Consider the following 114,323-nt stretch of genomic DNA (forward strand, 5'->3'; position numbering starts at 1 on the left):
CGCCCTACAAGGGCACGGCACCGGACCTCGGCGCCTTCGAATACGGCGTGGACATGACCAGCATCAGCAGCGCTGCAAACGCCGCGAACGCCGCAAGGGCCGGCACCAGCTATCGGTAAATGCCCTGCCCTGAGGCAGGGCGGCAAAGGGTCCGGGCGGGGGTGATACTGGGTGAGACCGGACACCTCCGACCAGGAGGTGTAACCCCCGCCTGGACACCACGACGCCGCATGCAAGACCGCCATCCCGAAGACCGTTTGGACGAACGCGTGGACGAACGCTTAGACGAACGCTTCCACGCCGACATTCTTCAAAACCGCCACAACCGGGCGATTCTGGATCGCTGGGAAGCGCTGGCCCTGCCGGATTGCTGGCTGGTGGCGGGGTGTCTGTTCCAGACGGTGTGGAACCTGCATTCAGGCCGCGAGCCGACGGCGGACATCAACGACTACGACCTGTTCTATTTCAATCCGTCCGATGTGACGGACGAAGGCGAGCGTCGCGTACAGGCGCATGTAGACGCGGTGTTGGGTGATCTGGGCGTGACGATTGAAGCGACCAACCAGGCGCGGGTGCACCTTTGGTACGAGGACTACTTCGGGCATCCGTATGCACCGCTTGCGAGTTCCAAGGCGGGCATCGAGCGGTTTCTGGTGCCGGCGACCTGTGTGGGGGTGAGGCCGGGCGGCGAGGTCTATGCACCGTATGGGCTGGCGCTGCTGTATGCGGGAGATCTGCGGATCAACCCGCTGACACCGCATCAGGATCTGTATGAGCGCAAGGCGGCGTCGTATCAACGACGGTGGCCGTGGTTGACGGTGCAGCCGGTCGAAGCAGCGCTGAAGGCCACGGGACCTGCGCGTTGACCCAGTGTGGCGCGCATTAGCGCGCATCGGCGCCCCTCAGCGCGCATCAGCGCCAGTCAGCGCCCTTCGCCGCGGTCGATGGCGTCTTGAAGCATCCCTGCTTCGAAGCCGTGCAAAACCTCGTCGCCTACGACGATCAGCGGGGTACCTTGGCCGCCGAGGCGGCGAAACTCCCGAAAACGGGCGGGATCGCGCTCGATGTTGTATTCGGTGTAGGCCACGTGGCGCTGATCCATGTAGGCCATCGCCTGATGGCAGTAGACGCAGGTGCTGGTGGTGTAGATGGCGATGTCAACAGGGGACGCGGGCCCGGCGGGCGCTCGGTGTGCGGGGCTGAACCATCGCTGGCTGGTCCCTACGGCCAACACCACCGCGATGGCGATAAGGGCCTTGAAGACCCAGGAGCCCAGCAGGCCCCCGCCATCCTGGCTCACGCGGCTTGGCCGCACGCGGGCCTGCGGCTGGCCCGCCACCGGGGCCTCTCCATAGGCTTTGGCATAAGCAATGCCGCAGGCGGGGCATTGCCAATCCGGCACGTTGGCATCGGGCTGACGTACATGCAGGCATCGTGGGCAGCGCTGCTTCATGGCGTGGTGGGTCTTTCCAACATCAATTGATCGGGGGGCCAGGGACGGGGCTCAATCGCGCATCCATATCCTGACGGTCACATACAGCGCATAGCCCAGGGCCAGAACCATCCAGGCGAGATAGAACAGGTTGGACCAGTAGGGGCCGGTGTGCTCCGCCATGGTGTAGACCTGGTTGCCGCAGCCTTTGCCAAGGCAGGATATCTCCCGCTGGACCAGCGCCCGCAGCAGGGAAAAGCCCAGGAAGCCCGTGATGACCGTGGCCACCAGGAATCCGATCGGCCCGAGCAAGCCCTTGTTGAGGTTGCCGTTCTCGTCACGAGGGCCCTTACGGAGGACCTTCTGGCCATGCCGATACCAGAACAGTCCGAGCAGCAGCATCAGGGCGTAGTAGAGGAAGTGGATCATGGCAGAGGATATTGGCAACCGCAGTGTGCCTCAGTTTTCCAGCCGTCACGCCACCAGGCATTGAACCTCTGCTTCAGCCAGGCACTTTTCCAAATGCGTTTCTAACATCGCCTTTAGCACCAGCCGCCTTCAACATCTCAATAAGTTGGGAATTTTTTATATCGTATGCGTAGTGCAATGGGGTGTTGTCCATATCACCCAACGAATTAACATCGAAGCCGGCACGAATCATAATTTCAACGGAATCCAGATCTCCTTCCTGGACTGCGATATGAAGCAATGAATCGCCATTCGAATCCACATAGGACGCTGGATCAATAGGAGAAAGCGGATCATCGCTTTGATAGTTAATCAGACTCGAATAACTACCTTGAAGCGCCTCAACATCTTCAACACTGAGCTTTATGGACATTTCTTTTCAGGAAGGCTGACCGTTTGACAGCTCACACCACCGCTGCCGGCCCACCGATCCGCGCATTGCGCATCATGCGCGCCGCAAACATCGTCATCGATCGCCCCCACGGCGTATAGCGGGGAAGCTGGAACACATCCGCCCCCGGCAGCGCCACACCCGCCGAGGTGGACACCGCCGCCTCGAAGCCCAGGTCGCGCAGCATGGCGGCATGGCCGGCGTCATAGTCCCTCACGGGACGTCCATTCGGATACGCAAAACTCCGTACCGGCCGCCCGATCAAACGCTCAATCCATTCCCGGCCTTGCTGCACCTGCGCCCGCGCGCCCTCGGGCGTCAAGGTGGTGAGCACCGTGTGGTCCACGGTGTGGCCGCCGATCTCATGGCCCGCATCCGCCAACTGGCGCAGTTGCGCGTCGTTCAGCATCAGGTCTTGCGGCAGGGCACCCACCGGGTGCGCCGCCGCCATGCGCTTCACCTGCTCATCCCGCTCTGCAGGCGCCAGGTACTTGAGCTGCACCTGCAGGGCCGTGATGGCCTTCAGCCGTTCCTCATCGGTCGCAATGGAATGAACCCCCATCCCAACAGACCCGAGATCCAGCTGGGGTCCCGCTGCCAGCCGCACGAACTCGATCACCGTGTCGCTGAACATGCGGCCGCCGTTGAGGTAGCCGGTCGCAATGAAGACCGTCGCCTTCGCACCGTGGCGCGCCAGGATGGGATGTGCCACCGTCAGGTTGTCCGCGTACCCATCGTCAAAGGTGATGCACGCAGCGCGCTGGGGCAGGCGCCTTTCACGCAAGGCCAACGCCGCCTCGGTCACCGTCATCAGCGTGAAGTGCTTCGCCAGGAAGGACACCTGCGCCTCGAACAGCGCCGCATCGATCTCGCCGGGCCGCAAGGGGTCTGGCACCGGCAGAACGCGGTGATAGATAAGGATGCTCAAGGCCGGCGCACCACGCGGCCAGCCCAGCAGGCTCAGTGCCGCCAGCATCACGACGCCCCTCCCCAATACGGCGAATGCACATCCGCTGGCCGTATGCCCGCTGCGATGGCGGCCCGGGTCCGGGTCTCCATCTCCCGGGCCACGAGGCGGTCCAGCGCCACCACGATCAGCACCAGGTAATAAGGCATGTCGAAATAGACCAGGCTCAGGAAGGCGCCACCGGTCGCATAACCGATCAGGCCCACCTGGCACATGGCCGCCAGGTCCCGTGCCCATTGCAGCTCGGGCAGGTTCTTGGTGGCCCGCATCAGCAGCGCCGCACGTCGCCAGGTCAGCCAGAAGATGCCCACGAACACGAACAGGCCCAGGAAACCATGCTCCCCCAAGGCCTGGAAGTAGATGCTGTGCGCGGTGAGCGGAATGGTCGGGTCCGGCGCGTATTTGGCAAACGCCGCCGGGCCCGCCACGGTGAAGCCCCCCCCCAGCGGGAACATGTCCAACGCCAGGCGCCATGCCGTATGCCAGGCGTTGATGCGGCCCATGGCCGAACCGTCCTGGTCATAGGTCTTGATGGTCTCCATGCGGTCCGTCCAGCTCTCCGGCATGAAGACGAACATCAGCGGCAAGGCCACCAGCACCACCAGCGCCAGCGGCAGCTTGTTGCGGCTCTTGAGCCACATGAAGAAGGACATGGCCACGATGGCCAGGAAGGCCCCGCGAGACTGCGAACCCACCGCCGAGGCCATGCACAACAACATGGCCCCAATGGCTGCATACCGTTGCCACTTCTTCGTTGCCTGCAATTGCAGATAGCGGATCAGCGGCACCGTCATGATGGTGGCCAGGGCCAGCGAGTTGTTGTCCTCGATGAACGAGCCTTCCGGCCCCCACACCCGCGCAGATCCGCCAGTCAGGATGGTGAACAGCCCGCCCTTGATCCCGTAATAACCAATGGAGACCACCAGCACCAGCGCCAGCCAGTCCAGGTCGCGCCGGCGCTGCACCACCAGCATGGACACCAGCACCATCAGCAGCACCTTGAATGCGCGGGACCAGGAGGCGAACTCCCGGTCCGGATAGAAGGAGTTCACCATGGGGGAGACGCCGATCCAGAGAATCCAGATCAACAGCAGCACGGTGACGCCATTCACCGGGAACTTCGTCAGCTTGTCCCGGTGGATGAAGATGCTGGCAAACAGCGCCACCGCAATCACCATGGACCAGGGCGCATCGTGCGCCCAACCGTAAGCCAGGCGGTGCGGGTTCATCACCCCCATCCACACCCAGCCCAGCACGCCCCAGATCGGCTCCTTCATCGTCTTCCAGATGAGCAGCGAAAACACGGCGAGCATGATCAGGTCACGCATGTCGGAACTCCGGCATCCCGCGGGCCGCCAACACCCGCTGGAACAAATCAAGCTGGCCCTGGGTGGTGGCATCCCAGGAGAACTGCTCGGCATAACGGCGCGTGGCCACCCGGTTGCGCGGCAAGTGCCGCAGCCGGCGCACAGCCTCCGCCACGCCCGCCGCTGTACGAGAAGGCATCAACTCACCGGCCTCCGCACTGGCCACCACCTCGGGCGTTCCCCACACGTTGGAAGCCGCCACCGGTGTGCCGCATGCCATGGCCTCCAGCAGCACATTGGCCCAGCCTTCGCGGCTGGAAGCCAGCACCAGGGCATCCACGCCCACATAGATCTCGCGCAGGCGTGCCTGCGGCAATGCACCCAGGAAGCGTACCCGCGCCGCCACGCCCAGGCTCTCGGCCAGACGACGCAAGGCGCCCTCCTCCGGGCCCGCACCAGCGATCAGCAGATCCACATCGGGCAATTCCGCCAGCGCGCCGATGACCAGTTCATGGCCCTTGCGCTCGATCAGGTGGCCCACCGAGGCCAGCGTGAAGCGCCCTTCCCGCAGCCCCAAGGCGCTACGAGCCTCTTCACGCCCGGCGGGATGGAACAGGTTCAGATCCACCCCGTTGCGCAAGGCGGTCACCTTGCCGGCGTCGGCACCGAGTTGAACCAGTTCGTCCTTCAACGCAGCACACACGGTGATCATCGCGTCGGCCTGGGCCGCTGCGCGCAGGATCAGCTTGCGCGGAAAACTGTAGGCGGGGATCAGGTTGATGTCGGTGCCACGCGCCGTGATCACCAGCGGCTTGTTGAGCGCCCGCGCCACCATCGCGGCGGCCACGCCATCCGGATAGAAGTAGTGCGCGTCGATCAGGTCGAAGTCATAACCCGAGCGCTGCAAGGCCCGCGCCCCACGCAACGCCGTCCACGCCAGCGTGTACGGCGCGCTGCTCATGCCGACCTTGGGCAGTCGGACAAATCGCGGGTGGCTCACCTGCAGGCCATGGCGCTCTTCGGTGGCCGGCGTCTCGGCAAACTTGCCGTATTCACCATAACGCTCGCCTTTGAGCGGGAACCAAGGCACCGGTGCAATGACGCGGGATTCCACCTGCCCGGAGGCCACCAGGTGGCGCAGCCGGGTCTCCACGAAGATGCCGTGGCTGGGCATCACCGCGCTGGGATAAAGGGTCGAGAAGGTCAGCAGCTTCAACATGGCATCCGGCCTGCGCCTCAGACCTTCACATCACCCAGCGTGGACGCCGGGGCATCGCGCAGCGACCGCGCCAGTGCCACCACCCGTTCGGCATTGCCCAGCCAGGTCAGGTTCAGCCGATGGATGGTGGCCAAGGCCCCTTCCCCCAGCCGCTGGCGCAAGGCCGCATCGTTGGCCAGGCGGGCCAGCAGGCCCTCCAGTGCCCCGGCTTCGGCAGGATCGAACAACAGCGCATTGCGGTTGTCCTCCAGCACTTCCTCGATATTGGGTTGGCGTGGCGCCACGATGGCCTTGCCCAGCGCCAGGTACTCAAAAAGCTTGAGCGGCGAGGCGTAGGCCACCACCGCCGGCTGCAGCGCGATGTCAAAGGCGGCCACGTGGCGCGGCACATCGTCGCGGGAGATGACGCCGGTGAAGCGCACCCGGTCGCCCAGCTTCAGTTCACTGGCCAGGGCCTCCAGGTCCGCACGCGCGGGCCCATCCCCCACCAGCAGCAGGCGTGCATTGATCGGTGCAGAGGCACTGGCCATCCAGCGGATCACGCGGTCCATGCCGTGCCAGTCCCGCACGAAGCCGGTGAAGCCCAGCACCAGCGCATCCGTCCAGCCCAGGGCCGCCTTGGCATCGGCGGGTGTGGGTGCCGCCGCAAAATGCTCTTCGTTGATGCCGTTGGGCACCACCACCAGGCGGTCATCCGGCACGCCTCGCGCAGCCACCATGTCGCCCAGCACGCGGGTGACCGGCAGCACGATGTCGGCACCGCGCCAGACCACGCCTTCCGCCCAGCGCGCCAGCCGGGGCAGCGCCAGGCCACCAAAGCGCTCACGCTCATCCGCCAGCGGCGCATTCACCTCCAGCAGGAACGGCAGCCCCGTGCGGCGTCTGAGCAGCAACCCGGCCAGCAGGTAGAGGTTGTAGCGCTCGTAGATCGCATCCGGTTCAAAGTCCCTGGCGGCCCGCGCCAGGCGGCGATAGGCCAGCAGCGAATACCCCAGCTCCAGCAGTTCATAGACCCACTTGGGCAGGCGTGCCCGCAGGCGCTGCACCCAGCCGACGTCGTCGCCCATGCGGGCCTTGTCCTCCGGAGCGGATTCGCCGCCCGGCGCCACGACCATCACCTCGTGCCCGAGCGAACGCAGCGAGCCGATCATCTCTTCGATATGCACCGCCTGCCCATCCTTGGACGCGGTGCGATGGTGGTAGAGGATCTTCATGCCGCTTGCCGCAGGGGTGCCACGCCCATCACGTTGCGCAGGAAGGCGTCATACATCAGCAGTGTCCACAGCGGCGTGCTGTGGTCGCGGCTGCCGTTCTCGTGCTGCTCGACCAGTTGGCCCACCGCCTTGAGGTCGAACCAACCCGAATCCGCCAGCGGCCCGCCCAGCAACGCGCCGCGCACACGCTGGCGCAGCGGACCACGGAACCAGCGCGACAGCGGCACGGCAAACCCCATCTTGGGCCGGTACAGCACATCACGCGGCAGGTGCGGCTCCAGCGATTTCTTGAACAGGTACTTGCCCTCGCCGCCGCGCAGCTTGAGGTGGGACGGCAGCGTGGCGAGCCACTCCACCAGCGGGTGGTCCATCAGCGGCTCTCGCACTTCCAGCGAATGGGCCATGGAAGCGCGGTCCACCTTGGTGTTGATGTCGCCCACCAGATAGGTCTGCAGATCGATGTACTGGATCATCGCCAGCGGGTCGTCGGTGTTGGCCTGCTCGGCATGGCGCAGGAACAGCTCGCGGGCGTTGTAGCCGCCCAGCTCGGACTTGAAGCGCGCGCTGTACAGCGGCAGGCGCTCGTTGTCCCGGATCACCGACATGGTGTGGAAATACGCTTCCACCGAGTTGCGGGCCAGCGCCTGGAAGGTGGTCTTGGCGCGGAACACCCGCGGCGCCCAGTCGGCCTTGGGATAAAGCCGGCCCAGCGTACCGAACAGCGGCCGGCGCAGGCCCAGCGGCAGGCTGGCGCGCATGCGCTCTTCCATCATGTGCAGCTTGTAGCGGCGGTAGCCGCCGAAGCTCTCGTCCCCGCCGTCGCCGGAGAGCGCCACCGTCACATGCTTGCGGGCCAGTTGGCAGACGCGGTAGGTGGGGATGGCGGAGCTGTCGGCATAGGGCTCGTCATAGAGCCGCGCCAATGTGTCGATCAGGTCGAAGTCGTCGCTCTGCACCGTCTCCACATGGTGGTCGGTGTGATAACGCTCGGCCACCTGGCGGGCGAATTCGGATTCGTTGTAGGCCGGGTCGTCGAAGGCCATGGAGCAGGTCTTCACCGGGTGGGTGCTCTCACCGGCCATCATGGCCACGACAGCACTGGAATCCACCCCACCGGACAGGAAAGCGCCCAGCGGCACTTCCGCGATCATGCGCAGGCGCACGGATTCGCGCAGGCGACGCAGCAGCTCCTCCTGGGCCTCGGTCTCGTCGATCCTGGCGTCCACCGTGAAGTTGACGTCCCAGTAGCGGCGCGGCTGGCCGACCGCCTCGCCGCGGCGGATCAGCAAGGTATGGCCCTGCGGCAGCTTGAGCGCCTGGCGGAAGACGGTGCGCGGCTCCGCCACGTAGCCCAGCGCAAAGTACTCTTCCACGGCTTGCGGATCAATGTCCCGGCGCAGTTGCGGATGGGCCATCAGGGCCTTCAGCTCGGAGCCGAAGACCAGCGCGCCGTCATCCAGCAGCGCATAGAACATCGGCTTCACGCCCAGGCGGTCCCGGGCCATGAAGATGGCGTCACGCGCCTGGTCCCACAGCACAAAGGCAAACATGCCGCGCAGCTTCTGCACGCAGTCCTCGCCCCAGGCGGACCAGGCATGAACAATGACCTCGGTGTCGCTCTTGGTGCGGAACACATAGCCCAGCGCCTGCAGCTCGGCCATCAGCGCCTGGTAGTTGTAGATCTCGCCATTGAAGACGATGCCCACCGAGCGCTGCGCATTGAACAGCGGCTGCTGGCCGGTGGCGATGTCGATGATGGACAGGCGCCGGTGGCCAAGACCCAGGCCGGGCTGGAGATGGATGGACCCTTCGTCCGGCCCGCGGTGGTGCAGGGTGTCGTTGATGCGATGCATCAAGGTGGCGTCGAAGTCTCGCCGCCCCCGGGTGTCAAAGATGCCGCTGATTCCGCACATGGTGGTGTTCCCGTCAATTCGCTGGTTCAGAAGGCTGGCCGCGCAGGCGGTCATACAGCCCCTGGTAGCGGGCAACCATGGCCCGCATGCTGAAGTCTCGTTCCACGCGCTGGCGGCCCGCCTCGCCCATAGCCAGGGCCTGGGCGGGGTTGCGCGCCAGGCGCAGCAGCGCCGTGGCCATCGGCTGCGGGTCTGCCGCAGCGACCAGCAGCCCGCTGATCTGTGGCGTCACCAGGTCGCCATTGCCGCCCACCTCCGTGGCCACCACGGGCAGGCCGCTGGCCATCGCCTCCAGGATGGTGTTGGAGATGCCTTCGGCCAATGAGGGCAGCGCAAACACGTGCAGGCCCCGCATCACGGCGGGCACATCGCTGCGCTCGCCCGGCAGCCAGGCCAGGTCACTCATGCCCGCCTCGTCCAGCAGGGCCTGGCAATGCGCACGCAAGGGGCCATCGCCCACCAGCACCAGCCGCACTCGCTCACGCAGGTCGGGGGCGGCATTGACCAACAGGATGAAGGCTTGCGTGAGCATGCCCTGGTCCTTCACCGCCTGCATGCGGCCGACCGTGCCGATGATCCAATGGCTGGCGGGATTGAACGGGCTGCCCGCAATGGGCGCCGGCACCCGCGCCGCTGGCACGGCATCAAGGGCGCGAGGCGCGCCGGCAGCATCGGCGCAAGCCTCCGTATCGACGGCGCGTGCCACCGAACCGGCACCGGCATCGGCACTGAAGCGCTCGGTGTCCACGCCGTTGACGAACTGGCTGACACGCGCGGGCGACACGCCCACCGGGCCGGTCAGGTAGTCGCCCAGGTCTCGCGAGAGCGCGATGTAGTGCGAGACAAAGGGCTTGTAGAACCGCCGCACACGTTGATAGGCGCGGTTGCGGCCATCCAGGTCACCCACGTCGCGGCCATGTTCGCCGTGGATGCGCACCGGCACGCGGGCCAGCCACGCCGGCAACTGCACCTCCAGCGCGGCCAGGTTGCGGCTATGCACCACGGCCGGTCGCAGCTCGCGGAACAGCCGGTACAGCTGCGGATAAAGCCAGAAGCCCTGCCCCGGCGGCTTGTTCAGCGCAAAGCAGTCCACGTCATCGCGTTGCAACCGGCGACGGAAATCCGTCACCTCGGTCAGCGCGAGAATGGCATGGCGGTAGCGGTCGGCCGGCATGTGGTTGATGAGGTTGACCACCCCATTCTCCAGCCCACCCGTGTCAAAGCGGTACATGACATGCAGCACCAGGGGTCGCGGATCTCCGCGACGGTCCGTGCCATGCACCAGTGGCAAGCTTGCGCTCATGGCCGCCCTCCCTGTGGATCCGGTGTGCGCCGGGCACGCACCTGCGTCAGCTCGGCGCTGATGGCGCCCCAGTACTGCTGGACGAACTGCTGCAGCCGCTGCGGCGCGCCCTCATCCAATTCGGTGTAGACCAGCACCAGGGCGGCATCGTCGCCCTGCCCGGTCATTCGTTGCCAGGCACCCAATAGGCGGGCGCGCCAGTCGCTCACCATCGGCTGGCCGTTGATCCAGTAGACATGCCAGGCCAGCAGGCGCGGCGCATTGCTGCCCTCCAGGCCGGCGCTGCGGATCTGTGTGGTCAGCACCTGCAGTGCGGCCGGACCGGCAGCGTCGGAAAGCGCCACCGTGGCCTCACCCCGCGCCACCGCCGCCCATTGCTTGTTCTCAGGGGCCACCACGGTGTTGCTGGAGCTGACCAGCTTGCGGTCGTAGCCCTGGTCGCGGAAGTACTGCAGGTGCAGCCCCACCTCGGGCGCTGCGCCCTGCGCAAAACGCTCATGGACGCTGGCGTTGGCGCCCTCAAATCCCGGCAACCACGGCGTGGCCGGCAGGGGCCGGACTTCCCACCCCGGCGCGGCCGCCACGGGTGTCAGGCCTGACACCACCGTGCCACTGCCCTGCCGCAGCCAGCCGCTGGCCGCTGCCGGCAGCACCAGCACCACGGCCAGCACCACCGCCGCAGGCCACAACGAAGCAGCGGCTATGGGCGCAGTCTGCACACGCGGCTCCAAGGGAAGTTCCGGCTGCGCCCAGCGCCCGCCCACCAGGAACATGGCCAGCATCACGATGCCGAAAAACACCCAGCCATAAATGAGGTGGTCCACCCCCACCGCCAGCGTGTTGCCGGAGAGGTGCCCCATCATCACGATGAGGTAGGCGCGGGCCCAGTTCGCCACCAACGGCAGCGCCAGGGCAAAGGCGATGAAGGCCATCCGGCGGCGCAGCGAGTGGTAGCTCAGGTAGGCGAACAGGGTGCCCACCATCAGCGATGCGATCAGGTAACGCACGCCCGAACAGGCTTCCACCACGGACCACTGGCCACTCGGGATGATGAACTGCAGGCCCTCCTGGTAGACCGGAATGCCGGACAGCCGCAAGGCAATGACGGTGAACTTCGCGGTCCAGTCCATCAGCTGTGGCAGCAGGAATTCCCCGATGGGCACGCAGAAGAGCAGGAAACCCAGCGGGAAGATGAGCTCACGCGCCACCGCCCGGCCCAGCACGGCGGGCACCAGCAGCACCAGCATGGCCACGAGTGCGAACTGGGTGGCCGCATTGACCGCTGCGAAATCCGCAAACAACCAGCCCGCGCCGAGCAGCGCGATGGGCAAGACCAGCCACGGCATCGGACGAGGCGTGAGCGGCGCCACCACGGCGCGCCGCCGCCACGCCAGCCAGAGGGCCAGTGGCGGCACCAGGAATGCATGGGTGAATGTGCCGGAGCGCCACCAGATGTTCACCATGCCCAGTGCCGTCTGGCGGTAAAGCAGCAGCGTCAGAACCGCCAGCACGGCCAGCACCAGCAAGGGCCGACGCCAGGCCACCGGCACGCGGTTCACACTCAGGGCGCGGGGCGTGGTCGCACTCATGCGGCGGCCTCCGCCGGGAGGTAGTGATCAAGCCGGGAGAGATGGGCATGCCAGCTGAACTGACGCAGCACCCGTTCACGCGCCTGCTGACCGATGGCCTGCGCCCGCTGCGGCGCAGACAGCAGGGCGTGGACCAGTTCCAGGTAGTCGCCAGCGGAATCGGCCGACAGCAGGTCCTGCCCGGCCAGCACGCCGTTGGCGCTGAGCGCTTCCACGCAGCTGCGTGCGGCCACCACGGGCCGCCCCACCGCCATCGCTTCCAGGATCTTGTTCTGCACACCGCGCGCCAGCCGCAGCGGCGCCACGACGGCTGCCGCATGCTGCAGGTAGGGGCGCACGTCCGGCACAGTGCCGGTCACTCGCACCGCGTCGCTGGCCAGCGCCTGCACGGCAGGCGCCGGGCTGCGGCCCACGATGGTGAAGCGCAGGCGCGGCCAGCGCTGGCGCAGCTCCGGCAGCACCTCGGTGGCGAACCACTGCACCGCGTCCACGTTCGGCCAGTAGTCCATGGCCCCGGTGAAGACCAGCGGCAGTTCATCCGCATCGAACGGACTGTCCTGCGCCGGCAGCGGTGAGAAATAGCCGCTGTCCACGCCATTGCACAGGGCCTCGATGGGCGCGGCGGTGGCGGAGAGGCGCTGGAACAGGGCCACCTCGCTTTCGGTGACGAAGAAGGAGCACCGCGCCTGCTCCGCCACCTGGCGTTCATAGGCCAGCAGCTCGCGCCCTTCACGGCGGTACAGCCAGGACATCGGCCAGCGATGGGCCTGCGCGTAGTCCGTCCACTTGGCGGAGTCCACATCCACGAAGTCCACCAGCATGGGCACGTCACCCACGGCCGCCTGCAGTTGCACCGCGTACTGCGCCATGGTGGAGGAGAACACCACGATGGCGTCGAAGTGCTGCTCCCGCGCCAGCTTGTTGATCCACGCCCGCATGGCCCGATGGCGGTAATACGGCAGGCTCAGGGCCTCGCCGCTCAGCAGCCCGCGCAGGCTGGTGATCCGGGAGACCAGGGGGTTCAGCCCCGCCACGAACACCTCCGCACAGAATTCGCGCAGGGCGGGCACATGGGCCCAGTCCTGTGCGTCATCAATGAAGCTGCCCAGCACCACCTCGTGCTGAGCACTCAGGTGCTTGAGCAGATGGTACGAACGCAGCTTGTCGCCCTTGTTGGGCGGGTATGGCAGGCGGTGGACGAGGTAAAGGATGCGGGCCATGGCTCAGCGCCCCCTCAACCCAGGCTGCGCACGATGTGCGGCCCCAGCCAGTTGGCCACGCCAATGGGCAGCCGGCGCCAGGCCTTGATCATGAGCTGGTACTTGGCGTTGCTCGGGTTGTTCTGCGGCACGGCCTCGCGGCGGTACAGGCAGTACTCGTAATGCAGCGGCGTGGGCTCGAAACCCCAGTTCTTCTTGAACGAGAACGAGCCGGTGTCCTGCTTGCTGCGGCCGTAGTCGAAGACCTTGAGCCCACGTGCGCAGGCACGGCGCATCAGCTCCCAATACTTGAAGTCGTTGGCAGCCAGGTCGCGCGCGGCCACCGCATCACCGGCGTAATACGGCAACACCTCGTCGCGGAAATAGAAGCTCAGCACGCCGGAGAGCGGTTCGCCCTGCTCGCTGCTGACGATCAGCACTTCGGCCGCATCACCGAACTCGTCCAGCAGCGCCTGGAAATAGCGCTTGGGCATGGCCGGTGTACCGTGGCGATGGACGTTGTCCGCGTAGAGCGCGAAGAAGCGGTCCACGGTGGCATCGACCTCGGCGCGCAGATTGTTCTTGATGCCCTTGCGCACCATCGCCCGCTGCTTGCGGGGGATGGCCAGCATGTTGGCCTCTTCATCCGGCAGGATCTCCTTGCGGAAGGTCACGTAGAGGTCCTGGTGCGGCCAGTCGTCGTGCTGGCGCACACGGTTGCGCAGCTCCAGGTGTTCCACCCGCAGTTGGCGGGCGGTCTCCTGCGCGGCTGTCTCCAGCGCCGTGGCCGCTTCCGGAGAAGTCGCGGCCACGCCGCCATACACCGCAAACGGCAGGCTCACCAGCGCATGGCCAAACAGACGGCTCTTGTTCTCCGCCAGCGGCAACACGCCTTCGATGCGGCCGTCGCGCTCGGCATAGAAGAAATAGCCTTCATGCCCGAACTGCTGGCGAAGAATGCGCTGCCAGGCGGAGAAGTGGAAGAAGGTGGCGGCCGGGCAGGTCTGCACAAAGGCATCCCAGCGGCGCGCGCCTTCAACGTCGCCCAGGGCCAGGCGCCGAACGATCATGCCGCCTCCAGCTGCTGCTCTGACGTGGGCAGGAAGAGCTCGTCCATGCGGGCCCATTCGAAGTCCGCCAGCAGCTGTTCGATGCGGCCTTCGGTACGCCCGATGTTCACGTAGTGGCGGAAGCGCGTCTTGGCATCAATGCCGGGAATGCGCGGCTGCTCCGGGTCGATTTCCCAGGGATGGAAATAGAACACTGCGCTGCGGCCTTCGATGCGGTTGAAGCGTTCAATCATCCAGCGCGTCACGCCATAGGGCAGCAGCCGGAACCAGCCGCCGCCGCTGCTGGGATAGTTGCGGCCCCGGAAGCGCAGGGTCGTTACCGGCACCTCGATCAGGCCCGGCCGGACCTCATAGGCAAAGCGTGGCGAATCCGGCATGCCGTAGTGGTCGTGCTCGATGGGGTAGACGCTGGAGCTGTAGCGGTAGCCGCACTCGGCCAGCACGTCGAAGGCCCAGAGGTTGGCCTCGCCGATGGAGAAGCTGGGCGCGCGGTAGCCCTTCACTTCCACGCCGCCAAGGTCCTCCAGCAGGCGTTTGGCGCTGAGAATGTCCTCGCGGAATGCCTCCGGGCTGAGGTCACTGGCGCGTTCGTGGCCAAAACCGTGGCTGGCCAGTTCGTGGCCCCGTGCAACGATGTCCCGCACCAGTTGCGGGTACCGCTGCGCGACCCAGCCGAGCGTGAAGAAGGTGGCCTTCACGCCGCGGGCATCCAGCAGATCCAGGATGCGGCCGATGTTGCGCTGGACACGGCATTCCCGCTGGTCCCATTCGGCGCGGTTGATGTAGGGGGCAAAGGCGCTGACCTGGAAGTAGTCCTCCACGTCGATGCTCATTGCATTGCGAATCCTGGGGCGCGTCTGCCCGGCCGCTGGCACTGGGGTGGTCATGGTTCTGGTCCTTCCCTGGTCGCTGGGCTGACTGCCGCTCGGGCCGCTCATGGCGACTTCACCGCGCCCACCAGCTTCTGCAGCAGCGCCAGCGTCTGCTGGTTGATGCGCTCCAGGCGCATCAGGCTGTCCTCGATACGCTGCAGGCGGGCGTCCTGACCTTCCTGACCCAGGCCTGCCAGCTCCTGCGCCAGCGCGCCAACATCGGCACCCGCTTCGCGCGCCTGGCGGCGCAGCCGGGTGAGATCCAGGTCCACACCTGCCGCATCGATCTCGGGCTCGCCGGATGCGCCGAGCGAAACCGTCACCATCGGCGGCGGCGCGTAGGCGGATTCACGCGACAGGTCCGCGACCACTTCTTCCACATCCGCCGCCGTCAGGTGGGCACGCTCGGACATGAAACCCAGCAGCAGGAGCCGGTCGCACAGGGTGTTGATGCGGCGCGGAATGCCCTGGCTGGCGCGATGCAGCGCGGCAAAGGCCTCCGGCTCGAAGGTGGGCTTGCCATCGGCACCGGCGCACTTGAGGCGGTGCTCGATGTAGCGCTGCGTGTCCTCTTCGTCCAGCGGGCCGATGTGGCAGCTGGCCGCGATGCGCTGGCGGAACTGCTCCATTTCCGGCCGCTGCAGGATGCCGCGAAACTCCGGCTGCCCCACCAGGAAGGTCTGCACCAGGGACTGGTTGCCGAACTGGAAGTTGGAGAGCATGCGCAGCTCCTCCACCGCGCGTGCGGTGAGGTTCTGCGCTTCGTCCACGATGAGCAGGCAGCGTTTGCCGCGGCTCGCTTCGCTGACAAAGAAGGCCTCCAGCGCCATCAGCAGCTCGCTCTTGGGCAGGTCCTTGACCCGCACGCCAAAGGCTGCCCCCACCAGACGCAGCGTGTCCTCCGCATCCAGCTGGGTGGTGACCACGTTGCCGATGACGACATTGCTGCGGTTCAGGCTGTCCAGCAGGCCGCGCACCAGCGTGGTCTTGCCCGCGCCGATCTCGCCGGTGATGACGATGAACCCGTCGCTGCGCAGCACGCCATAGTCCAGGTAGGCCTTGGCACGGCGGTGCTGCTTGCTGCCGAAATAGAAACTGGGGTCGGGGCTGAGCTGGAACGGCTTGCTGCTCAGCCCATAGAAGGCCTCGTACATGGCGGTGGTACTTTAGAAGCGCTGGGACACCTGGGCATACACCGCGTTTTCGCGGTAGCCCAGCGCCTGGCCGTCGGAACGGGTGTGCCGCAGGCCCAGGGTCGCATCGGTGCGGGGGCCCAGGCGCAGGGTGGAGGTGGCATAGAGCGAGGACATACCGGTCGAGAGATCAACCGTGGTGCTGTCCCCGCGGCTCTGCTGGCGGGTGTAGGTCAGGTTGCCGGTGCTCAGCGGCGTGAAGCGGTAGGCCACGCTGACGGTAACCCCACGCTGGCGGATGTTGTTGGTGAGTGCGAGGTCATCGCTGCTGGTGGCGCTGGTGCCCAGGCCACGGCTCTTGTTGTCGTTGGCGGCCAGGGTCACCGTCATGCGTTGGCCGGACCAGGCCACCGAGAGTTCATTGCGCTGCTGCATCGTCGCGCTGTTGGTCAGGAAGCCGCTGCTGCTGATGGCACTGGGGTTCAGCCCCATGGCGGCCAGCAGCGCCCGCACCAGTGCATCACGCTTGGCCGCGTCGGGCTCGATGCTGGTGTATTGCAGGTCCAGCAACTGGTAGTTGGTCATCTGGCCGCTGGGGTCGCTGCCGGTGCTCACCGATTGCGTGCTGTTGAAGCGCACCACCACCTGCGTCATGCGGTGCTCCAGCACGGCATTGTGGCTGTCGCCATAGCTGTGGTGCTGCCAGTCGCCGCTGAGGGTGGTGCGTGGGGTGGGCAGCCACTTGGCACTGAGGCCGTAGATGGTGCTGGTGTCCTTGCCCAGGTAGTCGCTCTTCTCGCGCCCGGCGGTCACGCCCAGCACCCAGTCCACATCGGGGATCCAGTTGAGCGAGGCCACGGCGCTGCTGCTGCGGTTGTCCTGGCCGGTCAACTCGTAATGCATGCGGCGGGTGTAGGCCTGCAGGCCCCAGTTCAACGCGCGCCCCTGCGGGCCGCTCAGACTGAAGCTGACCGTGCCTTCCTTCGTGTCGCCGCTGACCGAGCTGTTGCCCGAGCCCCCTTCACTGGAGTCGCGGATCTGGCCCATGGCCCGCAGTTCGAAGCTGGCAATGGTGCTGAGCATGCCGCGCCAGTAGGGCGAGACGCTCAAGGTGCGCACCTCCGTGCGGTTGGGGTTGGCCAGGTCGTTGCTGGGCGAGGTCTGGCCGAAGGCGGAGATCGACTGCTGGCTGATGTTGCCGTTCACGTCCACGAACAGCGTCGACGGGATGAGCTCGGCATTGCCGCGCGCCACCAGCTGGTTCTGCACGCGGCTGCTCTGATCGCTCTTGACGTAGATGAGGCCGTCCAGCGTGTAGTCGAGCACGCCGCGCATCCAGCCGGTCCGGTTGGTGATGGTGACCCCGGGGGAGATGCCGGTGATGAAGGCCTGGTCGCGGGAGCCCTTGGGCGCCAGCGTCAGGTTGTCGGTCCAGGTCTCGGAAAGGCCGACGCGGGGCACCACCGTCAGGCCCAGGCGCTTCGCACCTTCGCCGCTTTCGCCACTGCTGCCGTCGCTCTGCGCATACACGCCGGCGGCGCCGGTCGCGCCCAGGGCGCCCAACGCCCCCGCCACCAGCAGGCAGGCGGTACTGCGCCGAGGGGGACGGTGGTGGCCGGCACTGTGCATCGTGTCAGGCCTTGCCCGCGACGGCTTGCGCGCCGCCCTGCCCATCGTCGCGGTCGTAGCCATACCCATAGCCTTGTCCGTAACCGTAGCTGCCGTAGTGGTAGCCGTATCCAGCGTCCGCCTTGGCCGATGCCTGGTTGAGCAGCACCATCTTGAGCGGGCAGTTCTCGATGGTGGACACCGCCTGCAACACCGCGCTTTGCGGCGTGCGTTCGGCCTGCACCACGATGACGATCTGGCCCATGTGGCTGGCCAGCACGCGCGACTCGGTGGTGAGCAGCAGCGGCGGGGAGTCGAAGATGATGATGCGGTCGGCGTAACGCTTGGCCATGTGATCCAGCAGCCCGCTCATCGCGTCGCTGGCCAGCAGTTCGGTGGCTCGTGCGTGCGGGCGGCCGCTGGGCAGCAGCGTGAGCTTGTCGACGTTGGTCTTGATGAGCACGTCGGCCATGTCCACCGAGTTCTCCAGCACGTCCAGCAGGCCCGGGCCGGGCGGCAGGCCCAGCATGCGCAGCATGGAGGGGCGGGCCACGTCGGCATCCACCAGCATGACGGTGTTGTCGAATTCGGCCGCGATGCTCATGGCCAGGTTCAGCGAGGTGAAGCTCTTGCCCTCACCGGGCAGTGCGCTGGTCACCATGATGAGGTTGGCGTGGTTGAGCGTGGCAGCGCCCTTGCCCATCGCATTGCGGATCAGCGGCCGCTTGATGTTGCGGTACTGGTCGGCGAGGTAGCTGCGCGGCGCATGGGGCGTGAGGAAGCCCTGGGCCGTCAGGGCCTCCAGGTCCAGCTCCACGCGCTTGGTTTCGTGCGGGTGCAGGGTACGCGCCTGGGGTGCGGACTGGGGCGCAACAGGGGCGGACACCGGCGTGACCTGGGCCGCCACTTCGGGGGTGGCAGGCGTGGCAGGCGCGACAGGTGCCGTGGACACGGCAGGCGCCGAGGCATTGCCCAGGTCCACACCGGCCTGCTTGAGTTGTTCCAGCCGTGCAGCGGCTTGTTCGATCAGGCTTGTCATCGTGTCACCCCCCCTGCCGGCTCAGCCAGATGGCCATGCCGATCAATCCCAGCGCATACAGGCCTGCCAGGCTGCCCGAGGCCACACCGAAGCGCAGCAGATCCACCTTCGTACGGCGACGGTCCGCCACCGTTTCCTGCCGGGAGACCACACCGAGGATGGGCAGCTCCAGGCGTTGACGAAGCTCGTTCAGGTCATGGAAGACCGGGCGCACCTGGCTCGCGGCGAAGGCCGTCAGCAGCCCGGCGAACAGCGCCACCACCAGCCCTGCAGCCAGCAGCATCAGACGGTTGGGCGCCACCGGCTTCGAGGAGGCGCGCGGCGGATCAATGATGCGGAAATCGGCCACGCCAGAGGTGTTGTCCAGGTCGGTGGACAGCGCGGCGGACTCGCGGCGGGACACCATCTCCTCGTAGTTCTTCTTGATGACCTCGTAGTCGCGGTTGAGCTGGGCGAATTCGGCTTCCAGCTGTGGGGCCAGTTTGATCGCGCCCTGGGCCGCCGTGTAACGCCCCTGCAGCTCGTCCACACGCGCCCGCAGCGAGGCCACTTCCACTTCCTTGGTGGCCAGGACCCGGGCCAGTTCCTGGTTGGCCAGGCTGTCGCCACGGCCGCCGGCGGACACCGGGTTGGTCAGCGCGGCCTTCTGCAGCTCGGCGACCTCCTTCTTCTTCTGTTCTTCCAGGTCCTTGATCAGGCGCCGGGTGTTGACCACGTCCGGGTGCTGGTCGGTATAGCGTTGCTGCAGTGCATCCAGGTTGCGCTTCAGGCCTTCGATGCGGCTGTCGATTTCCGGCGTGGCCAGCTTCTGCGAGCTTTCCTGCATCAGGCTCTGCAGGCTGCCGCTGCCGGTGTTGCGCTTGTTGTCAATGTCCAGTTGCTGCTTGGCCATGTCGCGCCCGTTCACGGCTTCACGCAGCTGCAGGCGCGCGGCATCCAGCTGCGCACTGGCCTCAGCCAGGCGAGCGGCGGAATCCTTGCCGTCCTGCGCCGTCAGCTGCAGGTTGCGCAGGCGGAATTCCTTGCGGCGGGTCTCCGCCTCTTCCAGCTTGGTTTCGTAGTTCTTGATCTGCTCGTTCAGGAAGGTGGCGGCCGTGGTGCTGTCCTTGCGGCTGGCGCCCAGGCTGGACTCCATGAAGATGGAGAGCAGTGACGCCACCACCTTCTTGGACACCTCCGGCGAGGAATCCCGGTAGGAGAGGATGTAGAGATTGTTGGTGGCACCGCCGGCCGACTGGATGGACAGGTTGCGGGTCACCCGGTCGATCAGGGCTTCCTGATCGGACTTGGAGGTCGCGCGCAGGTCCAGGTCGGCCATGCGCACCAGTTTCTCGACATTGGGGCGGCTGATCAGGGTGCGGCTCAGCACGTTGACCTGCTGCTCGGTGTTGTTGAGCACCGCCACGCCAGACATCAGCGGCTTGAGGATGGACTGCGTATCCACATAGACACGGGCGCTGGCTTCAAAGCGGTCCGGCACCACGAACACCACCACCGCCGCGACGATGCCCACCAGCCAGGCGGCCATCAGCCCCGGCCAGCGGTAGCGCCACATGCGCTTGAACACGGCCATCAATTGCGCAATGAGGGAATCCATGCGGCGATCTCTCTATGGAGCGGTACTGCAGAAAAACGGGCCCGGCGCGGCGCCATCCAACGGCGCCTGCGGGCGGGTCAGCGCCTGGAATTCAGAGGAGGCTCTGCGGAATGATGAGGATGTCGCCGGGGCGCATTTCCACATTCGCAGACACATCGCCGCGACGGATCAGGTCCTTGAGCCGCACGGAATATTGCTTGTTGCCTTCGGCCGTGCGCAGGATGCTGGCGCCATTGCCGTCGGCGAAGTCGGTCAGGCCGCCCACGGCAATCATCACATCCAGCAATGTCATCTTCTGCTTGTAGGGCAGGAACATCGGCTTGGCGGCTTCACCGACGACACGGATCTGTTCGCTGTAAGGGCCCACGAAGCTGGTGACGATCACGGTGACGACCGGGTCGCGGACGTACTTGGAGAGCGTCTTCTCGATGTCCCGGGCGATTTCCACCGAGTTCTTGCCCTGCACGGGCAACTCGTCAATCAGCGGCGAGGCGATCTTGCCGTCCGGGCGCACCGGCACGGTGGTGGACAGTTCAGGGTTACGCCAGACAATGATGTTCAGATTGTCACCGGCACCCACCACATAGCTGTAATCGGCCTGGCTGGCGCTCACGGGCGCGGGCGGGTATTTGCCGGTGGAAGAGCAGCCGGTCAAGGCCAGGCTGGCCACCATCAGTCCCCCGACCCACCGCACGATGGTGCGGCTCCACCCGTTCTTTGACCCAGTCTTCTTGAACATGTCCACCCCTCTGGAAGCTAGCCGGATTGCACCTCAGCGCGGCCGGGTGGGGAACCCCCTGGACTGAGGGCGACTCCCAGGGGCCGTGATGAATTTCCGTGCTATCCGGATGGAAGCGCGGTAGTAGTTTCTCAATCGCCCCTGAGCAGGGGTTTGATCAAACTGACCAGCAGGCGCTGCAACGGATGGGCGTTGCCGCCCGGCCGCCAGGTTTGCTTGAGTATGCCGCGGTAGGCATCAAAATGAAGGCCCCAGGGGGCGGCACGCAAGGGGCCGCGTTTGAGCAACAGTTTGAGCACCTGGGTCGCCATCACCCCCGCGCAGAGTTCGCAGGCCATGCTTGTCGAGGGGCCGCGACGCTCCTTGAAGTTCACCGACTCCGGAACCACAAGGTATTTGCGGTTGAGCATGGAGGGGGACAGGCCCGCAATAAACCGGGCGTATTGGTCGGTGGAAGGCTGTCCCTCCAGCTTGAAATACTCCTCGAAACTCATGCCGGTGGGGCTGAAATACAGGAATGCCGAGCCCATGCCCAGCGGGGCGGCCGTCATGGCCGGGATACCCAGCTCACGGCAGCGCTTGAACACCTTGCGGCGGGTCGGCAACACAAAAAGATCGAGGCTGTCGACATAGACATCGACATCCTTCAGGAAATCATCCAGGTTGTGGTCCTGGACGCCTTCGGGAAACAGCCGGATATTGCTTTCCGGATTGATGTCCAGCGCCATGCGCTGCATCACCTGCAGCTTTTGCTGACCCATGGTGGACATGAAGGCGCCGGCCTGGCGATTCATGTTGTGGACATCGAACTCATCGAAGTCGGCAATGTTGAAGTTGGCGACGCCCAGGCGGGACAGCGTCACGATGTGGGCGCCGCCCACGCCACCCAGCCCGGCAATGGCCACCCGGGCGCGGCGCAGGCGTTGCTGCTCCTCGGGTGTCACCCAGCCGATGTTGCGGGAGAAAGCCCGCTCGTAATTGAAAGTGAAGGTCGGCGGGCGGGCCGATTCAGCGTCTGAGGGTGCGGCGCTGGTCATGGTGGTGGTCTCCCTGGCTGCATCTGGATGGCTGTTGAAGGGGTCTTGGGCTCGATCACCGACGGCGGCACGGTAAGCCAACGTGACAAAACCAGCTCAAACAGCTTGCGTTGTAACCAGAGTATGCCGTGGCGGCCTACCACAGCCGACAAGCTGTCCCGGCAACAGTGTCGACAAACTTGACACCCATCCCGAAGAATTCACGCAACCAAACGTTAAGTCATTGATTTACAAGACAGAAAATGTGTTGGCACGGTCCTCGCTCTTTTGACCCGCAAGAAGCCGGCATACACCGCTTCCCTGTGCATCTGGCAAAGACGTATCTCAAGGAGAGACACATGTTCAAGCAAGCGAAGCTCGCTTTAGCCGCCCTGGTGGTGATGGGCGCAGCCGCGGCGCCGGCCCTGGCATCGCCCCTGGTGATCAACACCGGTTCTGACTTCAACCTGGAGCCCAACGGCTCCACGACGACGGCCGTGTTCGACCAGCTGGGCTACACCGGCACGTTGGCCACCTCCATCTACCTGGGCGACCCGACACAGCCGGGCACCACCGTGGTGGACACCAACATCCCGTCGATCATGACCTTTTACGGTTTCAGCGCGGGTCCCAAGACCACGCTGAACGGTAATACGGTGAACGCTGCGTTCCCGAACGTGCCGTCGCAAAACAACATCGATGGTCTGAACAATCCCGCCACGCCGGACCTGAATGGATTCAGCAACGGTGTGAGCTTCCCCCAATACGGCACGGGCGCCAACGCCACGACCGGCCTGGGTGGCGCCTGGGGTCTGACCTATAGCTACCAGATCGTCGGCACGACGGTGGACAGCAATGGCGACGGCGTGTCGGACTATGTGTCCTACACCACCGGTGTGTTCAGCGTTTACTACCAAAGCGCGACGAACGATCCCAACAACGGCAAGGAAGTGCTGCGCCTGATCGTGACGGGTTCGGACATTGCACCGGGCAACGTCTACATCAAGGGCAACGTGGACTACAGCTACGCCGCTGGCGACAGCTTCGTTCAGAACTTCTTCAGCTCGGGTCTGGGTCTGGGCACGCTGTACAGCAACTGGCAGAACAACCCGATCTCGGTGAGCTGGATCCTGGACACCAATGTGGACTCGCCGCTGCCGTCGCAATCCGAGCTGTGGAATTCCGGTTCCTCGCTGATTCGTCAATCGACCCTGGACGGTTCGCTGACGATCAACGTGCCGGAACCTGGCAGCCTGGCCCTGGTGGGCCTGGCCCTGGCTGGCCTGGGCTTCGCTCAACGCCGCCGCAGCGCCAAGAAGTAAAAACAGAATGCGGGCCCAAAGGCCCGCTGACTGGATGCACAGAGCCGCCTTCGGGCGGCTTTTTCGTTGGCTAGCCGCCAGGCTTCTTGATGGCTTTATGGGGTCTCAGCAATCTCTGCATAACTCCTCGCGACAGAGGTGCCCCCGCTTCGGGTGCCCTGCAGCGTAGTAAATCATCGCCATAGCCCCGTTGTGGCTGTGGTTTGCGCCTTGCGGCCCCTCCCGAATCAGGGGCATCCTGGCTCGCGGGAGTTGCAACGGTTCCCGAAAACTCGGCAATGCCTACCTCGACAACCTTGCTCAGGTCGGCAAGTCGAGTGCGGGCCCTGCCGAAGAATTCTTTTTGAACTCGGACATGCTCACAACGATGTCGGCGATGTCGGCGATGTCGGCGCGGAGGGCTGGCGCGTGATCAACGCAGCGGCGTCACCACCCCGCGCCCTTGCGACCAGATGATGGCCACCACCTGTTGGGCGTCATACAGCGCATTCACATGCGCAATTCGCATCGAGTAGTAGTCGCCCTCGGCGGCCATCACATCGAACAGCGAGCGCTTGCCCAGCTGTTGCCACTGTTGCAGCGTGAAGCCGCGAACGCGGTCGCTGTTGCGCAGGATGTCGACGATGCGGCGGGAGCGGTCCAGCGAGGACTGCGCGGCTTCGAACATTTCCTGCACGCGATAACGCTTGGCCTCAATGGTGTCGTCCCGCTGCAGCGACGCGGCCTGCGCGCGGCGGCGGGCCGAGGTCAGCGCGGAGTCCGCGCCGGGTTGCACGATCGGAATATTCACCTGCACGCCACCGATCCAGTCATTCTGCTTGGCCTGGCCCACCGTGGCATTGCCCTGCACCAGCAGGCTCACGCTGGGCTGCTGCCCGGCGCGCACCGATTCGGCATAACTGCGCTGCGCCTGGGCGGTGGCCGAGGCTTGCGACACATCGGCCGACACCAGCACATCGGCCAGCGCTTCATTCAAGTCGGGCAGGCGGGACAGCACCGAGCTCATCGCCGCGGGGCGCGGCAAGTCGTCACCGACATAACGGCGCAGGCGCACTTCCGTCTGGCGCAGCGCGGAGACGGTCTGCTCATAGGACAGGTCCGCCTGCTGCAGGCTCTTCTGTGCCTGCACCAGTTCGCTGGCGCGGCCACGGTCGGCCCTGGTGATGATCTCCAGCGCCTCGACCAGACACGCCATCTTGCGGGTGTACTGGCTGTACACCTGCGCCTGCAGTTGATAGCGGCCCCGGTCCAGAGCCAGTGACACCGTCTGCAGCGCCACCTGTTCCTCGGCGCTGTTCTGGCTGAAACGCGCGGCTTCGGCCAGTTGCGAACGCCATTCCGTCAGCTTCGTGATGCGGCCGGAGTCATACAGGGGGGCGGTCACGCTCAGCGAGCCACGGCCTTGCAGGCCCGAGCTCCGTCCGGCCGGACCGTCACCCGGAATCTGGCTGCCCACATGGGCGCCGGTAATCCCCAGGTTCACCGTGGGCAGGCGTTGCGCCTTGGCTTCCGCCAGGTCGGCTTCGGCCGCCTGGGCCAGCAGCCGGCTGGCGCCGATGGACTTGCTGCGATCCAGCGAACGTTGGACCATCTCCTGCAACTGCGCACGCGGGTCGGCCGAACCGGTTTCCAGCAGCGCAGCGTCCCGGGCGGCGGCCGAGGATGCCGGCAGCGAGCCGTCGTCGCTGCAACGGCTTTGAGGCGGATCCTGCGCCCAGGCAGGCGTCATGACGGCGGCCAGCGCCACGGCCAGCGGGGCGCTCAAGGTGATGTGGCGAAGGCGGCGGCGAAAAGTCTTTGGAGTCATGGTCACGCGTACTGCAAGCAATTTCCCATGCCTCTACTGGACCAGTTCCGGCACTTCGCAAAGCCTCGATAAGCAGCCAAAGCCCCCCCCTCCTCTGCGCTCCCGCGCGATGTGAGGCGGACTGTCCTCGACGCCCTACCCTGGCCGTAACGGCCTCGGCCGTAAGACCTGCTTCCAAACGTGTACGACGCGATTCAGGGCCGCGTTCTCCATGAACGAAGTCACGGAGTGGTCACCGCTCCCGCAGGGCTTCCCTCGACTTGAGCATCGGCCGCAGCACGTAGCTCAGCACCGACCGCTCCCCGGTCCGGATCTCCACCGACGCGGTCATCCCCGGGATCACCGGCAACGGCTCCCCCTTCATCTTGATGTCGACCCGGTCCGCCCCCACGATGACGCGGTAGTACGTGCCTTCGCCGTTCTTCTCCGTCTCGCCCAGGGCGTCCGGACTGATGTACTGGATCTTCCCGTGCAGCCCGCCGTTGACGTTGAAGTCATACCCGGCCACCTTCACCACGGCCGACTGCCCCACCTGCAGGAACCCGATGTCCTTGGGCTTGATCCGGGCCTCCACCAGCACCCGCGATCCCAAGGGCACGATCTCCATGATGGCCGCGCCCGAGGACACGGCGCCGCCCACGGTATTCATCTTGATGTTCTTCACCAGCCCATACACCGGTGACTTCAGGATCGTGTGCTGCAACGCATCCTTGCGCACCACCATCTGTTCGTCGATCTGCGCCAGCTCCGTCTGGATGCGCGACAGATCGCTGCTCGCTTCCTGACGGAAGCGGCTGACCCGTTCATTGCGCTGCTGCTGAAGCTCGTTCACCTGACGCGTCAGGCGCATCACTTCCACGTTGGACATCAGCCCCTTGGAGGCCATGTCCTGCGCCATCTTCAATTCAGAGGCCAGCAGGCCGATGCTTCGGTTGAAGCTCGATACCGCTTCGTCCAGCACCCGACGGCGGGTGTCGAACACCTCGGATTCACTGTCCACCAGCCGCTGCACCTGCTGCACCTCGGCGGGGAATTTCAGCGGCTGCCCCAGGGCTTCCGCCCGCAGGCGCGTCACCTGCGCCATCAGGCCCAGCCGCTTCACCTGGCTCTCGTTTTGGGCCGCTTCCGCACGCGTCGGGTCCAGCTCCGCCAGGGGCTGACCGGCCTCGACCTCGTCGCCTTCGCGCACCAGCAGCTTGCTCAGCACACCGGACTCCAGGCTGGTGATCACCTGCTCCTTGCCGTCCGGCACGATGCGGCCATCGCTGCGCGTGACCTCGTCCACCGTGGCCAGCGACGACCAGCCAATGCCCACGATCAGCACCGCCGCCAGCAGGTACAGGATCCACACCGCCTTGGGCAAGGGTTCATCGATCAGCGCCGACTGCACGCTGCTGATGAACAGGCCTTCTTCCCGGCTCAGGGCACGTTGTGAGGCCATGGTCAGACCGCCGCGTTACGTTGCACCGGCTGCGCAGCCGGATGCATGTGGACCGTGCCATTGGCCGCCTGGGCGACCTGGGGCTGCGCACCCGGGGCCTGCCCCGGCTGTGGTTGTGCCTGGCCTGGCGCCGTCCCCGGCCGCACGCCGGACAAGGCCGCCAGCACCTGGTCGCGCGGGCCATCCATCACCAGCCGGCCGCTGTCCACCACCAGGATGCGCGACACCAGCTCCAGCACCGCCGGGCGGTGCGTGACCATCACCAGCGTGCAGTCACCGGACGCGTCCCGCAACTGGCGCAGGAAGGCGATCTCGGACTGGGCATCCATCGAGCTGGTCGGTTCATCCATCAGAAGAATCTGGGGCTTGGTCACCAGGCTGCGCGCCAGCGCCACCAGCTGCCGCTGGCCGCCCGAGAGCAAGGTGCCCATTTCACCGACAGGCAGGTCCCAACCCATCGGGTGCGTGGAGACCACCCGGTCCAGGCCCGTGAGCTTGGCCACTTCCACCAGACGCTGGGCGTCCACATGGCGGCCCATCAAGACGTTGTCACGCAGGGTGCCATGGAAGAGACGGGGCTCCTGCGACACAAAACCGACCTTGCTACGGAATTCCGCAGGGTCGATCTGGCGCAGGTCGATGCCGTCCACTTCCACCATGCCTTCGGTCGGCTGATACAGGCCTGCCAGCATGCGCAGCACCGTGGACTTGCCACTGCCGATGCGGCCCAGGATGGCGATACGCTCGCCCGGCTGAATGCGCAGCGTGACATTGCGCAGCACCTTGGGCGACTGCGCGTCACCTTGCGCGGGGTAGCTGAAGCCGACATCCGTCAGGCCCATGCGGCCGGTGACCTGGGTCAGCGGCACGTAGTTGCGCTGCGACTCGCGTTCGGTCGGGGCGCTCATCACCGAGTTCAGCGACATCATCGCGGCCCGGGCCCCCTGATAACGCGTGGCCAGGCTGACCACGCTGTTCAGCGGCATGGTGGCCCGGCCGGCAAACATCACCGCGCCAATCAGCGCGCCCGCCGTGATGGTGCCGTCGCCAATCAGGTAGACGCCCCACACCAGCATCACCAGGTTGATCAGCTGCTGCATGGACATCGAGATGTTCATGCTCCAGCTGGACATGGTGCGCGCCCTCAGCGCGGACTCCGCCACGATGGCAGTGCTTTGCTCATAACGACGCAGGAAGCGCCCTTCGGCGCCGGAGGTCTTCAGGTCCTCCAGCCCTTCCAGGGCTTCCACCAGCGTGCCGTGCAGGTCGGCCGCCTCGGTCATGTTGGTGCGCATGGCGCGGCGCAGGTAACCCTGGATGGCCAGGCTCATGCCCAGCATCAGCGGGATGGCCAGCATCAGCACCCAGCCCAGCGGGCCGCCCACGATGAAGGTCATCGCCACGAAGATGACAATGAACGGCAGGTCGGTCAGCGCCGACATGGTGGCCGACGTGAAGAAGTCGCGCACCACTTCCACCTGGGAGAGGTAGTGGGCATAGGAGCCCGCCGAGGCCGGCTTGTGTTCCATCCGCACACCCAGCGTCTGGCGGAACAGCTTGGCGCCAATGATCAGGTCGGTCTTGCGGCCCGCCAGGTCGATCAGGTGGCTGCGCAGCTGGCGCGAGAACATGTCGAACAGCAGCGCCAGGGCGGAACCGACCGCCAGCGTCCAGAGCGTGACGTAGGCCTGGTGGGGGATGACCTTGTCGTAGATCACCGAGGTGACCAGGCCCGACACCAGCATCAGCACATTGCTGAGCAGCGCCGCCAACATGGCGGAGCGGTAATACGGCACGAAACGGCGCAACGTGCCCCACAGCCAGTGCTTCTCGGGCTGCAGCAGCGGCGGCTCGCCCGCCAGGGGACGGGCCTGCGACTGCTCCTGCGGCGTCACCGCGAGGATGAAACCGCTGTATTCCTGGTCCAGCTCGGAGGCCGGCGCCACGCAGCTCGCCGCTTCCGGACCGGGGAAGACCACCTCGTAGCGGCCGCCCCCACCCTCGCCTTCGTCCAGGCGGCGCACCAGCACGCAGGCGTCGCCACCATTGAGCAGCAGCACCGCCGGCAGCAGCAGCGGGTTGATTTCGTCGATGCTCTTGCGCAGCAGGCCGGCGTTGTAGCCGGCTTCGCGCATCAGGCGAATGCCCTGGTCCGGGCTGAGCTGGCCCTCAATGGGAGCGCCCGCCCGCAAGGAATCGGGTGAGCGGGCACGGCCGTGGTGCTGGGTCAGCCAGGCCAGGCAGTGCAGCAGCGGGTCGATGGCCGGCTGGGCCGCCAGCCCGGCCAGCGGGTCCTGCGGGTCTTCGGGCATGCCGGGCGCACGATGGCCATCCTCGGCAGCCAGGCGCAAGCCGGGGCGGCGTGCGCGCTGGTCACCGTCGAAGAAGGGGTCGTGAGGCCGGCTCATGTCGGGATCGTGTATCAATCAGGCCCGGTGGGCCAGTGCCAATTGCTCGAATTCGCGCTCAATGTCACGAACGATCTGCGGCATGTTGAATAGTTCGCTCTGGCGGCCCTCGTCGCGCAGGTAACGCTTGTAGGAACGGGCCCGGCCGGGGTTCAGGCCGATCTGGATGGCACGCTCCACATACTCCTCCACAGAGAACGTGATCAGGTCCGGCAGACCCACGGCGGTCAGCAGGCTGCCGCACATGCGGGAGATGTAGCTGCGGCCGGAACGCGTCAGGATGGGGGTTCCCATCCACAGGCAGTCGCTGGCGGTGGTGCCGGCGTTGTAGGGGAAGGTGTCCAGCACCAGGTCCGGCAGGGTGAACCGGGCCAGATAGTCGGGCGGGGCCACGCGGGGCGCGAAGATCAGCCGTGCCGGATCCACACCAGCTGCCTGCGCCTCGCGCTGCAGGTTGCCCTTGGCCCATTCGTTGTCCGCCAGCAGCCACAGCACGCTGCCCGGCACACCGGCCAGGATGCGCATCCAGGCGCCGAACATCTCGCCGTTCATCTTGTGGTTGTTGTTGAACGAGCAGAAGACAAAGGCGTCGTCGGGGAGTTGGTACTGGGCCCGGGTGGGCGTGGCGCCGACCTCGCGCTGGCGGTCGCTGACCTGGTAGCAATGCGGCAGGAAGATCGGTTTCTCGCTGCAGTAGGCCAGGTACTCGGGGGGCATCACGAAACGGTCCGCGATGATCCAGTCCACCCCCGGCAACAGCGAGGTGGCCGGCAGGCCGAGGTAGCTCACCTGCACGGGCGCCGGCCGGTAGGCCAGGATGTTGGGGCGGGCGCCGCTGGTCAGGCCCTGCAGGTCCACCAGCACGTCGATACCGGCCTGGGCGATGACCTTGGCGGCCGTGGTGTCGTCCATCGCATTGATGCGCCAGACCTTGTCAAAGGATTGCAGCAGGCGGCGGCGCAGTGGCGTGCCGTCTTCACGGCTCCAGCAGAAGGCGTGGATCTCGAACTTCTCGCGGTCGTGCAGCGCGTAGAGCTCGGCGGTGAGCAGGCCCACGGCATGCATGCACAGGTCACCGGAGAGGTAGCCGATGCGGATCTTGCCCCCCTGCTGCCGCGCGGCCACCGAGGCCGGATGGCGCCACAGCGGCGCTTCCTTCGGCTTGGTGACCTTCTCGTACACAAAGCGCTGCGCGGCGCCCATTTGCAAGGCAGGGTCGTCCGTGGCGCTGAGGGTGGCCAGCAAGGAGGTGGCCAGCAGCAAGGCGTTGTGGGTGACCTCGCCGAAGGGCTGGTAGACCGGCCACTTGCACTGCTTCTGGCGGATGTGGACGTAATGCTGCATCACGTCCGTCTGGTCCGGCTTCAGGGTGAGGCTGCGGACCATGAGCGCCTCGGACTCTTCATACCGGCGCTGCAGCTCCAGCAGGCGGGCGGCATTGTTGAAGGCGTGGGTGCGCAGGCCCACCAGGTCGGCACCCAGGGCCTCCATCGGGCCTTCGTGGTCGTAGACACCCCGCCAGGCCGCCAGGGCCTCTTCAATACGTTGCTGGTGTTCCAGCTGGTGGCCCAGGTTCAGGCGCGCCTGGGCAAAGGTCGGGCTGATGGCCAGCGCCTGCAGGTAGATCTCTTCGGCACGCTGGTGCTGCTGGATATTGCCCAGCACCGTGCCCCAGTTGTAGAGCGCCACCAGGCGGTTGGCCGTCGGATGCCCCTCCACGCCCAGCCAGGTTTCGTACAGGGCGGCTGCAGCGTGGCCCAGTTGCTGGTTCTGCAGGAAGTTGCCCCGGTCCATCAGCTCAGGCAACGGCAGGCTGCCGTCACGGGCGCGTTGAAGCAGAAGCTCCCATTCCGGGGCCAGCGCGGCTGGAACGCTCAGGTGCTGCATGCTCGTGGAGGCAAGATCCATGGTGATGGGCTCGTTGGACGGTGGCGGTTCGGGCAACCCGGGTCAAGCGGACAAACACCGGCAAGACATGCCAGCCTCGCCCGTCGAGGCCGCCTGTCAGGATTGTGAACGGCTGTGACGAACTTGAAACGACCCAATTGGCCGGCAGCGACCGGTTAATTCCGTCCTTGCCCAGCGCCTTGCACCCGTGGCGCGCGCCAGCCGCCCACCGGTCTCGGCCCGCCCAAAAGCATCAAGACCCCTGTCACAAACCGCTGATTCAATCCTTTATCGGCTGCTGAAATGCCAACTTGAGCACGAATTGCGGGGCGGTCAGCGGCCTATTCGAAGATTTAACGGAACACCTCTGTAGACACAATTCACTCGCGTTCGAGGCCCATAGAGGCCAGCCCACACGGATCGAACGCCGCGCGAGCGGGCCCACAGGCAGGCCCGGGGACGTCGAGGGACGCGCCAAACACCACGCCGGCGATCAAGATCATGAAGGCGACCTTGTCTTGTAAGGATGATCAGGACACCCATGCCGCAGGTTCGGCATGGCTGCTGGAAGCGGCTGCCGCATCGGTCCAATCCAAAGCATCGCTATCGAGGCGACGCGGCAGCGACTCCATCTTTCAGAGCCTGATGCGCTTGTGGCCACGTGACGGCCGCCGGCCCGATACCAGCATCCGCACGATGGCGCGGCTGCGATCGGCCTTCCGGAGCTGCCTGTCCGACCTGATCAAGGAGGCCCAGACGCAAGACGACACCCAGCGTCAACTGCGGCTGGAGGCCGTGCTGAACCATATCGTGCACAGCCGGCATCCGCAGGATCTCTGGCACTTGCGGGCCCTGGTCTACACCGAGGTGGCCCGGGCTCGCAGCCAGGGCGAGGCGGAGCGGCGCATGCAGTTGCTCACTGCGCAGTTCGAGGAAAGCCGCGGCCAGCTGAAGAAGAAGCTCGGCCGCGGCTGAAACGCCTTCAAGATCAACGATCGCGGCGCTCTTGAGCGCGCTCAGCGATCTCAGCGATCTCAGCGCTTTAGGGGGTCCTCAGCGGCTCCCCAGGAAGTCCATCTTGCCCAGCGGCACACCCGCATGGCGCAGCAACGCATACAGCGTTGTGGCATGGAAATAGAGATTGGGCGTGGCGAAGAAGCGCAGGAAGTCCTGCCCCGTGAACTTCAGCGGCTCCCCCTGGCGGCGCGGCACCAGCACCTCGCGCTGCTCGGTGCCATTGAGCTGCTCCGGCTTGAAGCCGTTCAGGTAGTCACGCGTCTTCTGCAGGCGGGCGACCAGGTCGTCCAGCGTCACTTCCGTGTCGGCCCAGCTCGGCACGTCCTGGCCGGACAGGCGCGCAGCGGCGCCCTTGGCGCCGTCGCTGGCGATCTGGATCTGGCGCGGCAGCGGCAGCATGTCCGGCGCCAGGCGCAGGGTCAGGTAGACGGATTCATCAAAGCCCTTGGCCTTGGCGTGTTCGCGGGCGAGCCCGATCCAGGTCTGCATGCTGCCCAGCATGCGGTCGAACACCGGCACGGTGGCGGTGAACATGTCCATGAGGAGATCTCCTTGTCGATGCGAAAACCCGCCGGGATGCGTCCAGCGGATGGGCGCGGATGCTATCTGCTGTTCGCAACTGTTGCATCAGCCCACATCAACAGCCCTGGCTGACAAACGAAGAGGCGATCAACGCGGTTAGGATGGGGTCCGCACGCCTATGAACATCATCATCCTCGACGATTACCAGGACGCTGTGCGCAAGCTGCCTTGCGCCGCCAAACTGGACGCGCTGAATGCCAAGGTCTTCACCAATACGGTCAAGGGAATTGGTCAGCTATCGGTACGGTTGCGGGACGCCGAAGTACTGGTGACCATCCGCGAACGCACCCAATTCCCGCGGCAGTTGCTGGAAAAGCTGCCCAAGCTCAAGCTGATCTCCCAGACGGGCCGGGTGGGCAAACACATCGACCTGGAGGCCTGTACGCGTCTGGGCATTGCGGTGGCGGAAGGTGGGGGCTCCCCCATTGCTCCGGCAGAGATGACCTGGGCGCTGATCATGGCCGCCATGCGCCGCCTGCCCCAGTACATCTCTACGCTGAAACATGGGGTCTGGCAGCAATCCGGACTGAAGTCGGCTTCCATGCCGCCCAACTTCGGGCTGGGCATGGTGCTGAAGGGCAAGACGCTGGGGGTGTGGGGCTACGGCAAGATTGGCCAGATGGTGGCCGGTTATGGCAAGGCCTTCGGCATGCAGGTGCTGGTGTGGGGCAGTGAATCTTCCCGGCTGCGCGCGCAGGCGGACGGCCATCAGGCGGCGGAAAGCCGCGAAGCCTTCTTTGAGCAGGCGGACGTGCTGACGCTGCACCTGCGCCTGGCGGATGCCACCAACGGCATCGTCACGCCTGAAGACCTGGCGCGCATGAAGCCCACGTCGCTGTTCGTGAACACCTCGCGGGCGGAGCTGGTGGCGGACGGCGCCCTGGTGTCCGGGCTGAACCGAGGCCGACCCGGCATGGCGGCGGTGGACGTGTTCGAGAGCGAACCCATCCTGCAGGGGCATCCCCTGCTGCGGCTGGAAAACGCGGTCTGCACGCCCCACATCGGCTATGTGGAGCTGGACAGCTATCAGATGTATTTCGACGCGGCGTTTGACAACGTGCTGAATTACATCGCGGGCACGCCCAGCAACATCGTCAATCCGGATGCGCTGAAGGTGCTGCGGTAATTGGAGGCACCCCGCGCTGACCGCGTGGAATGCGAGTGGAACACCCCACGCTAACCGCGTGGAATGCTGGTGGAACACCCCACGCTAACCGCGTGGAATGCTGGTGGAACACCCCACGCTAACCGCGTGGGGTGGGTCCCAAGTCGCTGAGGTCAGCGCTTTTCCGGCAGTTCGATCTTCACTTCCAGGACTTCCAGGTCATCTTGGCGCTCCATGTGCACCTTGATGTCTTCCGGGTTGATGGAAACGTATTTGGAAATGACGGCGAGCAGTTCCCGCTGCAATTGCGGCAGGTAATCGGGACTGGCGCTGCGGCCATTGCGTTCGTGGGCGAGGATCAGTTGCAGCCGCTCTTTCGCGACGCTGGCAGTGCTTTTCTTCTCGCCCAGGAAGAAGGACATGAATCCCATGGTCTCTCCCGGTGGATGTCAGCGGCTGAACAAGCGCTTGAAGAAGCCGGGCTTGACCGCCTCCACAAAGCGCATGGGCTTGTCTTCACCCAGGAAGCGGGCAACGACGTCGGCATAGGCCTCGGCCACATCCGAACCCTTCATGTGGATGGCGGGCAGCCCCTGGTTGGAGGCTTGCAGCACGATCTCGCTTTCAGGGACCACACCGATCAGCGGCGTGCGCAGGATCTCGTGGATATCTTCCAGCGACAGCATCTGGCCGCCTTCGACCCGGTTGGGGTTGTAGCGGGTGATGAGCAGGTGTTCCTTCACCGGTTCCTTGCCCTCGATGGCGCGTTTGGTCTTGCTGTTGAGCATGCCCAGGATGCGGTCCGAGTCGCGGACGGAGGAGACCTCCGGGTTGGTGACCACCAGCGCCTCGTCAGCGTAGTGCATGGCCATCAGCGCGCCGGTCTCGATACCGGCGGGCGAGTCGCAGACGATGAAGTCGAACTCCATGGCCTTGAGCTCTTCGAGCACGCGTTCCACGCCCTCTTGCTTGAGGGCGTCCTTGTCGCGGGTCTGGCTGGCGGCGAGGATGAACAGCTTGTCCAGCTGCTTGTCCTTGATCAGTGCCTGGCTCAGCTTGATTTCATCATTGATGACGTTGATCAGGTCGTACACGACACGGCGTTCGCAGCCCATGATCAGGTCCAGATTGCGCAGGCCGACGTCGAAGTCGATCACGGCTGTCTTGTACCCGCGCATGGCCAGCCCGGTGGCAAAGCTGGCGCTGGTGGTGGTCTTGCCTACGCCACCTTTGCCGGAAGTCACCACAACGATTTTGGTCATGGGTCTTGGTCCTTTCAGTTGTTCGGTCGCTGTCTATGCAGCTTGATATTCATGCTGTGCGGGCTTCATTGGCCCAGGGGATCCATCAGCAGTTTTTCGCCATCCAGACGCACCATGGCGGGCTTGCCACGGACGTTGTCGGGAAGTGGGTTCTCGGTGGTGCGGTAGATGCCGGCGATGGCGATCAGTTCCGCCTCCAGGCTTTGGGCAAAGATGCGTGCGTCGGTATTGCCGCGGGCACCGGCGATGGCCTTTCCGCGCAGCGGTGCGTAGACGTGGATGTTGCCGTCGGCGATCACTTCGGCGCCGTGGTTCACCAGGGCCAGCACCACCAGGTCAGCGCCCTTGGCATAGACCTGTTGACCCGAGCGCAGCGGTCTGTCGACGATGACGGTGCGGGATTCCGCGGCCACGGCCACTTCCACCTGGCGCTCGATCACGACTTCCTTGATGACCTCTTGCACGACGGTCTCGACGCGCGGCTCGGCGCGTGCCATGGGTGCGGCGGCTTCCGGCGCCTCGGCCAGCCCCAGGGACGAGGCCTGTTCGAGTTCGGCGGCATTCGCGCCGACGACTCCGACGGGCTGCAGGCGAAAGCGCCGCAGCAGGGGCAGCAGCGCTTGCAAGTCCACGCGCGGCAGTGCTGAGGCGGGGGAGGCGGGCGCAGGTGCGGATGCGGGAGCGGGTTCTGATTCAGCCTGGAGGCTGAGTTGGCCGTTGGCATCGGCCTCAGGCAGGTGGGTAGCTGGCGCGTGGCTGGTGGAGGCGGTGGCGGTCTCGACCACGTCGGGCAACTGGGTCAGGTCCAGCAGCAGCGGGTCGTGATGGAAGGCGTCGGGGGTTTCGCCCAGGCGGGCGGTGAGCGACTGCTCCAGCGCCGCCGAGTCGGCCGTCTTCAGCACCAGCGAGAGCAGGCTCAGGGAGGCGCTCTTCAATTCAAAAAGGTCCGGCGATTTGCCGGCCGACGCGGAGCGTGCCGCCGTGGAATCTGTGGGTCCCGCCAAAGCCTGCGCCATGAAAGAGGTCGATGCGTAACAAAGTGGCGGATTTTAGCGGTCCGTCTCACGTCAACCTTGAGGGTCCTCACGGGGCCGGCTGCCCTTTTTGCTGGGCTGTGGTGCGAATGAGATGCCACATCTTGCAGCAAAGCAGTCAAAGCCAAGCGCTGACAAGGACTTGCGTTCCTCATCGGCAGCCAGCCCACATGGTTGTCCACAGCGAAGGTGGACAGTCTGCCCCTCGTCGGGTCGCCCGTTCGGGGGTCAAGCCGGGTCTGTCAAGCCAAAAATCAGCAGGTGGGGGGTTGACTTATCCCCACTTCCCAGCTCCTGACATTTTGATACCTGTGTCGGACTACCCTTCTTCCGGGATACCCCGAGGCAGCGCTAACTCGTTGATTTATATAGACGAAAGAAGACTGCTCGGAAAAGAGGCAACCAACCCTGAGGCACGATCAATCAAGGGTTTAGGGAGACCCTGGGGAGGTTTCCCACACATTTATCCACAGGCTCGGTGGATAGGTTCTCAGGCCCTTCAAAATCAACGCGTTACGGTCAGGCGTTGAACACAATTCGAAGTCGGCGCCTGCCTTTTAGCAGTCAGGCACGCCATCAAGATGGGCGCTCCGTACGCGATTCGGTCGTAAATCCTGCGCGCGATTAGCGCACCCTCGTGCGTCATGTTCGTGATCCGTTCAGTGGTTCTTTTGTCGTCCATCGAACCGCACACACGGAAGCGGCAGTTCGCGTACGTGGCGGTCCTCGGTTCGGAAAGCGCCGACTCGGGGCCCTTTTCCGTCAGTAAAAGGGGGAGCCCGCGGAGCGGGCGGTGGAGCGACCTGGGACATAAACAGTCCAGTGGACTGTTTATACCTAGGGAGCGCCAGGGCCACTGGCCCGGGCATGGAGGAAAAGGGCCCCGAGTCGGCGCTTTCTGGCGCGGACAAAGAAGCTAGAGTCCACCGATGACCAAGATGGCAAAGCTCTCTGCCCGTTTACGCAAGGAATGGTTCCTCCTCGCCCTGGTGGGCGCCGTACTGCTGGCCAGCATCCTCCCGGACCTCGGCCGCAGTGGCGGCTGGTTGCGCCTGGAGATCGTCAGCAACTGGGGCGTGGCGCTGGTCTTCTTCCTCACCGGCCTGGGCCTCTCCGCCGCCGCCCTGCGAGACGGTGCCCTCAAGTGGCGCGTCCACCTGCTGGTCCAGCTCAGCACCTACCTCCTGTTCCCGCTGCTCTGGTGGGGCTTCATGGCGCTGTTCAGCCGCTGGCTCCCGCATGATCTTGCCCTGGGCTTTGCCTACCTGTGTGCCCTGCCCTCCACCATCTCTTCTTCCGTCGCCATGACCGTGCTGGCCCGCGGCAACGTCCCGGCGGCGATTTTCAATGCCAGCGCCTCCAGCCTGCTAGGCATTGTGCTCACCCCTGCCCTCGTCACCCTGATGGCCGGCACCAGCGGCGCGGCCTTGCCTTTTGGCCAGGCGGTCTGGAAGCTCACCCAATTGCTGCTGCTGCCGCTCCTGGCCGGCCAGTTGCTGCGCCCGCTGCTGCTGGGCTTCTATCAGCGCCACAAATCATCCATCACCCTGGTGGACCGCTGGGTGATCATTCTGCTGGTGCTGTCCGCCTTCAGCGACTCGGTCGCCTCCGGCCTGTGGCGAGACCATGGCGCGGGGCTGCTGGTCAAGGCGGCGGCCGGAGCGGCCTTCTTCCTCGTGGTCGTGGTGGTGCTCAGCCGCACCGTCGCCAGGCTGATGGGCCTGTCGGTCGAGGACGAAATCGCCGCCGTGTTCTGCGGCTCCAAGAAAACGCTCGCGTCCGGCGTCCCGATGGCCAAGCTGCTGTTCGGTGCCAACCCGGCGTTGGGCGTCATTGTGCTGCCCATCATGTTCTATCACCAGTTGCAGCTGATCCTGTGCTCCTGGCTGGCCCAGCGGTATGCCGCCCGGGAGCGCCCGGCCACGCTCGGCGCTGACACTGGCGCAAATCAGGCAGCCCGCCAAGGAAGCTCTACCTAACGCCCTCAAGTCGAGGTGGCCCTGATTCGGGATGGGGCGCAAGGCGCCAACCACAGCCATAGCGGGGGCTATGGCGAGGATTTGCAACGACGCGGACCGCCCGAAGCGGCGGTCACCTCGGCCGCGAGGCGTTATGTAGAGGTTCCCTCACCTAGAATCCCCGGTTTCCCCGACGCAACCAGGCCCACCAGGCTTCTTGCCATGACCCGCAAGCTATTTGTCACCACCGCCCTGCCCTACGCCAATGCGAACTTTCACATTGGCCACATCATGGAGTACACCCAGGCCGACATCTGGGTGAGGTTCCAGCGCATGATGGGCAGCGAGGTGCACTTCGTCTGCGCGGATGATGCCCACGGCGCGCCGATCATGATCTCCGCCGAAAAGGCGGGCAAGACGCCCCAGGAATTCGTGGCCGGCATTGCTGCCGGCCGCAAGCAGTACCTGGACGGCTTCCACATCAGCTTCGACAACTGGAGCTCCACCGACAGCGCCGAGAATCACGCACTCTCCAAGGAGATCTACAAGTCGCTGCGGGCCAATGAACTGATCTCGGTCAAGACCATCGAGCAGTTCTTCGACCCCCAGAAGTCCATGTTCCTGCCGGACCGCTTCATCAAGGGCGAGTGCCCCAAGTGCGGCGCCAAGGACCAGTACGGCGATTCCTGCGAAGTCTGCGGTGCGGTGTACTCGCCCACCGAGCTGCACAACCCCTTCTCGGTGCTGACCGGCGCCACGCCCGTGCTCAAGAGCTCGGAGCACTACTTCTTCCGCCTCTCCGACCCGCGCTGCGTGGAATTCCTGGAGCAGTGGACCCAGACCCCGGGCCGGCTGCAGGGCGAGGTGCTCAACAAGATCAAGGAATGGTTCACCAAGGACGAGGACGGCAACGGCGGCCTGGGCGACTGGGACATCAGCCGCGACGCCCCCTACTTCGGCATCGAGATTCCGGATGCGCCGGGCAAATACTTCTACGTGTGGCTGGATGCGCCGATCGGCTACCTGGCCTCGCTGAAGAACTACTTCGAGAAGTCGGGCCGTGATTTCGACGCCTTCATGGCCGACGAGAACACGGAGCAGGTGCACTTCATCGGCAAGGACATCACCTACTTCCACACGCTGTTCTGGCCCGCCATGCTGCAGTTCAGCGGCCGCAAGACGCCCAACCACGTGTTCGTGCACGGCTTCCTCACCATCAACGGTGGCGAGAAGATGAGCAAGAGCCGCGGCACCGGCCTGGACCCGCTCAAGTACCTGAGCCTGGGCATGAATGCCGAGTGGCTGCGCTACTACCTGGCCGCCAAGCTCAACAGCAAGGTGGAAGACGTCGACTTCAACCCGGATGACTTCGTCGCCCGGGTGAACTCGGACCTGGTGGGCAAATACATCAACATCGCCAGCCGCGCGGCGGGGTTCCTGTCCAAGCGCTTCGGCGGCCAGTTGTCTGCCGATGTGGGCGTGGAAGGCAACACGCTGCTGGACGCGCTGCGCGCCCACAAGGGCCAGATCCTGGAGCTGTACGAGACCCGCGAGTTTGGGAAGGCCCTGCGCGAGATCATGCTGCTGGCGGACCGCGTGAATGAATACGTGGACCAGAACAAGCCCTGGGAACTGGCCAAGCTGGAAGGCAAGGGGCAAGTGCTGCAGGACGTCTGCACCGTCTGCATCGAGGCCTTCCGCCTGCTGAGCATCTATCTCAAGCCAGTGCTGCCGGCCCTGGTGGCGCAGGTGGAAAACTTCTTGCAGGTGGCACCGATGCGCTTTGACGACGCGGACCGCGTGCTGGGCGACCATCGCATCGGCGTGTATGAACACCTGATGCAGCGCGTGGACCCCAAGCTGCTGGAAGCCCTGTTCGAGCCGCCCGCCGCGCCCAAGGTGGTGCCGGGTGGGGAGGACATCGCCCCGGAAATCAAGATCGACGACTTCACCAAGGTCGATCTGCGCGTGGCCCGCATCGTGAAGGCCGAGCTGGTGGAAGGTTCGGACAAGCTGCTGCGTCTGACGCTGGACGCCGGTGAAGGCCGCCTGCGCAACGTGTTCAGCGGCATCCGCAGCGCCTACAAGCCCGAACAGCTGGAAGGCAAGCTGACGGTGATGGTGGCCAACCTGGCACCGCGCAAGATGAAGTTCGGCGTGTCCGAGGGCATGGTGCTGGCCGCGAGTGATGCGGACGAGAAGACCCACCCCGGCGTGTTTGTGCTGGAACCCTTCCCGGGCGCCGTGCCGGGCATGCGCATTCGCTGATAATCCCCCACAGTTCGATCCCTGCCTCATTCAAAAAGCCAAAACGCCATGCCGCTCTTCTGGAAGCCCTACAAGTCCGACGTCACGCAGTTCATCGAACAGCTGAAGACCCAGAAGCCGACGCTGGAAGCCGAGCAACGTGCCGGCCGTGGCCTGCTGTGGGACCGTGACATCGATCGCCAGGCACAGTCCGAATACCGCGATGCCCGCGTGGAGCAGCAGCCTTACGTCTACCAGACGAAGGCAGACTGACCCGCCACCGCGCACCACCACTCACGTCAGTCGCGGTGAGCGACAACACGGACCAGCCCCCCGCCCACGCCCTGCCGGATGCCCCGGCGGCGGCGGGCGGTGAATCCACCACGCCGGAGACTGTTGACGGCGTGGCGGTGGCGCGCCTGTACGGGGAACCGCTGTTTGCGATGCCCCAGGACCTCTACATCCCCCCGGATGCGCTGGAGGTGTTCCTGGAAGCCTTCCAGGGACCGTTGGATCTGCTGCTGTATCTGATCCGCAAGCAGAACTTCAACATTCTCGATATTCCGCTGGCCGAGGTGACGCGCCAGTACCTGAGCTACGTGGAACAGATCCGCCGGCACAACCTGGAGTTGGCGAGCGAGTATCTGCTGATGGCGGCGATGCTGATCGAGATCAAGTCGCGGATGCTGCTGCCGCCGAAGAAGTCCAACGACGGCGCGGAACCGGAAGACCCTCGGGCAGAGCTGGTGCGCCGGTTGCTGGAATACGAGCAGATGAAGCAGGCGGCGCTACGGCTGGATCAGCTGCCAGTGCTGGGCCGGGATTTCCTGCGGGCGCAGATCCACATCGAACAATCACTGGCGCCCAGGCTGCCGGATGTGAATGTGGAAGATCTACGGGCGGCCTGGGCCGACCTGATGCGGCGGGCCAAGCTGAACCAGCATCACAAGATCACCCGCGAGCAGCTGTCGGTACGCGAGTACATGAGCCATCTGCTGCGGCGGCTGCAGGGGCAGAAGTTCGTGGAGTTCGAAGATCTGTTCGACCTGGATCAAGGGTCGCAAGTGCTGGTGGTGAGCTTTATCGCGATGTTGGAGTTGTCGCGGGAGCGGCTGGTGGAGATCACCCAGGCGGAGGCGTTTGCGCCGATCTATGTACGGCTCACGTATGAGGTGGCGACGAGAGCCTGATCCTCTGCCCCCGCCGGAAAGCGCCAGCCCGGGGCCCCTTGGTTCCATGTCATTCCTGTCCGGCTCCGCCGGCCATTCCCTTCTTGACTTACGCCAAGGGGCTCGAAGGCTTGATGGCGCTTCAGCGGAAGGTCGTGAACGCCGCGTTGGGTTGACGCTGAACCATCTGGCCCACGGCCAGAACTGCCTGCGTGCGCGAGCTCACGCCAAGCGCCTTGAGCACCGCCGCCACATGGTCCTTGATGGTCTCCACGGAGACGCCCAGCTCGCGCGCAATGATCTTGTTGGGCTTGCCCTGCAGCAACAACGCCAACACATCAGTCTGGCGCGGCGTGAGCTGCAAGCCTTCCAGGCCCGTCGTGGTCTGGAAACCCGCCTGGCTGGCCAAGGCATGCACCTGCTGCAGCTTGTCCGCCATCGTGGCCGGACCAGCGTCATGCGCCACCAGCTCCACAGGCTCCGGCACTTCACTGCCCAACGACATCGGCGGGACATAAATGCCGCCCGACATCACCAGCTTGAGCGCCTGCGCCAGTACTTCGTTGGTGGTGCGCTTGGGAATAAAACCCATGGCGCCCTGGTCAATGGCGCGAATGACATCACTCGCACGATCAGAGGCCGAAATAACCACCACCGGCAAGGACGGGTATTGCGCCCGGAACTCCTCAAGAACGTCAAACCCGCTGGCATCACCCAGGTTCAGGTCCAACAGCACGAGATCGAAATCCTGACGAGCCTTGAGCGTGTCACGTGCCTGGGCGGCGCTGTCCGCCCCCAGCACCTGCACGTCATCACCCAGCCCCTGGATGACGGTCTGCAGCGCGGCCAGGATCAGGGGATGGTCGTCGATCAGCAGAACCCTCACGCGAAGCACTCCTTCGTTCCTGATACAGGAAAAAATAATGTCGGAAAAACTATTCAGGCAGGGCCCCGGACACCCGCTCCATGATGTCGTCTCGACAAGTCACGAAGAGCGTCCAGCCCCTTGGAAGGCGCGATCATAGGCGCCGCCCTCCCGCAAGACACTCCCCCTAACGGTGGCAGCGCGGGTGAAACTTTGTTCTTTAAAAGAACAAAGCGGCATTTTAGTTTCAGCTGGTTACTGGAAACACCGTGCCGTTGCCGCATTCATATTTGGAGAGCATTGGCAGGTGCGCCAGCCCGAGCGGACCCGAATTCCAGCGGCCCCGCTCATGCAGCGTGGTTGGGCTGCGGCGCAGCGGCGCCCTATCGATATTGGCGGGTGATGGATTCGGCGACGCACACCGGTTTGCCCCCGGCCTCGCTCTCCACCGTCACCTCCACCATCATCTGCAGGCCGCCTTCGATCGGTTCGACCCGCCGAAGGACAAAACGGCCCCGCAGACGGCTGGCCACCGGCACGGGCGCAGGAAAGCGCACCCGGTCCAGGCCGTAGTTGAGCCCCATGCGGGTCTCGCGGACACGGTAGGCGGTCTCGAAGAAGCGCGGCAGCAGGCTGAGGGTGAGAAAGCCGTGGGCGATGGTCCCGCCGAAGGGCCCTTGCGCGGCGCGCGCGGGGTCCAGGTGGATCCACTGCCGGTCCTCGGTGGCCTCGGCAAAGGCGTCGATGCGGGCCTGGTCCACGTCCACCCAGTCCGAGACGGCAATCTCCTGACCCACCAGGGCCTCCAGCTCGTCCAGACAGTCAAACATGCGCATGCGGGTCTCCTGATTGATGTTCAGGCGCCCGGCCACCACCGTCTATGTCGAGGCGGGTTGCTCCAACCAGGCGCACAGCTCTTGCCATTGCTCCAGATCGCGGTTTACCCGGCCCGGCGCGATATCCCACAAGGTGAGCCCGCGCGCAGCCAGCTGCACGTAGTTCTGGGTGTCACGCAGTTGGGCCAGCAACGGCAGGCCCAGTTGGCCGATGAACTGCTGAAGTTGTTGCTGGGAGAGGGTGCCGTCCCGCACCCGCATCGCCACCAGCCCGACCGCCTTGCCCGTCCCGCCGCCCGCGCCATTGCCATGACCGTTCCGGCCCGCATGACCACGATCCTGCTGGGCATCTTGCAGCTCGCGAACGAAGTCGTATGTCGCCTGGATGTCAAAGAGGCTGGGTTGCAACGGCACTACCACCCGGTCCGCCACCTTGAGCGCCTGCATCAGTTTCTTGCCGTGCAGGCCCGCCGGTGTGTCCAGCACCGCGTGGGTAACCCCCTTGGGTGTGCGCAAAGCGTCCGCCGATAACAGCTCCCAGCCACGGACCAGCGGCACGCTGGTGGGGCGCTGCGCGAGCCATTTGGCAGAAGACTGCTGGCGGTCGATATCGCCCAGCATCACGTCGTGTCCACGATGGGACAGGTAACCCGCGATGTTGCTCGCGAGCGTGCTCTTGCCAACGCCTCCCTTGGGGTTGGCAACCAGAATCACCGGCATGGCCACTCCTCTCCCGGATACTCTCCTTGATGGGTGCGTCGGGATCTTAGGCGATACCGCATACTCCGGGCCCATGTCTTCGAAGCATCCTCCCCCTGGTGGCAACCCTGAGAGCGCAACTGCCGTCTCTCCCGCCTCCGCCACTGCGGCGTCTGCCCTCCCCGCCACGCTGGCGGGCCGGCCCCTGCCCCCCGCCACCGACGCCTCCGCGCCCATCCTGATCCTGGCCGCGCACCCCGACCTGGCGCATTCCCGGGTCACTCGGGCGCTGCTCTCCGCCGTTCACGGCCTGCCCGGCGTGCGGGTGCGGGATCTGTATGCGCTGTATCCGGACTATTCGATCGACACCCACGCCGAACAGGAAGCGCTGCGCGACGCCAAGTTGCTGGTGTGGCTGCACCCGATGCACTGGTACGGCATGCCGGCGCTGATGAAGCTGTGGGTGGATGAGGTGCTGAGCGTGGGTTTTGCCTACGGCAGCAGCGGCCACGCCCTGCATGGCAAGGACCTGTGGCTGGTGACCTCCACCGGCGGCAGCGCCCACGCCTACAGTCCGCAGGGCTACAACCACCACCCCGTGGAGGACTTCCTGCTGCCTTATGCCCAGACCGCCGCGCTCTGCGGCATGCGCTTTGTGCCGCCCCTGCTGCTGCACAGCGCGCAAAAGGCCAGCGACGAAGAGATCCAGGCCCACGCGCAACGCTTCGTGGGCGGGCTCAAGGAACTGCCCGAATGGTGTGACCGCCAGCCCGAACCCGACCAGGAGGCCGTCCCCAATGAGGACCGCCCCGCCAGCCAGGAAGGAGTGCCGGTCTGATGGAAGCGCATGGCAATTGGTTGATGACGCCGCTGGTGCTGCTGGCCGCAGCGGTGCTGGCCGTGCCCCTGGCACGTGGCCTGAAGCTGGGCGCCATCCTGGGCTACCTGGTGGCCGGCGTGCTGCTGGGCCCGCAGGTGCTGGGGCTGATCAGCCATCCGGCCACCGTGCTGGAGATTGGCGAGTTCGGCGTGGTGCTGATGATGTTCCTGGTCGGCCTGGAGCTGGAGCCCAAGCGGCTGTGGGCCATGCGCCGGCCCATCTTCGGCTGGGGGTCGGCCCAGATGCTGGGCTGCGCCGCGCTGCTGCTGGTGCCGGCCTTCTGGCTGGATTCGGACTGGCACACCGCGGTGATTGCCGCCCTGGGCCTGGCGATGTCCTCCACCGCGGTGGCGCTGGCCATACTGGCCGAGCGCAACCTGGGCGGCACCCGCGCCGGCCAGAGCGTGATCAGTGTGGCGCTGTTGCAAGACATCGCCGCCATTCCGGTGCTGGCCCTGGTGCCGCTGCTGGCCAGCCAGGGCCGGCCCGCCGCCGGCCACGACAGCACCCGCCTGTGGCTGGCACTGGCCGCGCTGGTGGCCATCGTGCTGGGGGGCCGGCTGCTGCTGCGCCCGCTGTTGCGCTGGATCGCCCGCAGTGGCACGCCGGAGATCTTCACCGCTGCGTCGCTGCTGCTGGTGCTGGGCACGGCGGCGCTGATGCAGAAGGTGGGGCTGTCGATGGCACTGGGCGCCTTCGCCGCTGGTGTGCTGCTCGCAGAAAGCGAATACCGCCGCGCGCTGGAGGCCGACCTGGAGCCCTTCAAGGGCCTGCTGCTGGGCATGTTCTTCATCGCCGTGGGCATGGGCCTGGATCTGACCGTGCTGTGGCAACGCCCGTTGGCGGTGCTGGGCATGCTGGCCGCGTTGTGGATCTGCAAGGGCCTGGTACTGGCCGTGCTGTCGCGCCTGATGGACCTGCCCAAGCTGGAGCGCCCGGTGTTCGTGATCCTTCTGGCGCAAGGCGGGGAATTCGGCTTTGTGGTGTTCCAGCTCGCGGAACAGGCCACCTTGCTGGACGCCGCCCAGCGCTCGGTGCTGGTCGCCGCGGTGGCCTTGTCGCTGGCGCTGACGCCGGCCCTGCTGGCCTGGGTGCAGCGGCGCGCCCGCAAGCAAACCCGCAGTTCGCCGCATGAGCTCAAGGAGCAGCAGAACTCCCCGGTGATCATTGCCGGCTTCGGCCGCTACGGCCAGATCATCGGCCGGGTGCTCAATGCCAATGGCGTGAGCGCCACGGTGCTGGACCATGACGCCGACACGGTCGAATCCCTGCGGCGGTTTGGCTGGCGCGTGTTCTGGGGTGACGCCACGCGGCTGGAACTGCTGCGCATTGCCGGCGCTGATACCGCGCACGTGCTGGTGATTGCGGTGGATGACAGCAACCACAGCATCAAGATCGCGGAATTGGCCCGGGAGCAGTTCCCTCACCTGACGATCGTGGCCCGTGCCCGCAACGTGCAGCACTATTACGCGCTGCGGGACCTGGGGGTGGAGATGATCGAGCGGGAGACGCTGGACTCGGCACTCATGAGCGCTCGCAGCGTGATGGAGCAGATCGGCTGGACGCCTCACGCCGCCCGCCAGCTGGCCTGGCGTTTCCGGCGCCACAGCGTCGAGCAGATGGAAGCGATGCGGCCGCACCGGGGCGACCTGGACACCCTCATCGCGCTGTCCAAGCAGGGCCGCCAGCAGTTGGAAGAGCGCTTGGCCCAGGAGCGCCGCGCGATGGCCGATGGCCAGACCGCCCGGCCCTGGCAGGAGCCGGAGCACCCCAAGGGCACGTCTGCCTGACGCGCCAGGCCCAGAGGAAGCCCGGGAAGCCCTGCATGACGCCCACGCGCTGACCTGGCACAGCTTCCCTACGCCAGCAGACCTGGGTCAGCCCGGCGACAATCCAGCGCTTATGTTTGCTCCTTCCCAACTCGAGGTCCGCAAGTTCTTCTGCGAGACCTATCGCAAGCAGCGCGAAAGTCTGCCGCTGACCCCGATGGAGGTCATCGCGGCCGACTGGATCGTTGAACATCCGGAATATCACGGCGACCTGTCCGACCCGGTGGCCGCCCTGGCCGCCGTCTACACGGTGGAAGACGGGCGCACCAACCCGTTCCTCCACCTGTCCATGCACCTGACGCTGATCGAACAGCACAAGATCGACCAGCCCCGCGGTGTGCGCCAGGCCCTGGACCTGCTGGCCGCGCGCCGCCAGTCCCTGCACGAGGCCCATCACGAAGCGATGGAATGCCTGGGCGAAATGATCTGGACCTCCCAGCGCAGCGGCCTGCCCCCGGATGGGCATGCCTATCTGGACTGCCTGCGGCGCAAGGCGACCCGCTGAGGACAGTTAAGGCCAGCTGAGCACAGTTAAGGCCAGCTGAGGCCGCCAAGGCTTCTAAGGCCGCCAAGGCAGCGGATCAGAAACGACAAAGGCCACGCAGTGCGTGGCCTTTGATCTGGGGAACCGGTCTCGAAGCGCGCGGGCTCAGGCCTGGATGGACCCGCCCGTCAGGGCTGACTTGCGTTCGTTCTTGCCGGAGGCGCCATACAGGCCGGTGGGTTCACCGGGCATCAGCACATCAATGGCACGGTCCAGCGCTGCCGTGGCACGGGCCAGCGATTCACGCTGGGCCGCCACTCGGCCACCCGCCTGAACCAGCCGCGTGCGCAGCCCCGCCGGCACCACGCCACTGCGAGCCGCCATGGTGAATTGCTCGATGGCGCGCGCCAGGGCCAAATGCAGCGCCGCCGCATGCAGCTCGATGGCCTGCGTGTCTCGTCGATGCAGGGCGTCACCCAGCAGGTTCAGACAGCTTTCCACCTCTTGCAGGGGCTGCTCGAGGTCGATTTGGGGCTGGGCATTGGGCGTAGCGGACATGGCGACACCAGGCACGTTGATCTTCGGGGCGGACACGCTGAATGGCTTTCTGTTTGATCAGTGCGGGATCAGTGTGACTGTACCTTGCCGAGCAGTTCGGCGGTGTTGGCAATGAGCTTGTCGGCGATCACGCCGGCATTGATGCTGAACTCGCCGTTCCGGATCGCGTCAGCGATGCGGTTCACCTTGTCCATGTCAATGCTGTCGTCCGAGCCGGAGACCGACGAGGACATCAGGGTGCTGGCCGTGCTGGACAGCGCCACCTGGGAGCCGGCGTCTTCCGCCACCACCCCGGTTGCACGTGTGGCCACTGCGGCACCCGCTGTATCTGTTGCACCTGCCGCCGTGCCGGTGGTCCCGGTACGGCCGGTGTCGGCCCCACCCGTGCGAGTGTTGCTCAGCTTGGTGTAGGCGTTGAGTTCTGGGCTGTTACCGATCTTCATGGCGAATCTCCATGGCATTTTCTCCGCGGATCCAGGCGTGGGCCGGACCCCATTCGATATTCGGTATATCGGCCCGTGCAGACAGGACTTTAGGGCCAGTCTTCACGAAATGGATACCGAAGAACGGGACAAACCCCGCCCATTTCACGCAACTCGCCACGGTGGCAGGCGTTGGAGCAGTCTTGAGGACCAATTCTCCCGCCAGATTCACAGCAAAACCTCGACTTTACGTTCGCCAACAGTTCGGCCCGTGACCATCCGGCCGTTGTCGAAACGTATGCGCACGTCCTGGCCTTCCAGCCCGACCCCCATGGCCTGGCCTTCGCCCGAAACCGCGTAACCCTCGCCGGTGGCCTGCACCTGCACCCGTTCCCCGGGCTGCACCCATTGGCGCAGCTTCAAGTCGGTCGAGCGCAAGGCCTCACCGGCCATCAGGCCCTTCGCCAGGTGTCGTCCCACCCAGCCCTCAGGCTGGGTAAAGATGAAGCCGGCTTCGCCTGCAATATCTGTTTCGGCCAGACGCAGATGTTCTTGAGTCAATTGTGTGCCGGTCGGCAGGTCGGATGCCGCGATATAGGCCGGTGCAAACACCCGGATCGTCAGCGGCAGGCTCACATTCCACTTGGTGGGACCGGACAGGCAGCGGATGCCGATACGCGTACGGCCCCACATCCGTTGGTTGGGCGGCAGGTAGGGCTGAATTTGTTCGCAGGGCGCCAGTCGCAGTCGCGGGTCCAGACGGCCCAGCTCCACCACCACCCGGGCCTGCGTGGGCGCCACCATGCGGGCACCGGCCATGGCCAGCATCTGCAGGCTGTCCTGAAGGCTGCTTTCCAACGCACCGAGCGGCGGCGGTGGGGTAGCAGACGTCATCCGTGGGCTGGCGGCCACCACTGGCGAGATCACCGTTGCTTGCAGAGGCGGCTGAACCAGCGGCTGCGCTGCAGGCGTCTGCTGAATCACAGGGGCCGTCACCGACAGCTGACGCTGGGGCATTTGCCCTTGCCCCTGCCCTTGCATCTGTACGGGGGCCTGCACCGCCACCTGCCGCTGCGGCATCTGGCCCTGGGGTTGCGATTGCGATTGCGATTGCGATTGTGGTTGGGGCTGGGATTGCGCTTGCTGCTGCGCCTGGCTCGGCGACGCTCCCATATTGGGATCGATCACCGGTTCCGGTAGCGAACCTCGCTGGGCGTAGGCCGTTCCGGCACCGGCCAGTGCCAGCCCGCACGCCAGGAAGGCGGCGGCCAGCCGGGCGGGCAGCGCGTGCGCGTAGGGGGCAAGACGGGATGGCATGGGTTGGAACTTTATAGAGGGGGCCTGGCCGCATGGCTTTGAAATGCGCCGCAAACCCCCGTCTTATCCCGCTCATGTTTTCCGGCCGGCTGCCCACAATGGCCGGACGTGACAAGCCCACTGGCGTCCAGCCCCCCTCAGACAGGACCGGCGGACGACCCCAAGGAGCACCAGCATGATGAACCGACTGACCGACGCAATGAACTTCCAGGCCCAGGCGCTGACCCTGCGGGCGGAGCGTCAGCGCTTGCTGGCCAGCAACATCGCCAATGCCGACACCCCGGGCTACCAGTCACGGGACATGGATTTCGCCAAGGCGCTGCGCGACGCGACCTCCCCGGCCGCCGCCGATTCCAACCAGACCCTGACCCAACGGACCCAGGGCGCCCTGCAGAACTCGCTGACCGCGATGACCAGCATGGACAGCAACACGGTGGACATGGACCGGGAACGTGCCAGCTTCGCCGATAACACCGTCAAGTACGAGGCGTCGCTGCGTTTCATCAACGGCAACGTGCGCACCATCATGGATGCCATGAAGTCGCCTAACGCCGCCTGACGGCACGTCGCAAGGAGAACCCAGCGATGTCGATGTTCAGCATCTTCCATATCTCGGGCAGCGCCGTCAGCGCCCAGAGCCAGCGCCTGAACGCCGTGGCCAGCAACATGGCCAATGCGGACACCGTGGCCGGCCCGGATGGCCAGGCCTACAAGGCCCGCGAGGTGGTGTTCCAGAGCCTGATGAACCAGAACGGCATGACCGACGCCACCGACGTTGGTGTGCAGGTGGTCGCCGTGCAGGAAAACCAGGCCCCCGGCCGCCGGGTGCACGACCCCCAGCACCAACTGGCCGATGCCAATGGCTACGTCACCTACAGCAATGTGAACACGGTGGAGGAGATGGTCAACATGATCTCCGCCTCGCGCTCCTACCAGAACAACCTGGAAGTCATGGGCACGGCCAAGTCGCTGTTGCTCAAGACCCTCCAGATGGGCCAGGGTTGATCCGGCGTTGCCGGTTCAGACATTCAAGCCCGCCTAACGAACACCCGGACAAGGCCCGACCATGGACTACTCCACCCTGAACGTCACGAACAAGACCTCGACGACCACGACCGGTTCGTCCAGCGCCTCCGCGACGCCCAACGCTGCGGACACGCAGGACCGCTTCCTGAAGCTGCTGGTCGCCCAGATGCAGAACCAGGATCCGATGAACCCGATGGACAACGCCCAGGTGACCACCCAGCTGGCCCAGATCCAGACGGTGACGGGTGTGGGCAACGTCAACACCAGCATCCAGAGCCTGGCCACCCAGTTCAGCCAGATGCAAGCGCTGCAAAGCGTCAGCCTGGTGGGCCGCTCGGTCACCGTGCCGGGCAATGCCGTCACGGTGGAAAACGGCAAGGCCGAACTGAACTACGAACTGGCCAACCCCGCCGACTCGGTCAAGCTGGAAATCCTCAACGGCGGTGGCACGGTCATCTCCACGCAGGAGCTGGGCGCGCAGAAGGCCGGCTCTCGCAACTTCACCTGGGATGCGAGCAAGGCCGGCGAGACCACCGGCCTGACCTACCGCATCACGGCGACCAGCAATTCCAACCCGGTCACCGCCACCACCTACACGCGCGACGTGGTGAGCGCCGTCAACACCGGCGGCAGCACGCTGCAGCTGGAACTGAAGAACAACGGCCTGGTCGATTACGACAAGGTCCGCGCGATCGTCTGACCCCGCTCCCTCAGCCCGCCCTCCAAGCGTCCGCCCCCCGAACTGAACCGCCCAAGGACTTCTCATGAGCTTCCAACAAGGCCTCTCCGGACTGAACGCTTCCAGCAAGAACCTGGAAGTGATCGGCCACAACATCGCCAATGCCCAGACCTACGGTGCGAAGTCCTCTCGCGCCGAGTTCGCCGACATGTATGCCACCGCCCTGAACGGCGCCGGCACGAACGAGATCGGCATCGGTGTGCAACTGCAGGCCGTGGCGCAGCAGTTCACGCAGGGCAGCATCTCCGTGACGGAAAACCCGATGGACCTGGCCATCAACGGCAACGGGTTCTTCCAGGTCAGCGACGGCAAGAGCCCGACGATGTACACCCGCAACGGCCAGTTCAAGGTGGACAAGGACGGCTACATCGTCAACAACGACCAGCTCAAGCTGCAGGGCTACCCGGCCGACGGCAACGGCGTGATCCAGCCGGGCCTGGCGACCTCGCTGAAGCTGCCCACCGGCGGCATCGAACCCAAGGTCACCGACGACATCGCGATGGAATTCACGCTGGATTCCCGTGCTGCCGCCACCGCGCCTTACGAGCTGAGCGACCCGGCCGACCCGAATTCCGCCAAGATCGACCAGACCGGCCTGAAGCTGGACGACCCCAAGTCCTACAACAACGCCACCTCGATGACGGTGTACGACGCCAAGGGCCAGCCCATTGCCGTCACCATGTACTACCAGCGCGCCAACAATGACGACGCCAACGGCAACACCGTGTGGAACGTCTATGTGACGGCCAATGGCAGCGCCGTGCAGTACGACGCCCAGGGCAACCCCATCGAGACCGATGACGGCACCGCCACCGGCAACCCGCTGACGCCCTACACGACCATGACGTTCCTGCCCACCGGCGGCAACCCGGTCTCGCCCGGCCCCAACGAGCTGCTGAACCTGAAGATCCCCGCGGGCGTGAATTCGCAGGGCGCCCCGACCCTGTCCATCCCCGCTCCGCCGGCCGACCTGTCCGACCCGTCCGTGGCCGGCATCTCGCTGGACATGCGTTCGGCCGTGGAAAACGGCTCGAACTTTGCGGTGACCAGCCTGAGCCAGGACGGCTACGCCCCGGGCCAGCTGACCGGCATCAGCATCGAAGACAACGGCACGGTCACGGCGCGTTATTCCAACGGCCAGTCCAAGCCGGCCGGCCAGATCGAATTGGCCACCTTCCGCAATCCGCAAGGCCTGCAGCCCCTGGGCGGCAACCTGTGGCTGCAGACGAATGCGTCGGGCTCCGCCGTGGTCGGCGTGCCCGGTGACGGCAACCTGGGGTCGCTCAACGCCGGTGCGCTGGAAGAGTCCAACGTGGACCTGACCAACGAACTGGTGAACATGGTGACCGCCCAGCGGGTCTACCAGGCCAACGCCCAGACCATCAAGACGCAGGATCAGGTGCTGCAGACGCTGGTGAACCTGCGCTGACGCGCCGGCCGCCTCCGCTGCACTGAACCCCCTCCCCCCAGGACCCGCAAGTTAAGGACCCCGGACCATGGACCGCATGATCTATCTGTCGATGAGTGGCGCGCAGGCGGCACTCTCGCGCCAGGACGTGCTGGCCAACAACCTGGCCAACGCCAACAGCAACGGCTTTCGCGCCGAGCTGCAGGCGTTCCGGGCGGTGCCGGTGCGGGGCGACGGCTCCACCGTGCGGGCCTTCTCGCTGGAAACCACCACCGGCCACGACCTGTCGGCCGGCCCGGTGGAAACCACCGGCCGCAACCTGGACGTGGCCATGAAGGGCCGCTCCTGGATGGCGGTCCAGGCCCTGGACGGCACCGAGGCCTATACCCGTGCCGGCTCCATGGACGTGAACGCCGAAGGCGTGCTGGTCATGCGCAACGGCCTGCAGGTGCTGGGCGACGGCGGTCCGATCACCGTGCCGCCCAACTCCACCATCGACATCGGCGGCGACGGCACCATCACCGCCAAGACCGGCAACCAGCGGCCGGTGAACATCGGCAAGCTCAAGCTGGTGATCGAGGATGGCCGCTTCACCCGCCGCGATGACGGGCTGTTCACGCCTGCCGGCGGCGACCCGCTGCCGGCCGACCCGACCGCCCGTGTCCAGGCCGGTGCCCTGGAAGGCTCCAACGTGAGCCCGGTGGAAACGATGGTGGGCATGATCTCCGCCGCGCGCCAGTTCGAGCAGCAGATGAAACTGCTGCAGATTGCCCAGACCCACGGCCAGGCAGCTTCAAAGCTGCTTTCCGACAGTTGATCGACCGATCGTCGTCCGCTGATCGAGTGCACAGTCACGCTGCCTGAAGAATTAGGAGTTCAAGATGCTTCGTTCCCTCTGGATCGCCAAGACCGGCATGGAAGCCCAGCAAATGCAGCTGGACGTGGTCTCGCACAACCTGGCCAACGTATCGACCAACGGCTACAAGCGCGAACACGCCGTGTTCGAGGATCTGATGTATCAGAACCTGCGCCCGGCCGGCTCCGCCACGTCCGAGCAGACCAGCCTGCCCACCGGCCTGCAGGTGGGCCTGGGCGTGCGCGCCGTGGCCACCTCCCGCAACCACACCCAGGGCGCCCTGCAGCAGTCCGGCAGCTACCTGGATGTGGCGATCAAGGGCAACGGCTTCTTCCAGATCCAGATGCCCGACGGCACCACCGCCTACACCCGTGACGGCAGCTTCCAGCTGGACGCCAACGGCCAGGTGGTGACCAACAACGGCTACACCGTGCTGCCCGGCATCATCGTGCCGCAGGACGCCAAGACGCTCACCATCGGCCAGGACGGCACGGTGGCCGTCACCACGGCCGGCAGCACCACCCAGACGACGCTGGGCCAGCTCCAGCTCGCCAACTTCATCAACCCGCCCGGGCTTGAATCGCTGGGCGGCAACCTCTATGCGGAGACGGTCGCCTCCGGCACGCCCCAGACCGGTGCACCCTCGACCAACAGCCTCGGGGCCGTGCAGCAAGGCTTCACCGAGACCTCCAATGTGAATGTGGTGGAAGAACTGGTGTCCATGATCCAGACCCAGCGCGCCTACGAGCTCAACTCCAAGGCCATCCAGACGTCGGATCAGATGCTGCAAAAGCTCACGCAGATCTGACCCCCCGGGTCCAGGTTGCGCGTCTTCGTGATTCCGGCCGCGACACGCTTCGCGGCAGCACTATTCCAGGAGTTGTTCATGTCCCGGTATGCCTCACGGTCCGCCCGTTCTTCCGTTCGTGGTTCCACCCACGCTCCCGCCGGTCTGTCTTCGCTAGGCAGCGTCGTTCGCAGCGCGGTCATCGGCCTGTCGGTGCCCGCCATCACCCTGCTGAGTGCCTGCAGCACGCCTTACCCCCAGCCGCGTGTGGATATGCAGCCCGCCCCGGTGGTGAAGATGCCAGAGCCCATCCCGGCCTCCGCCAACAACGGCGCCATCTACCAGAACGCCAATTTCCGTCCGCTGTTCGAAGATCACCGCGCCCGCCTGGTGGGCGACATCGTGACGGTGACCATCACGGAAAAGGTCAGCGCCTCGCAGAAATCCAGCTCCGAGCTGGACAAGACCGGCTCGCTGGCGGCTGCCGTGACCGCCATTCCCGGCATTGCCGCGGGTTCCTTCGGGGCCGGCCGCGCCGAGGTGGGGGGCACCTCCACCAACAAGAACACCGGCAAGGGCACCAACGAAAACACCAACGACTTCTCCGGCACCATCACCGCCGTGGTCACGGGCGTGCTGCCCAACGGCCATCTGCTGATCTCCGGTGAAAAACAGGTCGGGGTCAACAACAACGTGGATGTGCTGCGCTTCTTCGGCCAGGTGGATCCGCAGTCGATTCGCCAGGGGAACCTGGTGCCATCCACCGCCATCGCCAACGTCCGGGTGGAGCAACGCGGCCGTGGCGCCGTGGCGGATGCCCATTCAATTGGCTGGCTATCCCGGTTCTTCTTGAACCTTTCACCGACTTAAGTTTGCCCACAATCGGTCACACGAGTCTGCCTCACGTGTGACCGAGATGTACCCCAACACCACCACCACCTTCCGCCGCGTTTTCAGTTCCTGCCCCCGCCTGCTGGCCAGTGGCCTGCTGAGCTTGATGGCGCTGTTCGCCCTGGCCACACCGGCCCAGGCGACCCGCATCAAGGAAGTCGCGGTGGTGCAGGGGGTGCGTTCCAACCCGTTGACCGGCTATGGCCTGGTCGTGGGCCTGGACGGCACCGGCGACCAGACCACCCAGGCGCCCTTCACCGGTCAGAGCATGACCGCGATGCTGCAGCAGTTCGGTGTGCTGCTGCCCCAGGGCGTGACCATGCAGCCGCGCAACGTCGCGGCGGTGATGATCACCACCCAGCTCCCCCCCTTCGCCCAACCCGGCCAGCCGCTGGACGTGGTGGTGTCCTCCATGGGCAACGCCAAGAGCCTGCGCGGCGGCACGCTGATCGCCACGCCCCTGCGCGGTGCGGACGGGCAGGTCTACGCCATCGCCCAGGGCAACCTGATCGTGGGCGGCGCCGGTGCCTCGGCAGGCGGCTCCAAGGTCCAGATCAACCATCTGAGCGCCGGCCGCATCCCCAACGGAGCCCTGGTCGAACGCAGCGTGCCCACGCCGCTGCAGCAGAACGAATTCCTGCAACTGGACCTGAACGCCTCGGACTTCGGCACCGCCCGTGCGGTGGCCAAGGCCATCAACAAGGCCAAGGGCGAAGGCACGGCCATGCCGCTGGACGGCCGTGTGGTGCGCGTGCGTGCGCCGCTGGCGCCGGACGCCCGCGTGGCCTTCCTGGCCGACATGGAGAACCTCGCCATCGAACTGGACACGCCTGCCGCGCGCATCGTGATCAATGCCCGCACAGGCTCGGTGGTGATGAATCAGGCCGTGACGCTCTCGCCCTGCGCCGTGGCACACGGCAACCTGGCGGTGACCATCTCCAGCACACCGCAGGTCAGCCAGCCCAATGCGCTGTCTGGCGGCCAGACCACCGTCACCGAGAAAACCGATATCTCCATCAAGCAGGACCCGGGCACGCTGATCCAGCTGCCCGCCGGCACCCGCCTGAACGATGTGGTCAAGGCGCTCAACACGCTGGGCGCCACCCCTCAGGATCTGCTGGCCATCCTGCAGGCCATGAAAAGCGCCGGCGCCCTGAACGCCGAGCTGGAGGTGATCTGACATGGCGCTCTCCACGCCCCTGAGCACCGCGCTGGGTTCCGGCGGACTGTCTTCGGACACCCGCTCGATCGACCAGCTCAAGTCGGTTGCCACCCGCGACCCCAAGGCCGCGATCAAGGAAACCGCCAAGCAGTTCGAGACCCTCTTCATGCAGGAGGTGATGAAGAGCATGCGCCAGGCCACGATGGCTTCCGGCATGCTGGACAACTCCGCCACCCAGATGGGCGGCGAGATGCTGGACCAGCAATACGCCGGCAAGATGTCGGGTCTGCCCGGTGGCCTGTCGCAGGCCATCGAGCGCCACCTGCAGCGCCAGCTCGGCGTGAAGGACGGCGAGCTGCCCAGCGCCAAGGCGGCCGCCGCCACCACCCAGTTGCCGCAACTGGCAACCAGGAACGTGCAGCCGCATGTGCAGGACTTCATCCAGAAGCACGACAGCGCCGCCAAGTCCGCCGAGGCGGCCACCGGCATCCCGGCCAGCTTCATGATCGCCCAGGCGGCACATGAATCCGGCTGGGGCAAGCGTGAGATCCTCAACAAGGACGGCACCAGCAGCAACAACATCTTCGGCATCAAGGCCGGCCCGGGCTGGACCGGCAAGGTCGCCGAGGTGCAGACCACCGAATACGTGGACGGCAAGGCGCAGAAGGTCACGGCCAAGTTCCGCGCCTATGGCAGCCATGAAGAGGCCTTCAAGGACTACGCCAAGCTGATCAGCGGCAACGACCGTTATCGCGACGTCGTGGCCAAGGCCAGCACCGGCAGCGCCGAAGGCTTTGCCAAGGGCCTGCAGAAGGCCGGTTATGCCACCGACCCCGAGTACGCGTCCAAGCTGGCGCGTGTCATCAACACCACCATGCGCGTCCAACGCGCCATGGCGTGACGGCCTAGGAGCAGACGATGTCAACCTCCGCCCTGCTCTCGCTTGGCGTGCGGGCCATGTTCGCCAACCAGGCGGCCCTGCAGACCATCGGCCAGAACATCGCCAATGCCAACGTGGCCGGCTACTCGCGCCAGGAAGTGGTGCTCACCACGCCGGAAGGGCAGTTCACCGGCGCGGGCTACTTCGGCAAGGGCGTGAACGTCCAGACGGTCACGCGCTCGCACAACGAGTTCCTGACGCGTGAAGCGGCCGCCGCGAAGTCGCAGTCCTTCATGGACAACACCATGCAGGCGCAACTGGCGCAGCTGGAGAACGTCTTCCCGACCGGCTCGGACGGCATCGGCCAGGCCAGCAACGACTTCCTGAACGCGCTGGTGGACGTGGCCAGCCGCCCCGCCGACCCCTCCGCCCGCCAGGTGGTGCTGGGCAAGGCCCAGGAGCTGGCCTCGCGCTTCCAGAACGCGGGCCAGCAATTGGCCGACCTGCAGTCCGGCGTGGTGAGCGACATGAAGGCGGACGTCAAGACCGTCAACGAGCTGGCCAAGCAGATTGCTGCGGCCAATGACCAGATCGCCCGTTCCGCCGGCACCAGCCACTCGCCCAACGACCTGCTGGACAAGCGCGACCAACTGATCTCGCAACTGAGCCAGTACGTGCAGGTCTCCACCGTCAGCAGCAGTGATGGCACGGTGGGCGTGTTCATCGGTGGCGGCCAGCGCCTGGTGCTGGGCAATGAAGCCCAGCAGCTGGAGGTCACGGCCGACCCCTACGACAATTCACGCGCACAGCTCTCCATCAGCGAAGCCAACGGCTCGCGTGTGCTGGACGACAGCACGCTCACCGGTGGCTCCATCACCGCGCTGCTGCGCTACCAGAACACCCACCTGCAGGATGCCCGCAACCTGCTGGGGCAGATGGCCACGGCCATCGCCACCCGCGTCAACGAGCAGCAGGCCCTGGGCGTGGACCTGACCGCCCAGGCCGGCGGCCCGCTCTTCAGCATCGCCGACCCGACCGTGCTGCCGGCCGTCACCAACAAGGGCGACGCCAAGCTGTCGGCCACGGTGACGGACGGCTCGCTGGTGCCCGCGCTCTCCTTCGTCATCACGCCGGACCCCACCGGCACGCCGGACAGCTACCAGGTCGCGGTGCGGCCGGACGGCACGGCCACCACGATGAACAAGGACCAGATCGAGGCCGCCTACGGCATCAGCCTGACCATGACCGGCACCATGCAGCAGGGCGACCGCTTCCTGCTGGAGCCGGTGGCGGGCGCCTCCACCAGCTTCAAGCGTGCCCTGGACAATCCCAGTGGCCTGGCCGCCGCATCGCCGGTCGTGGGCACCACGGACGTCAACAACAAGGGCACCGCCACGGTCGACACGCTCTACGCGGTCAACAGCAAGTTCGACAAGAGCCTGCAGCCCGCCACCGTCCAGTTCGGCACCGTTAACGCGGACCAGAGCATCAACTACACCATCACGCTGGCGGACAACACCAGCTACACCGGCACCTGGAAGGCCGGGCAGGCCATCGGCAACGACCCGGCCAATGGTGTGGATCTGGGCTTCGAGCTGCGCATGAACGGTGTGCCGCGCGAAGGCGACAAGATCAACATGCAGCCGTCCGACTCGGTGGTGTCCACCAACAACGGCAATGCCAAGGCCTTTCTGGCGCTGCAGAGCGACACCTTCGTGGGCAAGCAGCTGCAGGCCGACGGCACCGTCTCGCGTGGCCAGACCATGACCGAGGCCTATGCCGCCGCCATTGCCGATGTCGGCTCGCGGGTGCAGGGCGCGGAATACCTGGCCAGCGTCTCGACGACCGTGGCCAGCCAGGCCGAGGCCACCCGCTCCGGCCAGGCCGGCGTCAACCTCGACGAGGAAGCCGCCCGGCTGATGCAGTTCCAGCAAGGTTATCAAGCCGCTGCCAAGGTGCTGCAGACCGCCCAGACCATCTTTGACCAATTGTTGAGCATCGTGCAGCGCTGAGCTGCGTGATCCCCAGACACTGAATTGACGCCAGGAAGGAAGCCCCATGCGCCTCTCCACCGCCAACATGTTCGAGGCCAGCATCTCGACCCTGCAGAAACGCCAGCAGGAGATGCAGGACGCCCAGCAGCGCCTGACCTCCGGCAAACGGGTCGAAAAGGCCAGCGACGACCCCACCGCCGCAGCGCGGGCCGAGCGTGCCCGCACCGCCATCGGCCAGGTCGACGCCAGCCAGCGCGCCCTGGAGGCCAGCCGCAACAGCATGACCCTGGCGGAAAGCGCGCTGGGCGACGCCAACGAGTTGATGCAACAGATCCGCGAAACCCTGGTGTCCGCCGGCAATGCCAGCTACACCGACGCGGAACGCAAGGGCCTGGCCAACAAGGTCCAGGGCCTGCGTGACCAGTTGCTGGCCATTGCCAACCGCAGCGACGGCGCGGGCGGTTACCTCTTCTCGGGCCAGGGCACGACGGGAACGCCCTTCCTGGACAACCCGGTCGAGCGCGATGCAGCCGGCAACCGCACAGGCGGCGGCGTGGGCTTCGAGGGCATCGGCGGCAGCGTTACGACCGGTAACCTTGAGAACTATCCCCTCAGCGTGGACGGCATGGCGGCCTGGGAACAGGCGCGCAGCGGCAACGGCACCTTCGTGACGGGCGCGGGCACCAACACCGGCACGGGTGCGGCACCGGCGGGCTGGATCGATTCCGGCCGCGTGACGGACCCGACCGCCATCACCGGCGACAGCTACAGCATCGCCATCACCGGCACCGCGCCCTCGCAGACGTACACGGTCTACAACGAGTCGCAGGGCCACGTGCCCGTGGCCAGCGACAACTACACCGCCGGCAACACGGTGAAGTTCGAAGGCATGTCCATGACCATCGGCGGCAACCCGGTGGACGGCGACACCTTCACCGTCAAGCCCGCGACCAACGATCTGAAGGTCTTCGACGTGCTGGACCGCACCATCGAATCGCTCCGCCAGGAGGGGCGCACCGGGATGGAAGTCACCCAGGCCAACCTCACCAGCCTGCGCGATCTGGATGCCGTCATGGGCAACCTGACCAACGTGCGCAGCCAGGTCGGCGAGCAGATGAACAACCTCGACGGGTCGCAAACCCGGCTCGGAACCCTGAAGGTTTACAACCAGGCTGAGCAATCTGCCGCAGAGGACCTGGATATGACGCAGGGCATTTCCGATTTCCAGAACCAGCAGACGGGCTACGATGCGGCGTTGAAGACTTACGCGATGGTCCAGCGAATGTCGCTGTTCCAATACCTCAACTCCTGACGCCGCCACCTGCATGAACTCGACGCACGCCGTGCTGGGCCAATTGGCCCTGGGATACGCGCCCCTGGTTTCCAAACAACTCGACATCGAGGCCACCCGCGTCACCGTGTTCGCACTGCGCCCAGACGCAGCGCCTGCGGCGGCGGATGTGCTGGCGGCGCTGTCGGACGCCTTCCCCGCCAAGCCGGTGGTGCTGAATGTGGCGCACGAGGGCTTGCTCAAGGGGCTGCTCGCCGCGCCCCTGCCCCAGCATTTCCGGGTGGAAGTGCCGGCCTTCCTGGTGGGCGATGCCGATCTGGCCGCCCAGATCCAGGCCCGTGCGGCCGAAGGGGTCGTGACGCTGTTGAAGGGCCGTTCCGAGGCCGCCGGCTTCAAGCAGATCGTGCTGGACCTGCCCGAGCTGGCCAGCGGCCCGGCGCCGGCCGGCAAGACGGTGCTGATCTCCGGTGCCCGCAGTGCCGAGGACTTCAAGCAGGCCTGGGACAAGGGGGCTGCCGGCGTGCTGGGCTGGCCCTTCAGCGGTGAATTCGAAGCCCCTGCCAACGCGCCCACCACCAAGGACAGCCAGGCGGCCGACCTGCAGGTGATCGTGGAGCTGATGTCCCGCGTGGACCAGGGCGAGGACGTGGAGCGCCTGGAGCAGACGCTCAAGCGCGACCCGAGCCTGGCGTTCAAGCTGCTGCGCTACATGAATTCGGCGGCGTTTGGCCTGTCGGTGGAGGTGTCCTCCTTCCGCCACGCCATCATGCTGCTGGGCTACGCCCGCCTGCGCCGCTGGCTGGCGCTGCTGCTGGCCACGGCCAGCAAGGAACACGCGATGCGCCCGGTCATGTTCGCCGCGCTGCGCCGTGGCCTGCTGATGGAAGACCTGGCCAAGAGCATGGCCGAGGCCGAACTGCGCGACGAAATGTTCATCTGCGGCCTGTTCTCGCTGCTGGACCACATGCTGCGCCAGCCGTTCGAGAAGCTGCTGCAGTCCATCCCCGTGCCAGAGCGCGTACGCCAGGCGCTGGTGGACAAGAACGGCCCCTACAAGCCCTACCTGGATCTGGTGCAGGCGATCGAGAACGAATCCGTCTTCGACACCCGCACCGCCATCGACTCGCTGATGCTGGCCCCGGAAGAGGTCAACAACGCCGTGCTGCGTGCCCTGCACAAGGCCGGCCAGCTGGAGTAAACAGCTCCCCTCATGGACCAGTCGGCCCCCGACCCTCTGCGCTCGCTGCTGAGCAAGCGGTCGGTCGTCTGGTCTTCGCTGCTGGCCGGGCTCTGGGAAGGGCCCTGGCCGGCACTGATCTTCGACGCCCACGGCCAGGTGCTGCTGGCCAATGCACGGCTGGTGGAGTTGCTGGGCCCGGTCACCCTGAAGAGCCGCCGGCTGAGCGGCCACCAGACGGGCCACCACCGTGCGCAGGAACTGCGGCTGGTGGACGACCAGCAGCAGGAACATCTGCTGCAGGCCTCATTGCATCCGCTGGAAGACAGCGACCTGACACTGGCCCTGCTGCAGGACCACAGTACCGAACGAGCCGCCCGCGAACGGGCCGACCGCATGCAGGCGGAGATCGACCAATGGCTGGATCTGTGTCCCCTGCCCGCGCTGATGCACGACGACCAGGGGCTGCTGCTGCGATACAACGCGGCGTTCACCGGCCTGGTGCGCCGCCTGTGCCCCCAGCCGCCTGTCAGCCTGCACGAGCTTCCCCCGGATTGGCGCGCCTTGCTGACGGGGCCGATTCCTGAACCAGGCACCGAACTTCAGCGCCAGGCCCTGGTGGCCGAGCCGCAAGGGCGGCCGTGCTGGATGCGCGTGCGCATCCGGCGCCTGGCGGGTCCCTGGGGCCGGCCCCGCCTGGTGTTGATGCTGGAGGACCGCAGCCGTGACCAGGCGCTGGAGCTGGCCCATCAGCAGTTGCAAACGCTGATGGACACGGCCGGCGTGGGGCTGGCCACCTTCCAGCCGGACGCGGGCTGGTCACGGCCGGGTGAATCCTTGGACGAGGCCGCGCTGCTGGACGGCGGTGGCCACATGGGCACCAGCGGCACCAGTGGCAACAGCGGCAAGGGCAGCACGCGCAACGCCACGGGCAGCCCGGAGGCTGCGCAGCCAGGCGCTGCGGGGGCACTGGACGTTCGTGCCAGCAAGCCCAGCGCGCTGCAGGGCGTGAACCGGGACATGGTGGACCCGGCCTCGCGCGCCGAATACGAAAAACTGCAACAGGCGATCAAGCACAACCAACCGGTGGCCCTGCGTTATGCCGTCCGCCATCCGGAGATGGGCCTGCGCTGGCTGCTGACGCGGGTGGAGCCCGGGCAACTCTCTTCCGGCCAGCGCACCACCTCGGTCCTGACGCTGGACGTCACCGACAACCAGCAGGCCCAGGCCCGCTATGAGCTGCTGCTGCGGGAGCTGGGCGCGATGCTGGATGGTGCCGGCCTGGGCCTGGCCTACTTCCGCAAGCAGCGGCTGCTGCGCAGCAACGGGGCGCTGGGCCGGATGCTGGGCATGGCCGGCGAGCCGGAACCGGGTACACCGTTCGAGGCGCTGTTCCAGGCCTTGCCCTTGCTGCATGGCGAGGTCGTGGCGGCCCTGCCGGGTTTGGACGACCAAGGGCTGGAATTCGAGTTCGAGTGGCCGGGCACGGCGTCCGGCCAGGAACCCCGCTGGCATGCCTTGTCGCTGCGCCGCGTGGTGCCCCCGGAGGCGCCGGAGGAACAGGCGCTGGTGGTGGTGGTGAGCGACATTTCCCGGCTGAAGGCGCAGCAGGCCCAGTTGGAAGCCCTGGCCCAGGACCGGGAGCTGATGTTCGACCTGTCCGACGTCGGCATCGCCATCCTGCGCGATGACCGCCTGGTGCGGGCCAACGAGGCCCTGGGCCATCTGCTGGGTTACCGGCCCGACGACCTGGCCGCCCTGCCCCATGCGGAACTGTTCGACTCGCCCGCCGAATTCGAGCACGAGCGGCGCGTGGTGGCCAAGGTCTTGTCGGCCGACGGGTTGTGGCGCGGCGAGCGCCGGGTCCGGCGCCGGGATGGCTCGACGATCTGGATGCAGGTCAGCAAGCGCTATGTGCGGGCCGGCCAGCCGGACACCGGCATCATCGCCACCTACCTGAGCGTGGATGAACGCCACCGCGCGCAGCAGTCACTGCTGCTGCAGACCGAGCGAGAGCGTGCGGTGCTGGATTCGGTACTGGTGGGCATCGTGACCGTGGGACGGCATGGCATCGAATGGATGAACCGGTCGGCGCGGCGCATGTTTGGCGGGGATCTGGCGGCCTTTGCCGGCCAGCCCATCAGCATGGTGGCCACGGATGCGCCCGACCATCCCTTCCGGCAGACCCACTATCTGGACGAACTGACCGAGGGCCAGGCCGAGACTTTTGAATGCCGGCTGGTGGCTCGGGACGGCCGCGAGTTCTGGGTGGTGGGCAATGCGGTGGTGACCGGCAGCGGGGCAGACGGGGAGCGTCAGCTGACCTACGCGCTGCTGGACATCGAGCGCCGCCGTCAGGCGGAGGCCCAGAGCGAGCAGGCCCAGGCGTCGCTGCAGCGGATCATCGAAGCCGCACCCATCGCCATCAGCCTGCACGACGCACGGACGCTGCAGGTGCGGCAGATCAATCAGGCGGCTGCGGCATTGGCCGGCCGTGAGGAAGAAGAACTGATCGGGGCCAGCCTGGAAGCCTTGTTCGGCAGCGAGCAGGCGGCCGAGGTGCGCAACGACATGGAGTTCGCGCTCAACAGCAGCGAAGTGCTGCAGCGCGAGTATCGGCTGCAGGTGGGCGGCCGGGCCCGGGTCTGGGATACGCGGCTGCTGCATCTCTCCGGCGTGAACGATGCCAGCGGCGAGGTGGAACCGGAGCAGTTGCTGCTGGTGGCCAGCGATGTGACGCAGCAGCGGGCGCAGGAAGCCGCCCGCCTGGAGGCGGCGATCGCGCAGCGGGAACTGCTGGTACGGGAAGTGCACCACCGGATCAAGAACAACCTGCAAGGGGTGGCCGGGCTGCTGCAGCAGATCGCCGCCCGCCGCCCGGAAGTGGCCACGGTGATCAACGAGGCGGTTGGCCAGGTGCAGGCCATCGCGCAGGTGTACGGCCTGCAGGTGGGAGACTCCGGGCCGTTGCGACTGCGCAAGGTCATCGAGGCGGTGCTGGGGTCGGTCCAACGGATGTTCGGGCGGGAAATCCAGGTGGAAGTGGGTGGGCTGCTGGCCGAGGAATCCTATCGGTGGGGCTTGCCGGAGGTGGAGGCGATTCCGATCGCGCTGACCTTGAACGAGCTGTTCACCAATGCGCTGAAGCATGGGGGGCAGGCACCGGTGCGGTGCGAGTTGGTGTTCGATCCGGAGCAGGTGCTGCTGCGGGTGGTGAATGAAGGCACGCTGCCTGCCGGGTTTGATCTGACGCAGATCCGGGGAGGCGTGTCCGGGCTGGGGCTGGTGCGGGCGCTGTTGCCACGGCGCAGCGCCTTGCTGAGCCTGACGCAGGAAGGTCACCGGGTGGTGTGTGAGTTGAGCCTGTGGCCGCCAGGGGTCAGCTTGCTGGCGCCGGGGCGCGCGAGCTGAATCCAATCGTTGGGCGCCGCCGCTCCCGGCGACAGAGTGGCGCATGCACCCGGGTCAAACGTGGGGTCAGGACTTGAGGCTCGCTCTTTCCTGACAACTTCTTGTAGTCCTTGTGGCAGATTGTGACGACTCGCAAACGGCGAGAGGCAAGTTCGGCATTTAGGTCACAATGATCGGTCAACCAAAATTCGAGGTTTGAAAGCAGCGTGAACAGCGTGAGCATCAGCCCCATCGGGAATTTTCCGGGTCAGTCGGGCACGAATGTGGGCAATACCGGTGATGCCGGCAAGGGCCGCATCCTGGTCGTCGACGACGACCGCCTGGTGCTGGCCACGCTGACCCATGGCCTGGCACAGGCCGGCTATGACGTGCTGGATGCCGACAACGGGGACGACGCCATCCTGATCGCACGGCAGCAGCGGCCGGATCTGGCCTTGCTGGATATCCGCATGGAAGGCATGAGCGGCTTCGACGTGGCCGGCTACCTGCGGGACTACCTGCAGATGCCATTCATGTTCCTCTCGGCCTTCGCGGACGAAGCCACCGTGGCCAAGGTGAAGGAACTGGGTGCGCTGGCCTACCTGATCAAGCCGCTGGACATCCACCAGATCGTGCCCGCCGTGGAAGCCGCTTTTGCAAACCGCCCGGCCCGCGACACCACAGCGCCAACCACGCCGTTCACGCCGGTGGAAAGCCAGGCGTCGCTGCAGGTGGTCGAAGCCATGGCCCTGGGCATCTTGATGCACCGCTATTCCCTCACGCGTGCCCAGGCGCTCGCCCGTCTGGAGCGCATGGCCAACGAGCAGAAAATCGCCCCTGCGGACCAGGCGCAACGCCTCGTTGAAGCGGTCGAGCAACTGGCCCTCGGCGCTTGATGTTCGCCCCGCTGGTCGCTCATCAGAGCCCGGCGTTAATGCTGTTGACGCGGGTTCGAGCGGCCAGGTGCCCGGAAAAGCACCTCATGGTCGGGCTTGAGGGGCTCAGGCTTCGGGGAGGCTGAAGTAGAACCGGGCCCCCTTGCCCACTTCGGATTCGGCCCAGATGTCCCCGCCATGGCGGCGGACGATGCGGCGGGCCGAGGCCAGGCCCACCCCGGTGCCCTGGAACTCGCTGGCGCTGTGCAGGCGTTGGAAGACACCAAAGAGCCGGTCTGAAAACCGCATGTCGAATCCGGCGCCATTGTCGGAAACCACAAATACCCGCTCCCCGTCCCGCGTCATGGCCTCGAAGCGGATGACCGCCGACGCCTCCCGGCTGCTGTACTTCCAGGCATTGCCCAGCAGGTTTTCCAGCACCATGCGCAGCAAGGTCGGGTCGCCCTGCACCCGCAGGCCGGGCTGGACATGCGTCTGCACCTGCCGCTGAGGCACCGCCCGCCGCAATTCGTCCAGCACATGCGCGGCCAGCAGGGAGAAGTCCACCGTCTCCTGCCGCAAGGCCTGGGAGGACAGCTGAGAAAGCGCCAGCAAGGCATCGATCATGCTGTGCATGCGCCCGGCCGCACTGAGCACCCGGTCCAGGTGGTCATTGCCGGCCCGGTCCAGCAGGCGCCCGTAGTCCTCCTTGAGGATGCGGGTAAAGCCCTCCACCACCCGCAGCGGCGCCCGCAAGTCGTGCGAAACGGTATAGCTGAAGGAGGCCTGATCCGCCCGGGCCTGTTCCGCCGCACGCATGGCCAGCGCCGCCGGCACGGTGTCCACCGCCCCCTGCGGCCAGAGGCTGAGCAGGGATCCCTGAACACCGTCGTTGTGCGGCACAGGCGTGAGGCACAACCACCAGGACCCGCAGGCGCTGCCTGACTGCAGATCCGGCTCGGCCAGGGCCTGCCGCAATTCGTCGGGCAGGCGCTCTTCACAGGCGCGCCACAACTGCCCCTTCACTTCCACCGCGCCCCCCATCATCTGGGCCGCCGCATCGTTGAAGTCCACCAGCCGGGTCAAGGCACCCGGCTGCGCCTCGCTGATCAGCCAGGCGGGGCCGGGCAAGGCCCGCAACCATTCCGTGGAGACTGGGCCAGGCGCCGCCGCGCCAGCAGCGCCAGCAGCACCCGCTTGAGGGTCAGCGTCGGCATCGCGCAAACGGGCGGAGCCCAGGTAACCGGTGAAGCGGCCCGCAAGGTCCAGCACTGCCTGCCCGCGCAGTTCCCAGCAACGGTCCTGCGTGTCACGCACCAGCCAGCCCGAGAAGGATTGGCCGGTGGCCATGCCACGGGCCAGGTCCAGGGATTCATCCGCAGGTCGAAAACGCTCCCACAAGGTCTGGGTGACCGCGCCATTGAGCGGGGACCCCACCCAGTTCGAGGCCGGCGCCCCCTGTGGGGCCTGCCAGCGCACCAGGTGATGCAAGGCATCCGTTTGCCAATGCCAGTCGGGGATGAGTTGGGTCAAGACCTGGGCCTGCTGGCGTGACTCACGCAGCAATTCACCAAACTGCGCACGCGCCAGCCTCACCGCCATGTGCCAGGAGACGGCCGCGACAAACAGCATCAGTACCGCGCCAGCCACGAGCGCAGTCAGCACGAGCCCAGGCCCGCTCTGCTCCAGATTCAGCGCCACCAGCAGGACAAGGGCAAGAGCCGCCAGCCCGAGTGCCAGCGCTGCGCCCTTCCACGGCCGACGGCGAACGGCGGCTTCCCCCAACCTATTCATGCTGACCATTGTATGTAGGCATCCAGCCCCAAAAGCCAGCCTAGACGAGGGACGTCCGCAATGGATCCGGCGTGCGCCCCCGTAAAAACCAAGGGCTTACCCCGATCAGGGGTGTCAACAGCAGGAGATTTGCCGCTTTTTCGCACGCTTGAGGGCTTGCAGTGACAGACAATGCGCAGTGACCTTGCGTGAAATCATCACTGCAGATCCATCCAGAAAAGATGTCACCAGACCACATCCTGACGATGCCGCCCCGCCTGTCGCCTTCTCCCACCGTGCTGGACGAGCAGGCGCTCGCCCGTCTGCGCGAACTGGATCCGGGCGGCACCAACCATCTGCTGGAGCGGGTGATTGGTGCATTCCTGAAGGCACTGGAGCAACAGGAGGCGGTGCTGCGACAGGGGCTGGCCCCGGCGCCGGACCTGCCGGCCCTGCGCCATGTGGCCCACACCCTGAAATCGGCCGCAGCCAGCCTGGGGGCCTCGGCCCTGTCTGAGCGCTGTGCCCAGATCGAGGCGATGGCACGTGCGGGAGAGGTGCAGGGGCTGCCTGCGCTGACCACCACCGCCATGGCGGACATCGACGCTGCGCGCCTGGCGCTGCAGCAGTTGCTTCTCCCCCCCGGTCCGATGAAAGCGCCGACGTGAAGGAAGGCGTATTGAAAGAACGGCCCCGCGTCCTCCTCGTGGACGACGACCAGGTCAACCTGCTGTTGATCGAGGCGGCACTGCGCGAGCATGGCTTCGCCCCCACCTCGACCAACAGCGGCGAAGAAGCGCTGCAGATGGTGACGCAGTGGACCCCCGACATCATCGTGCTGGACGCCCTCATGCCTGGCCTGGACGGCTTCCAGACCTGCGAGCGGCTGCGCGCCATGCCGGGCTTCGAAAACGCGCCGATCCTGATGCTGACCGGCCTGGACGACGAAGCCTCCATCAACCGCGCCTACCAGGCCGGCGCCACCGACTTCTTCGTCAAGTCCACCCAGTGGCGGCTGCTGGCGGGCCGACTGCGTTATCTGCTGCGCAGCTCCCGCACCCGCATCGAGCTGGAGCGCAGCAAGGCCAAGCTGGCACGCGCCCAGGACCTGGCGCGCATGGGCAGCTTCGAGTGGCAGACCGGCGAAGGCTTCAAGCTGGCCAACGAGGCCTTGCGCGTCTTCGGCCGCAGCCCCAACGACCCGCTGGACTTCATCGGCGTCATGCGGATGGTGCCGCGCGAAGAGCGGATGCTCTTCATGCGCCTGCTGCGCGATGTGGTGGCCCACAACTCGGTGCTGGTGACCGACCTGCCCTTCACCTTGCTGGATGGCCGCCAACGCGTCATTCACATCGAAGCCGAGCCCGAGTTCAACGAACACGGCAATGCCTGCGGCTACACCGGCGTGATCCAGGACGTGACCGACCGCCGCATGGCGGAAGACCGCATCCGCCAACTGGCCAATTTCGACGCCCTCACCGGCCTGCCCAACCGCCGCCAACTGATCTGGCGCGCCGAGCGCGCCATCGAGGCCGGTCGGCGCATGGGCCATGACGTCGGCCTGCTGCTGATCGACCTGGACCGTTTCAAGGTCATCAACGACACCCTGGGCCATGCCGCGGGCGACGAACTGCTGATGGAAGTCGGCCGCCGTCTGCGCTCCTGTGTGCGCCATTCCGACCAGGTCATGGAAGGCATGCTGGAATCGGTGGGCACCCGGTCCCACCGGACGCTGGAGGCCGTGGGGCGGCTGGGCGGCGACGAATTCGTGGCGCTGCTGCCCGAGGTCAGCGACGAAGGCGATGCCGAGCGCGTCGCCGAGCGGGTGCTGGAAGCCCTGCGCGAACCCATCTTCATCGCCGGCCAGGAATGCTTTGTCACCGCCAGCGTGGGCATCGCGCTCTACCCTCGCGACGGCCTCACCATGGCCGACCTGCTGCGCAATGCCGACGTGGCCATGTACGCGGTCAAGAACCAGGGCCGCAACGCCTCGGCGCTCTACACGCCCATGCTGGCCGGCCGCGGCCGCGAGAAGCTGGAGCTGGAGTCGGCGCTGCACAAGGCCATCGAGCGCGATGAGCTGGTGCTGCACTACCAGCCCAAGATCGATGTCCGCACCGCCCGCATGGTGGGGGCGGAAGCGCTGATGCGCTGGCGGCGTGGCAACACCCTGGTGCCGCCGGGCGACTTCATCCCGCTGGCCGAGGAGACCGGCCTCATCGTGCCGCTGTCCGAATGGGCCCTGCGCGAAGCCGCGCGCCAGGCCAAGGTCTGGCAGCTCAATTTCGGGTTCTCGGAGTCCATTGCCGTCAACCTGCCCAACCGGTTGTTCGAACGCTCCGACCTGGTCGAGCATATCCACCAGTTCGTCAGTGCCTGGGGCGTGCCCCACCGGGCCATCCAGCTGGAAATCACCGAGACGGGCCTCATGAAGGACCTGCAGAGCGTGATCCCGTCCCTGCACCGCCTCAACGAGGTGGGTGTGGAAATTTCCATTGACGACTTCGGTACCGGCTACTCCTCGCTGGCCTACCTCACCACGCTGCCCATCTCCGAAGTGAAGATTGACCGCAGTTTTGTGCGGGATCTCGGTATTACGCCGCAGAGCTCCGCCGTGGTTACTGCCATCATTGCGTTGGCCCGTTCGCTGGGGTTGAAGGTGATTGCCGAAGGGGTGGAAACACTGCGTCAGATGGAAGTGCTGCGCCGACTGGATTGCAGCCTGATGCAGGGCTTCCTCTTCAGCAAGCCGCTGCCGCCGGATGATCTGGAGCGGTGGCTGGCCCAGACGGTGCTGCCCCGCAAGGCACCCTGGATCCTTCCCTCGGCCGACGCGGGCGAAGAACTGTCTCAACGCTGATTTCAAGTCTTACCAATGCCGCAGCAGCCCCCCGCTCTGATTGCCAAGGCGGCCCTGCGCCGCCTGGCGCTGGACAAGTTGGAACCCACGCCGGAGAACTACGCCCGGGCCTATGCACAGGAAGCCGGTGAACCGCAGCGGGAAGTTGCCGGACACCTGCCGGAGCGCGCCCAGGCGCCGCTGAACCGGCTGCTGAGCCTGGCCGTGCCCGATGCGCAGCAGCGCACCGGCCTGGCCACGCAACTGAGGGATGGCCGTTGGGACGAACTGCAACGCGCCCTCGAAGCGCTGCAGCAGACCCACGGCGCCAGCGCCCAGGCAGAACAGATGGCGCAACTCATCGAGCGCCTGATGAAAGGCCTGGAGCGTGGTGGCCGGCAGTGGACCCTGGCGCGCAAGAAAGACGGGGTACTGCGCGTGCTGGCCAGCAACCGGACCGACCCACAGCGGCTGATCCAGCGCATGCGCCAGCTCGTCACCAGTTGGGACGGCGATACCAGCGACGCCCGTGTGGAAACCCAGCATGCCCCGCTGGATGGCGAACAGGACGATGACGACCGCAACGGCGGTACGCCCAGCCAGTTCTTCACCGATGACGAGGTGGCCCAGCCGCCGGGCCAGGCCTCGGCACAGGCCGATGCCGCCCGATATGGCGAACTGGGTAGCCTGTTGGGCAATCAGGGCCCGGGCGAAGGGAACTGGCCTGACGTCGGAGGCAGCCTCAACACGACAGTCCAGCACGCCCTGAAGGGTGAAGACCCCCGCGCCATTGAACTGGTGGCTGAACTGGATGCTGCGCTGGCAGAGCTGCGCCGCGAAGGCGCCACGCCCGATCGTGCGCAGGCCATGGAGGCCTTGTGCCTGCGGGTACGCCGCTGGATGGACCATCGTGGCCATGCCTTCACCGAACTGGGCAAGCTCTGCGGTGCCCTGACCGAAAGTCTGGCCGATCTGGCCGAGGACGATTCCTGGGCCCGCGGCCAGTGCGAAGCCATGGGCCAGACCCTGGCGCAGGGCCTCACGGCGCGCAGCGTGCGCTCCGTCAACGAGCTGCTCACCAACACCCGCAGCCGCCAGGCCAGCCTGCGTGAAGAGCGCGGCCGCGCACGGGATGCTCTCAAGGGCCTCATCAACCGCATGCTGCAGGAGCTGGGTGAACTCGGCCAGCACACCGACCGATTCAGTGACAGCGTGGGCCGTTATGCCGAGGTCATCGAACAGGCCGACACGCTGGAGAGCCTGGCCGGGGTCGTCCGCGAGATGGTCGAGGAAAGCCGCAGCGTGCAATCCCTGGTGCAACAGACCCAGGGCCGGCTGCGCAATGAACACGACCGTGCCAGCCAGTTGGCGGAACGCGTCGAGGAACTCGAAGGGGAGCTGCGCAAGCTCTCCAATGAAGTCCAGACCGACCAACTCACCCAGGTGGCCAACCGCCGCGGCCTCATGGCCACCTTCGAGACCGAGCGGGCCAAGCTTGAACGCGAACCGCGCCCGCTGTCACTGGCCCTGCTGGACATCGACAACTTCAAGAAGCTCAACGACAGCCTGGGGCATGCCGCTGGCGACGAAGCGCTGAAGTCCCTGGCGGCCCGTGTTTCCAGCATGCTGCGGCCCGGGGACAAGGTGGGCCGCTGGGGCGGCGAGGAATTTGTCCTCATCCTCCCGGAGGCCCCGCTGGAAGAAGCGCAGGCGGTGCTGTTGCGGCTGCAGCGGTCCCTCTCTGCCAGCCTCTTCATGCATGAAGGGCGCGACGTCTTCGTCACGTTCTCCGCCGGTGTCACCTTGTACCGACAGGGGGAAACCATGGAGCACGCGCTGGACCGCGCCGACGAAGCGCTCTACGAAGCCAAGCGCACCGGGAAGAATCGCGCCTGTGTGGCGTAAGCCATGCCCAACCCGCATAGCAGCTAGCACACGACCGTCATTGGTGAGCTGAAGCAAGGCCTTCCAGAATCGCGCCGCACCCCGAGACAGGTGCATCGCGATTTCCTGAAGTACTTCACCAGAATGGTCCTCATGCATCGACACACCCTCGCCCTGGTCACGGCCACCCTGGCCCTGACGTCCTCCTTCGCCAGCGCGGATACCTTCCCCAGCGCCCCCGTCAAGATCTATGTCGGCTACTCCGCCGGCGGTGCGGTGGACGTGGTGGCACGCGCCATTGGCGTGCGCCTGCAGGCCGAGCTCAAGCAGCCCGTCATCGTCGAGAACAAGGCCGGCGGTGGCAGCAACATCGCTGCCAAGGCCGTGGTCACCGCGCCTGCGGATGGCTACACCCTGCTCATGGCGGCCAATGCCGTGGCGGCCAACATGGCGCTCTACCAACCCGCGCCTTACGACGTTGAAAAAGACCTCGCGCCCGTGGCGCTCATCGGCCGGGTGCCGGTGGTCATCGCGGTCAACCCCGAGTCCCCCTACAAGACGCTGGCCAAGCTGATCGAGGACGCCAAGGCCAAGCCGGAGTCCATCGGCTACGCCACGCCCGGCAACGGCTCCACCCCTCACCTCGCGGTAGAGCTCTTTGCCAGCGCCGCCAAGATCAACCTGATGCATGTGCCTTACAAGGGTGGTGCCCAGGCCCTCACCGATGTCATCGGTGGCCAGGTCCCGGTCGTGGCTCTCAACGCACTCGAGGTGTTGCCCCATATCCGCAGCGGCAAGCTCCGCCCGCTGGCCGTGCTCAGCGCCAAGCGCTCCAATCTGTTGCCCGACGTGCCGACCATCGCCGAATCCGGCTTCCCCGGCTTCGAGGCCTCGGTCTGGTATGGCCTGATGGCGCCGGCCAACACGCCCAAGCCTGTCCTGGCTGCCCTCACTGCCGCGGCACTCAAGGCGGCGGCCTCCCCGGAGGTCAAGGAACGCCTGGCCGCCGCCGGGGGAGACTCCACGCCTGGCGACGGCGCGGCCTTCGGTAAGCACCTGCATGCCGAGCGGGAGCGCTACACCAAGCTGATCAAGGCCAACAAGATCGTGGCGGACTGATACCTGCGCGAACACTCCGGCAGGCACAAGCCACTCACGGCTTTCCCGCCTGCCGGAGTCTCGCGACGTGATCCGATCCTTTTCCTCGCCTGAGGTCCATAGAGCGGCCGATTTGACGCCGCCGTCAACTGCCACACGCACCCCGTTGCCCGACCAGGTGTGGCCCCCATGCTTCAGTCAGCTGCGCCCCTACCAGCCGGTGAATGGCGCCACCATTGGCGAGTGCTTCCTGGCCTTGCGACAGATGGAAGCCGGGGGCCTTGAGCAGAAGGACCTGCGCGCCCACCTGTATCAGGGAATCGCCCTGGCGAGCCTGATTGAGGTGCCCAGGGACGAGCCACACCGCAGTGCCGTCAATGCGGCCGCTGAGGCCTTCGCTCGCGGTGAACTGCATCCCTCTTCCTGCGCCACCAAGTCTCGAATCGCCGGACTGGAACTGGCCTTCAACTGGGTCGTCACGCAGTGGCCTGGTCCGACGAAGTTGCGCGAGACCGACTCGGACACGCCGGTCCTCATCTCCAAGCCCATCCCGGTGAACAGCACGCTGACGGCGGGCACCATCGTCAGGCTCGACATGCAAATGGTCGCCGCCAAGGGGGCCGCAGGGAGCACGCTGGCGGCCACCCCGTTCCGGGAAGGACAAGACCGTCCCTGGCTGGTGCTGCGAGTCGAGGAGCATGGACAGCTCATCGTAGAAGCCGCCCCGGTGCGGACGACGGACGAAGAAGCAATAAAGCGTGCAGAAGACGTGCGGGACATCCTGTATGACTCCCTTGACAGGGCCCTTTCTCGTCACGAACCTCTCAGCAAAGCCATCGATCGCTACAACGAAAAGGTGAAGGAGGATGAGAAGCTGCGTCTTGTTGAAATGGGCAAGCTTTCAGCCCACCAGCGCCTGGAATTGCCCACTGAAGCGACCAGCAGCCTGTCGTCGTCGATAAGGCTGGACTATCGGGCTCTTGCAGGCGGAGCCATTCATAGCGAGTACCTTGAACGCTGGATGGCGGGGGATTCCCGCGCAGAGGAAATCCTGCAGAATGCACAGCAGGACTGGGCTCCTCGGATGGAGGCAGTCGCACTGGCGCGCGTGCTCAACGGTTCGCCACCAAAGCCTGGCGAATATCGCGCCGACCTGGTGAAAGGCTGCATCGTCCAGGTCGTGATGGAGTGGATGACCGCCATGGATGCAAGGCGCGTCGTACGAAAAGGGGGCGTGCCCGCCAAACCCTCCTGGACATTCCTCACGCCCATCAGCCTGACACGCCAGATGCTTCGCCCTCTTGAGCAGGTGGTGGTCCATGAAGTGATTGAGGAGGTGACGCACCAGGCTCCTCAGCTGCGCGAACGCCTCACCAAGGCGCCGACCCACAGTGAATGGCCTACCATCGCGATGGACACAGGCATTCCGCGCGCTTGCCTGTGTCGCACGTACGGGGCTGACGAAGACTCAGCCACCGATAGTGATGATGACTTCTATTTCGAGGAAGACGAGTCAGACGTCTTGCAGGGGCCGGACCTGTACACCGTCCCGGCGTACGGAAAAAACGAGGCCAGTCTGACCTCCTTCGACAGTCTGATCGCGCTGGCCCCTCAGCCCGGGTGGATACCAACGTGGAGTCCATTGCCGCACGACACCATCACCGATGCTGATGCCACCAACGGCGCCACGGTCGAGCCGCTATCGCCGTTCAATGCGTATTACGACCAGTTGATGGACCGGTCCATCGAGGAAATCCGCACGCCCGGCAACTGGCGCGGGTTCGGCGCGGAACTGGCACCGCGGTTCATCACGGATTGCCCCGGCTGGCCGACCGGCCAAGGGCTGGAGATCCTCAACAATCACAACGGGGATCTGATGTCACGCTGCGGCAGCACGGCCGATGGATCATCACCCATCAGGCTGGTGAGGGATTGTGTCCAGCAGCATTACATGCCGCTGGTCGGGCCTGCAGTGATGAGCGCCCCCGCCAACGGCGACTGCTTCTACTTCTCCGTGCTGGCCGCCATGAGCCCCGAGAACCGCAAGAACTTGTTGCAGTCGGCAATCCCGGACGTCGCGAGCGCTGCCCCTGCAGAGGCCGTTCGTGCGCTGAGGTCCATCTTCGCCACGTTTCTCGAACAGCGTCGTGAGGACTATCGCGAGCGCATCCTTGGCCTGCATGTGCAGGTGGAGGGCGGGACGGGCGCCGAGGGCGCTGGAGGCCCGCCCGCCATGGCCGACTGGAACTTCGAGGGGGAGGTCCCTGCCAAGCGCGCCAGGTACGACTCGCCGAGGCGCGACGGCCCAAGCATCGGCGAGCCCCGGCATGCCGAGCATGAGCATCAGACGGCGGGGTGATTCCCTCACCAGCGCTGCCCCCATACCGCGTTGCTCCGACCGCGCTGAAACGCGCGAACACCCTGGCAGGTCCAGGCCACTGACGGCTTTCTCGCCAGCCGGAGACTCGCCTCATGATCCGCTCCCCATCCGTCCGTGAGGCGCGCACAGCTTCCGACGCCACCCCGCCATCCTCCGAGCCACACGCTCCGCCGATCGATCATGCATGGCCCGATTGCTTCAAGCGGCTGCAACCCCACCAAGTGGTGGATGGCGCCACCATCGGCGAGTGTGTCCTGGCGCTGCAACAGTTGGAAGCCGGAAGTGAAGCGCATACCGCCATGCGCGAATCACTGGTCCAGGGCATCGCCATGGCGAGCGAAATTCGGATTCCCATACAAGCTCAGCATAGGTCTGCCGTCGAGGCGGCCCGTCAGGCCCTCGCCAACGGTGAGCTGCGTGACCCCCCAGCCGACCGATGTCGCTCTGCTGGCGTGCAATTGGCCTTGGACTGGGTCGCCGCGTGCTGGAAAGAACTGGGGACGCGCGATCTCGGCCACTCGCGCGCCGCGTACATCATCACCAAGCCGGTCCCCGTCCCAGAAAGGCTGACAGAGTCCGCCACCTTCACCGTCCCCATGGAACTGGTCGCCAACGACGTGGGGGCGGCGAATAGGGGCGTTAAGCTACCAGGAAGGTTGCTCGCGACCACCAAGGCGGCCGTGAACGAGCCGCATCGTCCGTGGCTGGCGCTTCGAACCAACGACTTCGGTCAGTTCACCTGCGAATTCGCCGCGGTTTCGCCCCGGGAAGTGCAAGCTCACAAACATGTCCAGGACGCCATGGATATGTTTCAGAGTGCCCTCTATGACGCCCATGAGGCTTCTGAATCCCTGGGCGAAGCCATCGCACGCTTCAACCGGAATATGCCTGCAGACGAGCAGCTGAATCTTGTTGAATCCGAGGGGCATTCAGGGAGCCACCGTTTGGCACGGCAGGCCGACCAACTGCGCAGCCTGGCGGGGGTGGTGAAATTTGACTATCAAATGCTCGCTGGGGACTCCGGGGATGGCGCCCTCCTTGACCAGAGATTGGGGATTGATCCCGACGCCCAGGCGTGCCTGAGTTTTGCACGACGCAAAGCCGCTGAGATGGAGCCATCGCTGCAAGGGCAACTCAGTGACGGAAAACTGCCCCCTGGCAACTATCGCCCCGCAGTGGTGAGAGGCTGCATTGTCCAGATGATCATGGAGGCGGCGGCCCGCGGGGAGGATGGGGTCGCCAAAGACAACGGAGCAAGAGGCGGCCGCTCCTGGCAGTTCCTCACCCCCATCGACACAGCACGCATGCTGCTGCATCCCATGGAACGGACGGCGGTCGATGCGTTTATGCAGCTCGCGTCCGAAGCGACGCGCGCCGAAAGTTCCAGCCCCGCCCGTAAGCCGTCCCGCGAGGAATGGCAGGTCTCAATGGAGACGGCGATTCCGCGTTTGAGCCTGTGTCTCACGCATCGGGCATCAGGCGATCCGAGCGCATCGCCTGGCGCGAGCGTGAGCGGCGGTCCGATATCCGCACCGGCGCAGCGCCCCCACCAAGCTGACCCGCACGCCCCCCACAGCAGGCACTTGCCACTCCCGCCTTTCGCACCTCTGCCGCGAAGTGGTGCCGTGATCCGCTCCCCGTCCGACGCCATCCCGGCATGGCCTGCTTGGGGCAGCCAGCCAGCCCGCCGGCAGGAGGCCCCCTGTCTCAATCAGCTGAATCCTCGCGTAAAGCTCGACGCCGGGGGGCCAAGCCTGGACACCTTCGCCAAGCCTGTCCCCGTCTCAGACATGCTGGTGGAGTGCAGTGCCGTCACGCTCCCCCTGTCCCTGGTCGGCAACGACGTGCAAGCGACGACGTCAGCAACCCTGCTCGCGACCACCGGAGACGGCCATGCACCCAATCGTCCGAGGCTGGAGTTGCGAACCAACGATCAAGGACAGCTCATGGTCGAAGCCGCCCCGGTTTTGCCTCAGGACACGAGCGCGCACCGACGTGTCCAGGAACTGCAGGGAATCCTTCAGGATGCTCTCCACGCTGCCCAGGCGGATGGAAAATCCCTGAGCCTTGCTGTCGATTGCTACAACGAGAAGGTGCAGCCGGAGGAGCGACTGCGGCTTGTGGCAAGCGGCACACTTTCAGCCCACCAAGGTCTGGCCGTCGAGCTCGAACAGCCTCGCCGCGAGACGACCTTGTTGAGGTTCAACTATGGTTGGCTCGCTGGGGACTCGCGCGAAAGCCGCGCCCTTGACCAGAGGGTGGAGAAAAATCCCGACACGTGGGGTCACCTGAAAGTTGCACGCAAGCAAGCCCGCGAGGCGGAGTTCGAGCTGAGAGCGCAAATGATCAAAAACCAAAAATTTTCCGGGAGCAGTTATCGCCCCGCCGTGGTGAGAGGCTGCATCGTCCAGATCGTGATGGAGTCGATAGCCGACCGGGAGGATGAGATCGCCAAGGAAGAGGAAGTACAAGTTACGCGCTCCTGGCAGTTCAATACCCCCATCGCGCGGCTTCGCGAGTTGCTTCACTCCGTTGAACAGGCCGTGGTAGATACGTTTATTGGCTCCATAAAGAGACCCGCGAGGAGTGCTGCCTCCGCCCCTGAGCCGCCCCCCAATGAATCGCCTGGCACCACGATCGGAACGGACATACCGCGAGCCTGCCTTCGTATCACCGACCTCAAGGTAGGCGATACGGGAGTCGGCCCACGCAGCCTTGCGATGCTCGAAGCGCTGGAGGGTAGCGCAGGCGCGCGTTCACCGACCGACGCCATCCTGCATGGACAGCCACCGGCCAAGCGCGCCAGGAACGAATCGCCGAGGCGCGACCACTGACGAGCACCACCTTGTCCGTTGGAGTAGGTCAAATGCACAGATTGCCAAGCCTGGGCGCGCGCGCACCGCAGGATCTTGCAGCGGCTTCGCCGCATTCCGGGGCGAACGCACCGGCCTTGCCGGCCTCGGCCATCCCCAGTTGCTTTGATTCCATGGAAGACAATCAGTGCTTGCAGGGTGTCGCGATCGGTGAGTGCCTCATGGCCCTGCGAGAGCGCCGCCACCAAGGGCGGGACGATCGCGCGCTGGCTGAGCGGCTCTACGGCAACATCGCCACCGCAGATTCCATCATCCTGCAGGTAAATGGTCGCAATTGGCAAACTCTGTTCGAGGCCGGGCGGGCACTGAAGGGCGGAGCGCTTCAGCCCGACAAGTGGCCGGCAGCACCGTCTTCGGGCCTGCGGCAGAGCTACGAATGGGTGGCACGGCAATGGGAATTGCTTCTGCCATCCCAACCGGTTCAGGGCAACGACACGTTGCGGGTCATCCTGACGAAACCACGCCCCGTGATTGACCTCCCCTCGGTGACCATCGACATTCCGCTGGGCCGGCAACTGGTGAACAAATCAGTGCCGCCCGGCGCCGTACTCGCGCAGACCACTGCGCTCAACATGGCCGGTCAGCCGCGCTGTCAACTGGTGCTGCGCAAGGACCGGATGCTGGCGCTGGTGTCCGGGCAGTCCCACAACAACTACCCCGACAGCCTGAGTGCTTGCCAGGCCGAGCAATTGGCAGCCATCACCGCGCTGGACGCGAGCCCCACCCTGCGAGCCTTCGTCGCGCGCTACAACGCCTCCAAACACGGTACGTCCAAGCTTCAATTCAGCGGGATTGGAACTCAGGACCTGGTCCAAAACGCCGCACTGAGCCCCCTCCCCCCCCTCAGCCACCTGGAACGACGGCTGCAATGCAGCTATAAGGCCCTCGGCGAGTACACCGATGCTGCCAAAAGTGATGCCCTCAAGTCCCTGATCCCGCAGTTTCCGGAGGTTCATGAGCGGTTGAAGGCGGCCTGCCTGACGGCGAAAGCCCTGGAACAGCGCCACTTGCACAAAGCTGCCAATACCTGGCCCTCGGGCAGATGCGGGACACGGCCAGGCTTGCTGCAGGGGTGCGCAGCGCAGTTGCTCATGGACACCGTCGCGGCGGTGGAACGTCGGGCGGGGGCCACCACCCAACGGGAGGGCTGCGCCAATTTATGCTTCAACACACCGCTGGCGCGGACGGCATCCCTGCTGCGTCCCTTCGAACAGGCTGTGCTGCAGAGCATGTGCACAGACATTTCCGCAGTCAGTGATTTCGTGAGAAAGCATTTGACGAGTACACAATGCGACGCCGTTCGCGAAGCCCATGGCACCATCACCAAACTGGTGAAAGAGTTGCTGGCGGCAACGCATGCGTCAGTAACAGCCGCCATCAGCAGCCGGTCTGGCAGGCCCGCTGAGACGAATGCGCCCCCCGGTGATATGGCATGGCCCAACATCGGCATGCACTCGGGCCTGCCGATGGCGATCCTGTCCCTGAGGAGTCCGGCCGCCCATGTGACGGCTGAAGCGGCGAGGCCCCGGCCCGCCAGTCCGACCGCCACCGCCGGGCAGGCCTATCTGGACGCGGCGCAGCTGCTCAAGTCCTTCGACGCAAGCCTGGACGCAGCCCTGGAGCAACCCGCCTGGCTGCAGCAATTCCTGAATGGCGAAGCGCCGTTCTCGCGGGACGACTCCGGCCCGCAAGCCCTGCCCTATACCCTGCCCAATACGCCATTGGGGAACCCGGTGCCTGCCGCCCATAAGACGCCCGGCGTGACGCGGGCCAACCTGGCGGACCGTACAGACCCGGGCGGCCGCTCAGGCCGTCAGGCAGCACCGCCACTCACCGCCGCCAACTTCCAGCTGCGCATGGACCAGTTTGTCAGCGAGATCAAGACCCCCGGCAACTGGGAAGGGTTCAGTGCGGAACTGGGGCCGCATTTTCTCGTCGATTGCCAGGCCTGGCCAGGGCATCGGTCGCTGGAGATCGTGGACCGCGAGACCGGGCAACTGAGGGCGAAATTCGGAAACACCTCGCCTGGCGTCACGCCTGCCATCGTCGCCCTGAAAAACAGCCACTACAGCCCCGTGCTGAACGGCAGGCTCCTCACGGCCCCCACCAATGGGGACTGTTTCTACTACTCAATACTGATGGCGCTCGGGAAAGCGGATGGCCCCGCCTTGCTGGACACCATCGGCGTCCCTCCGGACGGTTCGATGGCGCAGGCCACGAAAGCACTGAGAGAGCACTTCGGCGGACACCTGGACTGGAACCGCGACGATTACGAGCAAGCGATCATCAAACTGTACAGCGAGGTGGAAAGTTGAGCGCACACCGCGCCAGGCGTGAAAACCTGGACAAGCTCAGCGCAGAAGGTTGACACCGACCTGCGCAAATCTCCCCTGTGTCTGTTCAAAATCCCAACGCTCCACGCGCCACTCGGCCTCCAGCCGGATCAGGTTGACCGAGTTAGTCACGTCTGCACGCACGCGGGTGCTGAGCGCGGTGCCCGCCTGCACGGCCCACATCGGCCGGGCCAGGGAGGGCCATCGCTCGCGAAGCGCCACCACAAAAGGCAGGTGAATATGGCCACCGATGATCAGGTCCGCCCCTGCCTGCGCCCAGGCCGCCACCGCAGCCTCATGCCCGCGCAGGAGGTTGACCAGGTCGCTATCGCGCGTCACGGCGACCGGCTGGTGCACGGCAATGACCCGGCAACGCCGGTCGGCAGCGGCTCGCAGTCGTTCTGTCACACGGGCAATCTGCACCGTTGACACCTCACCATGCTTGTGCCTGTACCAGCGCGTGGTGTTGAGGGCCAGCACACAGACCTCGCCGTCGTCGAATTCGCCCTCCAGCGCAGGCTGGAAATGGCGCTGATAGCGCCGGTAGGGATGGAGGCAACGGCTCCAGAGATCGAAGAGCGGGATGTCATGGTTACCGGGAATTGCGAGCTGCGCCCGGGGCTTCAGGCGGTCCACGAAGGCCCTGGCAGCACGAAATTCCGGCACGCGGGCGCGCTGCGTGACGTCGCCCGTGATGAGCAGCAGATCCGGTGCCCGGTCCCGCCAGAGTTGCTCCAGCGCCGCCAGGACGGCCGGACGTTCGGTGCCGAAGTGCGGGTCAGAGACCTGCATCAGCAGGGTCATGATGCTTGCTCCGCCGCGCGCTCGGGCGCGAGGCCGGCCGGACGAATCAACATCAGCGGCTGCGGCGCCACTTCGAAGGTGAGCGGCAGATTCATCCAGACGATTTCCCCATCGGTGGCCACCTTCACCCGCCGGCCACCGAATCGGCGCGCCTGCACCGTCAGACGCTTGAACGAAAAATCGACCAATTCGTCCGCCGCGCCCAGGCGCCCCAGCAGCCCGCGAAACAGTAACGTCAGCAGCGCCATTCGACCGACCGGACGCACCGCCACGCCGGCCAGCCGCCCTTGGTCGATCGCATGGGACTCCGGCAGGCCGACCTGCTCCATCTGGAGGGCGTTGTTGCCCACAAAGAGCGTGGGCGTGCGCAAGTCACGCGGTGCGCCCGGCGCATCCGGCGCATCGAAAGCCAGCCGCAGTGACCGGTGGCCCTTGAGCAAGGTGACGATGCCCGCACCCAGCGCCACCAGGCGGCTGCGGCCGAATTGCTGCTTCCAGGTCTCACGGTCCTCCAGCAGCTGGGGATACAGGCCCAGGCTGGCATTCACGAGAAAGGCACGGCCGTTGACCAGGCCGACCTGCACCGGACGTGGGGACTCCTCCAGCAAGGTGCGCATGGCCTCGCCGATCTCCGCCGAGATGCCATGGGTGCGGCTGAAGTAGTTGAAAGTGCCGCGTGGCAGCACGCCATAGGCGCAGCCACTGCCCAGCGTGGCCTGCGCCACGGCACTGAGCGTGCCGTCGCCCCCCGCCGCCACGACCACGCCGCCTTCCGCCTGGGCGCGACGCACGGCTTCCTCGGCGATCTCCATGAGCCGATCGGGCGAATCAACGGTGAGCAATTCGGCACGGCGGCCATGGGCGGCACAGGCCGATTCGATCTCCCGGCGCACCTCGTCACGATCTCCTCGCCCGGATGCCAGGTTGAAGACGACAAACAGTGGCGGCGCCGTCATTGGCGAAGGGGGCGCGTTATCAGCCTGCATTCATGCGCACCTCAGCCGTCTCACCGAGTTTCTCCGGCGGCTCACCCGTCACCACGCTTTTGGCCATCTCGTAGAGCTGGGTGAGCTTGCTGGCCTTCACATCCCAGTAGCTCGCGTGGGTGATCTTGACTTGCACCAGGGCCAGATCGGGATCGTCCACGCCATTCGGAAACCACGCCTGCGCGGCCTTGCTCCACAGCGCCTCCCGCTTGGCGCGGTCTTCCACCACTGTGGCTCGACCGGAGACGGACACGTAGTGGTCGGCATCGGTATTAGCGTAACTCACGTTGACCACCGGATCCTGAGCCACGTCAGACAGCGGATCGCCGGAGCGGGACATGAAGAACCAGAGCGTATCGTCTTCATCGACCGACCGGTTCTGCGTGGTCATCGGGCGGGAATGCAGATGACCATTGGCGTGACGGGTGGTGAACATCGCAAACCGCGTGTCCTTGATGAGATTCCACAGCTTGTGGCGGCGATCGGCCTCGTCGGCCGGCGTGACGGTACGTGAGACAGACATGGCAGGGCTCCGTTGATGATGGCCCTCATGTGGCAAGGGGCGTGCCCTTGAAATCTCTCCTTCGCGCGAAACGCTGCACGGGCGGCCCGGTTGCGTGCCACCGCAGGCCCACACGGCTCACCCAGGGCTTTTTATGATGCCAACAGCCTGGCCGCCCGGCCTCGCCACGTCCGCCGCCGTTGTAGTAGTTGCATGAGCCATCGTCACGACCTTCACGTCCAGCCGGTTCGATCCGAACAAATCCTCCAGACTTCTCGCCAATGCCAACCGCTGCGCCTGCATTCGGTGGTGCGTTCGCTGCGCCTGCGTTCGGTGGACCCGCGTTCGGTGGGACTGCGTAATGCGGGCATGGGCGGCCTGATGTCGCTCCTGGCGACTGCCGGCTGGGCTGCGGGCGGCCATCATGCGGTGGACGACGCGGCCCTGCTGGATCCGGGGCAGTGCCAGGTGGAAGTGTGGCAGGAGCGCAGCGATGCCGGCACCTTCTGGCTCAACCATGTGGGGCCGGCCTGTCGTTGGGGCGGGCTGGAGTGGGGCGTCAACCTGGACACCCTGCACCAGGCCGATGAGAGCCCACAAACCTACTTCGGGCCGCAGCTCAAATGGGCCGTGCCGCTCAGCGAGCGCGTCAGCGTGGGCGTGGCGGCCGCCAGCAACTGGAATAGCCGAGACATCCGCTATGCCGGCAGCACGGTCGTGGTACCGGTGACGTGGCAGGCCGCCACCACAGTGGCCCTGCATCTCAACCTCGGGGTTGATCAACACCCCGGCGCCGGATCCCGGGCACGCCGGGGTCTGGCCGCGGAGTGGTCGCCATCGATGCGTTGGTCCCTCGTCGCCGAGCGCTTCGACGACCATGGTGAGCGGCGCTGGCGCGCCGGTGCGCGTTATCTGGTCAGCGACCAGGTGTCGCTCGACCTGAGCCGCGCCGCCCACCTCGGGCCCGACACACGACCGTGGTGGGCCCTCGGTATCAACTGGGCATTCAGTCCAGGCGCACGTTGAGACGCAGCCAGGTGACCGTGCCCTGGGGACGATTGCGCACCGCGAATTCCTGCATGGTCTTGAGGTCGATGCCCCAGTTGCCGCTCTCGGCGACATAGGCGATGACCGGGCCAGCGGACAGGGCCTGCACCTTGTTCTCGCCCGCCGTGCCGCCGGTGTCGGCAGTGAACTGCTTCAGCACATAACCCTGCAGGCCCAACTGCCATTGGTCGTTCAGGCGGTACATGCCCGTCCAGTCGGCGTGCAGGTATTGGCCGGACTTCACGCCGGTATCGTCGTTGCGCGTGTTGAACGAGTAGGTGGCGCGCATGCCGATGGAGAAACCGTTTTCCCAGGCGCGAGTGGCGACCAGCAGCGGCTTGAAGGTCCAGTATTTACCGGCACCGGTGTTGACCACGCGGTTCTTGTCGTAGTCCCCCAGCGGCGGGTTCATGGCCACACCGGCCACCACGCGGGATTCGTCCTGCTGCCAGTCGATATAGGCAGCGACTTCCGGATCGGCCAGGCCCGTGTGGCTGCCGGAGCGCAGGGCGCTGGCGGCGGCCAGGGTGCTCTTGACCGCAGCGGTCACCGCTTCGGAGGTGCCGGCCGGCAGCGCGGTGGCCAGCGAGACATGCGTGGTCTGATGGACCATCGGCAGCGCGGCGGAGAAACCCAGATGCCCGTCGAACAGGACCTGCTCGCTGACAAAGGTGACACGCGGCACCAGCACATCGGCACGCACGCTGCCGTTGACGGTGAGCGGCAGTGTGCCCAGGCCAGGCACGGTGGCCGAGCTGGTGGGCGTGTTGCCATTGGCATCACGCAGCTTGGTCGCTTCATAGTGCTGCGCCCAGATCTGGCCATACCAGCCCGGGAACTGCGGTGTGGCCAGCTCATACGACGGAGCGCCCAACAGGCCACGCACCTGGCTGTTCTCGGTGGCCCAGGTGGTGCCAGCGATCAGGCACAGCACGGCAGCCGCAGTTGCGCGGCGATGAAGCGAAATCATCCTGAAAATCCCTCGAAGGTTTGTTGTCTCGATCTATCTATGGTCCGCGAAAGTGCCGATTTCATCAGTGCTGATCGGCATTTCTCGACGTTGCGCATCATGCCGATGCGCTGCCGATGGCGGCGTGCCATACGTCACGAGGCGTATCAATTAGAGGCACACCCCCATAGCGCAGGGCTGTCGCGGCGCGTGCGCTTCCGCTGTAATTCACGGCCGGAATGCCGATTCCATCGAGCATCCCGGGGGGGCACCCACTTTTGTGAGGGGCCCCCAATAGAAAAGAACACGACATCACCCACCATTCGAGGAGCACTATGAACCGTCGTCATTTCCGTGCCATGGCCGTTGCCATCGGCCTCAGCGCCCTGACCACCCTGACATTCGCCGAAGTGGATGTGGAGGGCTACAAGTTCCAGGACACGGAGACAGTGCTCGGTCAGAACCTGCTGCTCAACGGTGCCGCCACGTCGAGCATCCTGTCCACGCGCTCGACCGCTGTGGGTTTTTACCTGCCGAAGAAGCAGACGACGATGGAAGGCGCTGTCGCTGAAAAGGGGGTCAAGCGCATTCAGTTCTACATGCTGCGCGATGTGTCGGCACGTGACCTCTCCAACGCGATGCTGGACCGGATTCGGCAGAACGCGCAGGAGGAGTTTGCGAAGAACATCATCCAGACCTCGCAACTGGGGATGGTGTTTGGCACACGCTCGAAACTGCTGAAAGGCGAGCTGGTGACCATCGACTACAACCCGGCCAAGCAGAGCACGGAGTTCGCGGTGAACGGGGCGAAGATGGGCGACACGATCGAAGGGGAGAGCTTCTTCCCGATGATGATGAAGGTGTGGATCGGGCCGAAGGTGCGGGGGAGCACGCGGGATGGGTTGCTGGGGGCGGTGGCGAAGTAATTGACTGCCAAGGTCGGCGTGCTGGACTGCCGTTTAGGGTCGGCGCGCTGGAGTGCAGTGGTCGACGCGCTGAACTTCTACGGTCGGCGCGCTGGATTGCGAGGGTCGGCGCGCTGGACTGCGAAGGTCGGCCCGCTGAACTGCGAGGATCGGGGCGCTGGACTGCGAAGGTCGGCGCGCTGGACGGCCAGGGTGGCGTGCTGGACTGCTACGGTCGGCGCGCTGGGCCGCCAGGGCGCGGGGCCTTTGCCTTCGCAAAAACCCCGCGCCCTGCCGTCCTCGACCCACTCGCTGTCGGCATCGAAAGGACGGCGCGTCTGCCTGGATGTCGTCCGTGCTTCCCGGGGAACCTCTGCACAGTCTGTGGATTGCGGGGCAGATTCCATTGCCTCAATGGGGTCTATGGCGGGATAGCGCTTTCTTTGTCCATTCATTGGCAGTGTTTCATTGCATATCGCTATGACACACATAAATGAAAGCGATGCGCTGTCTGCTTGATGGACGTTGTCCGCCAGGATACGAATCGATGAAACGCACTGACGTTCTCCTCTGAAAACGACGCCATCTGGCGCTCACGCGCTCGTGGGTCAACCGCGCCTGGCAGGTGCCAGCGTCCTCTGTTGCTGACACTGCATGGGTGGGCAACCCCACACAAGCAGTCATCACGGCAGGGCAAGGGGACTTGAACGCAAAAGTGCCAGCAGTAGCATTCGCAGCCCCAGCCAATGACAAGAACCGCGACAAAGCGGTTCATCGCCAGGGAGACTGCCATGTTTGCTTGCAAAGCCCCTCACCATCAGGGTCGTCGCGGTCGCAAAGGGTTCGCCCTGCTTGCCGCCCCCATGCTGCTGGCCACCATGCCGGCGGCCATGAGCGAGACACCCAGTCCCGCATCGAGCTACGCGCCGGTGGTCATCACCGAGCCGTTCGACAGCGTGGTCAAACGCATGAGCGCCGCCAAACCCGGCATCGCGAAACGGCAATCCGATCTGCTCTCGCAACGCTACGACCTGGCCAACCGGCCCGCCCAGGACGCCACCATGTCCAAAGGCAAAGCCGTGCAGGACGGTGTGCGCGTGCGCCTGCCCCGCGGCGTGACCTGGGAACAGCTCGCCGCCATGAGCCCCGAAGAGATTCGGAACAAGGACCTGTTCCCGCAAGGCTTCCTGCCCCTGCCCCACCCCAACCATCCCGAAGGGGGCATGCTGTTTCCAAAATTCGTCATCGACGAGATCAAGCGCCAGGAGATCGACCGGGACCTGACCCGCTTCGACCTGGATTACGACCTGCCCGACCACTTCATCCCGGAATTCCCCGCCCCCATCTTCCTGACCACACGGCCCGACCTGGGCGACGTGTCCAAGGGGGAACTGGTCACCATCAACAACTACTTCCGGTTGTTCAACGGGGTGCTCAATCCGAAGCAGCTCGAAGGGCTGCGCCTGCTGGTCACGCCCTTCCCCCAACAGCAGTTCAACCAGACGGAGGACCGCCGCAGCCTCAAGCCCAGCCGGGGCGTGGCCTGCCTGGACTGCCATGCCAATGGCCACTCGAATGCCGCCACCCATCTGGTGGGGGACATCCGGCCGCAGGAGTTCCGCCACCGCCTGGATACCCCCAGCCTGCGCGGCGTGAATATCCAACGGCTGTTTGGCTCACAGCGGGCCTTGAAGTCAGTCGAAGACTTCACCGAATTCGAGCAGCGCGCCGCCTACTTCGATGGCGACCCGGTGATCGCCACCAAGAAGGGTGTGAACGTCCTGGAACGCGGCAGCCAGGTGCACTTCATGGGCGAGTTCCAGGCCCTGTTGGACTTCCCGCCCGCCCCCAAGCTCGGCATCGACGGCAAACTGGACCCCAAGAAGGCCACACCCGCCGAAATGCGCGGCCAGCAACTGTTCTTCGGCAAGGCCAATTGCGCCAGCTGCCATGCGCCGCCCTATTACACCGACAACCTGATGCACAACCTGCGCACCGAACGCTTCTTCAAGCCGCAGATGATCAACGGGCGCATGGCCAACATGGATGGCCCCATCAAGACCTTCCCGCTGCGTGGCATCAAGGACTCCCCGCCCTATCTGCATGACGGCCGCCTGCTGACGCTGGACGACACGGTGGAATTCTTCAACGTGGTGCTGGAAACCAAGCTGACGGAGCAGGAGAAGAAGGACCTGGTGACCTTCCTCAAGCAGCTTTGACGCAGGAAAGCGCCCGCAGCAAACCTCAAGCCCTGGGCGCCTGAAAAACGCCCAGGTCAGCAAACGCCATGCAAAAGCCTAAGGCTTCAGCCAGACGGTCACCGCATGCAGCAGCAGGCCGATGGCGCCGCCCACCAAGGTGCCATTGAGCCGGATGAACTGCAGGTCTCGTCCCACGCTGAGCTCGATCTGGCGGACAAGACTGCGGTCGTCCCAGGACTTGACCGTGGAGGCAATGTGTTCGGTCACGCCATGGCGCATGCGCGAGACCAGCGAACCCGCCGCCGACAACAGGTGGTCGTTGATGGCCTGGGTGAGCGACTCGTCCTGCCCCAGGCGCCGGGCCAGGCCCGCCAGGGCCTGGGTGAGGTGGCGCATCAATGCGGAATCGTCGCGGCGGATGTCCATTTCGATGCTGGCTCGCACCTCCACCCACAGACCGTCCAGGTAGCTGCGGACGTCCTGGCTCTGCACCACACGGTCCTTGAGTGCGTTGATGTCGCCGGCAAAGACCTCATCTTCACGCAGGCGGCTGATGAAGCTGCGGATCCAGGCATCGAACTCCCGCCGCACGGTGTGCTCGGGGTGCGACAAGGCCTCCTGCACCTCCTCCACCAGTTGCAGGGCCAGCTTGTCGGACAGGCTGTCGGCCATCTTGTCCACGCTGCTCAGCGCATCCACCACCGAGGTGACCTTGGGCCACTGCGCCCGTGAGAACTTCACCAGCCGCGCCGCCACCAGCCCGCGCACCTCCGGCGTGGCCAGGTAGTCCCGCAGCTTCTCCAGTGCACCGTCCAGCACCTGCTGGTGGCGGCCTTCGTCGGTCAGCACGTCCAGCACGCTCGCGGCCGTGGCGGTGGCGTTCCAGGACAGCGCACGTTGCACCAGAAACTCGCCCATGGCCCGGCGGACCGACTCCTCGTTGAGCAGGGACAGGGCCTCCAGCGCAACAGTGCGAGCGGTTCCGGTGACCTGTGCCTGATGGGCCGGAGAGGCCAGCCATTCCCCCAGACGCTTCGCCGGGTTGAAGACCTGGAGCTTGGTGAGCAGCGCTTCCGGATGCAGAAAGTTGTCGCGCACAAATGCAGCCAGGCTGTCAGCAATGCGGTGCTTGCCTTGCGGGATCAGCGCGGTGTGCGGAATGGGCAGGCCCAGCGGATGCCGGAACAGCGCCGTCACCGCAAACCAGTCTGCCAACCCACCCACCGTCGCGGCCTCGCAGAAGGCCTTGAACCACGCCCAGGCGCCCTGCCCCCCCATGGCCACACTGAGCGCCAGCCCGGCCAAGGCCAACAGCAGCACCGCCAGGGCGGCCAGCTGCATGCGGCGGAGATCGGCCTGGCGGGTGTCCGCGTCGATCATGAACCGCAGAGGTCGCCTTGCAGGTCGGAGGCGCTCAAGGTCCGCGCATGAGGGGCGTCATGGGCTCGGGTGAACCAGGCCATCAGTCCCGTCTGGAAACCCAGCATGGCAATGAGGGTCGCCATGGCCCAGGTCTTGAGCGACGCCGCCGTCTTGTGGACATCCGCCCGCAGCTCGGCGATGTCAGCCTTGGTGGCCTGCCCCAGCACGGCCATCTCCGCCTTGGTGACGCACTCGAGCTTGTCGAGATCGGCCTTGGTGGCCAGGGTGGGGATGACGGCATCCCACTTGGTTTCAAGGGCGGTCAGTCGGTTGTCCATGCGCTACTCCTGCGTCGGGTCACGGCGCTGTGCATGAGGTGTTGAGGCGGGTGTCCGGTTCGGACGCCCGTGGGTAGCATTCAACATGGGCCCCTTGCGCTTGAAAAGTTGTCGGGCCGCTCTGCATCCCGGATCGGTCAAACCTCTGCGGCATTTTGACGCATCAGAATCCGAAGGCCAGTCGCAGCCCGCCCCAGTGTCGGCCAGCGACGGTGATGGGGGCGGACGCTTCCTTGAGCAACACGAACTGGCCGCCCCCCATGTCGCGCCGATAGGTCTGCAGCAGGAAGGGGCGCTGGTTGCGGGCCGAGGCCAGGCCGGTACGGTCGTTGAAGATGCGCCGGTATCGGCTGTTGGCGGTGTTCCAGGCCGTCTCGCCGGGCCGCTGCGGCTGGCAGTAGCGGCGGTTGTGGGTAGCGACGTAGCCATTGCGGTCCACGGCGATGCAGAACACCACTTTGTCGGAGAAGGTCAGCATCCGTTCCTGCACCTGCGGGAACAGCTTGTCGGCCAGCTCGGTGAAGCGGGTCAGGTATTGCTGCGGGTCGGTGCCCGCGATGGCTTGGTAGGCCTCGTCGAACAGCATGCTGCTGTCGATCCGACGCTCTCGCAGCGCCTGCTCCAGCAAGCCGGACACTTCGAGCGCGGCCTGCTGCACGGCTTCGATGTAGGGGGAGTCGTCCACCGCCACACCGCTGGAAGCGATCTGTTCGATCATCTGTTCGGACAGGCGCAGAAAGCGGTCACTGCAGGCAAAGGCGGATTCGAGCTTGCGCATGGCCTGCTGGATCTCGACGCCCAGTTCTCCTGAGCGGTCCGCCAGTTGCTGCGTGGTGGCCTGGCTTTGCTGGGCCGACCGGGAGATGAGGTCCACATCCGTCTCCACATCCGCGAAGGCGCGGTGGATGGTGCTCTGCCCCGCAGCGCCCTCATGGCCCACCGCGTCTGCCCGCAGCTCACGGCTGAAGGCCTCGATCCGGCTGTCCAGCGTGCCCACCGTACCCATGATGGCCTTGGACGAGGCTTCCACCTGCGCGGCAAGATCCTTGACGGCATCCGCGACCACCCCAAAGCCGCGGCCCGCTTCGCCCGCCCGCTTGGCTTCGACCGAGGCATTGAAGGCCACCAGCCGCGTCTGCAAGGCGATGCGGGTGATGTCGGAGGCGGCGTCGGAGACCTGGCGCAAGGTGGCCACGATGCCACCGACCTCGTCCCCCACCACGGCCAGCGCCGTGCGGGCACGGCCCACGGCGTCGCGTGTCTGCGAGGTGGATTGATTGATGGCGTCCTGCGCGTGCCGGACTTCGTCCAGTTCGCTGCCCAGCGCCTGCATGGCCTGGGCTTGCGAGAGCACCACCTTCTGCGTGTCCTCGAGCAGCCCCCGCACCTCGGCCGCATCACGGCCCAGGCGGGACACGCCGCCGGACAGTTCACGAACGACGCGAGTGGTCTGCTGATAAGGGTCCAAGCCTGCGCCTGCCGTACCCGGTACGGTCGATGCCGCGTCTGGCGTGCCGCCTTTGGTCGGGGCACGCCGGCGCCATGTCTCCCACATTGCTGCCGCTCCTTGAGGCTCCGGGCTGCCCGGGACGGGCGGCCAAGGACAGACCTGCCGGCCCTTTTACCAGTCGCGAAGCTTGACGCGCAAGCGGGCAATCGCCTGACTGTGGAGCTGACACACGCGGGATTCGGTGACCTTCAACACCGCAGCGATTTCCTTGAGGTTCATGTCGTGCTCGTAATACATCGACATGACGTAGCCCTCGCGCTCCGGGAGGTTCTTGATGGCCTCCACCAGCGCCTCGCGCATGCGGTGGTCCCGCAGCATGCTCATGGGGTCGGCGGTGTCGTCACCCACATGGCGGTCGAGGTAATCGTCGTCGCCGTCATCGCCGGAGATGTCTTCCAGGTAGACGAGCTGGGTGCCGCGCACCTTGGACAGCATCTCCTGGTAATCCGCCAGGCTGATGCCCATCTCGTCGGCAATCTCGGATTCCTGCGGCGCACGGCCGAGCTTTTGCTCCAGCTTGTGCACGGCGGATTCGATGGAGCGTTGCTGGCGGCGATTGCCGCGGCTCATCCAGTCCGAGCCGCGCAGCTCATCGAGCATGGCGCCACGGATGCGCTGGGTGGCGAAGGTCTCGAACTGCACGCCTTGCGCGGTGTCAAAACGCGACAAGGCGTCGGTCAGCCCGATCAGGCCGACCTGGATCAGGTCGTCCAGTTCCACGTTCGCCGGCAGCTTGGCAATCATCTGATGTGCCAGGCGTCGCACCAGCGGGCTGTACTGGCGGATCAGCGAGTTGTTGTCGAGTTGGCCCTTGGCGGTATACATGCTTGACTCCAAGACCAGGGACTCAATGAGGCGAGGCCTGCACGCGGCCCGGGTTGGGCTGCCACATGGGGCGCGGGCGCAGCGGCATGGCGTCGGCGGGGCTGTCCAGCGCGGCGCCAGGCACGGAGGCCAGCAGCAGTTCGCGCGCCATGTGGCGCAGCTCGGGTGTGAGCGGCGCCGTGGCTGGCTGCTTCGGGTCGAGGCAGCCCCACTCGCGCAGCACGGCGCCAAGGAAGCCATCGCCGCAACTGGAGAGTTGCTGCGCAATACGTTCGGCCAGGCGCAGTTGCGGCGAGCAGGCCAGCAACAGGCTGTAGACCATCAGGCCGGCGCGCTGGGTCAGCCACTTCATGCCGGCATAGGCGTGGGTGACGCTCTGCACGTCGGTGTCGGCCAGCAGCACCGGTCGCACTTCCCGCGAGACCAGCACGCGGGACAGTTCGGCCGCGCTCGCATGCAGCAGGACAACGTCGGCAAAGGGCGCGGCATCGGTCACGGCCTCCAGGAACTGGGCGGCGGAACCGTTGGCATTGATATAGCGCAGCGGCAGACCGCGCGCGGCCAGGAAGGACACCTTGGACGACAGCGGCTCGACACAGGCGGCCAGGTCCACTGCGGCCAGTTCGGAGGCGGCGACGGCCTGTTCGCCGGCGTCCACGACCAGGGTGTGCAGGCCGAGCTCGCCGAAGGCGGCGCACAGCCCCTCCAGCAAGGCCCCGCTGCCCACCACATGCGGGTTGCTCACCACCGGCACCACACGCACCCGGGCGGTGGCGAAGAGTCGGCGCAGGCCGTCGGCCTGGTCCTTGGGAGCATTGCTGTGGCTCATCGGGTCGCGCATGGGCTGCTCTGTCTTCTGCTTTCCGTTACCGGAAGTTTCGCTGTGAGTACCGGGTCGCCATACCGAATTGAACGGGCAAAACACCCTGCATTTCAAGTCGATCCGGTGACGGTCGGAGGGCATTCCTCTGCTGATGCGGGGGGTCGTGTCCCGCCAGTCAGCGACAAGGATCGCTGGCTGGTCAGTTCAGACCCATCGAGGAAGCCGTTTTCGCCGAGGCACCGAGACCGGTGCCGGCAGCAAAGATCAGGTTCACGTCCGAGGCATCCATGCGCCAGGCAGACTGGCCATGGCTGCGCAAGGCGCGTTGCACCAGGGCTTGCGACGACAGGCGATGCCAATCTTCCGGCACACGCTGGCCGTTGGCCACACCAATCACGCGCAGCTTGTGACGGATCACCGTATCCAGCGCCGGGGCCAGCTTCACGGCCTCGTCGATCTTGGACAGGATCACGCCCTGGGCTTCGCTGCCGCGCCAGGCCTGGACCACGTCTTCGATGGTTTCGCCCTGCTGGGCGGAATTCACCACCAGCAAGCGCTTGATGCTCTTGTGGGCCAGCATGTCCAGCAGTTCGGCGGTACGGCTGTCGCGCTGGGCGGTGCCGGCGGTGTCGATCAGGACCATCTTCTTGCCCGACAGCAGCTCCAGCAGGTCTTCCAGCGAGGCGCGGTCATGCGCGGTGTGCACCGGCACGCCCAGGATGCGGCCGTAGGCGCGCAGTTGCTCGTGGGCACCAATCCGGTAGGCGTCCAGGGTGATCAGGCCGAGCTGGCTGGCACCGTACTTGGTGGCAAAGGCCGCCGCAATCTTGGCCGTCGTGGTGGTCTTGCCCACGCCCGTGGAGCCGATCAGGGCAAACACACCGCCCTGGTCTTCCAGGGGAGGCATCTGCTCGGCGGTGGCGACATTGCGCGACAGCACGTTGGCGGCCCAGGCGGTGCCTTCGGCTTCCTCGGTGGCTTGCGCCGGCAGGCCGTCCACCAGCTTGCGCACCAGGCCCGGGGAGAAACCGGCATCCAGCAGCTTCTGGGTCAGGCGGGCCTGCGTCGGCTGGCGTTGCAGCTTTTCCATGAAGGCCAGGGCGCCGAAGCGCTCTTCGATCAGGCCCTTCATGGCGCGCAGTTCGGTCATCATTTCCTGCTCGCGGCGAGCCGGCATGCTGTCCATGCTGGGCACGCCGAAGCCACCCAGGTCGGGGGTGTGCTGCATCGCGGCCTGCTGGACACGGATCTCGTCGCGCAGCACCGGCGGCACGATACGCGGCGCAGGCTCAGGGTGATAGGCCGGCGCTTCATCGACACGGCGGGCACCCAGGGTCTGCATGGCGCTGCGGGCGCGCTGGTCGCGGGCCTGCACCATGGAGGCCACGGATTCCTGCATGGCGGCCGGGGCGGGCTCGTCCATCATCGGGTCGGGCTGGCCGTTCATTTCGGCGGCGCGGCGCTTGAGCATGCGTTCACGCACATAGTCCTGGAAGGACAGCGTGCTCATGGCCATGGCGTTGACGTCGTCACCGATCGAAGGCGGCTGGCCGTGCGAGAAGCCAGGCTCCTGGCGCGGCGCCGACAGACGCTGCTTGATGGCCTGGCGCGGCTGCGGCTCAGCATGCGCGGCGCGCGGGGCAGCCTGAGGCGCCGTCCGGGGGGCAGCGACGCGCGGGGCGGAAGCCGCCACTCGCTCGATCTGCGACATCCCCTCCGGCGCCATGGCCAGCACCTCCACCCCTTCGGGGCAGGGCTTGTTGGACAGCACCACGGCTTCGTCGCCAAAGGCCTGGCGGACCAGGCTCATGGCTTCGCGGGTGTTGCGGGCAGTAAATCGCTTGACGTTCATGCCGTGCCTCCGATGATGGAGCCGATGCGGATAGTGTGCGTTTCCGGGATCTCGCTATGGCCAAGCACCTTCAGACGCGGGGCAGCGCGCTTCAGGAGCCGGGCCAGGGGGGCGCGGATCAGGTCGGGTACCAGCAGACAGGCAGGCAGGCCACGGTCTTCCTGAGACTGGGCGGTCTGCGCGGCGCTGCGGGCCAGCGTGTCAGCCACGCCAGGATCCAGTGCAGCACCGTGCGGGGAATTCAGGGCCTGTGTCACCAGGCGCTCCAGTTCGGGTTCGAGGGCAATGACGTCCAGTTCTTTCGCCGGACCGTAGATCTGCTGCACGATCGCCGGAGCGATGTGAATGCGGATACGACGGGCCAGTTCGGCCGGATCCGAGGTCTGGCTGGCGTTTTCGGCCAGGCTTTCCACCACGGAACGCATATCGCGGATGTGCACGCCCTCTTCCAGCAGGAACTGGAGGACTCGTTGCAGGTTGGCGATATTGACCATTTTGGGAATCACGTCTTCAATCAACTGAGGCGCTTGCTTGGTGAGGTGTTCCACCAGCTGCTGGGTTTCCACTCGGCCCAACAATCGGGCCGCGTGAACTTGCATCAAGTGTGAGAGATGTGTGGCCACGACGGTCGCGCAATCAACGACCGTAAAGCCTGCCATTTGTGCCATTTCCCGTTGCCGGTCTTCGATCCAGACCGCCGGGAGGCCAAAGGCGGGGTCGGTGGTTTGCGTACCGATCAGTTTTTGGGTCGCGTGACCCGGGTTGATCGCCAGCCACATGCCCGGGTAGGCCTCGGCTTCGCCGATGACGGCACCGCGCAGGGTGACGCGGTACTGGCTGGGGCGCAGTTCGAGGTTGTCGCGGATGTGGACGGACGGGGGCAGGAAACCGACGTCTTGCGCAAACTTGCGGCGTACGCCCTTGATGCGGCTGAGCAGGTCGCCTTCGCGGCTCTTGTCGACCAGGGCGATCAGGCGGTAGCCGACTTCCAGGCCCAGGGTGTCCACCGGGGCGACGTCTTCCCAGCTGGCTTCGGCGTCCGGGTTGGGGGCACCCGCCGTGGGGGTGGCCGCCTTGGCCGCAGCAGCCGCCTGCGTCTCCTTGGTTTCCTTCTGCTTCATCCAGTAGGTCAGGTAGCCCAGGCCACCGGCGATCAGCAGGAAGACCAGGTGCGGCATGCCCGGGATCAGGCCCAGGACGGCCACCACGCCGGCGGTGATGCCCACGGCCTTGGTGGAGCCGAAGACCTGCTTGCCGATCATGGCGCCGACATCCTTGTCCTTGCCGACGCGGGAGACGACCAGGGCGGAGGCCACCGAGATCAGCAGCGCAGGCACCTGGGCGACCAGGGCGTCACCCACGGCCAGCAGGATGTAGCTGTCAGCGGCCTGGCCGGCGGACAGGCCGTGCTGGGCCACGCCGATGATGAAACCACCGACGATGTTGATGAACAGGATCAGGATGCCGGCCACGGCATCACCACGGACGAACTTGCTGGCACCGTCCATGGAGCCGAAGAAGTCGGCTTCGTCGCTGAGTTCGGCGCGGCGGCGCTTGGCTTCCTTTTCGTCGATCAGGCCAGCGGAGAGGTCCGCATCCACGGCCATCTGCTTGCCGGGCATGGCGTCCAGCGTGAAGCGGGCACCGACCTCGGCGATCCGCTCCGCACCCTTGGTGACGACGATGAAGTTGATGACCACCAGGATGGCGAAAACAATCAGGCCGACGGCGAAGTTGCCGCCGATCAGGAAGTGGCCAAAACTCTCGATCACCTGGCCGGCGGCGCCAGCCCCGGTATGGCCTTCCATGAGCACGACGCGGGTGGAGGCGACGTTCAGGGACAGCCGCATCAGGGTGGTGAGCAGCAGCACGGTCGGGAAGGCCGCGAAGTCCAGCGGCCGGACCATGTGCGAGGCCACCATCATGACCATGATGGCCATGGCGATGTTGAAGGTGAAGAACAGATCCAGGGCGAACGGCGGCAGGGGCAGCACCATCATCGCCAAAATCATCATGACGGCGATCGGCGCACCCAGCGCGCCAATAATCGCGGCGCGGGGTCCGAGGAGGTTCTGCAAACGGGCCAGGAGCTCGTTCATGGTTCAGCCTTCTTGAATCTGCGTCAACGTTGAGGGGCGGCTTCAGCGAACAGGTCGTCCTGTTCGTCTGCCGGAGGGGTCCAGCCCGGCTTCTTGTGCGGATCGAGGTCGTCCGGCACGCTCGGGTTGGGCGCTTCGTTCGGGGTGGCACCGCGGCCGGCCATGGCGGCCTTCAGCTGGTACACATAGGCCAGCACCTGGGCGACCGCGCCAAAGAGAGCGCCAGGGATTTCGCGGTCGATCTCGGCGTGGGCGTACAGGGCACGGGCCAGGGCGGGGGCACGCAGCACCGGGACCTTGCTGTCCTTGGCGATGTCGCGGATCTTGAAGGCCAGCAGGTCCAGGCCCTTGGCGACGACACGGGGCGCGCCCATCTTGGTCTCGTCATACTGGATGGCGACGGCATAGTGGGTCGGGTTCATGACGACCAGGTCGGCCTTGGGCACGGCGGCGAGCATCTGGCGCTTGATCAGCTCGCGGGCCTTGTGGCGCATCTTGTGCTTCATTTCAAGGTTGCCTTCGGCTTCCTTGAGTTCGTTCTTGGCTTCCTCGCGCGACATCTTCAGGCGCTTCATGTACATGAAACGCTGCAGGGGCAGGTCGATGGCCGCGAACATGAACAGCGCGATGCCCAGCAGCATCATGCCGCCCATGAGCTGCTGGCCGGCGAAAGCCAGGGCTGCAGGCAGGGGCACGGACATGATGCCGACGAAACCAGCCACCCGATCCTTCAGGGCCAGGGCGCCGATGACGCCAAGGACGAGGCTGAGCAGGCAGGCCTTGAGGGCCTGGGTGAGGTTCTGCCACTGGAAGAGGCGGCCAAATCCGTTGATGGGATTCAGGTGGGTGAACTTGGGGGCCAGCGGCTTCATGGTGAAGTTCCAGCCGCCGCCAGCCAGGTGGCCGGCGATGGCGGCTACCGCCAGGATCAGCAGGCCGGGCAGCACCAGGGCAAAGGCCTGCCAGGTCAAGCCGGACAGGCGCTCGGTCATCATGCCGGCGGTGCGCAGCTGTTCGGCATCGAAACGCAGGGAGCCTTCCAGCATGTGCTGAAGCGTCGCCACCGTCGAGGGCGCCGTGGACGCAATCAAGGCACCACCGGCCGCCATCACGGTGAAGTGAGGCAGGTCACGGGAGCGCGGCAGTTGCCCTTCCTTGCGAGACCTTTCGATCTTCTTCTGCGAGGCGGGTAAGTTGCGGTCTTGTGCGTCTTGGTCGGCCATGGGCGGGGTGGTCGTCCACAGCACCATGCCGTGGCCCCGCCATTGTTCGGCTTAACGGGGGCTGGCTTTAGGCAGATAAGGGGGAGAAAACCGGTGGTTCTTCTGGCTGAGAAGCTGCCGGATTCTCGCGTTCGAGGGCCGCGTTCGCGTTCGCGTTCGCGTTCGCGGATCGGACCGGACCGGACCGGACCCGGGCCATGTTCGGAGATCGGAGCGCGGGCGGCGTGCCCTGAAAATCGGGCGCGCGAGTCCGGAGGTCTTGAGGGCTTTGCCCTCAAGACTCCCCTCCGGTGCTCAAAATTCGGGGCGGGCCCAACTCGCTTCGCTCACCTTCGGCTCGCTCCGCTCAAACAGCCGGTCCCTCTAGTCAGTTAACGAAGCGCGCTCCGCGCGCCCCCCCCCGAATTTCTCCGCTCCTCAGCTCCTCCCACGCACGCCCGATTTCCAGGGCACACCACCCGTCCACCACCGAGATCCGCCGCCAATTTGCAACTCCAACTCCCGGCGTAAACCCGAAGTCGCGTTGGGAAATCTGGGCGTGACGGGGTGCCGTGTCGGCGCTTGCTACGCGGACCACGGCGCGAGGGCCTCAAAGCCCTCAGAACACCGAGGTTTTAGAAGCCTAGGGACGCCAGGAGGTCATCCACTTCGGACTGGTTCGATACCACGTCCGTACGGCCTTCAGGGTTCACCACCGGGCCTTGCAGGATGTTGTGGTCCACCTTCTCACGCTGCTCAGGCGGCACCACCTGCAGCAGCAGCTTGACCAGGCTGTCCTCCAGGTCATTGGCCAGCGTCACCACCTTGGCCACCACTTGGCCCGTCAGGTCATGAAAGTCCTGCGCCATCATGATGTCGGTCAGGTGGGTATCGATCTTGGAGGTCGAGCTCTCGACTTCCTTCACGAAGTTGAAGACCGCACCCGTCGCCACCGCCTTCACCGGATCCGCCGTGATGGCCTGGGCCATCGCGTTGGCCGCAGCAGAGATGCGTGCATGCTCCGCCTTGGCCTGATCCACCGAGTTCAGCACCTTGTTGGCGGCATCTGCCGTCTTCGTGGCGATATAGGTCAGACGGCTGCGTGCGTCCGGCAAGCCGTCCGTGGCCACCTGCAGCTTGGGCATCACGCCCAGTTGTTGCATCGTGTCGTGCAACACGCGGGTAATCGTGCCGATCTGCTGGAACACATCCGGCGATACGGCCAACGGCTCAGTCCCTTGACCCAGTTTGGCCAATTCTTCCATCTGCATGGTGGTACTCCCCAACGCGTCAGGCCGCAGCGGCCAGTTTCTGCATGATCTTCTGGACTTTTTCTTCCAGCGTGGCCTTTGTGAAGGGCTTGACGATGTAACCCGCCGCACCACTCTGCGCCGCCAGCACGATGTCTTCCTTGCGGGCCTCGGCCGTCACCATCAGCACCGGCAGATGCTTCAGCGTGGCGTCTTCCTTGATGGCCTTGAGCAGCTCAAAACCATTCATGTTGGGCATGTTGATGTCGCTGACGACGAAGTCGTATTTCGCCTGTTTCAGCATGCTCAGGGCCTCAACGCCATCTTCTGCCTCTTCGGCGTTGTTGTAGCCGATCTCCTTCAGCAGGCCACGCACAATACGGCGCATGGTCGAGAAGTCGTCGACGATCAAGAATTTCATGTCAGTGCTCATGGCGTTCCTCTGAGGGGACTGGAGGGCTTAAGGCGATTTCTTTGGAATCGGAAAGACATCTGCGAGCTTCATCGGCCCTCAGGTGCCGAACTCGAGGCCATCGGTGCGCTGGCCCCATCACTCGGTGCATCTTCCTCATCCGTGAGGTTTTTCAGGACCGCATCCTCAGCATCGCGATTCATCACAATGATGCTGATACGGCGATTGACCGGGCTTTTCGAGTCCTTGGTGTCGAGCAACTTGCTGGACGCCAGACCCTGCACTCGCAGGACCCGACTGTCCGGCAGCCCGCCAGCCAACAACTCGCGTCGCGAAGCATTGGCACGATCGGCGGACAACTCCCAGTTGCTGTATCCACGCTCACCACCAGAAAACGCCTGTGAGTCCGTGTGCCCCTCCAGCGTGAGCCGGTTGGGCACCTCGGACAGCACACCGCCGAGTTCCTGGAGCAGCTCGCGCATATACGGCTTCACCACGGCACTGCCACTGTCAAACATAGGACGATTATTCTCGTCCACGATTTGGATACGCAAGCCCTCGCGGGTCATGTCAAGACGGATTTGTCCACCTAATGCCGCAATTTTTGGGTTGTCGGCAATGATTTTCTCCACCTTGTCCTTGAGTTGTTGCAGCCGTACCCGCTCCGCACGACGTTGCTCCTCCTTCAAGGCCTTCAAATTGATGGTTTTTCTGGGGGATTCCACATCGCCGGCCTTGACCTGGCCCGTCTGGCGCGTCAGGTCCTGCCCCCCACCCTTGATGATGTGGGAAGCATCCCCGGAACCGGAGCCACCAAACATCGCCACCTTCAGCGGCGAGGCGAAATAGTCGGCAATACCCTTCTTGTCGCCTTCGGTCGTGGAACCGAGCAGCCACATCAGCAGGAAGAAAGCCATCATCGCGGTCACGAAGTCCGCATAGGCAATCTTCCACGCACCCCCGTGAGCAGCATGGCCGCCCTTCTTGATGCGCTTGATGATGATGGGCTGAAGTTTCTTGGCGTCTCCGGCCATGGAAATTCCTTCCGCCTTCCGATTACTTCTTGCCCTTCACGTGACCTTCAAGTTCCGAGAAGGTCGGACGCTCCGTCGAATACAGGACCTTGCGGCCAAACTCGATGGCGACTTGCGGTGCATACCCCTGCATCGACGCCAGCAACGTGGTCTTGATGCATTGCAGTTCCTTGCCGGCCTCATCCACCTTGGCCTCCAGCGCACCCGCCAGCGGCTCCGCAAAAGCATAGGCCAATAAAATGCCAAGGAAAGTGCCCACCAGCGCCGAGCCGATCATGCCGCCCAGCACGGCCGGGGGTTGCCCCACCGAGCCCATGGTGTTCACCACCCCCAGCACCGCCGCCACAATTCCGAAGGCGGGCAATCCGCCCGCCAGGCGCTGCAAGGCCTGCACCGCCAGGAAGGCTTCGTGGTGATGGGTGTCGATTTCGGCATCCATCAAGGATTCAATCTCGTGCGCGTTCAGGTTGCCCGAGACCATCATGCGCAGGTAATCCGTGATGAATTCCGCAACGTGGTGGTCGTTGCCGACCGTGGGGTACTTCTGGAACAGCGGTGAGCTGTGTGGGTCCTCGACATCCTTTTCGATGGACATCAGACCCTCCTTGCGGGCCTTCTGCAGGATGTCGTAGAGCAAGGCCAAAAGCTCCATGTAGCGGGCCTTGGTGTATTTGCTGCCCTTGAAGCACTCGCCCAGCCCCTTCATGGTGGCCTTCATCACCTTGGGAGGATTGGTGGCGAGCATGCCGCCGATGGCCGCGCCGAAGATGGTGGTCATCTCGAACGGCAGCGCATGCAGCACCACGCTGATATTGCCTCCGTGCGCGATGAACACGCCGAAGATGCAGGCCATAGCCAGCACCCAACCGATGATGACAAACATGGAATTCGTTCCGTCCTAAAAATCTGCCGTATCCCCTCTCGACACGGTCCGTCTCATCCCTTATCGACCGGCCCCCCAAAGGCTTGAGCATTCTTTCGCTCACGCCCTGCCCGTCGAAGATCCTGAATCCGATACACATGCAGCCGATGCCGGCTGCCGGTCTCCAGCTGCGCATGGACAGCTTGTCCAGGCAGCGGAAAGTCCAGGCTCACCAGCCAGCGGTCACCTGGCATTTCGGCCAGCGCCTTGTCGAGCGCCCGCAACATGGATTCTGGACGCTGGAACAGGTAGACCATGTCGAAATCCCGCCACGACTGGCTCCACAGATCGCCCCGGGTCACCTTCGCCCAGGCGCAACGCAGACGCGCCAGCAGCCACAGGATCGGACTGTATTCAATGCCATGCAGTTGAACGGCGGGATAAGCGCGGCGAAGCGCCATCAATCCGTCCCCTACCCCACAACCCGCATCCAGAACGTGCGCTTGTTCACGCAAGGGAACCACGGCCGGCAATGCGCGCAACGCGTCATGCGGCGTGGGAAACAAGGGCGCGTCCGACCAACCCCGGCGTGGATAGGCCACCACCAGAATGAGCAGCGGGATGAGCCAGGCCCAGGCGGGCAGCGCCACGCCCGTCACCACCAGGGCCAGCGGGAAGCCGGCAGCCACCATGGCGCGGCGCCAGGGCTGACGATGCAGGCCCGCCAGGATGAGCCCAAGCCCGGTCGCCACCAGCGCAGCCGGCCAGCCCGGCCCAAAGCCGCGCCAGACCGCCCAGCAGGCCGCCCAGCTCGCCAGGGCGAGCGCAGGCCAGCGCCACGGCGACGGCGCACTGGAAGGGGAAGAAGTGGAGGTGTCGTCCAAAACGACCAGGGGGAGTGTCGACCGCTGTGATTGTGCGGGACGTGGCGCCACAGCACCACTTCATCTCCACACCCTCACCACGTCAGAATGCTCAGTGCATCTGCAGGCCGCCTGCGGCCTTGCCCTTGCCCGCGCGGGCCGGCGGGTTGCACAGGCCGCACACATAGTGCTTGGCGACCTCATGGGGATGGGTCACGTAGTGGCCATTGCACTTGCTGCACTTGGTCAGCGTCAGCATGCCGTTGTCCACAAACTTCACCAGGCGCCAGGCGCGTGTCACCGACAACAGCGGCTCCAGGCTCTGTGCCTGAGTTTGCTCCTGATAAAGCTGGTAGGCCTTGATGACGGTGTCGATCTCGTCCATCTCGGCCACCTTGTTCAGGTATTCATGAATGTTCATGAACAGGCTGGCGTGAATATTGGGTTGCCAGCTCATGAACCAGTCGGTCGAGAACGGCAGTTGGCCCTTGCTCGGGCTCTTGCCCGAGACTTCCTTGTACAGGCGCAGCAGACGCTCATAGCTCAGATCGGTTTCCGACTCCAGCACCTGCAGACGAGCCCCGAGATTGATCAGCGTGACCGCACGCTCGATCTGCTTGGCTTCGGTCAGGATGGACTTGGTGCGCATGGAAAACCTCTTGTGCTGGATGCTGGGTATGGGTGTCAGGCAGGCGAAAAATTCAGGCTGCTTCGTGGTGGCGGCCAGCCATCAGGATGGAGGCATGCAGGCGGGAAACCGCGTCGTTGGCGGCCGGCTTGCCGTGGCTGGTCAGCAGGCCCCACACCAGGTCGTCGTCCATGCGGAAGCGGCACAGCAGGGTGTTGCCAGAAGCCATCTTCATCATCTGGGCCGGGCTCAGCGTGTTCAGCAGCGTGGCCGTCTCTTCGGAGATGCCAAGGCGGAACAGCGCTTGCTCGCGGTCGGTACGGATCAGGCTCTGAGCCAGCATCAGGTAGGACAGGTTGGCTTCGCGGATTTCAGCAAGGATCTGGTCAGCGTTCATGTCGGTACTCCTGGTCTGCGTGGGGCGGGGCCGGTGTTGTTTGCGTCGTCTGGGTGACGTCGCGGCATGGGTTGAACTGTAGAGAACCCGAAACAAAGCCGACATCAGGTCGCTTCTGTGCAGTGCTTAGGAGTCAGGACGACGCGGCTGTAAGGGAACTTCCTACAGGTTGCCGGATCAGCGCCATCCCGGCGCTGCTTTTCGTGGCTTTCAGAGGAGAGGTTTTCCTCTGGGGGCTGGGCTGAGCCCGTGTCAGCCGTGTCAGCCTTGGGGAAACTGCTGCCGCAGCGCCCGGGCTTCATCCGCCCTGCCCGTGCCGTCCAGAACCAAGGCCAGATTGAAGGCCGCCAGGTGGCTGCCGCGGCCCGCCACTGCCCCCGGCTGATCTGGACGCTCCCCCAGCTCCAGGCAACGGCGCCACGCTTGTTCAATCATGGGCAGCAGCACATCGGCCTGTGTCGGCTCCTCCGCCGCCCAATCCAGAAGCAGATCACCCAGGGCAAAGAAGACATCCGGCGATTCCTCGCAGATCGCCATCTGCGTGTCCGCCAACACCACACCGTCGGCATGGCGACCCAGCCGCTTCAACCCAAACAAGCGCCGTGCGACGAGGTCCGGCCACCATGCGGGCAGCGAGGTCAAGTGAGTCGCGCATGTCGCGAAGGCTTCTTCCGCCATCGCGAAGTCGTCATAGACAAAAGCGTCCTTCCCGAGCTGATACCAAAGATAGGCATCGTTCGGACGGTCCTGCAGTGCTGCTTGCAACAGGCGCTGGTTGCGCCCCTGCTTATCCGTCAGCCGTTCACTGCGGTAGCCGTCATGGCCAATACGAAGCGCCAGCGGCTTGACCGGCAAGGCGTGCATGGCTTGCTCATGAATACGTCCGGCGTATCGCACCGGGCCGGGAAGGATGCGGCTGAGCCGCGCGTGTGCAACCCCATCGTCAAACTGGTCTTCCAGCGCGATGGTGCCCACAAAGTCTGGAGGGGTTTGGCGCAAGGCCTGCAAGGCCTCGGCACCGGGGCCACTGGGGTCATCCCCGTCGATCAGCCACTCATCAGCATCCAGCACGATGTGCCAATCCGCTGCGGCCAGGTCGAGCGCAGCATTGCGCGCCACGGAAAAGTCATCAGGCCACGGCAGGTGGGCCACACGCGCGCCGGCTTGCGCCGCCAATACCGACGTGGCGTCGGTGGAGCCCGTGTCCAGCACCAGCATGTCATCCACAAAAGGGCGCACGCTGTTCAGCAGGCGCTGGATGTGGGCCGCCTCATTTTTGGCGATCACCACCACACAGGTGCGCCAAGGTGCGCGGGCAGGCGCGGGAGCGCTCACTGCATCTGCAGGCCACCGGCGGCCTTGCCCTTGCCAGCACGGGCCGGCGGGTTGCACAGGCCGCACACATAGTGCTTGGCCACCTCATGGGGGTGGGTCACAAACTGGCCACCGCACTTGCTGCATTTGGTCAGCGTCAGCATGCCGTTGTCCACGAACTTCACCAGGCGCCAGGCACGGGTCACCGACAGCATGGGCTCCAGGTTCTGGGCCTGGGTCTGCTCCTGATAGAGCTGGTAGGCCTTGATGACGGTGTCGATCTCGTCCATCTCGGCCACCTTGTTCAGGTATTCATGAATGTTCATGAACAGGCTGGCGTGAATGTTGGGTTGCCAGCTCATGAACCAGTCGGTCGAGAACGGCAGTTGACCCTTGCTGGGGCTCTTGCCCGAGACTTCCTTGTACAGGCGCAGCAAACGCTCGTAACTCAGGTCGGTTTCCGATTCCAGCACCTGCAGGCGAGCCCCCAGCTTGATCAACGTCACAGCGCGTTCGATCTGCTTGGCTTCGGTCAGGATGGACTTGGTTCGCATGGAAAACCTCTACAGCTAGGGACTGGTCTCAGACGGGCACATCACGTACCCCACACCGCTCATGGTCTCTCAACTGCCGTAGTCTGGCGACAGTCTTGTATTGACCGACTTGCGTTGCCGCCGGGCCGCCCCAAGGCAATCGCATCCACCTGAGGTTGGGGCCTTCGCCCCGACCGAGGGTGACCCCCTCGGGGGGTGGCTCCGCGTACCCGCGGAGCCGGGGGCTCCATTCATGCTTGCGTTGCCGCCGGGCCGCCCCAAGGCAATCGCATCCACCGGAGGTTGGGGCCTTCGCTCCGACCGAGGGTGACCCCCTCGGGGGGTGGCTCCGCGCACCCGCGGAGCCGGGGGCTCCATTCATGCAGCTTCGTGATGACGGCCGGCCATCAGGATGGAGGCGTGCAGGCGGGAGACGGCGTCGTTGGCGGCCGGCTTGCCGTGGCTGGTCAGCAGGCCCCACACCAGGTCGTCGTCCATGCGGAAGCGGCACAGCAGCGTGTTGCTGGCGGCCATCTTCATGATCTGGGCCGGGCTGAGGGTGTTCAGCAGGGCGGCGGTGTCTTCCGAGATGCCCAGACGATACAGCGCCTGCTCGCGGTCCGCACGGATCAGGCTTTGGGCCAGCATCAGGTAGGACAGGTTGGCTTCGCGAATCTCGGCGAGGATCTGGTCTGCATTCATCTCGGATCTCCTGGGGCGTTTGTTGCTGCGTTGGAATGAATTCTGCAGATTCACTCAGGCTGACAACATCAGGTCGACACCAGATCCAGGCTAGGGAACGCGCCGACCCCTTTGTCAGCCTGATTCCTACAAGCTGACAGGTCGCGCAGTTCGCCGAGGGAATGAAAACAGGCCGGAGGCCCGGCGCCACCAGGGGCGCGCCGTCAGGCGGGCGTGACGGCCCTGTCAGGCAAGGAACGCGGCCCGCATGGGCGGCGGCGCCTGACAGTGAAGAAAATATCCGACGGCCAACACCACCAGCACGGCGGCCGGGTCATCGGGAGCCACCGAAACAGCCACTCAGGGCCGTTTCAGCGGGGGTTGCGGGGCGACCCTGGGGCCAGCGCCGCGACCGATTCAGGGGCCAGAGGTCAGCCGGCCGATTGCAGGCGTTGCAGTTCAGCGGTGACCAGCGGCGCCAGTTCAGGCGTCTCGCGCTTCAGCATCTCGGCCGCTTCACCCTGGCACAGGGCGGTCAGCACTTCAATGGCCGCCTTGATCTCACCCAGGCCCGACAGGGCGAAGGCCAGCGTGTAGAGGCTGGGGGCGTGTTGGGGCTGCAGGCTGACGGCCTGGTGCGCATACAGCGCGGCATCCGAGAGTTGGCCGGCGGACAGCAACAAGGCGCCGACATCGGACAGCAGGTCCACGCTGGTCGGCTCGATCTCCAGCGCATTGCACAACAAATTCACGCCATCGCCGATGCGGCCCAGGGCGGCCTGCTCGAAGGCGATGTTGCGGGCATTGGCCAGCAGCAGTTGTGCCTCACGGGACCCCGGCTGGATGCGGCTGACGCCGTCCGTCGAGGGGGTGGACACGATGGACGCGGCGGACCGTGCCTGGGAATGCGCTTGAGTGGGCGTTTGCAGCGGCATAGACCTCTCCATGGTCGTTGGTGGCTGGGTGGGGGTGACTGGTGCGTCACCGGCCTGGCGGCTGCGGTAACGCTGGGAAGAACTGTAGGACGGCATTGACGTGACCAAGCGCACGAAAAGCACTGTCAACACCGCCCATTCCCCCTTTATCCCGGCGCGGAGCTGCCGTTAACCACTTGTGTCCGTCGCATTGACCGACTGGCAGGACCCAGGTCCCGCCGAAAGTCAAACGACAAACAGCCTGTTGTCAGACCCCTTTTTCAACGTTTCGAAAGTCTTGACAAACAGCCCTCAAGTTCTATGGCGAAGGTGCCGACAACCAAAACAACGGGTCTGCTGTCAGACACGTGGTCCGGTTAGAAGGCCTGGCGTTCATAGGCCTCCGCAAGGGGGTGGGGCGGCAACGGTTGACTAGCGTCGGACTGGGACCGGACCGGGGAAAGCCCGGGCGGTTCAGCAAGAGCAAGACCGCGTCCAGGCACGGTGGCGCTCATGTGTGGTTCGGCGCTTTTGCCGGTATTTATGTATAGCTGTTAGGAGCAATCATGGCCCAAATCATCAACACCAATCTGTTGTCGCTCAACGCCCAGCGCAACACTGCCACCAGCCAAAGCTCGCTGGCCGTCGCCATGCAGCGCCTGTCCTCCGGCCTGCGCGTCAACTCCGCCAAGGACGACGCCGCTGGTCTGGCCATCGCTGACCGCATGCAATCCCAAGTGCGCGGCATGAACGTCGCAGCACGTAATGCCAACGACGGTATTTCTCTGGCGCAGACGGCTGAAGGTGCTTTGTCCAAGGTGGGTGACTCGCTGCAACGTATGCGTGAACTGGCGGTTCAGGCGCGTAATGCCACGAACACCACGTCCGATCTGGACTCCATTGGCCAGGAATATTCGCAGCTGGGTTCTGAAATCACCCGGGTGCTGGGTGGCACGACCTTCAACGGCCGCAACATTCTGGCGACGGATGCTGGCACGCAGACCTTCCAGATTGGTGCCAACACCACGACCAACGACTCGGTGGACGTGATCACGACCGACATGACGGCGGACACGAGCATCACGGCCGTGACGGGTGGTGCCATCAGCAACACGTCCACGACGACGGATCTGGCTACCGTGATCGACAACATCGATGCGGCCATCAAGACTGTCTCTGGCGAGCGTTCCAAGCTGGGTGCTTCGCAGAACCGTTTCGACGCGATCATCTCCAACCTGCAGATCTCGGTGGAAAACCAGACGGCTGCTCGCAGCCGGATCATGGATGCGGACTTCGCTTCGGAAACGGCGAACCTGAGCCGTGCCCAGATCCTGCAACAGGCTGGCAACGCCATGATCGCCCAAGCGAACCAGGCTCCCCAGCAAGTGCTGGCCCTGCTGCGCTAAACCTCTTCCGGGTGATGACGCTGCCTCTGCCGAGGCGGCGTTGCCCACCCCAGAGGCTTGGCCATGATTTCTCCGCCGCGCCTTGCGAGGCCCGTCGCCCCCTCCGGCGATGGGGTAGTGCAAACCTCGCAAGGCTGCGGAGGAGTCTTCTGGCAGAGACCCCGGGCGGGCGCTTGAGATCTGATGTCTCTTGCATCCGAGCGTCCGCCCGGTGTTTGTGTCTTAAGAAATCTGCATAACTCCTTCCGTTGGATCCGGTGCGTCTTCCTCTATGCGCTGGCGTTGCACGGCTGTGCCTGGCCAGGCTGGGCGCTGGATGACACCCGAAAGGCCCTTGGTCTTGAAGGGTTCAGGTTCGTCTATCGGGATGGGCAGCAGTACTCGGTTCGGGAAAGTGACGGTCCGGGGCCTGTTTGCGTAAGTCAAGGAATGAATGACCGGGCGGAGCCCGGGCAGAAGGGACATGGAGCAAACAGGCCCCGGGCCGGCGCTTTCCAGCGCGGGGCGCTGTTTGCCGCAAACAAGGCCACAAAGGCCTCCAGGCCTCAAGCCCAAGGCAGCCCTATAAGCAGTACGGAGTATGAGGAATGGTGGCAGGACTCGGTTCGGGAAAGTGACGGCTCGGGGCTTGTTTGCGTAAGTCAAGGAATGAATGACCAGGCGGAGCCCGGGCAGAAGGGACATGGAGCAAACAGGCCCCGGGCCGGCGCTTTCCAGCGCAGCCCGTTGGTTGCAGCGAAGCGCTTTCCAGCGCAGGCCGCTGGTTGCACCAAAGCGCTTTCCTGCGCAGGAGTGGGATTACCAGAGGAAGAGGAAAAAGTCGGAACCGGTGGGAGCTCCAATGAGCCCAGCGCTGCTGCCCTAGACATCGGCGGCGCTGTTGGGGCTCCCACCGAGGCCGCATCCCCGCCTCGCAGCACCTCCCGCGCCACCCAAAAAGCGGTTGGAAACGAAGAACTGACCCCGAAACACCCGCCATTTCTCCCGCAAACCCCCACAGACGCCTACGACTTCACGTTCGCAGGGCCCTGTTACAGCCACGCGCCTACAAACCGCTCAAGTCTCTTTCGAGCCGACCCGATAACGTATCAACGGGTCCGCAATGTCTAGCAAGGACCTCGTGGTCCGGCCCCGTCGGACGAAGTTTTACCGACACCCGGACCGACAAGGTCTTCGACACTCGAAAGGATTTTGATCATGGCTCAGATCATCAACACCAACCTGGCTTCCCTGAACGCCCAGCGTAACCTCACCGGTTCCCAATCGTCCCTCTCCACCTCCATGCAGCGCCTCTCCTCCGGCCTGCGTGTGAACTCGGCCAAGGACGACGCTGCCGGCCTCGCCATCGCAGAACGCATGAATGCCCAGGTCCGCGGTATGAACGTCGCGGTTCGCAATGCCAACGACGGCATCTCCCTGGCGCAAACCGCTGAAGGCGCGCTCTCCAAGGTCGGTGATTCCCTGCAACGCATGCGTGAACTGGCCGTCCAGGCCCGCAACGCCACCAACACCACCTCCGACCTGGACTCCCTGGGCCGCGAATACGCCCAGCTCGGCGAAGAAATCGGCCGTGTCCTCGGTGGCACCACCTTCAACGGCAAGGCCATCCTGGCCGCCGATGCCGGCACCCAGACCTTCCAGATCGGTGCCAACACCTCTGCCAACGACTCGGTGGACGTGATCACCAACGACCTGACGCAGGATGCCACCATCACCTCGGTGACCAGCGGCGCCATCGACAACGCTTCCACCCCGGCCACCCTGGCCACGGTGATCGACAACATCGATGCCGCCATCAACACGGTCAGCGGCCAACGCGCCATCCTGGGTGCCTCGCAAAACCGTTTTGACGCGATCATCTCCAACCTGCAGATCTCGGTCGAAAACCAGACGGCTGCCCGCAGCCGGATCATGGATGCCGACTTTGCGGCGGAAACCGCCAACCTCAGCCGCGCCCAGATCCTGCAGCAGGCCGGCAACACCATGGTGGCCCAGGCCAACCAGCTGCCGCAGCAAGTCCTGTCGCTGCTGCGCAGCTAAGCCGCCAAGCACAGCCCGGGCATCACGCGCATGACGCTGGTGCTGCGGGCACCGCGGTCGCCACACAGGCGCCCGCGCTCCTCTGAGAACACCGTCCGGATCTCGCCCCTCGCAAGCCCGAAAGGGCCCCTCCATCAGCCCCGAGGCTGACCGGCGCACGCTCATCAAGAAGGCCCCGCCGCCCTCCCCCACACCGGGAGGGCGGCGGGGCCTTCTTTTCTTTTGGCCGGTCTTTGGGGCCCTTATCGGCGCTTTAACCCGCCGACACATTCCGCACAATGGATTCCATCGAGCGAATGACTTGATTGGCTCGACCACCGGTCCAACCGGCAGATCTCATCCAGAGCGCTTCGGGCGCGGCGGAGATCGGCAGGCGAGGTCGGGAACGACACCGCCAACCACGATCACCATCAGGATCGAGCCCAGGACAAGGATCTCCGCAGGAGTGCATCAATGCCACAGACCATCAACACCAACATTGCATCGCTGAACGCGCAACGCAATCTGAACAGCTCGCAGTCGTCACTGGCGACTTCGATGCAACGGCTGTCGTCGGGCCTGCGGGTGAACTCCGCCAAGGACGACGCCGCCGGCCTCGCCATCGCCGAACGCATGAATGCGCAAGCCCGCGGCATGAGCGTCGCGATGCGTAATGCGAACGACGGCATCTCGCTGGCGCAGACCGCTGAAGGCGCGCTCGGCAAGGTGGCCGACTCGCTGCAACGTATGCGTGAGCTGGCCATCCAGGCCCGTAACGCCACCAACGCAGACAGCGACAAGAATTCTCTGGACAAGGAATTCGGCGAACTGGCCAAGGAAATGCAGCGTGTGCTGGGCGGTACGACCTTCAACGGGAAGTACATCCTCGGCGCCGATGCGGCCACGCCGCAGACCTTCCAGGTCGGCCCCAACACCACGGCCAATGACGAAATCACCGTCACCACGCCGGACATGACCCAGGATGGGGCCATTACCAACGTGGCGGGCACGGACATCAACGGCGCAGGCCGTTCGGTGATCGACGCGACGGCGGACTCTGCGGCCATCGCCACCGTGGTGGCGAACATCGACACCGCGCTGGACGCCGTCAACTCCCAGCGCGCCGTGCTGGGTGCGACGCAGAACCGCTTTGACGCCGTGATTTCCAACCTGCAGGTGGCGTACGAAAACCAGACCGCTGCCCGCAGCCGGATCATGGACGCCGACTTTGCGTCGGAAACCTCCAATCTCAGCCGGGCACAGATCCTGCAGCAGGCCGGCAATGCGATGGTGGCCCAGGCCAACCAGCTGCCGCAACAGGTTCTGTCCCTGCTGAAGGGTTGATTCGCGGTCTTCCGCGAAATTTCCCTCAAGTCGGACGGTTCACGTGCCGACATAGTGGACAGGGCCTCCCATGGGGGCCCTGTCGTCCATTGCGCTTGCCTGTTCAGCGGATGTACGCTCAGCTGTCAGCAGGCATGACCCGGGAGTCGAACCATGGCCAGCATTACCTCCACCGGCACCATCACCTCCACAGGGGTGGGCAGCGGTCTGGATGTCGACAGCATCGTGTCCAAATTGGTGGCGCTGGAAAAACAGCCTGCGGTGGACCTGCAGGACCGCACCAGCACCATCAAGACGCAGATCTCGGCCTACGGCAAGATTCAAAGCGCCATGAGCGCGATGCGGGATGCGGCTTCCAAGCTGACCACCCCCACCACCTGGTCGGCGCTGACCGCCACCTCGTCGGACAGCAGCATGGCCACCGTCACCGCCGGCTCCGGCAGTGGCGCGGGCAGTTATGCCCTGTCGGTGACCCAACTGGCCGCCGCGCAAAGCATCTCCAGCAAGGCCATGGCCAGCACCGACACCGTCGGGGCCGGCACCATGACCATCGAGCTGGGCCAGTGGGGCGGTACGGAAGCCTCCCCCACCTTCACCAGCCAGAACGGCAAGACGCCCATCAGCATCACGGTGAGCGCCACCGACACGTTGGCCAGCGTGCGTGACAAGATCAATGCCTCCGGCGCTGGTGTCCTGGCCTCGGTGGTGACCGATGCCACCGGCTCGCGGCTGGTGATCCGCTCGCAAGACACCGGCGAGGCCAATGGCTTCCGTGTCACGACGGCCGATGCCGACGGCACCAACGGCGATGCCAGCGGCCTGTCCGCCCTGGCCTACGACCCGACGGCCAGCATCAAATCCATGACGCAGAACGCGGCGGCCCAGAACGCCAAGCTGACCATCAACAACATGGAAATCAGCTCCGCCACCAACACCATCGAGAACGCGGTGGATGGCCTGAGCGTCAACATCCTGAAAAAAGGTGACTCCACCGTCACCGTTGGTCAGGACAAGGACGCCGTCAAGAAGTCCATCAATGATTTCGTCACGGCCTACAACACCCTGATGAACTTGATGCGGGACAACACCAAGTACGACGATTCGAACAAAACCGCCGGCACCCTGCAGGGCGACAGCACCGCCGTCAACCTGCAGATGCAGTTGCGCAACATCACCTCCACCGGCAGCACGCTGGGGGGCGCGTACGCGCGCTTGTCCGACCTGGGGTTGAACATCGGCACGGCCGGCACCATCACGGTGGACGACACCAAGCTGACCAGTGCCCTGGGCCACATCAGCGACCTGAAGCAGCTGTTCATGGGCACGGACAGTACCAATGCGGCCAACAACGGCATTGCCACCCGCTGGCGCGCGTTTGCCGACCAGGTCACCGGCATGGATGGCAGCATCACCAGCCGCACGGCCGGCCTGCAGTCCCGCGTCACCGCCAACGACAAGCGTGTGGACGAGCTCAACGACCGGGCGGCCTCGTACGAAAAGCGCATTCGTGCGCAGTACACGGCGCTGGACACCCAGATGGCCAAGCTCAACGACATGTCCAGCTACGTCAGCAAGCTCTCCGCCATGCTGACCAGCAGCAGCTGAGGCGCGCTGGAAGGCCGCAGAAGGCGGTGTCGAGGGCGCCAGAAAAACAGCCCCGGGAAGCCCCCCTTCTCCGGCGCTTCGAAAAGAGCACCCCCAAGCCTCCTCACGGAGGCTTTTGTTTTTGTGAAATACCGCAAAATTTCCAGTGAAATTACAGCGAGGGGCGGCTCAAGTTAGCCGCGTGAGGGCCGAAAACTAAAACAAGCACTACGACAAACCTCGCAGCACATCATGTACGGTAACTCCTCACCTTTCGCCTCCCACGGTCAGCGCGCAAGCAACATGTACAACCGCGTCGGCGTGGAAACCGATGTGCTGCAAGCCTCGCCGCACCGCCTCGTGCAGCTGCTGCTGGACGGCGCCAACGATGCGATGTCCCAGGGCCTGGGAGCGATTCGTGCCCGTAACGTGGAAGTCAAGGGCCGCGCGCTGAGCAAGGCGGTCCGGATTCTGGACGAAGGCCTGAAGGCGGCCTTGAACACGGAATCCGGCAATCTGGCCCTGGACCTGCGTGACCTGTATGCCTACATGAGCATGCGCCTGACGTATGCCAATCTACACAGCGACGCGGCGGCCGTGGAGGAATGCCAGCGCCTGATGCAGCCCATCCGCGAAGCCTGGGCCAGCATTGCCCCGGCCCTGACCGAACAACGCGCCGCCGCCTGAATTCAGGCATTGATCACGGACCTACCGCACCGAGCAGTACCATGAGCAAGCATTCCGCCGCCAAGATCCAGACCGCGCAGAACGCCGCCCCGGCACCAACCGCCCCGACGACGACCATGAACACTCATC

Annotated in this window: 99 protein-coding genes (2 of these 99 cut by a window edge); 42 read left to right on the top strand and 57 right to left on the bottom strand. The window is 65.3% G+C overall.

Annotated features, from left to right (window positions below):
- Both BMY53_RS16830 and BMY53_RS16835 read left to right on the top strand, forming a co-directional pair.
- Positions 1-119: the 3' end of a right-handed parallel beta-helix repeat-containing protein gene (locus BMY53_RS16830; protein WP_092947655.1), read on the top strand. It extends 1,555 nt beyond the left edge of the window; the window shows 119 of its 1,674 coding nt (coding positions 1,556-1,674); its start codon lies off the left edge, out of view; its stop codon occupies positions 117-119.
- A 111-nt stretch (positions 120-230) separates the two neighbouring features.
- Positions 231-866: a nucleotidyltransferase family protein gene (locus tag BMY53_RS16835; protein ID WP_092947656.1), complete on the top strand. Its 636-nt coding sequence runs from the start codon at positions 231-233 to the stop codon at positions 864-866.
- A gap of 56 nt (positions 867-922) precedes the next feature.
- Here BMY53_RS16835 and BMY53_RS16840 read toward each other — a convergent pair whose 3' ends face one another.
- The 19 genes from BMY53_RS16840 to BMY53_RS16930 all read right to left on the bottom strand — a co-directional run bounded on the left by BMY53_RS16840 (position 923) and on the right by BMY53_RS16930 (position 22,097).
- A complete protein-coding gene (locus BMY53_RS16840; RefSeq protein WP_092947657.1) occupies positions 923-1,453 on the bottom strand; it encodes a glutaredoxin family protein in 531 nt (176 codons plus the stop codon).
- A 51-nt stretch (positions 1,454-1,504) separates the two neighbouring features.
- A complete protein-coding gene (locus BMY53_RS16845; protein WP_092947658.1) occupies positions 1,505-1,861 on the bottom strand; it encodes a hypothetical protein in 357 nt (118 codons plus the stop codon).
- A 73-nt stretch (positions 1,862-1,934) separates the two neighbouring features.
- A complete protein-coding gene (locus BMY53_RS16850; RefSeq protein WP_255370251.1) occupies positions 1,935-2,273 on the bottom strand; it encodes an ankyrin repeat domain-containing protein in 339 nt (112 codons plus the stop codon).
- A 31-nt stretch (positions 2,274-2,304) separates the two neighbouring features.
- On the bottom strand, positions 2,305-3,267 hold the full coding sequence (locus BMY53_RS16855; RefSeq protein WP_092947659.1) for a polysaccharide deacetylase family protein: 963 nt from the start codon (positions 3,265-3,267) through the stop codon (positions 2,305-2,307).
- Entirely contained in the window at positions 3,267-4,586 is a 1,320-nt protein-coding gene (locus BMY53_RS16860) for a putative O-glycosylation ligase, exosortase A system-associated (protein WP_177200925.1), read from the bottom strand. The genes BMY53_RS16855 and BMY53_RS16860 overlap by 1 nt, the downstream gene beginning before the upstream one ends.
- Positions 4,579-5,781: a glycosyltransferase family 4 protein gene (locus BMY53_RS16865; protein ID WP_092947784.1), complete on the bottom strand. Its 1,203-nt coding sequence runs from the start codon at positions 5,779-5,781 to the stop codon at positions 4,579-4,581. The genes BMY53_RS16860 and BMY53_RS16865 overlap by 8 nt, the downstream gene beginning before the upstream one ends.
- 20 nt (positions 5,782-5,801) lie before the next feature.
- Positions 5,802-6,998: a glycosyltransferase family 4 protein gene (locus BMY53_RS16870; protein ID WP_092947661.1), complete on the bottom strand. Its 1,197-nt coding sequence runs from the start codon at positions 6,996-6,998 to the stop codon at positions 5,802-5,804.
- On the bottom strand, positions 6,995-8,911 hold the full coding sequence (locus tag BMY53_RS16875) for an XrtA/PEP-CTERM system amidotransferase (RefSeq protein WP_092947785.1): 1,917 nt from the start codon (positions 8,909-8,911) through the stop codon (positions 6,995-6,997). Before BMY53_RS16875 ends, BMY53_RS16870 begins: the two co-directional genes overlap by 4 nt.
- Positions 8,912-8,924: 13 nt before the next feature.
- Positions 8,925-10,214 (bottom strand): glycosyltransferase, encoded by a 1,290-nt coding sequence (locus BMY53_RS16880; RefSeq protein WP_092947662.1) that lies wholly within the window; start codon positions 10,212-10,214, stop codon positions 8,925-8,927.
- Positions 10,211-11,803: an exosortase A gene (xrtA, locus tag BMY53_RS16885; protein ID WP_092947663.1), complete on the bottom strand. Its 1,593-nt coding sequence runs from the start codon at positions 11,801-11,803 to the stop codon at positions 10,211-10,213. Before xrtA ends, BMY53_RS16880 begins: the two co-directional genes overlap by 4 nt.
- Positions 11,800-13,023 (bottom strand): TIGR03087 family PEP-CTERM/XrtA system glycosyltransferase, encoded by a 1,224-nt coding sequence (locus tag BMY53_RS16890; protein ID WP_092947664.1) that lies wholly within the window; start codon positions 13,021-13,023, stop codon positions 11,800-11,802. The genes xrtA and BMY53_RS16890 overlap by 4 nt, the downstream gene beginning before the upstream one ends.
- Before the next feature lie 14 nt (positions 13,024-13,037).
- Positions 13,038-14,072 carry a FemAB family XrtA/PEP-CTERM system-associated protein gene (locus tag BMY53_RS16895; RefSeq protein WP_092947665.1) on the bottom strand — a complete coding sequence of 345 codons (1,035 nt, stop codon included), beginning with the start codon at positions 14,070-14,072 and terminating at the stop codon, positions 13,038-13,040.
- Complete coding sequence (locus tag BMY53_RS16900) at positions 14,069-14,959, bottom strand: XrtA system polysaccharide deacetylase (protein WP_092947666.1); 891 nt, start codon at positions 14,957-14,959, stop codon at positions 14,069-14,071. Before BMY53_RS16900 ends, BMY53_RS16895 begins: the two co-directional genes overlap by 4 nt.
- Positions 14,960-15,006: 47 nt before the next feature.
- Positions 15,007-16,098 (bottom strand): XrtA/PEP-CTERM system-associated ATPase, encoded by a 1,092-nt coding sequence (locus tag BMY53_RS16905; protein ID WP_092947667.1) that lies wholly within the window; start codon positions 16,096-16,098, stop codon positions 15,007-15,009.
- 12 nt (positions 16,099-16,110) lie between these two features.
- On the bottom strand, positions 16,111-17,769 hold the full coding sequence (locus BMY53_RS16910; protein ID WP_177200926.1) for a TIGR03016 family PEP-CTERM system-associated outer membrane protein: 1,659 nt from the start codon (positions 17,767-17,769) through the stop codon (positions 16,111-16,113).
- Positions 17,711-18,724: an XrtA-associated tyrosine autokinase gene (locus tag BMY53_RS16915; RefSeq protein WP_092947669.1), complete on the bottom strand. Its 1,014-nt coding sequence runs from the start codon at positions 18,722-18,724 to the stop codon at positions 17,711-17,713. Before BMY53_RS16915 ends, BMY53_RS16910 begins: the two co-directional genes overlap by 59 nt.
- A gap of 4 nt (positions 18,725-18,728) precedes the next feature.
- Positions 18,729-20,321, bottom strand: a complete 1,593-nt coding sequence (locus tag BMY53_RS16920) for an XrtA system polysaccharide chain length determinant (protein ID WP_092947670.1) — start codon at positions 20,319-20,321, stop codon at positions 18,729-18,731.
- Positions 20,322-20,412: 91 nt separating this feature from the next.
- Positions 20,413-20,994, bottom strand: coding sequence for an XrtA/PEP-CTERM system exopolysaccharide export protein (locus BMY53_RS16925; protein ID WP_255370262.1), 582 nt, complete (start codon positions 20,992-20,994; stop codon positions 20,413-20,415).
- A 197-nt stretch (positions 20,995-21,191) separates the two neighbouring features.
- On the bottom strand, positions 21,192-22,097 hold the full coding sequence (locus BMY53_RS16930) for a ThiF family adenylyltransferase (protein ID WP_092947786.1): 906 nt from the start codon (positions 22,095-22,097) through the stop codon (positions 21,192-21,194).
- Between the two features lie 338 nt (positions 22,098-22,435).
- Here BMY53_RS16930 and BMY53_RS16935 point away from each other — a divergent pair, with 338 nt between their 5' ends.
- Positions 22,436-23,398 (top strand): PEP-CTERM sorting domain-containing protein, encoded by a 963-nt coding sequence (locus tag BMY53_RS16935; protein ID WP_177200927.1) that lies wholly within the window; start codon positions 22,436-22,438, stop codon positions 23,396-23,398.
- 412 nt (positions 23,399-23,810) lie between these two features.
- On the opposite strand, the gene BMY53_RS16945 is transcribed toward BMY53_RS16935, so the two are convergent.
- The 4 genes from BMY53_RS16945 to BMY53_RS16960 all read right to left on the bottom strand — a co-directional run bounded on the left by BMY53_RS16945 (position 23,811) and on the right by BMY53_RS16960 (position 30,962).
- Positions 23,811-25,205: a TolC family protein gene (locus BMY53_RS16945; RefSeq protein WP_092947674.1), complete on the bottom strand. Its 1,395-nt coding sequence runs from the start codon at positions 25,203-25,205 to the stop codon at positions 23,811-23,813.
- A gap of 232 nt (positions 25,206-25,437) precedes the next feature.
- Entirely contained in the window at positions 25,438-26,646 is a 1,209-nt protein-coding gene (locus BMY53_RS16950) for a beta-barrel domain-containing protein (RefSeq protein WP_092947675.1), read from the bottom strand.
- A gap of 2 nt (positions 26,647-26,648) precedes the next feature.
- Positions 26,649-29,054, bottom strand: coding sequence for a type I secretion system permease/ATPase (locus BMY53_RS16955; protein ID WP_092947676.1), 2,406 nt, complete (start codon positions 29,052-29,054; stop codon positions 26,649-26,651).
- An 18-nt stretch (positions 29,055-29,072) separates the two neighbouring features.
- On the bottom strand, positions 29,073-30,962 hold the full coding sequence (locus BMY53_RS16960; protein ID WP_255370252.1) for an O-linked N-acetylglucosamine transferase, SPINDLY family protein: 1,890 nt from the start codon (positions 30,960-30,962) through the stop codon (positions 29,073-29,075).
- Positions 30,963-31,454: 492 nt separating this feature from the next.
- Here BMY53_RS16960 and BMY53_RS16965 point away from each other — a divergent pair, with 492 nt between their 5' ends.
- The gene (locus BMY53_RS16965) at positions 31,455-31,916 is read left to right on the top strand and encodes a hypothetical protein (protein ID WP_143074112.1); all 462 of its coding nucleotides are present in this window, start codon (positions 31,455-31,457) and stop codon (positions 31,914-31,916) included.
- Positions 31,917-31,994: 78 nt separating this feature from the next.
- On the opposite strand, the gene BMY53_RS16970 is transcribed toward BMY53_RS16965, so the two are convergent.
- Positions 31,995-32,498 carry a DUF1993 domain-containing protein gene (locus tag BMY53_RS16970; protein WP_255370253.1) on the bottom strand — a complete coding sequence of 168 codons (504 nt, stop codon included), beginning with the start codon at positions 32,496-32,498 and terminating at the stop codon, positions 31,995-31,997.
- Positions 32,499-32,658: 160 nt separating this feature from the next.
- On the opposite strand from BMY53_RS16970, the gene BMY53_RS16975 reads away from it, so the two are divergent.
- The gene (locus BMY53_RS16975; protein WP_092947678.1) at positions 32,659-33,666 is read left to right on the top strand and encodes a D-2-hydroxyacid dehydrogenase family protein; all 1,008 of its coding nucleotides are present in this window, start codon (positions 32,659-32,661) and stop codon (positions 33,664-33,666) included.
- A 152-nt stretch (positions 33,667-33,818) separates the two neighbouring features.
- Here the strand turns inward: BMY53_RS16975 and minE are convergent, their stop codons facing one another.
- The 3 genes from minE to minC all read right to left on the bottom strand — a co-directional run bounded on the left by minE (position 33,819) and on the right by minC (position 35,842).
- Positions 33,819-34,076 (bottom strand): cell division topological specificity factor MinE, encoded by a 258-nt coding sequence (gene minE / locus BMY53_RS16980; RefSeq protein ID WP_092947679.1) that lies wholly within the window; start codon positions 34,074-34,076, stop codon positions 33,819-33,821.
- Positions 34,077-34,094: 18 nt separating this feature from the next.
- The gene (gene minD, locus BMY53_RS16985; RefSeq protein WP_092947680.1) at positions 34,095-34,907 is read right to left on the bottom strand and encodes a septum site-determining protein MinD; all 813 of its coding nucleotides are present in this window, start codon (positions 34,905-34,907) and stop codon (positions 34,095-34,097) included.
- A gap of 65 nt (positions 34,908-34,972) precedes the next feature.
- On the bottom strand, positions 34,973-35,842 hold the full coding sequence (minC, locus tag BMY53_RS16990; protein WP_255370254.1) for a septum site-determining protein MinC: 870 nt from the start codon (positions 35,840-35,842) through the stop codon (positions 34,973-34,975).
- A gap of 1,028 nt (positions 35,843-36,870) precedes the next feature.
- Here minC and BMY53_RS16995 point away from each other — a divergent pair.
- The 4 genes from BMY53_RS16995 to BMY53_RS17010 all read left to right on the top strand — a co-directional run bounded on the left by BMY53_RS16995 (position 36,871) and on the right by BMY53_RS17010 (position 41,336).
- Positions 36,871-37,920 (top strand): bile acid:sodium symporter family protein, encoded by a 1,050-nt coding sequence (locus BMY53_RS16995; RefSeq protein ID WP_092947681.1) that lies wholly within the window; start codon positions 36,871-36,873, stop codon positions 37,918-37,920.
- A 201-nt stretch (positions 37,921-38,121) separates the two neighbouring features.
- Positions 38,122-40,167 (top strand): methionine--tRNA ligase, encoded by a 2,046-nt coding sequence (metG, locus tag BMY53_RS17000; protein ID WP_092947682.1) that lies wholly within the window; start codon positions 38,122-38,124, stop codon positions 40,165-40,167.
- Positions 40,168-40,215: 48 nt separating this feature from the next.
- Entirely contained in the window at positions 40,216-40,419 is a 204-nt protein-coding gene (locus BMY53_RS17005; protein WP_092947683.1) for a DUF3460 family protein, read from the top strand.
- A gap of 71 nt (positions 40,420-40,490) precedes the next feature.
- A complete protein-coding gene (locus BMY53_RS17010) occupies positions 40,491-41,336 on the top strand; it encodes a segregation and condensation protein A (RefSeq protein WP_092947790.1) in 846 nt (281 codons plus the stop codon).
- A 121-nt stretch (positions 41,337-41,457) separates the two neighbouring features.
- Here BMY53_RS17010 and BMY53_RS17015 read toward each other — a convergent pair whose 3' ends face one another.
- The 3 genes from BMY53_RS17015 to BMY53_RS17025 form a co-directional block, all read right to left on the bottom strand.
- Positions 41,458-42,201: a response regulator gene (locus BMY53_RS17015; RefSeq protein WP_092947684.1), complete on the bottom strand. Its 744-nt coding sequence runs from the start codon at positions 42,199-42,201 to the stop codon at positions 41,458-41,460.
- Positions 42,202-42,563: 362 nt separating this feature from the next.
- Positions 42,564-43,016: a MaoC family dehydratase gene (locus BMY53_RS17020; protein WP_092947791.1), complete on the bottom strand. Its 453-nt coding sequence runs from the start codon at positions 43,014-43,016 to the stop codon at positions 42,564-42,566.
- Positions 43,017-43,058: 42 nt separating this feature from the next.
- Positions 43,059-43,736 (bottom strand): ParA family protein, encoded by a 678-nt coding sequence (locus tag BMY53_RS17025; RefSeq protein ID WP_092947685.1) that lies wholly within the window; start codon positions 43,734-43,736, stop codon positions 43,059-43,061.
- Positions 43,737-43,809: 73 nt separating this feature from the next.
- Here BMY53_RS17025 and BMY53_RS17030 point away from each other — a divergent pair, with 73 nt between their 5' ends.
- The 3 genes from BMY53_RS17030 to BMY53_RS17040 all read left to right on the top strand — a co-directional run bounded on the left by BMY53_RS17030 (position 43,810) and on the right by BMY53_RS17040 (position 46,929).
- Entirely contained in the window at positions 43,810-44,553 is a 744-nt protein-coding gene (locus tag BMY53_RS17030; protein ID WP_092947686.1) for a glutathione-regulated potassium-efflux system oxidoreductase KefF, read from the top strand.
- Positions 44,553-46,385 carry a glutathione-regulated potassium-efflux system protein KefC gene (gene kefC / locus BMY53_RS17035; protein WP_092947687.1) on the top strand — a complete coding sequence of 611 codons (1,833 nt, stop codon included), beginning with the start codon at positions 44,553-44,555 and terminating at the stop codon, positions 46,383-46,385. Before BMY53_RS17030 ends, kefC begins: the two co-directional genes overlap by 1 nt.
- 112 nt (positions 46,386-46,497) lie before the next feature.
- Entirely contained in the window at positions 46,498-46,929 is a 432-nt protein-coding gene (locus tag BMY53_RS17040) for a DUF1841 family protein (RefSeq protein WP_092947688.1), read from the top strand.
- Between the two features lie 144 nt (positions 46,930-47,073).
- Here the strand turns inward: BMY53_RS17040 and BMY53_RS17045 are convergent, their stop codons facing one another.
- The 3 genes from BMY53_RS17045 to flgA form a co-directional block, all read right to left on the bottom strand.
- Positions 47,074-47,466: a hypothetical protein gene (locus BMY53_RS17045; protein WP_092947792.1), complete on the bottom strand. Its 393-nt coding sequence runs from the start codon at positions 47,464-47,466 to the stop codon at positions 47,074-47,076.
- Between the two features lie 68 nt (positions 47,467-47,534).
- Positions 47,535-47,909, bottom strand: coding sequence for a flagellar biosynthesis anti-sigma factor FlgM (gene flgM / locus BMY53_RS17050; RefSeq protein WP_177200928.1), 375 nt, complete (start codon positions 47,907-47,909; stop codon positions 47,535-47,537).
- Positions 47,910-48,116: 207 nt separating this feature from the next.
- Positions 48,117-49,205 carry a flagellar basal body P-ring formation chaperone FlgA gene (gene flgA / locus BMY53_RS17055; protein ID WP_092947690.1) on the bottom strand — a complete coding sequence of 363 codons (1,089 nt, stop codon included), beginning with the start codon at positions 49,203-49,205 and terminating at the stop codon, positions 48,117-48,119.
- A gap of 175 nt (positions 49,206-49,380) precedes the next feature.
- Here flgA and flgB point away from each other — a divergent pair, with 175 nt between their 5' ends.
- The 14 genes from flgB to BMY53_RS17125 all read left to right on the top strand — a co-directional run bounded on the left by flgB (position 49,381) and on the right by BMY53_RS17125 (position 65,702).
- Entirely contained in the window at positions 49,381-49,764 is a 384-nt protein-coding gene (gene flgB, locus BMY53_RS17060; RefSeq protein WP_092947691.1) for a flagellar basal body rod protein FlgB, read from the top strand.
- A 26-nt stretch (positions 49,765-49,790) separates the two neighbouring features.
- Positions 49,791-50,210 carry a flagellar basal body rod protein FlgC gene (gene flgC, locus BMY53_RS17065; RefSeq protein WP_092947692.1) on the top strand — a complete coding sequence of 140 codons (420 nt, stop codon included), beginning with the start codon at positions 49,791-49,793 and terminating at the stop codon, positions 50,208-50,210.
- Between the two features lie 61 nt (positions 50,211-50,271).
- A complete protein-coding gene (locus tag BMY53_RS17070) occupies positions 50,272-50,931 on the top strand; it encodes a flagellar hook assembly protein FlgD (protein ID WP_092947693.1) in 660 nt (219 codons plus the stop codon).
- Between the two features lie 64 nt (positions 50,932-50,995).
- Positions 50,996-52,399: a flagellar hook protein FlgE gene (flgE, locus tag BMY53_RS17075; RefSeq protein ID WP_092947694.1), complete on the top strand. Its 1,404-nt coding sequence runs from the start codon at positions 50,996-50,998 to the stop codon at positions 52,397-52,399.
- Between the two features lie 67 nt (positions 52,400-52,466).
- Positions 52,467-53,195, top strand: coding sequence for a flagellar basal-body rod protein FlgF (gene flgF / locus BMY53_RS17080; protein ID WP_092947695.1), 729 nt, complete (start codon positions 52,467-52,469; stop codon positions 53,193-53,195).
- Between the two features lie 64 nt (positions 53,196-53,259).
- Complete coding sequence (gene flgG / locus BMY53_RS17085; RefSeq protein WP_092947696.1) at positions 53,260-54,042, top strand: flagellar basal-body rod protein FlgG; 783 nt, start codon at positions 53,260-53,262, stop codon at positions 54,040-54,042.
- Positions 54,043-54,120: 78 nt separating this feature from the next.
- Positions 54,121-54,891: a flagellar basal body L-ring protein FlgH gene (locus BMY53_RS17090; protein ID WP_092947793.1), complete on the top strand. Its 771-nt coding sequence runs from the start codon at positions 54,121-54,123 to the stop codon at positions 54,889-54,891.
- A 127-nt stretch (positions 54,892-55,018) separates the two neighbouring features.
- Entirely contained in the window at positions 55,019-56,092 is a 1,074-nt protein-coding gene (locus BMY53_RS17095; RefSeq protein ID WP_255370263.1) for a flagellar basal body P-ring protein FlgI, read from the top strand.
- A gap of 1 nt (position 56,093) precedes the next feature.
- Positions 56,094-56,975: a flagellar assembly peptidoglycan hydrolase FlgJ gene (flgJ, locus tag BMY53_RS17100; protein WP_092947698.1), complete on the top strand. Its 882-nt coding sequence runs from the start codon at positions 56,094-56,096 to the stop codon at positions 56,973-56,975.
- A 17-nt stretch (positions 56,976-56,992) separates the two neighbouring features.
- A complete protein-coding gene (gene flgK, locus BMY53_RS17105) occupies positions 56,993-58,966 on the top strand; it encodes a flagellar hook-associated protein FlgK (RefSeq protein WP_092947699.1) in 1,974 nt (657 codons plus the stop codon).
- 46 nt (positions 58,967-59,012) lie between these two features.
- Positions 59,013-60,260 (top strand): flagellar hook-associated protein FlgL, encoded by a 1,248-nt coding sequence (gene flgL, locus BMY53_RS17110; RefSeq protein ID WP_092947700.1) that lies wholly within the window; start codon positions 59,013-59,015, stop codon positions 60,258-60,260.
- 13 nt (positions 60,261-60,273) lie between these two features.
- Positions 60,274-61,437: an EAL and HDOD domain-containing protein gene (locus BMY53_RS17115; protein ID WP_092947701.1), complete on the top strand. Its 1,164-nt coding sequence runs from the start codon at positions 60,274-60,276 to the stop codon at positions 61,435-61,437.
- 12 nt (positions 61,438-61,449) lie between these two features.
- Positions 61,450-64,827 carry a PAS domain S-box protein gene (locus BMY53_RS17120; protein ID WP_092947702.1) on the top strand — a complete coding sequence of 1,126 codons (3,378 nt, stop codon included), beginning with the start codon at positions 61,450-61,452 and terminating at the stop codon, positions 64,825-64,827.
- Between the two features lie 221 nt (positions 64,828-65,048).
- Complete coding sequence (locus BMY53_RS17125; protein WP_404947887.1) at positions 65,049-65,702, top strand: response regulator; 654 nt, start codon at positions 65,049-65,051, stop codon at positions 65,700-65,702.
- 105 nt (positions 65,703-65,807) lie between these two features.
- Here the strand turns inward: BMY53_RS17125 and BMY53_RS17130 are convergent, their stop codons facing one another.
- Positions 65,808-67,475, bottom strand: a complete 1,668-nt coding sequence (locus tag BMY53_RS17130; RefSeq protein ID WP_177200929.1) for a sensor histidine kinase — start codon at positions 67,473-67,475, stop codon at positions 65,808-65,810.
- A 221-nt stretch (positions 67,476-67,696) separates the two neighbouring features.
- On the opposite strand from BMY53_RS17130, the gene BMY53_RS17135 reads away from it, so the two are divergent.
- The 7 genes from BMY53_RS17135 (at position 67,697) to BMY53_RS17165 (ending at position 80,843) form a co-directional block, all read left to right on the top strand.
- Positions 67,697-68,122: an Hpt domain-containing protein gene (locus BMY53_RS17135; RefSeq protein ID WP_092947704.1), complete on the top strand. Its 426-nt coding sequence runs from the start codon at positions 67,697-67,699 to the stop codon at positions 68,120-68,122.
- Between the two features lie 11 nt (positions 68,123-68,133).
- Positions 68,134-70,314, top strand: a complete 2,181-nt coding sequence (locus tag BMY53_RS17140; RefSeq protein WP_255370256.1) for a putative bifunctional diguanylate cyclase/phosphodiesterase — start codon at positions 68,134-68,136, stop codon at positions 70,312-70,314.
- A 15-nt stretch (positions 70,315-70,329) separates the two neighbouring features.
- Positions 70,330-72,198 carry a GGDEF domain-containing protein gene (locus BMY53_RS17145; RefSeq protein ID WP_092947706.1) on the top strand — a complete coding sequence of 623 codons (1,869 nt, stop codon included), beginning with the start codon at positions 70,330-70,332 and terminating at the stop codon, positions 72,196-72,198.
- Between the two features lie 132 nt (positions 72,199-72,330).
- A complete protein-coding gene (locus tag BMY53_RS17150; protein WP_255370257.1) occupies positions 72,331-73,296 on the top strand; it encodes a tripartite tricarboxylate transporter substrate binding protein in 966 nt (321 codons plus the stop codon).
- A 67-nt stretch (positions 73,297-73,363) separates the two neighbouring features.
- Positions 73,364-75,634, top strand: a complete 2,271-nt coding sequence (locus BMY53_RS17155; protein ID WP_143074113.1) for a hypothetical protein — start codon at positions 73,364-73,366, stop codon at positions 75,632-75,634.
- A gap of 113 nt (positions 75,635-75,747) precedes the next feature.
- A complete protein-coding gene (locus BMY53_RS17160; RefSeq protein WP_143074114.1) occupies positions 75,748-78,489 on the top strand; it encodes a hypothetical protein in 2,742 nt (913 codons plus the stop codon).
- 152 nt (positions 78,490-78,641) lie between these two features.
- Positions 78,642-80,843, top strand: coding sequence for a hypothetical protein (locus BMY53_RS17165; RefSeq protein ID WP_092947710.1), 2,202 nt, complete (start codon positions 78,642-78,644; stop codon positions 80,841-80,843).
- Positions 80,844-80,879: 36 nt separating this feature from the next.
- Here the strand turns inward: BMY53_RS17165 and BMY53_RS17170 are convergent, their stop codons facing one another.
- Genes BMY53_RS17170 through BMY53_RS17180 form a run of 3 tightly spaced genes read right to left on the bottom strand, consistent with a single transcriptional unit; the run spans position 80,880 to position 83,174 of the window.
- Positions 80,880-81,665, bottom strand: coding sequence for a metallophosphoesterase family protein (locus tag BMY53_RS17170; protein ID WP_092947711.1), 786 nt, complete (start codon positions 81,663-81,665; stop codon positions 80,880-80,882).
- Positions 81,662-82,651: a diacylglycerol/lipid kinase family protein gene (locus BMY53_RS17175; RefSeq protein ID WP_092947712.1), complete on the bottom strand. Its 990-nt coding sequence runs from the start codon at positions 82,649-82,651 to the stop codon at positions 81,662-81,664. Before BMY53_RS17175 ends, BMY53_RS17170 begins: the two co-directional genes overlap by 4 nt.
- Positions 82,641-83,174 (bottom strand): pyridoxamine 5'-phosphate oxidase family protein, encoded by a 534-nt coding sequence (locus tag BMY53_RS17180; protein ID WP_092947713.1) that lies wholly within the window; start codon positions 83,172-83,174, stop codon positions 82,641-82,643. Before BMY53_RS17180 ends, BMY53_RS17175 begins: the two co-directional genes overlap by 11 nt.
- A 192-nt stretch (positions 83,175-83,366) precedes the next feature.
- Between BMY53_RS17180 and BMY53_RS17185 the strand changes: the two genes are divergently transcribed.
- Positions 83,367-84,179 carry a hypothetical protein gene (locus BMY53_RS17185; RefSeq protein ID WP_143074115.1) on the top strand — a complete coding sequence of 271 codons (813 nt, stop codon included), beginning with the start codon at positions 83,367-83,369 and terminating at the stop codon, positions 84,177-84,179.
- Here BMY53_RS17185 and BMY53_RS17190 read toward each other — a convergent pair.
- Positions 84,160-85,170, bottom strand: coding sequence for a SphA family protein (locus tag BMY53_RS17190; protein ID WP_092947715.1), 1,011 nt, complete (start codon positions 85,168-85,170; stop codon positions 84,160-84,162). The two genes, BMY53_RS17185 and BMY53_RS17190, sit on opposite strands and share 20 nt — an antisense overlap.
- Before the next feature lie 314 nt (positions 85,171-85,484).
- Between BMY53_RS17190 and BMY53_RS17195 the strand changes: the two genes are divergently transcribed.
- Together BMY53_RS17195 and BMY53_RS17200 are read left to right on the top strand one after the other, a co-directional pair.
- Positions 85,485-86,075: a chalcone isomerase family protein gene (locus tag BMY53_RS17195; RefSeq protein ID WP_092947716.1), complete on the top strand. Its 591-nt coding sequence runs from the start codon at positions 85,485-85,487 to the stop codon at positions 86,073-86,075.
- A gap of 770 nt (positions 86,076-86,845) precedes the next feature.
- Complete coding sequence (locus tag BMY53_RS17200; RefSeq protein ID WP_218151253.1) at positions 86,846-88,273, top strand: hypothetical protein; 1,428 nt, start codon at positions 86,846-86,848, stop codon at positions 88,271-88,273.
- A 78-nt stretch (positions 88,274-88,351) separates the two neighbouring features.
- Here the strand turns inward: BMY53_RS17200 and BMY53_RS17205 are convergent, their stop codons facing one another.
- The 19 genes from BMY53_RS17205 to BMY53_RS17295 all read right to left on the bottom strand — a co-directional run bounded on the left by BMY53_RS17205 (position 88,352) and on the right by BMY53_RS17295 (position 107,175).
- On the bottom strand, positions 88,352-89,635 hold the full coding sequence (locus tag BMY53_RS17205) for a DUF445 domain-containing protein (protein WP_092947717.1): 1,284 nt from the start codon (positions 89,633-89,635) through the stop codon (positions 88,352-88,354).
- The gene (locus BMY53_RS17210; RefSeq protein WP_092947718.1) at positions 89,632-89,955 is read right to left on the bottom strand and encodes a hypothetical protein; all 324 of its coding nucleotides are present in this window, start codon (positions 89,953-89,955) and stop codon (positions 89,632-89,634) included. The genes BMY53_RS17205 and BMY53_RS17210 overlap by 4 nt, the downstream gene beginning before the upstream one ends.
- Positions 89,956-90,118: 163 nt before the next feature.
- Complete coding sequence (locus BMY53_RS17215) at positions 90,119-91,510, bottom strand: methyl-accepting chemotaxis protein (protein ID WP_092947719.1); 1,392 nt, start codon at positions 91,508-91,510, stop codon at positions 90,119-90,121.
- A gap of 66 nt (positions 91,511-91,576) precedes the next feature.
- Positions 91,577-92,290, bottom strand: a complete 714-nt coding sequence (locus BMY53_RS17220) for an RNA polymerase sigma factor FliA (RefSeq protein WP_092947720.1) — start codon at positions 92,288-92,290, stop codon at positions 91,577-91,579.
- Between the two features lie 22 nt (positions 92,291-92,312).
- Positions 92,313-93,131 (bottom strand): MinD/ParA family ATP-binding protein, encoded by an 819-nt coding sequence (locus BMY53_RS17225; protein WP_092947721.1) that lies wholly within the window; start codon positions 93,129-93,131, stop codon positions 92,313-92,315.
- A 181-nt stretch (positions 93,132-93,312) separates the two neighbouring features.
- Positions 93,313-94,965 carry a flagellar biosynthesis GTPase FlhF gene (flhF, locus tag BMY53_RS17230; RefSeq protein ID WP_092947722.1) on the bottom strand — a complete coding sequence of 551 codons (1,653 nt, stop codon included), beginning with the start codon at positions 94,963-94,965 and terminating at the stop codon, positions 93,313-93,315.
- Positions 94,962-97,064, bottom strand: a complete 2,103-nt coding sequence (gene flhA / locus BMY53_RS17235; RefSeq protein ID WP_092947723.1) for a flagellar biosynthesis protein FlhA — start codon at positions 97,062-97,064, stop codon at positions 94,962-94,964. Before flhA ends, flhF begins: the two co-directional genes overlap by 4 nt.
- A gap of 23 nt (positions 97,065-97,087) precedes the next feature.
- Complete coding sequence (locus BMY53_RS17240) at positions 97,088-98,287, bottom strand: EscU/YscU/HrcU family type III secretion system export apparatus switch protein (RefSeq protein ID WP_092947795.1); 1,200 nt, start codon at positions 98,285-98,287, stop codon at positions 97,088-97,090.
- Positions 98,288-98,901: 614 nt separating this feature from the next.
- The gene (locus BMY53_RS17245) at positions 98,902-99,537 is read right to left on the bottom strand and encodes a protein phosphatase CheZ (RefSeq protein ID WP_092947724.1); all 636 of its coding nucleotides are present in this window, start codon (positions 99,535-99,537) and stop codon (positions 98,902-98,904) included.
- Between the two features lie 19 nt (positions 99,538-99,556).
- On the bottom strand, positions 99,557-99,949 hold the full coding sequence (gene cheY, locus BMY53_RS17250) for a chemotaxis response regulator CheY (RefSeq protein WP_092947725.1): 393 nt from the start codon (positions 99,947-99,949) through the stop codon (positions 99,557-99,559).
- A gap of 68 nt (positions 99,950-100,017) precedes the next feature.
- Entirely contained in the window at positions 100,018-100,962 is a 945-nt protein-coding gene (gene motB, locus BMY53_RS17255; protein ID WP_092947726.1) for a flagellar motor protein MotB, read from the bottom strand.
- Positions 100,963-100,984: 22 nt separating this feature from the next.
- Entirely contained in the window at positions 100,985-101,845 is an 861-nt protein-coding gene (motA, locus tag BMY53_RS17260) for a flagellar motor stator protein MotA (protein WP_092947727.1), read from the bottom strand.
- A 53-nt stretch (positions 101,846-101,898) separates the two neighbouring features.
- Positions 101,899-102,708 (bottom strand): methyltransferase domain-containing protein, encoded by an 810-nt coding sequence (locus BMY53_RS17265; protein WP_092947728.1) that lies wholly within the window; start codon positions 102,706-102,708, stop codon positions 101,899-101,901.
- Between the two features lie 91 nt (positions 102,709-102,799).
- Complete coding sequence (gene flhC, locus BMY53_RS17270; RefSeq protein ID WP_092947729.1) at positions 102,800-103,336, bottom strand: flagellar transcriptional regulator FlhC; 537 nt, start codon at positions 103,334-103,336, stop codon at positions 102,800-102,802.
- A 52-nt stretch (positions 103,337-103,388) separates the two neighbouring features.
- The gene (gene flhD / locus BMY53_RS17275; RefSeq protein ID WP_092947730.1) at positions 103,389-103,712 is read right to left on the bottom strand and encodes a flagellar transcriptional regulator FlhD; all 324 of its coding nucleotides are present in this window, start codon (positions 103,710-103,712) and stop codon (positions 103,389-103,391) included.
- 261 nt (positions 103,713-103,973) lie between these two features.
- Positions 103,974-105,047 (bottom strand): glycosyltransferase, encoded by a 1,074-nt coding sequence (locus tag BMY53_RS17280; RefSeq protein WP_177200930.1) that lies wholly within the window; start codon positions 105,045-105,047, stop codon positions 103,974-103,976.
- Positions 105,044-105,580, bottom strand: a complete 537-nt coding sequence (flhC, locus tag BMY53_RS17285) for a flagellar transcriptional regulator FlhC (protein WP_092947732.1) — start codon at positions 105,578-105,580, stop codon at positions 105,044-105,046. The genes BMY53_RS17280 and flhC (BMY53_RS17285) overlap by 4 nt, the downstream gene beginning before the upstream one ends.
- Positions 105,581-105,937: 357 nt before the next feature.
- The gene (gene flhD / locus BMY53_RS17290; RefSeq protein WP_092947733.1) at positions 105,938-106,261 is read right to left on the bottom strand and encodes a flagellar transcriptional regulator FlhD; all 324 of its coding nucleotides are present in this window, start codon (positions 106,259-106,261) and stop codon (positions 105,938-105,940) included.
- A 410-nt stretch (positions 106,262-106,671) separates the two neighbouring features.
- Positions 106,672-107,175, bottom strand: coding sequence for a tetratricopeptide repeat protein (locus BMY53_RS17295; protein WP_092947734.1), 504 nt, complete (start codon positions 107,173-107,175; stop codon positions 106,672-106,674).
- 545 nt (positions 107,176-107,720) lie between these two features.
- On the opposite strand from BMY53_RS17295, the gene BMY53_RS17300 reads away from it, so the two are divergent.
- From BMY53_RS17300 to BMY53_RS17325, 6 genes are all read left to right on the top strand, one after another.
- Positions 107,721-108,560 carry a flagellin N-terminal helical domain-containing protein gene (locus BMY53_RS17300; RefSeq protein ID WP_092947735.1) on the top strand — a complete coding sequence of 280 codons (840 nt, stop codon included), beginning with the start codon at positions 107,721-107,723 and terminating at the stop codon, positions 108,558-108,560.
- A gap of 1,197 nt (positions 108,561-109,757) precedes the next feature.
- Complete coding sequence (locus tag BMY53_RS17305; RefSeq protein ID WP_092947736.1) at positions 109,758-110,600, top strand: flagellin N-terminal helical domain-containing protein; 843 nt, start codon at positions 109,758-109,760, stop codon at positions 110,598-110,600.
- 453 nt (positions 110,601-111,053) lie between these two features.
- Positions 111,054-111,923 (top strand): flagellin N-terminal helical domain-containing protein, encoded by an 870-nt coding sequence (locus BMY53_RS17310; RefSeq protein WP_092947737.1) that lies wholly within the window; start codon positions 111,054-111,056, stop codon positions 111,921-111,923.
- A 153-nt stretch (positions 111,924-112,076) separates the two neighbouring features.
- Positions 112,077-113,528, top strand: a complete 1,452-nt coding sequence (gene fliD, locus BMY53_RS17315; protein ID WP_092947738.1) for a flagellar filament capping protein FliD — start codon at positions 112,077-112,079, stop codon at positions 113,526-113,528.
- Between the two features lie 282 nt (positions 113,529-113,810).
- Positions 113,811-114,194 carry a flagellar export chaperone FliS gene (fliS, locus tag BMY53_RS17320; RefSeq protein ID WP_255370258.1) on the top strand — a complete coding sequence of 128 codons (384 nt, stop codon included), beginning with the start codon at positions 113,811-113,813 and terminating at the stop codon, positions 114,192-114,194.
- Positions 114,195-114,310: 116 nt separating this feature from the next.
- Positions 114,311-114,323: the 5' end (the start) of a flagellar protein FliT gene (locus tag BMY53_RS17325; protein ID WP_092947796.1), read on the top strand. Its footprint extends 287 nt past the window's final position; only the first 13 of its 300 coding nucleotides appear in the window; its start codon is at positions 114,311-114,313; its stop codon lies off the right edge, out of view.

This window comes from Roseateles sp. YR242, assembly GCF_900109745.1.
Taxonomy (GTDB): domain Bacteria; phylum Pseudomonadota; class Gammaproteobacteria; order Burkholderiales; family Burkholderiaceae_C; genus Roseateles.

What these genes read in the sequence shown, in the direction of transcription:
- BMY53_RS16835 (WP_092947656.1), top strand. Translation starts at nt 231, where the DNA reads ATGCAAGACCGCCATCCCGAAGACCGTTTGGACGAACGCGTGGACGAA.
- BMY53_RS16840 (WP_092947657.1), bottom strand. Translation starts at nt 1,453, where the DNA reads ATGAAGCAGCGCTGCCCACGATGCCTGCATGTACGTCAGCCCGATGCC.
- BMY53_RS16845 (WP_092947658.1), bottom strand. Translation starts at nt 1,861, where the DNA reads ATGATCCACTTCCTCTACTACGCCCTGATGCTGCTGCTCGGACTGTTC.
- BMY53_RS16850 (WP_255370251.1), bottom strand. Translation starts at nt 2,273, where the DNA reads ATGTCCATAAAGCTCAGTGTTGAAGATGTTGAGGCGCTTCAAGGTAGT.
- BMY53_RS16855 (WP_092947659.1), bottom strand. Translation starts at nt 3,267, where the DNA reads ATGCTGGCGGCACTGAGCCTGCTGGGCTGGCCGCGTGGTGCGCCGGCC.
- BMY53_RS16860 (WP_177200925.1), bottom strand. Translation starts at nt 4,586, where the DNA reads ATGCGTGACCTGATCATGCTCGCCGTGTTTTCGCTGCTCATCTGGAAG.
- BMY53_RS16870 (WP_092947661.1), bottom strand. Translation starts at nt 6,998, where the DNA reads ATGAAGATCCTCTACCACCATCGCACCGCGTCCAAGGATGGGCAGGCG.
- BMY53_RS16875 (WP_092947785.1), bottom strand. Translation starts at nt 8,911, where the DNA reads ATGTGCGGAATCAGCGGCATCTTTGACACCCGGGGGCGGCGAGACTTC.
- BMY53_RS16880 (WP_092947662.1), bottom strand. Translation starts at nt 10,214, where the DNA reads ATGAGCGCAAGCTTGCCACTGGTGCATGGCACGGACCGTCGCGGAGAT.
- xrtA (WP_092947663.1), bottom strand. Translation starts at nt 11,803, where the DNA reads ATGAGTGCGACCACGCCCCGCGCCCTGAGTGTGAACCGCGTGCCGGTG.
- BMY53_RS16890 (WP_092947664.1), bottom strand. Translation starts at nt 13,023, where the DNA reads ATGGCCCGCATCCTTTACCTCGTCCACCGCCTGCCATACCCGCCCAAC.
- BMY53_RS16895 (WP_092947665.1), bottom strand. Translation starts at nt 14,072, where the DNA reads ATGATCGTTCGGCGCCTGGCCCTGGGCGACGTTGAAGGCGCGCGCCGC.
- BMY53_RS16900 (WP_092947666.1), bottom strand. Translation starts at nt 14,959, where the DNA reads ATGACCACCCCAGTGCCAGCGGCCGGGCAGACGCGCCCCAGGATTCGC.
- BMY53_RS16905 (WP_092947667.1), bottom strand. Translation starts at nt 16,098, where the DNA reads ATGTACGAGGCCTTCTATGGGCTGAGCAGCAAGCCGTTCCAGCTCAGC.
- BMY53_RS16910 (WP_177200926.1), bottom strand. Translation starts at nt 17,769, where the DNA reads ATGGCTACGACCGCGACGATGGGCAGGGCGGCGCGCAAGCCGTCGCGG.
- BMY53_RS16915 (WP_092947669.1), bottom strand. Translation starts at nt 18,724, where the DNA reads ATGACAAGCCTGATCGAACAAGCCGCTGCACGGCTGGAACAACTCAAG.
- BMY53_RS16920 (WP_092947670.1), bottom strand. Translation starts at nt 20,321, where the DNA reads ATGGATTCCCTCATTGCGCAATTGATGGCCGTGTTCAAGCGCATGTGG.
- BMY53_RS16925 (WP_255370262.1), bottom strand. Translation starts at nt 20,994, where the DNA reads ATGGTGGCCAGCCTGGCCTTGACCGGCTGCTCTTCCACCGGCAAATAC.
- BMY53_RS16930 (WP_092947786.1), bottom strand. Translation starts at nt 22,097, where the DNA reads ATGACCAGCGCCGCACCCTCAGACGCTGAATCGGCCCGCCCGCCGACC.
- BMY53_RS16935 (WP_177200927.1), top strand. Translation starts at nt 22,436, where the DNA reads ATGTTCAAGCAAGCGAAGCTCGCTTTAGCCGCCCTGGTGGTGATGGGC.
- BMY53_RS16945 (WP_092947674.1), bottom strand. Translation starts at nt 25,205, where the DNA reads ATGACTCCAAAGACTTTTCGCCGCCGCCTTCGCCACATCACCTTGAGC.
- BMY53_RS16950 (WP_092947675.1), bottom strand. Translation starts at nt 26,646, where the DNA reads ATGGCCTCACAACGTGCCCTGAGCCGGGAAGAAGGCCTGTTCATCAGC.
- BMY53_RS16955 (WP_092947676.1), bottom strand. Translation starts at nt 29,054, where the DNA reads ATGAGCCGGCCTCACGACCCCTTCTTCGACGGTGACCAGCGCGCACGC.
- BMY53_RS16960 (WP_255370252.1), bottom strand. Translation starts at nt 30,962, where the DNA reads ATGGATCTTGCCTCCACGAGCATGCAGCACCTGAGCGTTCCAGCCGCG.
- BMY53_RS16970 (WP_255370253.1), bottom strand. Translation starts at nt 32,498, where the DNA reads ATGGACATGTTCACCGCCACCGTGCCGGTGTTCGACCGCATGCTGGGC.
- BMY53_RS16975 (WP_092947678.1), top strand. Translation starts at nt 32,659, where the DNA reads ATGAACATCATCATCCTCGACGATTACCAGGACGCTGTGCGCAAGCTG.
- minE (WP_092947679.1), bottom strand. Translation starts at nt 34,076, where the DNA reads ATGGGATTCATGTCCTTCTTCCTGGGCGAGAAGAAAAGCACTGCCAGC.
- minD (WP_092947680.1), bottom strand. Translation starts at nt 34,907, where the DNA reads ATGACCAAAATCGTTGTGGTGACTTCCGGCAAAGGTGGCGTAGGCAAG.
- BMY53_RS16995 (WP_092947681.1), top strand. Translation starts at nt 36,871, where the DNA reads ATGACCAAGATGGCAAAGCTCTCTGCCCGTTTACGCAAGGAATGGTTC.
- metG (WP_092947682.1), top strand. Translation starts at nt 38,122, where the DNA reads ATGACCCGCAAGCTATTTGTCACCACCGCCCTGCCCTACGCCAATGCG.
- BMY53_RS17005 (WP_092947683.1), top strand. Translation starts at nt 40,216, where the DNA reads ATGCCGCTCTTCTGGAAGCCCTACAAGTCCGACGTCACGCAGTTCATC.
- BMY53_RS17020 (WP_092947791.1), bottom strand. Translation starts at nt 43,016, where the DNA reads ATGCGCATGTTTGACTGTCTGGACGAGCTGGAGGCCCTGGTGGGTCAG.
- BMY53_RS17025 (WP_092947685.1), bottom strand. Translation starts at nt 43,736, where the DNA reads ATGCCGGTGATTCTGGTTGCCAACCCCAAGGGAGGCGTTGGCAAGAGC.
- BMY53_RS17030 (WP_092947686.1), top strand. Translation starts at nt 43,810, where the DNA reads ATGTCTTCGAAGCATCCTCCCCCTGGTGGCAACCCTGAGAGCGCAACT.
- kefC (WP_092947687.1), top strand. Translation starts at nt 44,553, where the DNA reads ATGGAAGCGCATGGCAATTGGTTGATGACGCCGCTGGTGCTGCTGGCC.
- BMY53_RS17040 (WP_092947688.1), top strand. Translation starts at nt 46,498, where the DNA reads ATGTTTGCTCCTTCCCAACTCGAGGTCCGCAAGTTCTTCTGCGAGACC.
- BMY53_RS17045 (WP_092947792.1), bottom strand. Translation starts at nt 47,466, where the DNA reads ATGTCCGCTACGCCCAATGCCCAGCCCCAAATCGACCTCGAGCAGCCC.
- flgM (WP_177200928.1), bottom strand. Translation starts at nt 47,909, where the DNA reads ATGAAGATCGGTAACAGCCCAGAACTCAACGCCTACACCAAGCTGAGC.
- flgA (WP_092947690.1), bottom strand. Translation starts at nt 49,205, where the DNA reads ATGCCATCCCGTCTTGCCCCCTACGCGCACGCGCTGCCCGCCCGGCTG.
- flgB (WP_092947691.1), top strand. Translation starts at nt 49,381, where the DNA reads ATGATGAACCGACTGACCGACGCAATGAACTTCCAGGCCCAGGCGCTG.
- flgC (WP_092947692.1), top strand. Translation starts at nt 49,791, where the DNA reads ATGTCGATGTTCAGCATCTTCCATATCTCGGGCAGCGCCGTCAGCGCC.
- BMY53_RS17070 (WP_092947693.1), top strand. Translation starts at nt 50,272, where the DNA reads ATGGACTACTCCACCCTGAACGTCACGAACAAGACCTCGACGACCACG.
- flgE (WP_092947694.1), top strand. Translation starts at nt 50,996, where the DNA reads ATGAGCTTCCAACAAGGCCTCTCCGGACTGAACGCTTCCAGCAAGAAC.
- flgF (WP_092947695.1), top strand. Translation starts at nt 52,467, where the DNA reads ATGGACCGCATGATCTATCTGTCGATGAGTGGCGCGCAGGCGGCACTC.
- flgG (WP_092947696.1), top strand. Translation starts at nt 53,260, where the DNA reads ATGCTTCGTTCCCTCTGGATCGCCAAGACCGGCATGGAAGCCCAGCAA.
- BMY53_RS17090 (WP_092947793.1), top strand. Translation starts at nt 54,121, where the DNA reads ATGTCCCGGTATGCCTCACGGTCCGCCCGTTCTTCCGTTCGTGGTTCC.
- BMY53_RS17095 (WP_255370263.1), top strand. Translation starts at nt 55,019, where the DNA reads ATGGCGCTGTTCGCCCTGGCCACACCGGCCCAGGCGACCCGCATCAAG.
- flgJ (WP_092947698.1), top strand. Translation starts at nt 56,094, where the DNA reads ATGGCGCTCTCCACGCCCCTGAGCACCGCGCTGGGTTCCGGCGGACTG.
- flgK (WP_092947699.1), top strand. Translation starts at nt 56,993, where the DNA reads ATGTCAACCTCCGCCCTGCTCTCGCTTGGCGTGCGGGCCATGTTCGCC.
- flgL (WP_092947700.1), top strand. Translation starts at nt 59,013, where the DNA reads ATGCGCCTCTCCACCGCCAACATGTTCGAGGCCAGCATCTCGACCCTG.
- BMY53_RS17115 (WP_092947701.1), top strand. Translation starts at nt 60,274, where the DNA reads ATGAACTCGACGCACGCCGTGCTGGGCCAATTGGCCCTGGGATACGCG.
- BMY53_RS17120 (WP_092947702.1), top strand. Translation starts at nt 61,450, where the DNA reads ATGGACCAGTCGGCCCCCGACCCTCTGCGCTCGCTGCTGAGCAAGCGG.
- BMY53_RS17130 (WP_177200929.1), bottom strand. Translation starts at nt 67,475, where the DNA reads ATGAATAGGTTGGGGGAAGCCGCCGTTCGCCGTCGGCCGTGGAAGGGC.
- BMY53_RS17135 (WP_092947704.1), top strand. Translation starts at nt 67,697, where the DNA reads ATGTCACCAGACCACATCCTGACGATGCCGCCCCGCCTGTCGCCTTCT.
- BMY53_RS17145 (WP_092947706.1), top strand. Translation starts at nt 70,330, where the DNA reads ATGCCGCAGCAGCCCCCCGCTCTGATTGCCAAGGCGGCCCTGCGCCGC.
- BMY53_RS17150 (WP_255370257.1), top strand. Translation starts at nt 72,331, where the DNA reads ATGCATCGACACACCCTCGCCCTGGTCACGGCCACCCTGGCCCTGACG.
- BMY53_RS17160 (WP_143074114.1), top strand. Translation starts at nt 75,748, where the DNA reads ATGATCCGCTCCCCATCCGTCCGTGAGGCGCGCACAGCTTCCGACGCC.
- BMY53_RS17165 (WP_092947710.1), top strand. Translation starts at nt 78,642, where the DNA reads ATGGAAGACAATCAGTGCTTGCAGGGTGTCGCGATCGGTGAGTGCCTC.
- BMY53_RS17170 (WP_092947711.1), bottom strand. Translation starts at nt 81,665, where the DNA reads ATGACCCTGCTGATGCAGGTCTCTGACCCGCACTTCGGCACCGAACGT.
- BMY53_RS17175 (WP_092947712.1), bottom strand. Translation starts at nt 82,651, where the DNA reads ATGCAGGCTGATAACGCGCCCCCTTCGCCAATGACGGCGCCGCCACTG.
- BMY53_RS17180 (WP_092947713.1), bottom strand. Translation starts at nt 83,174, where the DNA reads ATGTCTGTCTCACGTACCGTCACGCCGGCCGACGAGGCCGATCGCCGC.
- BMY53_RS17185 (WP_143074115.1), top strand. Translation starts at nt 83,367, where the DNA reads ATGAGCCATCGTCACGACCTTCACGTCCAGCCGGTTCGATCCGAACAA.
- BMY53_RS17190 (WP_092947715.1), bottom strand. Translation starts at nt 85,170, where the DNA reads ATGATTTCGCTTCATCGCCGCGCAACTGCGGCTGCCGTGCTGTGCCTG.
- BMY53_RS17195 (WP_092947716.1), top strand. Translation starts at nt 85,485, where the DNA reads ATGAACCGTCGTCATTTCCGTGCCATGGCCGTTGCCATCGGCCTCAGC.
- BMY53_RS17200 (WP_218151253.1), top strand. Translation starts at nt 86,846, where the DNA reads ATGTTTGCTTGCAAAGCCCCTCACCATCAGGGTCGTCGCGGTCGCAAA.
- BMY53_RS17205 (WP_092947717.1), bottom strand. Translation starts at nt 89,635, where the DNA reads ATGATCGACGCGGACACCCGCCAGGCCGATCTCCGCCGCATGCAGCTG.
- BMY53_RS17210 (WP_092947718.1), bottom strand. Translation starts at nt 89,955, where the DNA reads ATGGACAACCGACTGACCGCCCTTGAAACCAAGTGGGATGCCGTCATC.
- BMY53_RS17215 (WP_092947719.1), bottom strand. Translation starts at nt 91,510, where the DNA reads ATGTGGGAGACATGGCGCCGGCGTGCCCCGACCAAAGGCGGCACGCCA.
- BMY53_RS17220 (WP_092947720.1), bottom strand. Translation starts at nt 92,290, where the DNA reads ATGTATACCGCCAAGGGCCAACTCGACAACAACTCGCTGATCCGCCAG.
- BMY53_RS17225 (WP_092947721.1), bottom strand. Translation starts at nt 93,131, where the DNA reads ATGCGCGACCCGATGAGCCACAGCAATGCTCCCAAGGACCAGGCCGAC.
- flhF (WP_092947722.1), bottom strand. Translation starts at nt 94,965, where the DNA reads ATGAACGTCAAGCGATTTACTGCCCGCAACACCCGCGAAGCCATGAGC.
- flhA (WP_092947723.1), bottom strand. Translation starts at nt 97,064, where the DNA reads ATGAACGAGCTCCTGGCCCGTTTGCAGAACCTCCTCGGACCCCGCGCC.
- BMY53_RS17240 (WP_092947795.1), bottom strand. Translation starts at nt 98,287, where the DNA reads ATGGCCGACCAAGACGCACAAGACCGCAACTTACCCGCCTCGCAGAAG.
- BMY53_RS17245 (WP_092947724.1), bottom strand. Translation starts at nt 99,537, where the DNA reads ATGCAGATGGAAGAATTGGCCAAACTGGGTCAAGGGACTGAGCCGTTG.
- cheY (WP_092947725.1), bottom strand. Translation starts at nt 99,949, where the DNA reads ATGAGCACTGACATGAAATTCTTGATCGTCGACGACTTCTCGACCATG.
- motB (WP_092947726.1), bottom strand. Translation starts at nt 100,962, where the DNA reads ATGGCCGGAGACGCCAAGAAACTTCAGCCCATCATCATCAAGCGCATC.
- motA (WP_092947727.1), bottom strand. Translation starts at nt 101,845, where the DNA reads ATGTTTGTCATCATCGGTTGGGTGCTGGCTATGGCCTGCATCTTCGGC.
- flhC (WP_092947729.1), bottom strand. Translation starts at nt 103,336, where the DNA reads ATGCGCACCAAGTCCATCCTGACCGAAGCCAAGCAGATCGAGCGTGCG.
- flhD (WP_092947730.1), bottom strand. Translation starts at nt 103,712, where the DNA reads ATGAACGCTGACCAGATCCTTGCTGAAATCCGCGAAGCCAACCTGTCC.
- flhC (WP_092947732.1), bottom strand. Translation starts at nt 105,580, where the DNA reads ATGCGAACCAAGTCCATCCTGACCGAAGCCAAGCAGATCGAACGCGCT.
- flhD (WP_092947733.1), bottom strand. Translation starts at nt 106,261, where the DNA reads ATGAATGCAGACCAGATCCTCGCCGAGATTCGCGAAGCCAACCTGTCC.
- BMY53_RS17295 (WP_092947734.1), bottom strand. Translation starts at nt 107,175, where the DNA reads ATGCCGCTGCAAACGCCCACTCAAGCGCATTCCCAGGCACGGTCCGCC.
- BMY53_RS17300 (WP_092947735.1), top strand. Translation starts at nt 107,721, where the DNA reads ATGGCCCAAATCATCAACACCAATCTGTTGTCGCTCAACGCCCAGCGC.
- BMY53_RS17305 (WP_092947736.1), top strand. Translation starts at nt 109,758, where the DNA reads ATGGCTCAGATCATCAACACCAACCTGGCTTCCCTGAACGCCCAGCGT.
- BMY53_RS17310 (WP_092947737.1), top strand. Translation starts at nt 111,054, where the DNA reads ATGCCACAGACCATCAACACCAACATTGCATCGCTGAACGCGCAACGC.
- fliD (WP_092947738.1), top strand. Translation starts at nt 112,077, where the DNA reads ATGGCCAGCATTACCTCCACCGGCACCATCACCTCCACAGGGGTGGGC.
- fliS (WP_255370258.1), top strand. Translation starts at nt 113,811, where the DNA reads ATGTACAACCGCGTCGGCGTGGAAACCGATGTGCTGCAAGCCTCGCCG.